The 114403-nt window shown below is 66.8% G+C and carries 111 protein-coding genes, 1 tRNA gene and 3 pseudogenes (1 of these 115 cut by a window edge); 63 read left to right on the plus strand and 52 right to left on the minus strand.

Going from position 1 to position 114403, the window contains the following annotated elements:
• Positions 1–207 (minus strand): annotated as a pseudogene (locus QSJ19_RS08650) (hypothetical protein); the annotation flags it as partial.
• A gap of 569 nt (positions 208–776) precedes the next feature.
• Between QSJ19_RS08650 and QSJ19_RS08655 the strand changes: the two are divergent.
• From QSJ19_RS08655 to QSJ19_RS08680, 6 genes are all read left to right on the plus strand, one after another.
• On the plus strand, positions 777–1067 hold the full coding sequence (locus QSJ19_RS08655; RefSeq protein WP_187584560.1) for an Rv0250c family protein: 291 nt from the start codon (positions 777–779) through the stop codon (positions 1065–1067).
• A complete protein-coding gene (sdhC, locus tag QSJ19_RS08660; protein WP_286319684.1) occupies positions 1064–1888 on the plus strand; it encodes a succinate dehydrogenase subunit SdhC in 825 nt (274 codons plus the stop codon). Before QSJ19_RS08655 ends, sdhC begins: the two co-directional genes overlap by 4 nt.
• Positions 1889–1948: 60 nt before the next feature.
• Positions 1949–3877, plus strand: coding sequence for a fumarate reductase/succinate dehydrogenase flavoprotein subunit (locus QSJ19_RS08665; RefSeq protein WP_286319685.1), 1929 nt, complete (start codon positions 1949–1951; stop codon positions 3875–3877).
• A gap of 1 nt (position 3878) precedes the next feature.
• Complete coding sequence (locus QSJ19_RS08670; protein WP_286319686.1) at positions 3879–4625, plus strand: succinate dehydrogenase/fumarate reductase iron-sulfur subunit; 747 nt, start codon at positions 3879–3881, stop codon at positions 4623–4625.
• Positions 4626–4645: 20 nt separating this feature from the next.
• Positions 4646–4915, plus strand: a complete 270-nt coding sequence (locus QSJ19_RS08675; protein WP_286319687.1) for a hypothetical protein — start codon at positions 4646–4648, stop codon at positions 4913–4915.
• Positions 4916–5039: 124 nt separating this feature from the next.
• The gene (locus QSJ19_RS08680; RefSeq protein ID WP_286319688.1) at positions 5040–5240 is read left to right on the plus strand and encodes a three-helix bundle dimerization domain-containing protein; all 201 of its coding nucleotides are present in this window, start codon (positions 5040–5042) and stop codon (positions 5238–5240) included.
• On the opposite strand, the gene QSJ19_RS08685 is transcribed toward QSJ19_RS08680, so the two are convergent.
• Entirely contained in the window at positions 5220–5438 is a 219-nt protein-coding gene (locus QSJ19_RS08685) for a hypothetical protein (protein WP_286319689.1), read from the minus strand. The genes QSJ19_RS08680 and QSJ19_RS08685 overlap by 21 nt on opposite strands.
• 301 nt (positions 5439–5739) lie before the next feature.
• Between QSJ19_RS08685 and QSJ19_RS08690 the strand changes: the two genes are divergently transcribed.
• Together QSJ19_RS08690 and QSJ19_RS08695 are read left to right on the plus strand one after the other, a co-directional pair.
• Positions 5740–7269, plus strand: coding sequence for an alpha/beta hydrolase family protein (locus QSJ19_RS08690; RefSeq protein ID WP_286319690.1), 1530 nt, complete (start codon positions 5740–5742; stop codon positions 7267–7269).
• A gap of 83 nt (positions 7270–7352) precedes the next feature.
• Positions 7353–7574 carry a hypothetical protein gene (locus tag QSJ19_RS08695; protein ID WP_286319691.1) on the plus strand — a complete coding sequence of 74 codons (222 nt, stop codon included), beginning with the start codon at positions 7353–7355 and terminating at the stop codon, positions 7572–7574.
• A 1-nt stretch (position 7575) separates the two neighbouring features.
• On the opposite strand, the gene QSJ19_RS08700 is transcribed toward QSJ19_RS08695, so the two are convergent.
• Entirely contained in the window at positions 7576–8478 is a 903-nt protein-coding gene (locus tag QSJ19_RS08700) for an alpha/beta hydrolase (RefSeq protein WP_286319692.1), read from the minus strand.
• A gap of 69 nt (positions 8479–8547) precedes the next feature.
• Between QSJ19_RS08700 and QSJ19_RS08705 the strand changes: the two genes are divergently transcribed.
• Positions 8548–9714: an MFS transporter gene (locus QSJ19_RS08705; protein WP_286319693.1), complete on the plus strand. Its 1167-nt coding sequence runs from the start codon at positions 8548–8550 to the stop codon at positions 9712–9714.
• Positions 9715–9751: 37 nt separating this feature from the next.
• On the opposite strand, the gene QSJ19_RS08710 is transcribed toward QSJ19_RS08705, so the two are convergent.
• Positions 9752–10903: a TDT family transporter gene (locus tag QSJ19_RS08710; RefSeq protein WP_286319694.1), complete on the minus strand. Its 1152-nt coding sequence runs from the start codon at positions 10901–10903 to the stop codon at positions 9752–9754.
• A gap of 103 nt (positions 10904–11006) precedes the next feature.
• Positions 11007–11327: a putative quinol monooxygenase gene (locus QSJ19_RS08715; RefSeq protein ID WP_286319695.1), complete on the minus strand. Its 321-nt coding sequence runs from the start codon at positions 11325–11327 to the stop codon at positions 11007–11009.
• Between the two features lie 158 nt (positions 11328–11485).
• Between QSJ19_RS08715 and QSJ19_RS08720 the strand changes: the two genes are divergently transcribed.
• Complete coding sequence (locus QSJ19_RS08720) at positions 11486–12910, plus strand: aldehyde dehydrogenase family protein (protein ID WP_286319696.1); 1425 nt, start codon at positions 11486–11488, stop codon at positions 12908–12910.
• 140 nt (positions 12911–13050) lie between these two features.
• Here QSJ19_RS08720 and QSJ19_RS08725 read toward each other — a convergent pair whose 3' ends face one another.
• Complete coding sequence (locus QSJ19_RS08725; RefSeq protein WP_286319697.1) at positions 13051–14460, minus strand: carotenoid oxygenase family protein; 1410 nt, start codon at positions 14458–14460, stop codon at positions 13051–13053.
• 155 nt (positions 14461–14615) lie between these two features.
• Positions 14616–15821, minus strand: coding sequence for a lipase family protein (locus QSJ19_RS08730; protein ID WP_286319699.1), 1206 nt, complete (start codon positions 15819–15821; stop codon positions 14616–14618).
• 179 nt (positions 15822–16000) lie between these two features.
• Between QSJ19_RS08730 and QSJ19_RS08735 the strand changes: the two genes are divergently transcribed.
• Entirely contained in the window at positions 16001–17572 is a 1572-nt protein-coding gene (locus QSJ19_RS08735; protein ID WP_286319701.1) for an alpha/beta hydrolase, read from the plus strand.
• Between the two features lie 43 nt (positions 17573–17615).
• Here the strand turns inward: QSJ19_RS08735 and QSJ19_RS08740 are convergent, their stop codons facing one another.
• Positions 17616–18449: an alpha/beta hydrolase gene (locus tag QSJ19_RS08740; RefSeq protein WP_286319702.1), complete on the minus strand. Its 834-nt coding sequence runs from the start codon at positions 18447–18449 to the stop codon at positions 17616–17618.
• Between the two features lie 23 nt (positions 18450–18472).
• Positions 18473–18880 carry a hypothetical protein gene (locus QSJ19_RS08745; RefSeq protein WP_286319703.1) on the minus strand — a complete coding sequence of 136 codons (408 nt, stop codon included), beginning with the start codon at positions 18878–18880 and terminating at the stop codon, positions 18473–18475.
• A gap of 140 nt (positions 18881–19020) precedes the next feature.
• Here QSJ19_RS08745 and QSJ19_RS08750 point away from each other — a divergent pair, with 140 nt between their 5' ends.
• From QSJ19_RS08750 to QSJ19_RS08760, 3 genes are read left to right on the plus strand one after another with little or no spacing between them, the layout of a single operon-like run.
• Positions 19021–19992: a pirin family protein gene (locus QSJ19_RS08750; RefSeq protein WP_286319704.1), complete on the plus strand. Its 972-nt coding sequence runs from the start codon at positions 19021–19023 to the stop codon at positions 19990–19992.
• Positions 19989–20456 carry a MarR family winged helix-turn-helix transcriptional regulator gene (locus QSJ19_RS08755; protein WP_286319705.1) on the plus strand — a complete coding sequence of 156 codons (468 nt, stop codon included), beginning with the start codon at positions 19989–19991 and terminating at the stop codon, positions 20454–20456. Before QSJ19_RS08750 ends, QSJ19_RS08755 begins: the two co-directional genes overlap by 4 nt.
• Entirely contained in the window at positions 20456–21193 is a 738-nt protein-coding gene (locus QSJ19_RS08760) for a pirin family protein (RefSeq protein ID WP_286319706.1), read from the plus strand. The genes QSJ19_RS08755 and QSJ19_RS08760 overlap by 1 nt, the downstream gene beginning before the upstream one ends.
• A 3-nt stretch (positions 21194–21196) precedes the next feature.
• Here the strand turns inward: QSJ19_RS08760 and QSJ19_RS08765 are convergent, their stop codons facing one another.
• Entirely contained in the window at positions 21197–21718 is a 522-nt protein-coding gene (locus tag QSJ19_RS08765) for an ester cyclase (protein ID WP_286319709.1), read from the minus strand.
• 62 nt (positions 21719–21780) lie between these two features.
• Here QSJ19_RS08765 and QSJ19_RS08770 point away from each other — a divergent pair, with 62 nt between their 5' ends.
• Positions 21781–22419: a TetR/AcrR family transcriptional regulator gene (locus QSJ19_RS08770; protein ID WP_286319710.1), complete on the plus strand. Its 639-nt coding sequence runs from the start codon at positions 21781–21783 to the stop codon at positions 22417–22419.
• Here the strand turns inward: QSJ19_RS08770 and QSJ19_RS08775 are convergent.
• Together QSJ19_RS08775 and QSJ19_RS08780 are read right to left on the minus strand one after the other, a co-directional pair.
• Positions 22412–23344, minus strand: a complete 933-nt coding sequence (locus QSJ19_RS08775) for an LLM class F420-dependent oxidoreductase (protein WP_286319711.1) — start codon at positions 23342–23344, stop codon at positions 22412–22414. The genes QSJ19_RS08770 and QSJ19_RS08775 overlap by 8 nt on opposite strands.
• Before the next feature lie 43 nt (positions 23345–23387).
• On the minus strand, positions 23388–24347 hold the full coding sequence (locus QSJ19_RS08780; RefSeq protein WP_286319712.1) for a cation diffusion facilitator family transporter: 960 nt from the start codon (positions 24345–24347) through the stop codon (positions 23388–23390).
• 111 nt (positions 24348–24458) lie between these two features.
• On the opposite strand from QSJ19_RS08780, the gene QSJ19_RS08785 reads away from it, so the two are divergent.
• Positions 24459–24875 carry a hypothetical protein gene (locus QSJ19_RS08785; protein ID WP_286319713.1) on the plus strand — a complete coding sequence of 139 codons (417 nt, stop codon included), beginning with the start codon at positions 24459–24461 and terminating at the stop codon, positions 24873–24875.
• On the opposite strand, the gene QSJ19_RS08790 is transcribed toward QSJ19_RS08785, so the two are convergent.
• Entirely contained in the window at positions 24876–25382 is a 507-nt protein-coding gene (locus QSJ19_RS08790) for a mycothiol transferase (RefSeq protein ID WP_286319714.1), read from the minus strand. It abuts the gene before it with no gap.
• A gap of 143 nt (positions 25383–25525) precedes the next feature.
• Here QSJ19_RS08790 and QSJ19_RS08795 point away from each other — a divergent pair, with 143 nt between their 5' ends.
• A complete protein-coding gene (locus QSJ19_RS08795; protein WP_286320010.1) occupies positions 25526–26920 on the plus strand; it encodes an LLM class flavin-dependent oxidoreductase in 1395 nt (464 codons plus the stop codon).
• 3 nt (positions 26921–26923) lie between these two features.
• Here QSJ19_RS08795 and QSJ19_RS08800 read toward each other — a convergent pair whose 3' ends face one another.
• Positions 26924–27721: a crotonase/enoyl-CoA hydratase family protein gene (locus QSJ19_RS08800; RefSeq protein ID WP_286319715.1), complete on the minus strand. Its 798-nt coding sequence runs from the start codon at positions 27719–27721 to the stop codon at positions 26924–26926.
• 29 nt (positions 27722–27750) lie between these two features.
• On the minus strand, positions 27751–29445 hold the full coding sequence (locus QSJ19_RS08805) for a nitroreductase family deazaflavin-dependent oxidoreductase (RefSeq protein ID WP_286319716.1): 1695 nt from the start codon (positions 29443–29445) through the stop codon (positions 27751–27753).
• Between the two features lie 119 nt (positions 29446–29564).
• Here QSJ19_RS08805 and QSJ19_RS08810 point away from each other — a divergent pair, with 119 nt between their 5' ends.
• A complete protein-coding gene (locus tag QSJ19_RS08810; RefSeq protein ID WP_286319717.1) occupies positions 29565–30146 on the plus strand; it encodes a TetR/AcrR family transcriptional regulator in 582 nt (193 codons plus the stop codon).
• A 22-nt stretch (positions 30147–30168) separates the two neighbouring features.
• Complete coding sequence (locus QSJ19_RS08815) at positions 30169–31674, plus strand: YibE/F family protein (protein WP_286319718.1); 1506 nt, start codon at positions 30169–30171, stop codon at positions 31672–31674.
• A gap of 19 nt (positions 31675–31693) precedes the next feature.
• Here QSJ19_RS08815 and QSJ19_RS08820 read toward each other — a convergent pair whose 3' ends face one another.
• Together QSJ19_RS08820 and QSJ19_RS08825 are read right to left on the minus strand one after the other, a co-directional pair.
• Positions 31694–32557, minus strand: coding sequence for a hypothetical protein (locus QSJ19_RS08820; RefSeq protein WP_286320013.1), 864 nt, complete (start codon positions 32555–32557; stop codon positions 31694–31696).
• A 165-nt stretch (positions 32558–32722) separates the two neighbouring features.
• Complete coding sequence (locus QSJ19_RS08825) at positions 32723–33406, minus strand: TetR family transcriptional regulator (RefSeq protein ID WP_286319719.1); 684 nt, start codon at positions 33404–33406, stop codon at positions 32723–32725.
• A gap of 177 nt (positions 33407–33583) precedes the next feature.
• Here QSJ19_RS08825 and QSJ19_RS08830 point away from each other — a divergent pair, with 177 nt between their 5' ends.
• The 5 genes from QSJ19_RS08830 to QSJ19_RS08850 all read left to right on the plus strand — a co-directional run bounded on the left by QSJ19_RS08830 (position 33584) and on the right by QSJ19_RS08850 (position 38715).
• Complete coding sequence (locus QSJ19_RS08830) at positions 33584–34663, plus strand: ferredoxin reductase (RefSeq protein ID WP_286319720.1); 1080 nt, start codon at positions 33584–33586, stop codon at positions 34661–34663.
• Positions 34664–34668: 5 nt separating this feature from the next.
• Positions 34669–35874 (plus strand): fatty acid desaturase family protein, encoded by a 1206-nt coding sequence (locus tag QSJ19_RS08835; RefSeq protein WP_286319721.1) that lies wholly within the window; start codon positions 34669–34671, stop codon positions 35872–35874.
• A gap of 38 nt (positions 35875–35912) precedes the next feature.
• Entirely contained in the window at positions 35913–36287 is a 375-nt protein-coding gene (locus tag QSJ19_RS08840; RefSeq protein ID WP_286319722.1) for a hypothetical protein, read from the plus strand.
• Positions 36288–36313: 26 nt separating this feature from the next.
• Positions 36314–38134, plus strand: a complete 1821-nt coding sequence (gene recQ, locus QSJ19_RS08845) for a DNA helicase RecQ (protein WP_286319723.1) — start codon at positions 36314–36316, stop codon at positions 38132–38134.
• Between the two features lie 68 nt (positions 38135–38202).
• Positions 38203–38715, plus strand: coding sequence for a DUF4395 domain-containing protein (locus tag QSJ19_RS08850; RefSeq protein WP_286319724.1), 513 nt, complete (start codon positions 38203–38205; stop codon positions 38713–38715).
• 24 nt (positions 38716–38739) lie between these two features.
• Here QSJ19_RS08850 and QSJ19_RS08855 read toward each other — a convergent pair whose 3' ends face one another.
• From QSJ19_RS08855 to QSJ19_RS08875, 5 genes are all read right to left on the minus strand, one after another.
• The gene (locus tag QSJ19_RS08855; protein ID WP_286319727.1) at positions 38740–39690 is read right to left on the minus strand and encodes a Ppx/GppA phosphatase family protein; all 951 of its coding nucleotides are present in this window, start codon (positions 39688–39690) and stop codon (positions 38740–38742) included.
• Positions 39687–40217 (minus strand): DUF501 domain-containing protein, encoded by a 531-nt coding sequence (locus tag QSJ19_RS08860; RefSeq protein ID WP_286319729.1) that lies wholly within the window; start codon positions 40215–40217, stop codon positions 39687–39689. The genes QSJ19_RS08855 and QSJ19_RS08860 overlap by 4 nt, the downstream gene beginning before the upstream one ends.
• Positions 40214–40879, minus strand: a complete 666-nt coding sequence (locus QSJ19_RS08865; RefSeq protein ID WP_286319730.1) for a septum formation initiator family protein — start codon at positions 40877–40879, stop codon at positions 40214–40216. Before QSJ19_RS08865 ends, QSJ19_RS08860 begins: the two co-directional genes overlap by 4 nt.
• Positions 40880–40892: 13 nt before the next feature.
• Entirely contained in the window at positions 40893–42176 is a 1284-nt protein-coding gene (gene eno / locus QSJ19_RS08870; protein WP_286319731.1) for a phosphopyruvate hydratase, read from the minus strand.
• Positions 42177–42295: 119 nt separating this feature from the next.
• Positions 42296–43006: a lytic transglycosylase domain-containing protein gene (locus tag QSJ19_RS08875; RefSeq protein ID WP_502876125.1), complete on the minus strand. Its 711-nt coding sequence runs from the start codon at positions 43004–43006 to the stop codon at positions 42296–42298.
• 202 nt (positions 43007–43208) lie between these two features.
• On the opposite strand from QSJ19_RS08875, the gene efeU reads away from it, so the two are divergent.
• From efeU to efeB, 3 genes are read left to right on the plus strand one after another with little or no spacing between them, the layout of a single operon-like run.
• Positions 43209–44135 (plus strand): iron uptake transporter permease EfeU, encoded by a 927-nt coding sequence (gene efeU, locus QSJ19_RS08880; protein WP_286319732.1) that lies wholly within the window; start codon positions 43209–43211, stop codon positions 44133–44135.
• A 35-nt stretch (positions 44136–44170) separates the two neighbouring features.
• Positions 44171–45340, plus strand: a complete 1170-nt coding sequence (gene efeO, locus QSJ19_RS08885) for an iron uptake system protein EfeO (RefSeq protein ID WP_286320015.1) — start codon at positions 44171–44173, stop codon at positions 45338–45340.
• A complete protein-coding gene (gene efeB / locus QSJ19_RS08890) occupies positions 45340–46647 on the plus strand; it encodes an iron uptake transporter deferrochelatase/peroxidase subunit (protein WP_286319734.1) in 1308 nt (435 codons plus the stop codon). Before efeO ends, efeB begins: the two co-directional genes overlap by 1 nt.
• 16 nt (positions 46648–46663) lie before the next feature.
• On the opposite strand, the gene QSJ19_RS08895 is transcribed toward efeB, so the two are convergent.
• Positions 46664–47683: a nucleoside triphosphate pyrophosphohydrolase gene (locus tag QSJ19_RS08895; protein ID WP_286319736.1), complete on the minus strand. Its 1020-nt coding sequence runs from the start codon at positions 47681–47683 to the stop codon at positions 46664–46666.
• A gap of 185 nt (positions 47684–47868) precedes the next feature.
• Here QSJ19_RS08895 and QSJ19_RS08900 point away from each other — a divergent pair, with 185 nt between their 5' ends.
• Entirely contained in the window at positions 47869–48759 is an 891-nt protein-coding gene (locus QSJ19_RS08900) for an endonuclease domain-containing protein (protein ID WP_286319738.1), read from the plus strand.
• Positions 48760–48993: 234 nt separating this feature from the next.
• Here QSJ19_RS08900 and mfd read toward each other — a convergent pair whose 3' ends face one another.
• Both mfd and QSJ19_RS08910 read right to left on the minus strand, forming a co-directional pair.
• Positions 48994–52602, minus strand: a complete 3609-nt coding sequence (gene mfd / locus QSJ19_RS08905; protein ID WP_286319740.1) for a transcription-repair coupling factor — start codon at positions 52600–52602, stop codon at positions 48994–48996.
• A gap of 33 nt (positions 52603–52635) precedes the next feature.
• A complete protein-coding gene (locus QSJ19_RS08910; RefSeq protein WP_286319742.1) occupies positions 52636–53151 on the minus strand; it encodes a GNAT family N-acetyltransferase in 516 nt (171 codons plus the stop codon).
• Between the two features lie 90 nt (positions 53152–53241).
• On the opposite strand from QSJ19_RS08910, the gene QSJ19_RS08915 reads away from it, so the two are divergent.
• Complete coding sequence (locus tag QSJ19_RS08915; protein ID WP_286319744.1) at positions 53242–54036, plus strand: dioxygenase family protein; 795 nt, start codon at positions 53242–53244, stop codon at positions 54034–54036.
• A 48-nt stretch (positions 54037–54084) separates the two neighbouring features.
• Here QSJ19_RS08915 and QSJ19_RS08920 read toward each other — a convergent pair whose 3' ends face one another.
• Positions 54085–54795 carry a TetR/AcrR family transcriptional regulator gene (locus tag QSJ19_RS08920; protein ID WP_286319746.1) on the minus strand — a complete coding sequence of 237 codons (711 nt, stop codon included), beginning with the start codon at positions 54793–54795 and terminating at the stop codon, positions 54085–54087.
• 45 nt (positions 54796–54840) lie between these two features.
• On the opposite strand from QSJ19_RS08920, the gene QSJ19_RS08925 reads away from it, so the two are divergent.
• The 6 genes from QSJ19_RS08925 to QSJ19_RS08950 all read left to right on the plus strand — a co-directional run bounded on the left by QSJ19_RS08925 (position 54841) and on the right by QSJ19_RS08950 (position 60290).
• Positions 54841–55254, plus strand: a complete 414-nt coding sequence (locus QSJ19_RS08925) for a nuclear transport factor 2 family protein (protein WP_286319761.1) — start codon at positions 54841–54843, stop codon at positions 55252–55254.
• Between the two features lie 212 nt (positions 55255–55466).
• Positions 55467–56111, plus strand: a complete 645-nt coding sequence (locus QSJ19_RS08930) for an ABC transporter permease (RefSeq protein WP_286319763.1) — start codon at positions 55467–55469, stop codon at positions 56109–56111.
• Entirely contained in the window at positions 56108–57379 is a 1272-nt protein-coding gene (locus QSJ19_RS08935; RefSeq protein WP_286319764.1) for an ABC transporter ATP-binding protein, read from the plus strand. Before QSJ19_RS08930 ends, QSJ19_RS08935 begins: the two co-directional genes overlap by 4 nt.
• Positions 57379–58116, plus strand: a complete 738-nt coding sequence (locus tag QSJ19_RS08940; protein WP_286320016.1) for an ABC transporter permease — start codon at positions 57379–57381, stop codon at positions 58114–58116. Before QSJ19_RS08935 ends, QSJ19_RS08940 begins: the two co-directional genes overlap by 1 nt.
• Complete coding sequence (locus QSJ19_RS08945; protein ID WP_286319766.1) at positions 58113–59087, plus strand: glycine betaine ABC transporter substrate-binding protein; 975 nt, start codon at positions 58113–58115, stop codon at positions 59085–59087. Before QSJ19_RS08940 ends, QSJ19_RS08945 begins: the two co-directional genes overlap by 4 nt.
• A 252-nt stretch (positions 59088–59339) precedes the next feature.
• Positions 59340–60290, plus strand: coding sequence for a glycine betaine ABC transporter substrate-binding protein (locus QSJ19_RS08950; RefSeq protein WP_502876126.1), 951 nt, complete (start codon positions 59340–59342; stop codon positions 60288–60290).
• Positions 60291–60365: 75 nt separating this feature from the next.
• On the opposite strand, the gene QSJ19_RS08955 is transcribed toward QSJ19_RS08950, so the two are convergent.
• Positions 60366–61064: a TetR/AcrR family transcriptional regulator gene (locus QSJ19_RS08955; protein WP_286319770.1), complete on the minus strand. Its 699-nt coding sequence runs from the start codon at positions 61062–61064 to the stop codon at positions 60366–60368.
• A gap of 94 nt (positions 61065–61158) precedes the next feature.
• Here QSJ19_RS08955 and QSJ19_RS08960 point away from each other — a divergent pair, with 94 nt between their 5' ends.
• Positions 61159–62673 carry a DHA2 family efflux MFS transporter permease subunit gene (locus tag QSJ19_RS08960; RefSeq protein ID WP_286319771.1) on the plus strand — a complete coding sequence of 505 codons (1515 nt, stop codon included), beginning with the start codon at positions 61159–61161 and terminating at the stop codon, positions 62671–62673.
• Between the two features lie 102 nt (positions 62674–62775).
• Here the strand turns inward: QSJ19_RS08960 and QSJ19_RS08965 are convergent, their stop codons facing one another.
• From QSJ19_RS08965 to QSJ19_RS08975, 3 genes are all read right to left on the minus strand, one after another.
• A complete protein-coding gene (locus QSJ19_RS08965; protein WP_353507131.1) occupies positions 62776–63396 on the minus strand; it encodes a chymotrypsin family serine protease in 621 nt (206 codons plus the stop codon).
• 138 nt (positions 63397–63534) lie between these two features.
• Positions 63535–64518, minus strand: a complete 984-nt coding sequence (locus tag QSJ19_RS08970; RefSeq protein ID WP_286319775.1) for a TauD/TfdA dioxygenase family protein — start codon at positions 64516–64518, stop codon at positions 63535–63537.
• 137 nt (positions 64519–64655) lie between these two features.
• Positions 64656–67001 carry a sulfatase family protein gene (locus QSJ19_RS08975; RefSeq protein WP_286319777.1) on the minus strand — a complete coding sequence of 782 codons (2346 nt, stop codon included), beginning with the start codon at positions 66999–67001 and terminating at the stop codon, positions 64656–64658.
• Positions 67002–67236: 235 nt separating this feature from the next.
• Between QSJ19_RS08975 and QSJ19_RS08980 the strand changes: the two genes are divergently transcribed.
• The 4 genes from QSJ19_RS08980 to QSJ19_RS08995 are packed head-to-tail and all read left to right on the plus strand — an operon-like array spanning position 67237 to position 72393.
• On the plus strand, positions 67237–68832 hold the full coding sequence (locus tag QSJ19_RS08980) for an ABC transporter substrate-binding protein (protein ID WP_286319779.1): 1596 nt from the start codon (positions 67237–67239) through the stop codon (positions 68830–68832).
• 2 nt (positions 68833–68834) lie between these two features.
• Positions 68835–69791, plus strand: a complete 957-nt coding sequence (locus QSJ19_RS08985; protein WP_286319781.1) for an ABC transporter permease — start codon at positions 68835–68837, stop codon at positions 69789–69791.
• Positions 69788–70732: an ABC transporter permease gene (locus tag QSJ19_RS08990; RefSeq protein WP_286319783.1), complete on the plus strand. Its 945-nt coding sequence runs from the start codon at positions 69788–69790 to the stop codon at positions 70730–70732. The genes QSJ19_RS08985 and QSJ19_RS08990 overlap by 4 nt, the downstream gene beginning before the upstream one ends.
• Positions 70729–72393 carry a dipeptide ABC transporter ATP-binding protein gene (locus QSJ19_RS08995; RefSeq protein WP_286319785.1) on the plus strand — a complete coding sequence of 555 codons (1665 nt, stop codon included), beginning with the start codon at positions 70729–70731 and terminating at the stop codon, positions 72391–72393. Before QSJ19_RS08990 ends, QSJ19_RS08995 begins: the two co-directional genes overlap by 4 nt.
• Before the next feature lie 113 nt (positions 72394–72506).
• Here the strand turns inward: QSJ19_RS08995 and QSJ19_RS09000 are convergent.
• A pseudogene (locus QSJ19_RS09000) lies at positions 72507–73242 on the minus strand (flavin-containing monooxygenase); the annotation flags it as partial.
• 242 nt (positions 73243–73484) lie between these two features.
• Between QSJ19_RS09000 and QSJ19_RS09005 the strand changes: the two are divergent.
• Entirely contained in the window at positions 73485–73790 is a 306-nt protein-coding gene (locus QSJ19_RS09005; protein ID WP_286319786.1) for a hypothetical protein, read from the plus strand.
• 58 nt (positions 73791–73848) lie between these two features.
• On the opposite strand, the gene QSJ19_RS09010 is transcribed toward QSJ19_RS09005, so the two are convergent.
• Positions 73849–73920 (minus strand) — tRNA-Gln (locus tag QSJ19_RS09010).
• Between the two features lie 122 nt (positions 73921–74042).
• Positions 74043–74798: an SDR family oxidoreductase gene (locus QSJ19_RS09015; RefSeq protein ID WP_286319787.1), complete on the minus strand. Its 756-nt coding sequence runs from the start codon at positions 74796–74798 to the stop codon at positions 74043–74045.
• A gap of 131 nt (positions 74799–74929) precedes the next feature.
• Between QSJ19_RS09015 and glmU the strand changes: the two genes are divergently transcribed.
• Complete coding sequence (glmU, locus tag QSJ19_RS09020) at positions 74930–76411, plus strand: bifunctional UDP-N-acetylglucosamine diphosphorylase/glucosamine-1-phosphate N-acetyltransferase GlmU (RefSeq protein WP_286319789.1); 1482 nt, start codon at positions 74930–74932, stop codon at positions 76409–76411.
• A 30-nt stretch (positions 76412–76441) separates the two neighbouring features.
• Positions 76442–77419 (plus strand): ribose-phosphate diphosphokinase, encoded by a 978-nt coding sequence (locus tag QSJ19_RS09025; protein ID WP_187585292.1) that lies wholly within the window; start codon positions 76442–76444, stop codon positions 77417–77419.
• A gap of 70 nt (positions 77420–77489) precedes the next feature.
• Here the strand turns inward: QSJ19_RS09025 and QSJ19_RS09030 are convergent, their stop codons facing one another.
• Entirely contained in the window at positions 77490–78086 is a 597-nt protein-coding gene (locus QSJ19_RS09030) for a hypothetical protein (protein ID WP_286319791.1), read from the minus strand.
• Positions 78087–78152: 66 nt separating this feature from the next.
• Here QSJ19_RS09030 and arsC point away from each other — a divergent pair, with 66 nt between their 5' ends.
• Positions 78153–78494, plus strand: coding sequence for an arsenate reductase (glutaredoxin) (gene arsC / locus QSJ19_RS09035; RefSeq protein WP_286319792.1), 342 nt, complete (start codon positions 78153–78155; stop codon positions 78492–78494).
• A 146-nt stretch (positions 78495–78640) separates the two neighbouring features.
• Complete coding sequence (gene asnB / locus QSJ19_RS09040; protein ID WP_286319795.1) at positions 78641–80482, plus strand: asparagine synthase (glutamine-hydrolyzing); 1842 nt, start codon at positions 78641–78643, stop codon at positions 80480–80482.
• Positions 80483–80534: 52 nt separating this feature from the next.
• Here the strand turns inward: asnB and QSJ19_RS09045 are convergent, their stop codons facing one another.
• A complete protein-coding gene (locus QSJ19_RS09045; protein ID WP_286319796.1) occupies positions 80535–80978 on the minus strand; it encodes a limonene-1,2-epoxide hydrolase family protein in 444 nt (147 codons plus the stop codon).
• Positions 80979–81283: 305 nt separating this feature from the next.
• Between QSJ19_RS09045 and QSJ19_RS09050 the strand changes: the two genes are divergently transcribed.
• From QSJ19_RS09050 to QSJ19_RS09065, 4 genes are all read left to right on the plus strand, one after another.
• Positions 81284–81928 carry a 50S ribosomal protein L25/general stress protein Ctc gene (locus tag QSJ19_RS09050; protein ID WP_286319797.1) on the plus strand — a complete coding sequence of 215 codons (645 nt, stop codon included), beginning with the start codon at positions 81284–81286 and terminating at the stop codon, positions 81926–81928.
• A gap of 21 nt (positions 81929–81949) precedes the next feature.
• The gene (pth, locus tag QSJ19_RS09055) at positions 81950–82516 is read left to right on the plus strand and encodes an aminoacyl-tRNA hydrolase (protein ID WP_286319799.1); all 567 of its coding nucleotides are present in this window, start codon (positions 81950–81952) and stop codon (positions 82514–82516) included.
• A gap of 65 nt (positions 82517–82581) precedes the next feature.
• Positions 82582–84396 (plus strand): SLC13 family permease, encoded by a 1815-nt coding sequence (locus QSJ19_RS09060; protein ID WP_286319801.1) that lies wholly within the window; start codon positions 82582–82584, stop codon positions 84394–84396.
• Positions 84397–84607: 211 nt separating this feature from the next.
• Positions 84608–85630, plus strand: coding sequence for a beta-ketoacyl-ACP synthase 3 (locus QSJ19_RS09065; RefSeq protein ID WP_286320018.1), 1023 nt, complete (start codon positions 84608–84610; stop codon positions 85628–85630).
• A gap of 56 nt (positions 85631–85686) precedes the next feature.
• Here QSJ19_RS09065 and QSJ19_RS09070 read toward each other — a convergent pair whose 3' ends face one another.
• Both QSJ19_RS09070 and QSJ19_RS09075 read right to left on the minus strand, forming a co-directional pair.
• Entirely contained in the window at positions 85687–86448 is a 762-nt protein-coding gene (locus QSJ19_RS09070; RefSeq protein ID WP_187585276.1) for an ABC transporter permease, read from the minus strand.
• Complete coding sequence (locus QSJ19_RS09075; RefSeq protein WP_286319802.1) at positions 86445–87470, minus strand: ATP-binding cassette domain-containing protein; 1026 nt, start codon at positions 87468–87470, stop codon at positions 86445–86447. The genes QSJ19_RS09070 and QSJ19_RS09075 overlap by 4 nt, the downstream gene beginning before the upstream one ends.
• A 217-nt stretch (positions 87471–87687) precedes the next feature.
• On the opposite strand from QSJ19_RS09075, the gene QSJ19_RS09080 reads away from it, so the two are divergent.
• A complete protein-coding gene (locus QSJ19_RS09080; RefSeq protein ID WP_286319804.1) occupies positions 87688–88356 on the plus strand; it encodes a PadR family transcriptional regulator in 669 nt (222 codons plus the stop codon).
• A gap of 51 nt (positions 88357–88407) precedes the next feature.
• Entirely contained in the window at positions 88408–89424 is a 1017-nt protein-coding gene (locus QSJ19_RS09085) for a beta-ketoacyl-ACP synthase III (protein WP_286319806.1), read from the plus strand.
• A 51-nt stretch (positions 89425–89475) separates the two neighbouring features.
• Here QSJ19_RS09085 and QSJ19_RS09090 read toward each other — a convergent pair whose 3' ends face one another.
• Together QSJ19_RS09090 and QSJ19_RS26770 are read right to left on the minus strand one after the other, a co-directional pair.
• Positions 89476–90138 (minus strand): endonuclease domain-containing protein, encoded by a 663-nt coding sequence (locus tag QSJ19_RS09090; RefSeq protein ID WP_286320019.1) that lies wholly within the window; start codon positions 90136–90138, stop codon positions 89476–89478.
• Between the two features lie 66 nt (positions 90139–90204).
• Positions 90205–90591, minus strand: a pseudogene (locus tag QSJ19_RS26770) (type IV toxin-antitoxin system AbiEi family antitoxin domain-containing protein); the annotation flags it as partial.
• Here QSJ19_RS26770 and QSJ19_RS09100 point away from each other — a divergent pair.
• Both QSJ19_RS09100 and QSJ19_RS09105 read left to right on the plus strand, forming a co-directional pair.
• Positions 90478–92094, plus strand: coding sequence for a peptide chain release factor 3 (locus QSJ19_RS09100; protein WP_286319808.1), 1617 nt, complete (start codon positions 90478–90480; stop codon positions 92092–92094). The pseudogene QSJ19_RS26770 and the gene QSJ19_RS09100 sit on opposite strands and share 114 nt — an antisense overlap.
• Positions 92095–92104: 10 nt before the next feature.
• On the plus strand, positions 92105–92899 hold the full coding sequence (locus tag QSJ19_RS09105) for a hypothetical protein (protein WP_286319809.1): 795 nt from the start codon (positions 92105–92107) through the stop codon (positions 92897–92899).
• A gap of 24 nt (positions 92900–92923) precedes the next feature.
• On the opposite strand, the gene QSJ19_RS09110 is transcribed toward QSJ19_RS09105, so the two are convergent.
• Positions 92924–93934, minus strand: coding sequence for an enoyl-CoA hydratase/isomerase family protein (locus QSJ19_RS09110; RefSeq protein ID WP_286319811.1), 1011 nt, complete (start codon positions 93932–93934; stop codon positions 92924–92926).
• Between the two features lie 195 nt (positions 93935–94129).
• Between QSJ19_RS09110 and QSJ19_RS09115 the strand changes: the two genes are divergently transcribed.
• The 3 genes from QSJ19_RS09115 (at position 94130) to QSJ19_RS09125 (ending at position 97463) form a co-directional block, all read left to right on the plus strand.
• Entirely contained in the window at positions 94130–95680 is a 1551-nt protein-coding gene (locus QSJ19_RS09115) for an ABC-F family ATP-binding cassette domain-containing protein (RefSeq protein WP_286319812.1), read from the plus strand.
• Between the two features lie 39 nt (positions 95681–95719).
• Positions 95720–96460: an alpha/beta fold hydrolase gene (locus QSJ19_RS09120; protein WP_286319815.1), complete on the plus strand. Its 741-nt coding sequence runs from the start codon at positions 95720–95722 to the stop codon at positions 96458–96460.
• A 154-nt stretch (positions 96461–96614) separates the two neighbouring features.
• Positions 96615–97463, plus strand: a complete 849-nt coding sequence (locus QSJ19_RS09125) for an SGNH/GDSL hydrolase family protein (protein WP_286319816.1) — start codon at positions 96615–96617, stop codon at positions 97461–97463.
• A 21-nt stretch (positions 97464–97484) separates the two neighbouring features.
• Here the strand turns inward: QSJ19_RS09125 and QSJ19_RS09130 are convergent, their stop codons facing one another.
• On the minus strand, positions 97485–97754 hold the full coding sequence (locus tag QSJ19_RS09130; RefSeq protein ID WP_286319817.1) for a hypothetical protein: 270 nt from the start codon (positions 97752–97754) through the stop codon (positions 97485–97487).
• Positions 97755–97774: 20 nt separating this feature from the next.
• Complete coding sequence (locus QSJ19_RS09135) at positions 97775–99433, minus strand: sodium:solute symporter family protein (protein WP_286319819.1); 1659 nt, start codon at positions 99431–99433, stop codon at positions 97775–97777.
• A 169-nt stretch (positions 99434–99602) separates the two neighbouring features.
• Here QSJ19_RS09135 and QSJ19_RS09140 point away from each other — a divergent pair, with 169 nt between their 5' ends.
• Genes QSJ19_RS09140 through galK form a run of 3 tightly spaced genes read left to right on the plus strand, consistent with a single transcriptional unit; the run spans position 99603 to position 102690 of the window.
• On the plus strand, positions 99603–100397 hold the full coding sequence (locus QSJ19_RS09140; protein WP_286319820.1) for a DeoR/GlpR family DNA-binding transcription regulator: 795 nt from the start codon (positions 99603–99605) through the stop codon (positions 100395–100397).
• Positions 100394–101590, plus strand: a complete 1197-nt coding sequence (galT, locus tag QSJ19_RS09145; RefSeq protein ID WP_286319821.1) for a galactose-1-phosphate uridylyltransferase — start codon at positions 100394–100396, stop codon at positions 101588–101590. Before QSJ19_RS09140 ends, galT begins: the two co-directional genes overlap by 4 nt.
• Complete coding sequence (gene galK / locus QSJ19_RS09150) at positions 101587–102690, plus strand: galactokinase (protein ID WP_286319822.1); 1104 nt, start codon at positions 101587–101589, stop codon at positions 102688–102690. Before galT ends, galK begins: the two co-directional genes overlap by 4 nt.
• A 56-nt stretch (positions 102691–102746) precedes the next feature.
• Here the strand turns inward: galK and QSJ19_RS09155 are convergent, their stop codons facing one another.
• From QSJ19_RS09155 to QSJ19_RS09170, 4 genes are all read right to left on the minus strand, one after another.
• Entirely contained in the window at positions 102747–103544 is a 798-nt protein-coding gene (locus tag QSJ19_RS09155; protein ID WP_286319823.1) for an aldose epimerase family protein, read from the minus strand.
• Positions 103541–105346: an ABC-F family ATP-binding cassette domain-containing protein gene (locus QSJ19_RS09160; protein ID WP_286319824.1), complete on the minus strand. Its 1806-nt coding sequence runs from the start codon at positions 105344–105346 to the stop codon at positions 103541–103543. The genes QSJ19_RS09155 and QSJ19_RS09160 overlap by 4 nt, the downstream gene beginning before the upstream one ends.
• Positions 105347–105449: 103 nt before the next feature.
• Positions 105450–105752: a lipase family protein gene (locus QSJ19_RS09165; RefSeq protein ID WP_286320021.1), complete on the minus strand. Its 303-nt coding sequence runs from the start codon at positions 105750–105752 to the stop codon at positions 105450–105452.
• On the minus strand, positions 105722–106093 hold the full coding sequence (locus tag QSJ19_RS09170; RefSeq protein WP_286320036.1) for a hypothetical protein: 372 nt from the start codon (positions 106091–106093) through the stop codon (positions 105722–105724). The genes QSJ19_RS09165 and QSJ19_RS09170 overlap by 31 nt, the downstream gene beginning before the upstream one ends.
• A gap of 248 nt (positions 106094–106341) precedes the next feature.
• Between QSJ19_RS09170 and QSJ19_RS09175 the strand changes: the two genes are divergently transcribed.
• Complete coding sequence (locus QSJ19_RS09175) at positions 106342–107061, plus strand: glycoside hydrolase family 25 protein (protein WP_286319825.1); 720 nt, start codon at positions 106342–106344, stop codon at positions 107059–107061.
• A 16-nt stretch (positions 107062–107077) separates the two neighbouring features.
• Here the strand turns inward: QSJ19_RS09175 and QSJ19_RS09180 are convergent, their stop codons facing one another.
• From QSJ19_RS09180 to QSJ19_RS09205, 6 genes are all read right to left on the minus strand, one after another.
• Positions 107078–108013: a 4-(cytidine 5'-diphospho)-2-C-methyl-D-erythritol kinase gene (locus tag QSJ19_RS09180; protein WP_286319826.1), complete on the minus strand. Its 936-nt coding sequence runs from the start codon at positions 108011–108013 to the stop codon at positions 107078–107080.
• 44 nt (positions 108014–108057) lie between these two features.
• Positions 108058–108609, minus strand: a complete 552-nt coding sequence (locus QSJ19_RS09185; protein ID WP_286319827.1) for a GNAT family N-acetyltransferase — start codon at positions 108607–108609, stop codon at positions 108058–108060.
• Positions 108610–108674: 65 nt separating this feature from the next.
• Entirely contained in the window at positions 108675–109562 is an 888-nt protein-coding gene (gene rsmA, locus QSJ19_RS09190) for a 16S rRNA (adenine(1518)-N(6)/adenine(1519)-N(6))-dimethyltransferase RsmA (protein WP_286319828.1), read from the minus strand.
• Positions 109526–110647, minus strand: coding sequence for a resuscitation-promoting factor (locus QSJ19_RS09195; RefSeq protein WP_286319829.1), 1122 nt, complete (start codon positions 110645–110647; stop codon positions 109526–109528). Before QSJ19_RS09195 ends, rsmA begins: the two co-directional genes overlap by 37 nt.
• A 141-nt stretch (positions 110648–110788) precedes the next feature.
• Entirely contained in the window at positions 110789–111682 is an 894-nt protein-coding gene (locus tag QSJ19_RS09200; RefSeq protein ID WP_286320023.1) for a TatD family hydrolase, read from the minus strand.
• A 44-nt stretch (positions 111683–111726) separates the two neighbouring features.
• Positions 111727–112569 (minus strand): PhzF family phenazine biosynthesis protein, encoded by an 843-nt coding sequence (locus QSJ19_RS09205; protein ID WP_286319830.1) that lies wholly within the window; start codon positions 112567–112569, stop codon positions 111727–111729.
• Between the two features lie 270 nt (positions 112570–112839).
• On the opposite strand from QSJ19_RS09205, the gene QSJ19_RS09210 reads away from it, so the two are divergent.
• The 3 genes from QSJ19_RS09210 to QSJ19_RS09220 all read left to right on the plus strand — a co-directional run.
• Positions 112840–113538 carry a GntR family transcriptional regulator gene (locus QSJ19_RS09210; RefSeq protein ID WP_286320026.1) on the plus strand — a complete coding sequence of 233 codons (699 nt, stop codon included), beginning with the start codon at positions 112840–112842 and terminating at the stop codon, positions 113536–113538.
• 79 nt (positions 113539–113617) lie between these two features.
• A complete protein-coding gene (locus QSJ19_RS09215) occupies positions 113618–114328 on the plus strand; it encodes an HAD family hydrolase (protein WP_286319831.1) in 711 nt (236 codons plus the stop codon).
• Positions 114325–114403, plus strand: the 5' portion of a protein-coding gene (locus tag QSJ19_RS09220; protein ID WP_286319832.1) for a glycoside hydrolase family 65 protein. It continues 2273 nt past the right edge of the window; 79 of the gene's 2352 nt are visible here — the first part of the coding sequence; it begins with the start codon at positions 114325–114327; the stop codon falls past the right edge of the window. Before QSJ19_RS09215 ends, QSJ19_RS09220 begins: the two co-directional genes overlap by 4 nt.

A 114403-nucleotide genomic window follows, 5' to 3' on the forward strand; every position in this document is an offset into this window, starting at 1 on the left:
ATCCCCGCCGACGGTCCGGGGGATCGCGTTCCCGACGGCGATGGTCGGGTAGCTGATCAGCGCGGCCAGGGCGGTGCGTTTGCGGTTCCACGCCGACATGGCTCCGGCCGCGGTGGACCATATCTCGTTCAGGCCAACGCCGTCGGCCGTCTTGTTGACGAGAACGTCGCCGTGCTGTGAACTCCAATTCGGAATGGTCCGGAACACCGGACGGAGGGAAACGAGAAATCCGCGACGCCTGGGCAACGGTAGAGCTCGGTCCTACCGAACTGGGATGTGAAGGTGTCGGCGAGGCACTCACGCCGTAGAACTTGCGGACGCTCACCAAACGAACCGCGAGCCGGTGCCGGGTACTGCCCAGCGATGCCGTACTGCCCGCCGCCCTATGCCCCGCCCACGGCTCATCGCTAGCCTCAGCGCACCGAGTGGCGCACCGCTGCCATGCCACCCCCGTACTACCCACACGCGCCATCTCAACGGTGATCCAGCGGTAGCCGCTACTGAGCAACAGGTAGCGATGTATGCGTTCCTACCTGCGTCGATTCGAGTTCCCGTCAAGCGAAAGCACAGGTGATAGCGGTGCCAAACAGGTGGGTTGGGCGTTCTTGAATTCCGCCCGGTGTCGGTTCGAGTCCGACTGGGGGCACCGCATCAGCCTGAGTAGCTCGTCAGCGCAGGCAGCACACACGCGGCTTCCGACACGTTCGGCCAAAGCCGTTGACTCGACCACCCCTGCCATTACTGTGGTACACATCACACCGTATTGGAGGAGTGGCATGGCAACCATCGAGATGAAGGACCTCCGCCGAAGTATCGGGCTGTTGCGGCATCACATCAGCAGCCTGAAGGTGCAGTACGGGGATGTCGACGCCGTCCGACGGATGACCAACGACCTCGATCGGCTCGAGATCGATCTGCATGACTTCGAGCATTCGCCACCACCCCTGCTCAAGCCGTCGAAGCGGGAGGACGTGGTGTACGTCCCGGACAGCAAATCAGACGAGGCCGCATGGCTCGGCGCGCAAGACGAAGGGCTGGGCTTCCACTCGCGTGAGCGAACGAAGTGAGCGCCCCCGCGACTGAGCGGGTGGCAACCGGGGTCTTCTCTCCGGGACGAGCGCGCGTCCTGGCGCGCACACTTCGAGTCGACAGGTGGTGGCTGTCGCCGCTGTTGACGGTGCTCGGCCTGTCGGCTTTCGTCGTCTATGCGACGGTTCGTTCGTTTGTCCGCAGTGCCTATTGGGTCGCCGACTACCACTACCTGACGCCGTTCTATTCACCGTGCCTGAGCGAGTCGTGCGTTCCCGGGTCGAGCCATTTCGGCACTCCCTTCCCGGAACTCCCCATGTGGATTCCGCTCGGTTTCGTCGTCCTGCCGTTCCTCCTCGGCTTCCGACTCACGTGTTACTACTACCGCAAGGCCTACTACCGGTCGTTCTGGCTCTCGCCACCGGCATGTGCCGTGGCCGAACCGCACAGTCGGTACTCCGGCGAGACCCGGCTCCCGCTGATCCTCCAGAACGCGCACCGCTACTTCTTCTATGTGGCGCTGATCGTGTCGTTGATCAACACCTACGACGCTGTGACGGCATTCCATGGCAAGGACGGTGGCTTCGGCTTCGGGCTGGGCAACGTGATCCTCGTCGGAAACGTGATCCTGCTGTGGATCTACACGCTGTCCTGCCACTCATGCCGGCACGTCACGGGAGGCCGGCTCAAGCACTTCTCGGCGCACCCGATCCGGTACTGGATCTGGAGTCAGGTCTCGAAGCTCAACACCCGACACATGCAGTACGCCTGGATCACCCTCGGCACGCTCGTGCTCACCGATTTCTACATCATGCTGGTGGCCAGTGCCACCATCTCCGACCTGCGATTCGTGGGTTGATCCTGTGCTGTCACCGATCTGCCTGACACACAATCGATCTGACGCTGGGAGCCTTGCCGGATGACCGAACCGGAACGCCACAAGTACGACGTCGTCGTGATCGGCGCCGGAGGTGCCGGCCTGCGGGCCGTCATCGAGGCCCGCGAGAAGGGCTACTCGGTGGCGGTCGTGTGCAAGTCGCTGTTCGGTAAGGCACACACCGTGATGGCCGAGGGTGGCTGCGCGGCATCGATGGGCAACGCCAACGAGAAGGACAACTGGCAGACCCATTTCCAGGACACCATGCGCGGTGGCAAGTTCCTGAACAACTGGCGGATGGCCGAACTCCACGCCAAGGAGGCTCCCGATCGCGTCTGGGAGCTGGAAACCTATGGGGCGCTGTTCGATCGGACGCCCGACGGCCGTATTGCCCAGCGCAACTTCGGAGGTCACACCTACCCGCGACTCGCCCACGTCGGCGACCGCACGGGTCTCGAACTGATCCGGACCATGCAGCAGAAGATCGTCTCACTGCAGCAGGAGGACCATGCTGCGACCGGCGACTACGAGTCCCGGATTCGGGTCTTCGCCGAGTGCACCATCACCGAATTGCTCAAGGACGGTGACGCGATCGCCGGGGCGTTCGGGTACTGGCGCGAATCCGGTCGCTTCGTGGTGTTCGAGGCCCCGGCGGTGGTGCTGGCCACCGGCGGGATCGGCAAGTCGTTCAAGGTGACGTCGAACTCCTGGGAATACACCGGCGACGGGCACGCTCTCGCGCTGCGCGCGGGCGCCAGTCTGATCAACATGGAGTTCGTCCAGTTCCACCCGACCGGCATGGTGTGGCCACCCAGCGTCAAGGGAATCCTGGTGACCGAAGGTGTCCGAGGTGACGGCGGTGTCCTGAAGAACACCGACGACAAGCGCTTCATGTTCGACTACATCCCGCCGGTGTTCAAGGGGCAGTATGCCGAGACCGAAGAAGAAGCCGACAAATGGCTCGCCGACAACGACAGCGCCCGCCGCACACCCGATCTCCTGCCGCGCGACGAGGTGGCCCGCGCGATCAACGAGGAGGTCAAGGCCGGCCGCGGCACCGAGCACGGCGGCGTCTACCTGGACATCGCGTCGCGCATGCCCGCCGACGAGATCATCCGCCGACTGCCCTCGATGCATCATCAGTTCAAAGAGCTTGCGGACGTGGATATCACGGCCGAACCCATGGAGGTCGGGCCCACCTGCCACTACGTGATGGGCGGCGTCGAGGTCGACCCGGACACCGGGGCCGCGCGGGTTCCCGGCCTGTTCGCGGCCGGTGAGTGCTCGGGTGGCATGCACGGTTCGAATCGGTTGGGCGGCAATTCGTTGTCCGATCTGCTCGTGTTCGGCCGTCGCGCCGGACTGGGCGCCGCGTCGTACGTCGAGTCGCTGGCCACCCGACCCGAGATCTCCGACGACGACATCGAGCGCGCCGCCGCGTTCGCGTTGGCGCCGTTCGACCCACCGTCGGACGGCTCACCCGAGAATCCGTACACCCTGCACACGGACCTGCAGCAATCCATGAACGACCTGGTGGGCATCATCCGGAAGGACGAGGAGGTCCAGGAGGCCATCGATGTCCTCCGGGACATCCGGGGCCGGTTGGGCCAGATGCAGGTCGAGGGCCATCGACAGTTCAATCCCGGTTGGCACCTGGCGGTCGACCTGCGCAACATGCTGCTGGTCTGCGAATGTGTCGCCCAGGCAGCTCTGTTGCGCACCGAGAGCCGTGGTGGTCACACCCGCGACGACCATCCGTCGATGGACTCCACCTGGCGCAACACCCTGCTGGTGTGCACTGCCGACGGCGCCGGCGAATCACCGGTCCCCACGGTGACGGTGATCAAGGAGGAACAGGTCCCGATGCGGCCGGACCTCCTGGAGCTCTTCGACTTCGACGAGATCGAGAAGTATTACACCGCCGGTGAGATCGCCGGTCATCCCGACGCCGGGGGAGGCAAGGAGGACTGACATGGGCTACGACGCGAAGTTCCGGGTGTGGCGCGGTGACGCCGATTCAGGTGGCCTCCAGGATTTCACGGTCCTCGCCAACGACGGCGAGGTGGTGCTCGACATCATCCATCGACTGCAGGCCACGCAGGCGCCCGACCTGGCGGTGCGATGGAACTGCAAGGCGGGCAAGTGCGGATCGTGTTCGGCGGAGGTGAACGGTCGGCCCAAACTGCTGTGCATGACCCGGATGTCGACCTTCACCGAGGACGAGGTCATCACGGTGACACCAATGCGGACGTTCCCGGTGGTCCGAGATCTGGTCACCGATGTGTCGTTCAACTACGCGAAGGCCCGCGAGATCCAGTCGTTCACACCACCGGAAGGTCTGGGGCCGGGCGAATATCGGATGAAGCAGGTCGATGTCCAGCGCTCCCAGGAGTTCCGGAAGTGCATCGAGTGCTTTCTCTGTCAGGACACTTGCCACGTCGTCCGCGATCATGAGGAGAACAAGCAGAACTTCGCCGGTCCGCGATTCCTGATGCGTATCGCCGAGCTCGACATGCATCCGCTCGACGTCGCCGAGCGACGGGACACGGCCCAGTCCGAGCACGGTCTGGGCCTGTGCAACATCACCAAGTGCTGTACGGATGTCTGTCCCGAACACATCAAGATCACCGACAATGCGTTGATCCCGATGAAGGAACGGGTGGTGGATCGTCGATACGATCCGCTGGCATGGCTGGGTAACAAACTCTTTCGGCGATAGCCGGGTCAGGAACGATGGTCATGGCGACAGCAACACTTCTCTCCTCGGACGAGCTCGAGATCCGCGTCATCTTCACCGATCCCGTGACAGACGTGATCGGCTATGTCCGCGACGTCGTCCGTGATCGCGCCCCGATGGTGTTGTCGACGGGAAAGGACACCACCGCCTACGTCGTGCTCCTCGCCAACGTCAGGGAGTTCACTCTCGCCGAGGACGACACCGACAGCTCACACGTCGCCGACGACGACCCGGTGACCGTCGTGACGTCGATCGCCGAGCTGGACGGGTAGCGCGTCACCTCCTCGCGCGGGCATCGTTTGCTTGATTTCTGATCACCAAATACGGAACGCACTGTCTTGGATATCACAGCAGTTTCGTTCGGCACTCTGACCTGCGCAGACGTACCCTCGACATGTGACTGGGAAAACCGAACAGCAGCACATCGATGAGGTCCGTGACCGTCTGGCGGCGCGCTTCCCCGATCAGCCCACCGACGCGGTCGCGGCCGCCGTCGACACCGTGTACCGCGAATTGGGCGACACCCGCGTCCGCGATTTCATCCCGCTGCTGGTGGAGCGTCGCGCCGGCGCCGAGCTAGCCGCGCTCGCGCACTGAGTTCCGCAGCCCGTACTCGTCCTCGAGCCGCCTGATCTGAGCGCGCACCTGATACAGCTCGTCGCGGAGGCCGGGCAACTGCTTCGCGGGCGTGCGAGGATTCTCCAGGTCGGCGACGAGCACATCGGCGATCCGCTCGAACTCGGTGACGAACACAATCGCCTGCGCATGGTCTGAATCGTCTTGCTCGGTGCGCATGAGAGTGCAATCTACGCTCCCCGACATCACTCGGCTCACCGAACCGGCACGGCAGTCCGTTTCGTGTCGTTCACCACGGGGTGTCATCTGAGCGACGGACAACCCCGGTGTAGAGACCGCGTGTCGCATTTTCTCGCGCAACGTCATCAATGCATGTGCGACCAGCACGTTCTGCACACAATGATGTACCTGGCGAACATTCTGTGAATGGTCTCTTCGTACGAGTGATTCACGATCGCTCACTTTGTACGATCGGCGCATGGCCGTCCATGGTGGCAAACATCGAGTTCGACAATCAACGATGTCACATTCCCGACGTGCCGTCGACACCCGGTTGACCGTGCTGTCGGCGGTGGCGGGCGCCGTGTGCATTGCGACTCTGGCACCTACGGGAAGCGCATCGGCAGAGACGGTTTCGGTGGTCGACGGCTTGATCGCCGACGGCACCGTCTACGACGTCACGGGCCGCGATTACGACCCGGACGCCGGGGACATCGACTTCTTCGATGACCTCCCCGGGAGCGCGACCATCGTCGTCACCCCCGGCACCGACGACACCACATTGTTTCCGCGCATCAAGCCGCTGATCACCAATCGGCAGGCACTGATCGTCAATTATCCGCAGTCGTTCGGCCCGATCATCGCCGGACGATCCGGAAAACCGTTCTTTCTCGCCCCGAGCTACACCGATTCGAAGGCCACCGCCGTCGAGCAGAACCTGAAGGTCATGGCGGCCTTCGCGACGGCCGGCTCCGATCGACCGCCGATGGTGGTCTACACCGGTTACTCGCAGGGCGCCGATGCAGTCGGCGATGCCGCCGAGAAGGCAATCGCGGCCGGAGTCTTCGATGTCGACAAGGGTCGCGTCGTCCTCGTCTCCGATCCACGCAGCCCATGGGGCATCAAGGCGTGGCTCGCCGATATGCCGCTGCTCCCGCAGGTGGCGAGTGTCGTCGGCATCGACTCCGACGACGCGCGGAACCCTGCGAACACCGGTGCCGCCGACGTCATGTCGGTGATCATCGCCGGCGATCCCGCCGCCAACTTCCAGTGGCGATGGGACCGTCCGGTGTCGTCTCTGATCGTCGATGCCGCCGGGTTCTGGACCATTCACCTCGGCAACGGTCCGCAGTCCTATGCGACGTTGGATCGCACCGACGAGGCCACCATGTACAGGAGCGTCGAGGGCAACACCCGCTACGCGGTCTATGACGTCGGGCACCCCCTCGCACTGCTCAACCAGTGGGCGCACGACGAGTTGGGCCTGTCCTACACCGCCGACGACGTCGCCCGCTGGAATCGTGACGCCGAGGCGTTCTATCCGATGCAGCGACCCGGCGTCGACAATGCCGCCGTCAAGGTCAAAGCCGCGCCGTCGGCGACGCCGACCGGTCGATACGACGTGACCGTCCCGTCGTCGGTGGCGACGGGCGAGACCTCACGCTCAGCGGCGAGCTCGTCGGTCCCGGCCTCGCCGCAACAGTCATCGCAGCAACAATCGTCGCAACTGAAGTCGGTGCAACAGCAGTCGGTGCAACAGCAGTCGGTGCAACAGCAGTCGTCGACGGCCGTACCGAGCAACACCTCGACGGCCCCGACGACTCGTGCCGAGTCACCGGCGTCGGAACCAACCGCGTCCTTACCGACGCCGCCGGTGCCGACAGCACCCGATGGCGCGTCGTCGCATCCCCCTGCATCGGAATCAACGGGTGGTTCGCAGTCGCCCACCTCCGAGTCGGATAGCTCGGACGACCCGACCTCGGATGAGTCCGCTTCCGATGACGGGGAAGATTCGTCACCGGATTCGGGGTCGGATTCGTCTGAGGGTTGACGACCCTTCGAGACGCTCGCAAGCTCCCTCCTCAGAGACCACCTGTGGCCATCGCCGACCGACTCGTGTGGTCAACTCGATAGATGACCAGCTCCTCGACGACAGTCGTCGCCATGGCGGACGCGAACGCGGCAATCCTCACACTCGGTATCGCGGCCTACGCGGCGGCCATCCTGATCGGGATCGGGCTGGGCATCAACGCCATCCAACATCACCGGCGACAACGAGCGATTATCGCGGCGGTTGTCGTGGGAGTGCTCGTACTGGCCGGCGTCGTCGTCGCGGTCGCCAGCAGCATTCACTGAGCTAGCCGAACGCCGCCCGCAGCGCTGCGGCCTGGCTCCGGAAGAACTCGCGGGACACCGGCGCCCCTGGATCGACCAGATCGAATCCGTGGAAGGCACCCGGGATGACCTCGACCGCGCAGGGCACTCCGGCGGTGCGCAGCCGATCGGCGTAGGCCAGGTCCTCGTCATGGAACAGGTCGAGTTCGCCGACGCCGATCCACGCGTTCGCGAGCCCCGACAGGTCGGTTTGGCGTGCCGGGGACACCTGCAACGGGTCGGCCTTACCGAGATAACCCGACCACCCGAACCGATTCGACCGCGAGTTCCACATGCGGAATCCACGCTCGATCGCCGCGGGACCGTCGAAGCCGGTGCGGTCGTCGAGCATCGGATACACCAACAACTGCAATACCGGCGGCGCCTCCCGCCGATCCCGAATGCGCAACGCGAGCTGGGCGGCCAGTCCCCCACCGGCACTCGCACCGCCGATCGCGAGCCGATCCGGATCGACACCGTCGAGACGTCTGGCCACCTCGACGGCATCCGTGCAATCGTCGAGGGCAGCGGGATAGGGCTGATCGGGCGCCAAGCGATAGTCGACGGACACCACGACAGCGCCGAGGACACGGGCGAACCGACGACACAGCGCGTCGTCCTGTTTGGCCTGCCCGAGAACATATCCCCCGCCATGCATCCACACCAGGACGGGGGCGTCGGCCACCGCGTCGTCCGGCCGGATGATCCGGACCGATCCCCCGGACGGCAACGCCCGCACCTCGATACCGGGGCTGCGCTGGAGTCGACTCATCGCACTCTGGACGAAACGGATAACCCGTAGCGAACGCGGTCCGACCAGTCCACGCGGCAGCACCCGTGCGGCGCGCGCCAGATCCGGATGGAACTCCTGCTGCTCGACGACCACGGGTCGCCTCCGTTCTCTCCCGATGTCGGATTCGATTCGCCCACCTTATTACCGGCAGAATCTGCATCGATGACTTCCGCCGCCCCCAACCCGAAGCGCTATGCGTTGCCCGCCATCCTGACCGTGCTGTTCACCACCGGTTGGGGTGCCAATCACTTCGCCTCGATGATCCCCGTCCTGAAGATGGACGAGGGACTGTCGGCGACCGTGCTCGACGGGGCCTTCGGGATCTATGCCGTGGGGCTTCTGCCTGGACTGTTCGGTGGCGGCTCGCTGTCGGACCGGGTCGGCCGACGACCCGTGGTGCTGACCGGCGCCGCGCTGGCCGGCGTCGGCAACCTGGTCATGATCGGATGGCACGACCAGGCGGGTGTGCTCGTCGGGCGTCTCGTCGTCGGACTCGGTGCGGGTCTGACGATCAGCGCCGGCACCGCGTGGGCGGCGGATCTGCGGGGCCGGTCCGGCGCCACTCTTGCCGGCGCGCTGCTCACCACAGGTTTCGCGATGGGGCCGGTCATCACCGGTCTGCTCGCCGAGCTCGCGCCCGCCAGGCTCGCGGTCCCGTTCGCGGTCAGCGGGATCGTGTCCCTCCTGGCCGCCGCCGCGGGACTGCTCCTCACTCCATCCGTCGAGCTGGCCCACGATCACCCGGTGTCCGACATCGGGGAGACCGGCGAACGCTCGATGGCACTCGCCCTGTCGTGGTCGGTTCCCATGGCGCTGTGGGTGTTCTCGTCGATCAGCGTCGCGGTGGTGGTGATGGCCGCACGGATCGCCGATAGGCACAGTGCCGCGTGGGTTCCGGGGCTGGCCGCTGCGTTGGGGCTCGGGTCCGGCGTGATCGTCCAGTTCGTGGTGCGTCGCCTGCACACGGGGCCGGTCGCCGGAGTCGTCGGCTCAGCATTGGCGGCCCTCGGATTCGTCCTCGTGGCCGTCGCGGGTTGGCATCCGTCCATGGCGTTCTTCGCGGTGATCGCGATCGTGCTGGGTCTCGCCTACGGCCTGTGCCTGCGTGACGGGCTGGTCGATGTGGAGACGATGACGCCACCGGCACACCGTGGTGGGGTCACCGGCATTTTCTACGTGGCCTGCTACCTGGGCTTCGGGTTGCCGGTCCTACTCACCACCATCGCACCCGCCGTCGGGGTGAACGCCCCGATGGTGGTGCTGGCGCTCGCGGCGGCCGCGTCGGCGGCGGGGCGTGCGGTTCGTCTACGCCACCACCGGCTCTACTGAACCGACCTCCCAGCTGTCGTCGGTCCGACTTACCCCGTCAGGCGGGTAGGAAGACCCGCCCACCGAACGCGCCCTTCGCTGTTCGCGCGGCGACGATCACCCACGCGGCCAGCAACACCACGTACAGTACCTCGGCCAGATAGCGGATCGGTGCGGAACCGACGGCCACACCGAGCGCGCTCAGTCCGGTGACGCAGGTACCGACGGGAAACGTGAAGCTCCACCACGTCAAGGCGAACGGCAACCCGCTGCGCACACTGCGCACCGTGACCGCGACCGCGAGGGCGAACATCGCCACCCCGAACCCGCCCATGATCAGGCCGTACACGATCCCGAAGACCATGAGGCCCGTGGCGATCGGCACGTGATCGCCGCTGAACACCAGGCCGGCGTGCGCGCCCAGGAGATTGGCGGCGGTGATCGACTGCCCGACGACACCAAGCGTGATCCATATCGTCGGCGCCGACTTGTCCACCGGCAGGCCACCGTGGAACAGGCGGGCATAGATCATCGTCAGCGTCATCATGCCGAGGATCAGGCTCATCCCGAACAACAGGTAGCACAGCGACAACATGCCCAGGCGCGCTTGGCCTTCGGGGATGAACTCGAGCAACGCGACGCCCGTTGTGGCCGAGACCATCGGGGGCACGACGGGCATCAGCCACGCCGGCAGCGCCGTGACGTCGTGACGCCGTTCGGCGGTCATCATCGCGAACGGGACCCAGATGGCCGTCGCCACGCCGATGACGGTGCCGACCACCCAGAGTGCGCCACCCACCGAGACCGCCGCCGTCTGACCCATCAGTGGGACGCCGAGATGGACGGTGCCGGCACCGACGGTCAGCAACGCCATCGGGAGCGCACCGTAGAACTGCGACATCACCGGATCGGAGGCATAGCGCCGGGCCTGATCGGTGTGCCGCACCCAGTGCAGAACGAACGCCGCCCCGATGAGAACCAGCAAGCACGACGCCGACACCCACACGATTGTCGCGAAACCGGTGAGCACCGACGAGTGCACCGGCAGCGCGACCGCGGCGTTGGCGACGATCCCGGTACCCATCACCGCGGCGAACCAGTTCGGCGTGATGTGTTCGACGACCTGACGGGGATGCTCGAGGTCGCCGAGGAATCGCCGGGACGCGACGGGTGCGGTGTCAGCGGATGCGGCGGGAAGCGTTGCGGTCATGACTCAAGAGTCGTCGTGACGCATCGTCGCCGGTAGACGCTTCGACGTTGTGCACTCACAACGATCGATTGTGAGCACACGGTTGTGGATGTGAGCGCGGCCGTCAGTCGACGGACATCTCCCCCAGTTCCGACCAGACGTCCTGATCGAGAGAGAAGTTGACGATGTCCGGGGTGCGCTGGAGGTACTTCGGCAGATCGGTGGTCGCCGTCGTGAAATGCGCGCTGGTCACATGCGCCTCGGCGGCGTCGTCGTCGAAGGCCTCGACGAGCACGTAGGTGTTCGGGTCCTCCAGGCTCCGAGACCACTCGAACCACTTGTTGCCTGCCTCGGCCCGGGTCGCGGCGGTGAAGTCCGCGACAAGTTCGGGCCATTGATCGGCGAATTCGGGTTTGATCGGCCATTTCGCGACGATGAAGATCATGCCCTCAGCGTAATGATCGGGCCGTCGAATAGAGAGCGCCGACTGTCTCAATTCGAGATCATATATCTGACAACACACGTTTCCTCAAACCCGGCACCGATGTCACCCTGACGGGCATAGTGTGGTGTCGACAACACCGCGCCGAGACGGAGGAACACATGCGCGAGATCTCCAAGTTCTACATCGACGGCCAGTGGGTGGAGCCCGCCGAACTCAATCTGGTCGACGTGATCAACCCCGCCACCGAGAAGGCGGCCGGGCACGTCGCCCTGGGCACCGCCGCCGACGTCGATGCCGCGGTCGACGCCGCCCGCAAAGCGTTCACCACGTGGAGCCAGACCAGCGTCGACGAGCGGGTCGACGTTCTCAACGCCGTCGTCGCCGAGTACCAGAAACGGATGCCCGACCTCGCCGCCGCCGTGACCGAGGAGATGGGCGCGCCGAGCGGGTTGTCGAACAACGTGCAGGTGCCCATCGGTCTCGCCCATCTGATGACCGCGGCGGCCCAGCTGCCCACGTTCGCGTTCAGCGAGGACCGCGGGACGTCGCGCATCGTCAAAGAACCGATCGGTGTCTGCGGATTCATCACCCCGTGGAACTGGCCGCTGAACCAGGTCATGGTCAAGGTCGCACCGGCCCTGGCCACCGGCTGCACGATGGTTCTCAAGCCGTCCGAGATCGCACCCTTCAGTGCGGCCATCGTCGCCGAGATCTTCGACGCCGCAGGCGTTCCCGCAGGCGTGTTCAACCTGGTCAACGGCGACGGACCGGGCGTCGGAGCCGCCATCTCGTCGCACCCGGGGATCGACATGGTGTCGTTCACGGGCAGCACCCGCGCCGGCATCGAGGTCGCCAAGAACGCGGCCCCGACCGTCAAGCGGGTGTCGCAGGAACTCGGCGGCAAGAGCCCGAACGTGATCCTCGACGACGAGGACTTCGCGGCCAACGTCGCCGGAGGTGTCGCGGCGGTCATGATGAACTCCGGGCAGTCGTGCAACGCTCCGACCCGCATGTTGGTGCCCACGGCCCGCCTGGCCGAGGCGGCCGAGGCGGCGAAGTCCGTCCAGGACACGCTGACCGTCGGCGACCCGAGCGGCGACGTCCGTCTCGGACCAGTGGTGTCCGAGGCACAGTTCGACAAGATCCAGGGCCTCATCGAGCGCGCGGTCGGCGACGGCGCGAACGTGGTCTTCGGCGGCGCGGGTCGTCCGGACGACCTGCCCACCGGCTACTACGTGAAGCCGACGGTCTTCTCGGATGTCACCAACGACATGGAGATCGCCCGGACCGAGGTATTCGGACCCGTGCTGGTGATGATCGGCTACGACGACGTCGACAACGCCGTCGAGATCGCCAACGACACCGAATACGGTCTCGCAGGCTATGTCTCGGGCAAGGACGTCGACGAGGTGCGCAAGGTGGGCTCCCGCATCCGCGCGGGCTCCATCTCGCTCAACGGCGCACAGCTCGATCCGGTCGCCCCGTTCGGCGGGTACAAGCAGAGCGGCAACGGCCGCGAGTGGGGCGACTATGCCTTCGACGAGTTCCTCGAGGTCAAGTCGTTGCTCGGGTACGACGCCTGAGCCCAGTCCGGTAAAGCGCCCCAGAAAACCGCCCACCGTGGAGCCGTCGTCGACGATCTGTCGATCGCGGCCCCACGGCGGACGCGTTTGCCGGCGCATCTCCGGGAGGGCCGGCCCCGAGAGTGGCCCTCCTCCCGTCGTCACTCCGCAGGCAACCAGGCCCCGTGCAGGCCCGCGGGCACCCGGATGGGCATCCGGACGGTGGCCAGGGGCCCGGCGGACGGGTCGTCGGCGGCGAGCACGTAGAAGTACGACGTGAGGTCCGTCGGATCGGTGCCATAGGCGCCCCAGTAGTTGTGCTCCGATCCCGGCATGTGGATCGGCTCACCGAGCGCAACACCTGGACTCCACCGGGTTTCACTCGCCGACTGCACATCGAGGAACCACAGGCTGTCCCGGCCGCGACGGTCGCCGTCGCCCGCCTCGACAGTGGCGATACAGGTATGCGAACGCGTCAGCAGCCGGTCGTCGACCCGCGGGAACTCGACATCCGGGGCGCCACCGAGGGTGGTGCGGCCGATCGTTCCACGGTCTGGATCGAGTACGGCACGCACCATCTCCGACGATGCCGGTTGTGCGATGTCGGCGAAGCCGCCCGGATAGTTCCACTGCACGTAATCGACGGTGACGGTCGTCGACTGAGGGGTGTCGAAGGCATTGGCGAAGTGCCACACCCACATCGGCTCGCAGTCGATCCAGCGGATGGCGCCGCCGTCACGCGGGACCAGCGCGATCCGCGTGCCGCGCTCCGGATGCCACTGCAGGAGCCCGCCGCCGCTGACCATGGCGTTGATGTCGAAGATCAACGGGCACAGGAACAGCACCACGTACCGCGATGTCAGCGCCATGTCGTGGATCATCAGTGGCGCGTCGAGACCCTCGACCGGGGTCGGTGGCCGACGGACCGTCCCGTCCGGACCGACGACGGACCACGTCAGGTAGGGGGCATCGAACACATAGTCGAAGATGACCAGCTCACCGGTCTCCGGGTCGATCTTCGGATGCGCCGTCGTGCCGAACGGCATTGCGCCGTCGAAACTCTCGCGGCCGATGGTGGAGAGGTCGGCGCAGTCCAGCCGGTACGGCTGATCGGACTCGGCCATCGCGAACAGCTTGCCCGCATGCTGGACGATGTTGATGTCGGGCAGGTGGCGGAACGACCCGGCGAGATCGGGTCCGACCTCCTCGGCCGAGGGAGAGTAGCCGTCGGTCAGACCTGACCAGATCGCATGACCCGCCTCCTCCTCGGCGAGCACCATCGGTGTCCGAACGAACCGATTCCGGTAATCCACTGTGCCCCCGTCAATCTCGAGGCGATGCACCATCGCGTCGCCGTCGAGCGGAAAGACATAGGAACCGATCGGGTCGAATCGCGGATTCGGGCCGTTGCGCAGGTAACTGCCGCGAAGATCGGCCGGGAGTTCACCGGTGACCTCGAGGTCGGTGACGTCGACCTCCTCGCGCTGCGGCGCGAAGACGCCGGACAGGTGGGCGTGGCGGGCCATATCCACCGGCGCGGGACGGGACGGGGAGGCTTCGGTCGTGGTCATGCGGGTCGTCGCTTTCTCGGGAGAGGTCTGCGCGTGGGGGCTCGTCCACGCCGTGCTCTCAGAATGCGCCTTCCCACATGTGCAGACGTCCGTTATCTGACGTAGATTCCGGTGCCACTCCAAGGGCCGCGCCTCCAGTCCATGCCGTCAGGACGTCAGCATCCGCCGGTCGGCCGCCCGGCGAACCGGTCGTTCAGGAAGGCCGCGGCGTCACGCTGGAACGGGATGAACGCGGCCCCGTGCGCGTCCCCCTGATATCGGTGGAACTGCGTCGGTACCCCTCGTGCACAGAAGGTGCGGGCGAGCCCGGCGACGTCGGCGGCCACCATGACCCCGTCACCGACGGCATCCTTCTGCCCGACGGCCAGCATCATCGGTGCGCGCGGCGTACCGGCGGTGCCCATCACGTTGCGCGCGATCGCCGATCGCAGGGCGGGCACCTGCAGGAATCCGCGATACGGTGACCGCACCATCTGACCGTCGGTGAGTCCCGGGTAGTCGGCGGCGAAATCGAGGATGCACTGGCTGCTCACCGTGGTCACCAGACGCTGCCCGTACGGCGACAGGAACGACGCGAGATCGAGGTCATAGGCCCGCTGATAGGCGACCACCAGTGCCGGCATCACGCCCGACCACTCCTTGCTACCGCTCACGTACGGGAGATTGTGCGCGAGATTCACCGGGATGCCACCCGCCGCCGCCCCGACGACGGCGAGTTCCGGCGCGTAGGTCGGGGCCAGTTCGGCACCGAACCCGGTGGGAACCGAACCGCCGGAATACCCGATCATGCCCACCGGTGTGGAGCGCGGCAGACGCAGGACCGACTGCGCGGCCCGGATGCCGTCGAGGGCCAGATATCCCGACTGCCGACCGATGGTCCACTCCTGGCGCTGCCCCTCGTAGTCGGGGACGACGACGGTGTATCCCGCCGCGAGGTAACCCGCGATCGCGATCTCCTCGAACTGCGCCGCCCGACTGGGCTTGTTGCCCTGCAGCGTGTACGACGGATCGCACTGCGGCCCCAGGGCGTCGTAGGCCATGTGGAACGACACCATCCGGCCGTTCGGCACACCCGGCCGGAGGATCGTCGTGACGCCGGCGATCGGGCTGCGGAAGTCGTCGTTGCTGCGGTAGAGCACCTGCGTCGAGGTCACCGGCACCGTCACCCCGCGGGCGACGAACCGTGCCGGACGGGTCCGCAGCACGTCACCCGGCCGATGCTCGCCGAGACCGGGTCCCGCACGATAGAACGGGTCCGCGCTGGGCAGCGGCGACGACGGTGCAGCCGTCGCGACCGGAACCTGCCACCCGACCATCACCAGGAGGGCTGCGCCGAGCGCGATCACCCATCGTCTCGACATCGGTTCTCCATCCCTCACGGACACGAATCCGCCCGTCTCACAGCGTTTTCACAGCCTAGTCGAGCCGCCGACAGCTGTAACACCGAAGCGTCGATGCGCGACAGACGAGACAACACGGCTGTACCCCGCGGGGCGTTCGTGTGCCGGGGTATCACCAGCGCAAGTGTGTCAGGAGTCAGATGTCCACCTCACCCGAATCGTCGTCATCGGGATCGTCCCCGTCGGACTCGTCCCAACCGACCGGCATTCCGGAGGGATGGCAGGTGGCGCCCGAGGCCGCCGCCGATTCCGCGCCCGTCTCCGCAGATCAGCGGCCGCGCCGCAGCGGCCGCCGCCAGCTCGCCGGCGTCGCGGTGATCGCCGTCCTCAGCATCGTCCTCTTCGGGATCAGCACGCTGATCTCCGGCAACAACCGCGCATCGGCACTGACCGGTCACCCGGAGGTACTGCGGCAGGGCTGCACCTGGGACAAGTCCGGCAACTACGTGCAGAACTGCAAGGTCTGGTCGAAGTCGCAGAACAAGTACGTCATCGTCCAGATCCGCGCGTCGAACGGCAGCGACAACGGGATCTATCTGCTCGACGGCATGCGCGCCGCCGAGGACCGCTCGGCCTGGACCACCGACGTCCAGGCGGCCAAGGTGTACGACGGCAGCACGGACACGACTCTGGTCATGCCGGTCGGCGGGGCGTCGTCGTTCTACACCGACTGGGACGGCGGGGCCGGCGACAAGAACACCACGATCAAGCAGGAGACGTTCCTGACCGAGGAACTCCCCGACTTCCTTGCCGCGAACTTCGGCGTGAGCAAGAACAACAACGCCATCGTCGGACTGTCGATGTCGGGCGGACCGGCGGTGACGCTTGCCGAACGTCACCCGGAGCAGTTCAAGGTCGTGCAGGCGATGTCCGGGTACTACCAGACCGACAATCCGCTCGGCGCGGCCGGCGTCTTCGCCAGCCAGACCATGGTGTCGAACTACACCAACGGCATCCTCAACATGTGGGGCGCGCCGGGAAGCCAGCGTTGGACCGACAACGACCCGTCGAAGAACGTCAACAAGCTCGCCGAGAACGGGCAGGTCCTGATCATCTCGTCGGGCAACGGATTCCTCACGCCGAGCGAGATGTCGAAGCTGTCGCAGCAGGACCAGATCAGTGCGATCGCCCTCGAGATCCTCTCGGCCGTGTCCACCGTGTTGATGCAGCTACAGGCCGCGCAGTCCGGGGCATCGGTCATCTCGTTGCCCAACTACGGCGGTCACACCTGGGAGAACTGGGGCCGGGCGCTGTCCGACGGCAAGCCGCACGTGCTCGACGCCCTGCGCAACAACCCGCCGGTCACGCAGAAGGTCCAGCTCGTCAGCGCCGCCGGATCGCCCGATCCCGACGGCGCCACCAAGGCCACGCAGGCCGCCCTGGTCGCCGCGAAGGCGTCGCCGGTGCTCGCCTCGTCCGACCTCGCGGTCGCTTCCGGTGAGTCGTCGGCATCGACGAGTTCGGCGGAGTCGGGCACCAGCACCGAATCCGGGACCACATCCCCGGCCGCTGAGTCGAGCACGGCCGAGACTTCGGCCTCCGAGTCCCCGTCCGCCGACGACCCGATCGCACCGGACACCCCAGTCGAGGCTGTCGCCCCATCGGCCCCCGCCACGTCCGACGTCCCGACCGCGCCGGACACCAGGCAGTCGCTGACGGTGATCCCGAACTCGGCCTCCTCGTCGGCGCCGACGACGACCCCGACCCGCTGACCCTCCCGACCGAACGGTTGCCGGCCTGTCGGATTCGCTTCCCTCAGGCCGGCATCCGCTTGTCCAGCCAGTCGATCACGTCCGTGAGGACGCGGTCCCGTTCAGGTTCGTTGAAGATCTCGTGATACAGCCCGTCGTAGATGGCGAGCGTCTTGTCCTCCGACGATGCGAGGCGGTCCACCAGCTCGCTGCCGGCGGGGCTGGTGAGCGTGTCGTCGCCTCCGTGCATGACCAGCAACGGCAGATGCATCGACGGCAGTCGTCGCGGGAACGACTGCATCGTCGAGATCATCGCCGCACCGAGGTCGGCGGGGATCTTGGCCCGGGTCACCAGTGGATCGGCGTTGTAGTCGGCGACGACCTTGGCATCCCGCGAGATATTCGACGAGTCGAGAGCTGTCGTCGGCAGTCCCGGCGCGACGCGCGCCAGCAACGGCGCGAGTCTGATCGCGATCGGTGACAGATCGTCACCCGGCATCACCGCCGCCCCGGACAGGATCAGGCAGGCGAGTCGGTCCTGATGGTCCAGTGCGTAGTCGAGTGCGATGCAGCCACCCATGCTGTGTCCGATGAGGATCGACGGCGCGTCGTCGAGCGCCGTCTCGTCGATCACCGTCCCGAGGTCGTCGGTGAACTGCGAGAACCGTTGCACGCGTATTCGTTTGCCGCCGGATCGACCGTGGCCCAGGTGATCGGGAACGGCAACCTGATAGCCGGCGTCGACGAGACGTTCGACGACGTGGGTGTAGCGGCGGCCATGTTCGCCGAGGCCGTGCGCGATGACCACCGCTGCGCGCGGTGAGCGGTCCGGGCGGCTCAGGTCGTAGGTGATGGTCTCGCCGTGGCGTCCGCGAAAGGTGCGTTCTTCAGCTGTCATGTCGGTCATTGTGTCCCTTCTGCTCAGCTGATGAAGCCGAGTCGGGACGCAAGGCCACGACCTGCCGACTCGATCGCGCCGAGCGGTCGCATCGCGACCTCGCCGATACCGACGAGCGCCTCGACCCGGCTGACGACACGTTCGAGCCGGCCGACGACGTCGCCCATCGCCACAACCGTGGAGTCCACCTGATCGAGGGTTCCGGACAGGCGCGACAGCGTGCTGTCGAGAGTGTCGATCGCACCGTCGAGCCCACCGATCGTCTTGTTCATGTCTACGAGCACCTCGCCCAGGTCGGACAGAATGCCCTCGACCTGATCGACGGTGACGTCGGCGTTCAAGGCAGCCTGGGCGAGCTTCCTGAACCGTTGCCGCTCCTGCGGCCGCTCGTCGCTGCCGGTCCCCCGATTGTCGATACCTTTGTCGGCCATGCCGTGATTATCCACAGCGGGTGACGCTCCTGGCGGACGATCGAGGGGACCTCCCTGACGGAGGAGTCGGAATATCGGCGACCCACCGAGACGTTCCCTCCACATAGCTCAAAATTGAGCTACTTCGAGAGGAGCTCACCATGCCCGCCGTCACCGCTGACACGTTGACCCTGCCCCGCCTGGCCTCGCCCGCACCCACGGATGTCGAGCGGCCGGTGCGATCGATCACCACCGGGCCGCGAGGATATGAGGGCGAAGGCTTCCCCGTCGTCCGCGCATTCGCCGGGGTGTCGGCCGCCGATCTCGATCCGTTCGTCCACATGGACCAGATGGGTGAGGTCGAGTACGAGCCGGGCGAACCGAAGGGGACGTCGTGGCATCCCCACCGCGGCTTCGAGACGGTCACCTACATGATCGACGGCCGGTTCCAACATCAGGACTCGACCGGCGGCGGTGGCCTCATCGAGAACGGAGCAACGCAATGGATGACCGCAGGCGCCGGGATTCTGCACATCGAGACCCCACCGGCTGAACTGGTCGACTCCGGCGGTCTGTTCCACGGCATTCAACTGTGGGTCAATCTTCCGGCCGCGGACAAGTTCTTGACCCCGAAGTATCAGAACCTCGAGGGCGCTCAGACCGCGCTGCTGACCTCAGAGGATGCCGGATCGTTGATCCGAGTCGTCGCGGGTGACGTCGGCGGCCACAGCGGACCCGGTGCGACACACACGCCGATCACGTTCGCGCACGCGACCGTTGAGCCGGGAGCTCGGCTGTCGATGCCGTGGCAGCCCGACTTCAACGCGCTGGTGTACGTCTTGTCGGGTCGCGGGACCGTCGGGGCGGAGCAACGACCGATCCACCAGGGGCAGCTCGCGCTGTTCGGCGCCGGGGATCGGATCACGGTGTCCGCCGACGAGGCCCAGGACGCCAACCGTCCGGCACTCGAGGTGCTCGTGCTGGGCGGACGACCCATCCGCGAACCGGTTGTCCAATACGGGCCGTTCGTGATGAACACACGCCAGCAACTCATCGAGGCGATGGAGGACTTCCGAGCGGGACGGCTCGGGGTCGTCCCCGCCGACGCCTTGATACCGCACACCTCACGATGAGCCGCTCTGCCGCCCAACGGGATCCGCGGCGTGCAGCATGGCAGGTCTTCATCGAGACCAGCGCGCGGTTGCAGACGATGCTCGACGACGATCTCAAGGCGGGCTCGGGCATGTCGCTGGCGGACTATCAGGTGCTGATGTTGCTGCACGACGCACCGGATCGCCGCCTGCGCATGCGCGATCTGTCTGACCGTCTGGTGTTCTCGACGTCGCGTCTGTCGTATCAGATCGACACCCTTGTCCGCCGCGACTGGCTGCGCCGGGAGCGTGCGGACGAGGATCGGCGTGGCAGCTACGCGGTCCTCACTGCGGCCGGGGCCACCGCCTTCCGTACGGCAGCCCGCGATCATGCGCGGTGCGTCGACGAGTTGTTCGTGGACGCGATCTCCGACGCCGACGGCCGGGCCCTGCTCGACATCATGACCCGCCTGTCCGACCGCCTCACCGATGCGAGAGCACACTGATGACACCACAACTGATCCGCGGGACGCAGCGACACCACTGGCGCAACGAGTGGCTCGAGTCGTGGCAGTCGTTCCCCGCGACCGGAAACTTCGATCTGTCAGCGAATGCGCACGGAGTCCTGCTCGTGCACAACGACGATCGGGTCGACGCCGGCGAGGGTCTCGACATGCATCACCATCACGACGCGGAGATCGTGACCTGGGTCTTGGAGGGCACGCTGCATCATCGGGATTCGAGAGGTCATCGCGGCACCCTCGGTCCCGGTGTGATCCAGCGGATGTCGGCGGGGCGCGGCATCACCCACGCCGAGGGAAACGCATCATCACGGCGCGACGGTGGGCCACTCCGGGTGGTGCAGATGTGGATCGCGCCGGATCGCCCCGGCGGCGAACCCGGTTACGCAGAGCACGATTTCACCGAGGAGCTGTCCGGCGGCACACCGGTCGTCGTCGTGTCCGGCCTGGCGCGTGATGCCGAGACCGCCGCGGTTCCACTCGAGAGCAGCCACGCCGCACTGCATGTCGCACGTCTTCGCAACGGCCAGGAGGCGCAGCTTCCGGGATCACCGTTCGGGCACCTGTACGTGGCTTCCGGTGAGGTCGTCGTCGACGGGGTGGGCCCCCTGGAACAGGGTGACGCGGTTCGTCTGACCGATTCGGATGGAGTCCGGCTGGCCGGGGGCGCGGAGGCCGAGATCCTGTACTGGGAGATGCACGCGTCGTTCGAACTCCGCTGACGCTCACCGACGTCGCGCCCGGACCGCCGCGCGTTTGGCACGCGCGCAGCGCAGGAGATACAGCGGCGACGGAGGCACCCAGCCGAGTTGTTCGCCCATTCCGAGATCATCACGATTGGCCCAGTGCTCGATGCACAATCCGTCACTCATGCGGAACCAATGGGACTGGGTGATCTCGAACGTTCTGCCGGTGGGCGCGAACACCTGTTTCACGTCCCCACCGTCGTCATAGACGACGAACGCCCCGGTGTGCGTCCCGGACATCGTCGTGTGAATGACGACGATGTCCCCGGCGGCAACCACCTCCTGCACGTCGTGGCGCAGACCGGTGAACGCGGACCGTAACCACTCGGCAGTCGCCCACGCAGCGTCCGGACCCACACCCCGACAGTCCGGGGGTTCGACGGCCGCCTCCCGGTTGACCATCTCCGGGTGCGTGACCTCGTCGAACTCGGTGCGCGTTCCGGCGCCCATGATGGTCACCGCACGAACAGCCACATCGATCAGATCGGTTGACCGGCCCATCGCGACCTCCGAAGACTTTCATTCCAGTTAGTCTGTACTGAAAATCGAGTATTCATTACAGGGTGACTGGAGTCAATAGGCAGCGCGGATACGATGCGACCGGCCGACGGGATCGTGCCCGACAGCGTCGCCGCGAGATCGTGCTCGTGGCGACCCGGATGTTCGAACGCCACGGGTACTCCGTGACCATTGCCGACATCGCTGCCGACGCGGGAGTCTCCCCGGAGACGATCTACAAGTCGTTCGGGGGCAAGGCGGGCCTGCTCAAGGTGGCGTACGACCAGGCACTGGCCGGCGACGACGAGCCCGTCGCCGTCGCGGACCGCCCGGAGTCACGGGCGATCGACGACGAGCCCGACATCCGCACCAAGCTCGAGATGTACGCCGCGGTGGCCGCCGCGCGTAGCGATAGGGCGGGTCGACTCACGCTCGTCATCCGTGACGGAGCCCGCTCCGACGACGCTCTGGCCGCGTTGTGGGCCCAGACACTCGAGCAACGGCTACGTGGGATGACCATGCTGGCCACCCATCTCGCGGAGGCCGGCGGCCTCCGGCGTGCGCTCTCAGTGGAGGAGGCCCGGGACAGCCTGTGGACGTTGATCTCTCCCGAGATCTACGAGTTGCTCGTGGTGCAGCGCGGATGGTCGAAAGAGCGATATCGCGACTGGATCACGCGGGCGATGATCGCCGAACTCACCTGACGAGCTGTGGGGCAACCTCTTTCGCGACCAGTTCGAGGTGATCGAGATCGGTCAGGTCGAGGGTCTGCAGGTAGATGCGGCTGATCCCGGCCTCGCGATAGCGTTCGATGGTCTCGACGACCTCGTCGGGCGTGCCGGCCGCACCGTTCTCGCGCAGTTCGCCGACGTCGCGACCGATGGCGTCCGCGCGCCGTGCGAGTTCCGATTCGTCTCGTCCGCAACACAAGACGAGGGCTGCCGAGTAGGTCATCGTCTCCGGTCGACGCCCGGCTTTCGCGCACGCCGCACGGACGCGTCCGATCTGCTCGGCCGCGGTGTCTGCAGGCACGAACGCGCAGTTGAATTCGTCGGCGAAACGGGCGGCGAGCGCCGGGGTCCGCTTCTTCCCGGCACCGCCCACGATGATCGGCGGACGAGGTGATTGCGCCGGCTTGGGCAGTGCAGGCGAGTCGGTGAGCCGATAGTGGGCGCCCTGATGATCGAACCGGCGTCCCTCCGGCGTGCCCCAGAGCCCGGTGATGATCTCGAAGGACTCCTCGAGCCGGTCGAACCGCTCCCCCAGCGGCGGGAACGGAATCCCATATGCAGAGTGTTCGCCCTCGAACCAGCCCGCGCCGAGTCCCAATTCGACGCGGCCACCGCTCATCTGGTCGACCTGGGCGACCGAGATCGCCAGCGGTCCCGGGTGACGGAAGGTCGCCGACGTCACGAGCGTGCCCAGCCGGATCCTCGAGGTCTCGCGGGCCAGTCCGGCCAGTGTGAGCCATGCGTCGGTCGGCCCGGGCAGTCCCTCGGCATTCATGGCGAGGTAGTGGTCGGAGCGGAAGAACGCGTCGAAGCCGAGGTCCTCGGTGGTTCGTGCCACGCGGAGCAGGTCGTCGTAGGTCGCGCCTTGCTGGGGTTCGGTGAAGATGCGGAGGTCCACCTGAGCCAACGTACCGGGTGACCCGGCACGGCGACCGATGCGGTCAGGGCGCCAGCGACGTCTCGTCGGTCGTCGACAGGGTCAGGACCGCCTCGACGATACTGTCGCGCCGCTCGATCTCGGCCTCCAGACCGCGCAGACGTGTCGCGAGATCGTGCTCGGCGAGATCGCCGACGATGTCGACGGCGGCGACGAGGTAGTACCGGCTGGGCCCGACGTACTCGGCATGCAGATAGGTGACGCGATCGATGTCCGGGTGATCGAGAAGTGCACGCAGGATCTGCGAGCGTGTGGCCGGCATGGCCGACTGACCGAGCAGGAACTCGCCGTTGCGTTTGATGAGGAACACTGCGATGAATCCCAGCAGGATGCCCACCAGGATCGAGCCGATGGCATCCCAGACCGCGTTGCCGGTGATCTGGTGCAGTGCCATGCCCATCGCGGCGATCGCCAGACCGATGAGGGCTGCGGAGTCCTCGGCGAACACGGCGCGCAGCGTGGTGTTCGAGGTCCGGTTCACGAACCGCAGCGGGTGCATCGAGAACCGCTCACCACCCGCGGTCGCCTGCCGGACCGACTGCAGGAACGAGACGGCCTCCAGCACCGCGGAGATCGCCAGGACGACGTACCCGACCAGATAGTTGCTCTCGGCCTCCGGTTCGGTCAGCGCCGAGATGCCGTGCATCACCGAGACGACAGCACCGACCGTGAACAGCCCGAACGCCGCGAACATGGACCAGATGTACGTCTCGCGTCCGTAACCGAACGGGTGCCGCCGATCCCGCCCACGGCTACCGCGACGTTCGGCGATCAACAGGAAGACCTCGTTGCCCGCATCCGCCCAGCTGTGCGCAGACTCTGCGACCATCGACGCCGATCCGGTCAGAGCCGCGGCGATGGTCTTCGCCACGGCGACGAGAACATTCATCGAGAACGCGATGATGACCGTGGTCATCGACTCGCTCGGTGCGTCGGTGTCGGTCGACGGCTGACTCGTGGTCATCGCTCGATCGTCTCACGCGTGCGGGGACGCGATGATCCGGCGGGAAGGCAATCCACAGTCGGTTCCGCTCCGAACTCCCGGGTACGCAACCAGCGACCCAAGGAGATCATCATGCGCAAGACCACCCGTGTTGTCGGCGGATTCGTGATCGCAGCGGCCGGAGCCGTCGGCGTGTCCCTTGCCGCGAGCCCCGCCGCAGAAGCCGCCCCACAGGTTTGTCCCGCATTGCCGGGCCAGACCTCGACGATGCCGAACTGCAGCGCGTCCTCCGGCTCGACCGGCCTCACGCTGGCGATCACCGACAACGGAGGCACCGCCACCGCGACCGGCGACAACGACGCCGGGCCGGCCGCGATCGCTGTCGGCAAGGGCGCCACCGTGACGATGAACGGCGTGAAGCCGGGCCGGGCCATCGCGATCGCAGGGCCGGGGGCAACCGTCACCGTCGACGGCAAGAACGGTCCCACCTGCTCGGGCGGCCCGGCATTCGCGGGCGACTTCCAGACGCTGAAGGGGTGTCGTTCGTAGCTACGAATCAGCTTGGAGCCCACGCACATACGCGGCCTGGCCGACGTGCTGGGCGTCGTCGTCCACGATGCTGACCAGGCGCACACCCAGCGTGACCGGTGGGTCCCAGTTCTCGTCGATCACGGTGTCCAGGTCGTCGTCGGACAGACCTCTCAGATAGGCGACGGACGCGTCGTGGGTCGCGTCGTAGTACTCGGCGAGCAATCCCGGTTCGACGACGACCTGTCCGACCTCGTCCGCGGACTGACCGTACCCGGACGCCGATGCCGGGAACGGGACCTTGAATCGGTCGTAGAACCCCGACGCTGTCCAGACCTCGTCAGTGCCGGCGACGTCGGCGATCTGCGCGTCCTGGGCGCGGGTGAGGTGCCAGATCAGCCACGCGATCGTGTTGGCCTCTGCAGCGGGCCGGAACGTGAGTTGGTCGGCGGTGATGCCGTCGAGGACGGCGTGGACGTTCTCCGAGACACGGGTGAGACCGTCGATCAGGACATCTGTGGAACGCATGCCTCCACTACTACTCCTGCACTGCGACACGCGGCTTACATTCGCGGTGCGCGCAAACCTGGCGTACCTTCCATCGGCCTCGCAGCATCGCACGGGTGTCCGAACCGTCCCGCCCCCGCCAGATCCGTTTCAACGCCTTCGACATGAACTGTGTCGCCCACCAGTCACCCGGGCTGTGGCGCCACCCGGACGATCGGTCGTGGGACTACAACACCATCGACTACTGGGTCGACCTCGCGACGCTGCTGGAGCGCGGCGGATTCGACGGACTGTTCATCGCCGACGTGCTCGGCACCTACGACGTGTACGCGGGCACCGACGAGGCCGCGATCCGGCAGGGCGCACAGATCCCGGTGAACGACCCGCTGCTGCTGGTCTCCGCGATGGCTCACGCCACTGAGCATCTCGGTTTCGGCATCACCACCGGAACCGGGTTCGAACACCCGTATCCGTTCGCCCGTCGGCTCTCGACTCTCGATCACCTCACGCGCGGGCGTGTCGGGTGGAATGTGGTGACGGGCTACCTGCCCGCCGCGGCGCGAAACATGGGCGAGGAGGACCAACTCGCCCACGATGCGCGCTACGACCACGCCGACGAGTACCTCACCGTCCTCTACAAGCTGTGGGAGGGATCGTGGGAGCGCGATGCGGTCCGCCGCGACCGCGCGCGCGGAGTGTTCGCCGATCCGGCAAAAGTGCATCACATCGGTCATCGCGGCGAACACTTCTCGGTGCCCGGCATTCACCTGTCCGAGCCGTCGCCCCAGGGCTCGCCGGTCATCTACCAGGCCGGCGCGTCACCGCGTGGTCGACGGTTCGCCGCGCAGAACGCCGAAGCGATCTTCGTCGCGGCACCGACCAAAGCGATTCTGCGAGAAGTCGTCTCACAGATCCGCGATGAACTCGTCACGGCTGGTCGCGATCCGTACGACGCTCGCATCTACACCCTCCTCACGATCATCACCGACTCGACCCCCGAGGCCGCGCGCGCCAAGGCCACCGAGTACCAGCGCTACGCCAGCGACGAGGGCTCGCTGGTGTTCATGTCCGGGTGGATGGGCATCGACCTCGCGTCCTACGACCTCGACGAGCCGATCGGCAACGTCGAGAGCAATGCGATCCAGTCGGCCGTGTCCGCGTTCCAGCAGGCCTCCGACTCGGGCAAGGAGTGGAGTGTGCGTGACATCGCGGCGTGGGGCGGCATCGGCGGAATGGGTCCGGTGCTGATCGGATCGGGCGACGAGATCGCCGAGTCGCTCCAGGAATGGGTCACCGAGACCGACGTCGACGGCTTCAATGTCGCCTATGCGATCACGCCGGGCTCGTTCGAGGACATCGTGACCCACGTCGTGCCGGCGTTGGAGCGGCGCGGTGTCTACGACCGTACCTATACACCGGGAACGCTGCGGCACAAGCTGTTCGGCCGCGGAGATCATCTGCCGGACAACCATCGAGGTGCGACGTACCGGGTGGGCGGATCGCGATCGACCATCGACGACTCGATCCGCACGATCGGAGCGCTCACCCCGACGCCCTAGTGGTCACCGCCCACTGAAGACCGCTGCTCGCCGCTCGACGAACGATGACATGCCCTCCGCGGCGTCGGCGGACCCGAGCAGCGTGGTCAGTGTCGGGACCAGGCGGTCGGCGGCCGCACGATCACCTTCGTCGCGGGCAAGGTGCGCGGACTCCAGAGTGGCACGCACACCCAACGGCGCCGCCCCACCGGCAATCGTCGCAGCGATCGTCCGTGCCCGTGCGAGAGCGTCGGCGGCGGTCTCGGTGACCTCCTGCACCACCCCGAGGCGGTGTGCTTCTGCCGCGTCGAACTCGTCTCCGGTCAGCAACCAGCGCATCGCGTTTCCCCATCCGGCCTCCCGTGCGAACCGGATCGTGGCACCGCCGAAGGGATAGATCCCGCGCAGCACCTCCATCTGAGTGAAACGCGCGTCGCGGGCGGCGATCCGGATGTCGGAGGCGAGCAGGAGTTCGATGCCGAGCGTCATCGACCACCCGTGGGCCACCGCGATCACCGGCGTGGTCCACGGCCCATCGAGACGCCACGGATCGCGGCCGTCCGACGGGAAGGGTGACCGGCCCTCGGCGATGGCCGGAGCCACGTCGACGAGATCGAGTCCGCCGGTGAAATGGTCACCGCAGCCGTAGAGGATTCCGACGCGCAACTCGTCGTCGGACTCGAGCAGCCCGTAGGCGCGTGACAGGTCCGCAAGCATCTGTCGGGTGAACGCATTGCGCTTCTCCGGACGGTTCAGACCCATCAGCAGCACATGACCGTCGCGTTCGACGGTGACGGTGGTCGTGTCGAGTTCGTGATTCATCGTCAGGTCTCTCCGATTCTCTGTCGTGGTCAGTCGGTGAAGGTGATCCGCACCGAGATCGGATCGCTCTGCAGGGCACGGAAACCGGCCGCGGTGATGCCGGCGAACAACGGTCGGGAGGCGAAGGTCCGAGCACGGGCCACGACATCGTCGCCGGGCACGAACTCGGCGGTGCCGCTGCGCCATCGGGCTCCCTGCCGGATGCGCACCCGAGAATCCGCGGCGACGTTGATCGCCCACCCGGACCGGGCACCGTGTTGACTGATGATCCACGCGCCGTCGTCGTCGAAAGCGGCAGAGACGGGCACGACCCGGGCCTGTCCCGATCGGCGGCCGGTCGTCTCGAGTTCGGTGGCCAGTCGCGTGGTGATGCCGATGCGGGACAGGAGTGCCACCGCCGGGTTCGCAATGTGACGGCCGACGGCCCGTTCGAACCGGAACTTGCGCACTGTTCCTCGCGCGGCCACGGGGCCTCGGGTACTGCGCAGTGCGTCGACGCCGTTGCGCCGCACCGTCGTGATGGCGGTCCTCCACAGCGGTCGTAGCGGGTCGGGGTCGAGTCCGTCGCCCATCCGGTGCAATTGGTCGGTATGCCATTGCAGATCCAGTGCGCCCTCCATTGATCGGATCGATGCGACGGTGGCCGCCTTCGCCGGCACCCGGAGGGACAACTGTGGCACGTCGAGGCGGTGTGCGCCGTCGGTGATGAGTTCGCGTGCCGCACCGGGTGAGGTGACGGTGGGCCGCCCGATACCCACGATGTCACAGGCCCCTTCGGCGAGAGCGTCGGCGATGGCCGAACGCGAGCGGAAGCCACCGGTCACCGCGAGCGGTATCCCCGCGGTGAGGTCGCGGACGGTGACCGCGTACTCCAGGAAGTACGCTTCGCGTGCCTGCGTGCTCGCCCGTGCCACCGGCCGTCCCATCATTGCCGGGGATTCGTAACTGCCGCCGCTGATCTCGATGAGATCGAGCGACTCGGCCGCGAGCATCTCGACGACCGCACGGGAGTCGTCCTCGGAGAACCCTCCGCGCTGGAAGTCGGCGGAGTTGAGTTTGATGCCCACGCCGAATCCGGGTCGTACCACGGCACGGACTCGCCGGATCACCTCGAGCGCGAAGCGGGTCCGGTTCTCGATGGAGCCACCCCAGCGGTCCTCGCGCCGATTGGCTTGCGGTGAGAGGAACTGGGAGATCAGGTAGCCGTGCGCGCCATGGATCTGCACGCCGTCGAACCCTGCCGCCTCGGCGACCGAGGCAGCGGTGGCGAATCGCGCGACGATCTCCTCGATCTCCGGGTGGGTGAGTTCACGTGGCGTCGGCATGCCGGGTATCGCCAGCCGCACCGCGGACGGGGCGACGATCGGACCGGCTGTCGTCAGCGGGTTCGCCTGCCGTCCGGGGTGATTCAGCTGCATCCAGATCGGTGAGCCACCGTCCTGGGTGGTTTTCGCCCACCGGGTGAGCGCATCCAGGTGTCGGTCGTCTTCGATCACGACATTGCCGGGCTCACCCAGATACCGTCGGTCGACCATCACGTTCCCGGTCACCACCAGTCCGTATTCCCCTGTGGCCCATCGCGAATAGAGCCGCTCCAACCGGATGTCAGGCCCCGCGTCGTTGTCGCCGAGCCCCTCGCTGAGTGCCGACTTCATGAGGCGATTGGGAAGAACCTGACCCGACGGCAACGTCAGCGGCGTCGACGGCGACACGGTGGTGGTCATCTCACTCCTGAATGTGGGGCCCGGCGTCCGTATACCGGTCGGTCTACCTGGCGACGGTAGTAGACCGACTGGTATATTGCAAGGGTCTTGCACGGTCGGCACGAAAGGATGGGCCCTCGATGGCAGTCCGCGATCAGCTGACCAGCGCCACAGCAGAACTCATGCGGCGCTACGGGGTCGCCGGGACCGGGGTCGCCGACATCCTGAAGCAGAGCGGTGTGGCACGCAGGTCGATCTACCTGAACTTCCCGGGTGGGAAGGCCGAACTCGTGTGCGCGACGACGCGGACGTCGGGCGCAGCGATCACGGCGATCATGCGAAAGCTGATGCGCGCGCCCGATCCGATCGGGGCGTTCGCCGAGATGTGGTCATCTGTTCTCGTCGATTCGGACTTCGACGCCGGCTGCCCCGTGGTCGCCGCCGCACTGGGGCGCCATTCCGCGCCGGAGGCGACGGACGTCGCCGTCGAGGTGTTCGAGGATTGGCGGGCCGTCAGCGCTGAACGTCTCGTCGCCGACGGCGTCGACCCGCAACTCGCCGACTCCCTCGCGATCACCATCGTGGCGGCGATCGAGGGAGCCGTGATCATGGCGCAGGCCGAGCGGTCCACGCGTCCGCTCCTGGAAGTCGCCGCTCGTCTGAACGATCTCGTGGCAGCGCACCTTCCCGCCTCCTCACCTCGCGTTCCGGGTGATGCCTGACCGCCTTGGATAGGGTGTCGTCGTGAGTCATCCAGGACACGGCCACGGTCATTCACACAATCTGTCCGAGATCCCCGCGGTGCTGTCACCGTTCGCGCGTTGGTTCGTCATCATCACCCTCGCGGTGATCGGAGTGGGCGTGGTGGCGGGAGCTGTCGTGCTGTGGCCGTCGGACAGCGACCATCCGATCCCGATGCAGTTCCGATCTGCCGACGGCGGCTCGATCCAGACCGTCGACGCCCACGTCGTCGACCAGAAGCGCGCGCAATGCCTGAATCCGCTCGCCGGCACGGTCCAGGACGACGCCGAGTTCCAGATCGAGGGAGCCGCCGCCGATGGTCCGTGCATCGAGACCACGGTGCAGATCGACGGCGGTGACGATCAGGGACGGCACACGCTGCTCGAGATCCCCACCAATCGCGCCCAATCGGGATCAGAGCCGGGTGCCGTGGCGCCACCGGCCGACCAGCTCGACCAACCACAGGCCGGTCAGCCGACCCTGGCGGTCGGCGACAAGGTCCGACTCAGCGTCGTCCCCGGCCCCGACGGCAATACCCGATACACCTTCTTCGATTTCCATCGCACGGTTCCGACGATCATCTGGGCACTGCTCTTCGTCGGCGCGGTCGTGCTCGTCGCGGCCTGGCGCGGCTTGCGTTCCATCATCGGCCTGGCCTTCGCCTTCCTCGTCCTCGGCGTGTTCACCCTGCCCGCGATCCTCGACGGCGAGTCGCCGGTGGCTGTCGCAGTCGTGTCGTCGGCGGCCATCCTGTTCGTGGTGCTGTACCTCGCCCACGGCATCAGCCTCCGGACAAGTTCCGCACTCCTGGGCACCCTGATGTCACTCGTCCTCGCGGGGGTCCTGAGCTGGCTGGCCATCGAGACGATGCACCTGACCGGACTCTCCGGCGATCAGACCACGAATCTGCAGGTATACCAGGGCAGTATCTCGATCAGCGGCCTGCTCCTCGCGGGATTCATCATCGGGACCCTCGGCGTCTTGAACGATGTGACGATCACCCAGGCGTCGGCGGCCTTCGAGCTCGCGGCCGCGGGGGAACCCACCCGTCTGGCGACGTTCCGGGCGGCCATGCGAGTCGGCCGCGATCACATCGCCAGCACCGTGTACACCCTCGTGTTCGCCTATGCCGGAAGCGCACTGCCCCTGCTGCTGCTCTTCTCGGTGGCACAACAACCATTCGGCTCGCTGATCACCACCGACGCCGTCGCCGTCGAATTGGCCCGATCGTTTGTCGGCGGTATCGCGATCGCGCTGTCGGTGCCGCTCACGACGGTCATCGCCGCGGCCCTGACTCGGCCCGCGGGATCGGTCGATCCCCGATCGGCACCCGAGGCCGCCCCACCCGCCCGGAGCACCGATCCCCGAGAGACCCCCGCATCGACCAGTTCGGCGTCGACTCCTCAGCGGACCGTACGGCCGACCAGCCCGCGGGTCACACCGTCCCCGGCCCCGCCACCACAGTCGTCGCCACCGTCGACGGGACGGCATGCCCGTCCCGACGACTGACGCCCCGCGTCGTCGGCGATCAGCACCGTCCCATCGGGAGCTGAGCGAGGTTGCGGCCCAACCAGTCCCCCATTCTGTTGAGCATCTTCGTCCCGTCGGAGAACGATCCGCTCTTCGGTACCGCGGCCATCGACACGGCCACCTGTCCACGGGTGGTCGAGATGACACCCAACTGGCGGACCAGATATCCGGCAGACTTCGAGGTCGCGGGGCCCCAGCCTCCCTTGACCGCGGTGATCGCTCCCTGGCTGCGTCCGGTCTTCGCGATGCCCCACTGCTGGTTGGCGGCAACCGAACTCATGAGACGGATGATGTGCTCGCTGTCGGGCAGACACGGCAGGTGCGCCCCGAAACGCGCCTGATCTACCAACGCCCACTGCGTGTATCCGGGGTACGACGGCGGGTTGTCGGCCTCGGAGGTGACGTGCGTCCTCTGATCGTGACCTTCCCGCAGGACATCGGTCACCGCATTGACCGAGCTCATCCCGCCGCCGAGCGATCCCCACAGATCGCCGGCTGCGTCGTTGTCGGAGAACTTGATCGCCTTGTCCTCTTTCATCGCGACGGCGAAGCCGTTCTTGCGCTGCGCAGCGAGCGACACCGGCACCTTCAACGTCGACCACGCGCGCCCCGTCTTGAGGGTGCCCATGCTGATCGCCTCGTCGGATCCCACCGGGACGAGCGACAGGCCCACCTGGCCCGGCAACGATTTCCGCATCGACTTCTGCACCGCGGCGAAGCTCTTGCTCAGCTTCTTGTCCAACGGCACGGGCGGCTCGAACATCTTGGCGATCTGCGGCGGGAGCGGCGGCAGCTGCGGGGGCCACCAGGGTGGTGAGGCAGCCGTCGCCGTCGCGGTGCCGAAGGCCACGCAGCACACCATTGTCGCGGTGGCGACGACGAGAGCTCTTTTCACACGTGTCACTTTTATCTCCTGAGTCACTTCTGTAACACAGAGACTAAGGCCATCGCAGATGCTTCACCAGCGACGATGCGAAGTTGTAGCCGTTGTGGCGCCCAGGCGAGCACTCAGAGCCGAAAACGTGCATCATTCACCCCGCGGACGCCATTGCCCCATTCCCAGGAACACCATCACGAGTTGCCGCTCGGTGCGTTCGACGATCTCGCGTTCCACGCCTCGCCCGCGGTAGTCGTTGTCGAGCAGGTCGGCAACGGCGGTGAGCATGATCGTGACGATCAGCTCGGCCGAGATCTCGAGATCTTCCGGATGCCATTGGGCCAGGTCGGGCAGCCGCGACAGATCGATCGCGAGTTCTTTGGAGAACAGCCTCAGCTCGGTGTCGATCGCCCGGCGGATCTCCGCGATGCCACCGTGCTGTTCCCGGACGAGGAAACGGAACTGGGCTTCGTTGTCGTGCACCTGACCGAGCAGGATGGCGAGGGAATTCTGAGCCGTGGGCAGCGCCTGGCGTGCCGCCAGGTCTCGCCGTCCCTCGCGAAGCGTGCGACGCAGAACCCGCATCGAGTCCTCGACGAGCGTGACGCCCAGGTCCTCCATCGACGCGAAGTGACGATAGAAGGCGGTCGGCACGATGCCGGCGCCTCGCGCCACCTCACGCAGGCTGATGCTCGCGAAACTGCGTTCGGCGACCAGTTCCATGGTCGCGTCGAGCAACGACTGCCGGGTCCGGTTCTTGCGTTCCGCGCGCGTCTCGGACTCACCAGGCGCGCGCGAGGACCGCGGGCGGGAAGTGTGTCGGGACCTGGTCACGACCCCGAGTCTAGGCCGAGCACACCGGACCACGGCCTCGACCTCGCCGACGGCACGGTGAACCGGTGATTGCCATCACAGCATTTTCCGCTTGACCAACAGACCCGCCGACATGTCACACTGGTTCGTGTACAGATGTTCACTAAAACGTGAATCTGACCGAAACGGAGCCAGCCCATGAGCATCCGCATCCCCGATGTCGTCGGTTCGATCGTCGAGGCAGCACTGTCTCCTCATCCCGTCGACCGCTATCTCGAACTGATCGATCCGATGATGACGTGGCGCGACCTGCGCGCGAAGATCGTCGGCGTCGACCACCCCACGCCCCGCACCGTCCGCCTGACGCTGCGCCCCACACGGCAGTGGGAGGGCCACCAGGCCGGTCAATATGTGCAGCTCAGCACGGTGATCGATGGCGTACGCCACACTCGCTGCTTCTCGCCGGCGAACGCCTCCGGACGCCCCGGCGGCGACCTCGAACTCACGATCACCGCCCACGACGACGGATTCGTCTCCACCCACCTGCGCGACCACGCCCACGTCGGCATGATCGTCGGCCTGGGCCAGGCGGCCGGTGAGTTCACGCTACCCGCCGTCCGGCCCGCCTCCATGATCTTCATCAGCGGCGGCAGTGGGATCACACCTGTACTCTCGATGGTGCGCACGCTCGTAGCCGAGGGGTATGACGGCCAGGTCGCTTTCCTGCACTACGCCCGCACTCCGGCCGATGTCGCCTACCGTGCCGAACTCGCCGCCATCGAGGCAGCACATCCTCACGTCGACGTCCGACTGCACTACACCCGGGGAGTCGACGGTGAACACTTCACCGCGGCACACCTCGACGGGATCGCCGGCGTCGACGACGCGCATCTGTTCGTCTGCGGCCCGACCGCGCTGATGGACGCCGTCAACCAGCACTACGACGACTCCGGCATGACTCAGCCGATGTCCGGCGAGGCCTTCACCCTCGCCGCTCCGATCGCGGTCGACCGCGACGCACCCGTCGACGGTGAACTGACCTTCCTGCGATCCGGTAGATCCGCGTCCAACGACGGTCGCACCATCCTCGAGCAGGCGGAATCGGCCGGGTTGAACCCGGAATCCGGCTGCCGGATGGGGATCTGCTTCTCCTGCACCGCCATCAAGAAATCCGGCTGCACCCGCAACGTGTTGACCGGAGAAACCGACACCGAAGCCGACACGCAGGTCCAACTCTGCATCAACGCGCCTGTCGGCGACGTGGAAATCGAGGTATAGCAACCATGACCATCACCACGCCCACCAGTACCGACACCAGTACGGCCCTCGTCCCGGTGACCGATCCGCGGGATGACGTCGCCCCGACGGACGATCCGAAGCACATCACGCTCAACTATGAACAGGTCGAGGCGCTCGGTCGTGACCTCGACGAGCTGAAGGCCCGTGTCGTCGCCGACCTCGGCGAGAAGGACCGCGAATACCTGTACTCGATCATCCGGGCACAGCGAGGATTCGAGATCACCGGCCGCGCACTGATGTACCTGGGATTCTTCCCGCCCGCGTGGATCGCCGCCGTCGGCGCGCTCTCCGTCTCGAAGATCCTGGACAACATGGAGATCGGCCACAACGTCATGCATGGTCAGTACGACTGGATGCGTGAGGACACCTACAATTCGCGTGAATTCGAATGGGACACCGTGTGTCCGGCCGATCAGTGGCGCCACAGCCACAACTACATGCACCACACGTTCACCAACATCGTCGGCGAGGACCGCGACATCGGTTACGGGATCCTCCGGATGGACCGCGATCAGAAGTGGAACCCCTACTACCTCGGCAATCTCGGCTACGCGACAGCACTGATGTTGCTGTTCGAGTGGGGCGTCATGCTGCACGACCTCGAAGTCGAGAACATCGTCGCCGGCAAGCGCAAGTGGCACGACGTCAAAGGCCTCGTGAAAGGCATGTGGCGCAAGGCCGGCCGCCAGGTCCTCAAGGACTACGTCGTGTTCCCGGCCCTGACCGGGCCGATGTTCGTCACCACGCTCCTCGGCAACGCGTCAGCGAACCTGGTCCGCAATGTGTGGACGTACTCGATCATCTTCTGCGGCCACTTCCCCAGCGGCGCACAGACCTTCACGCCCGAGGAATGTGCGAACGAGACACGTGGACAGTGGTATCTGCGCCAGATGCTCGGCTCGGCCAACATCACCGGCAGCCCGCTGTTCCATGTGATGAGCGGCAACCTCTCCCACCAGATCGAGCACCACCTGTTCCCGGACATCCCGGCGAGCCGGTACCCCGAGATCTCCGGCGAGGTGCGCGAGATCTGTGAGCGCTACGGACTGCCGTACAACACGGGCTCGCTGAGCCACCAGCTGGCATCCACGTGGAAGAAGATCGCGAAGCTGTCGCTGCCGAACTTCATGACCCGCGACGACAACGACATCGTGGTGACCGTGGAACGGTCGAAGTCCGCGGTCGCGTGATCCGCGAGGCGTCGACACCGGTGGCACAATACGGAACCATGGTCGATCGCATCGAACGCAACAAGGACCTGGTCCAAGAACTGGTGGAGTCGACGGCCACACACGTCGGCCGCATCGCCACCATCATCACCGGCGCCGTCACCGACGTCGCACGAGAGATCGGCGACCTCGTCACCGACGGTTTCGAAATGCGTGAGGCGGCGCGTCGGGCCCGGGACGACCAGGAACGGGGCATCCTCGACGTCGAGGAACACGAACTCGTCGACGACGAGGTGCCACCGGTCGACGACGAACCCGGCGACCCGGTGGACCTCGGCGAACTCCCGGGCACCGAGCAGGCGGCGCTCCCGAGCGCCGAGGACGTACCCGAGGAACCGGTCGACGTCGGAGAGTTACCGGGCGAACAGCCCTGACGCACCGCGACAGTAACCTTGTGCCCATGTCGGACATGTGGCACGTGCTGGAGTCGACCTTCGGATACGAGTCCTTCCGCGGCGACCAGGAACAGATCGTGGGGCATGTGGTCGGCGGCGGTGACGCCGTCGTCCTCATGCCGACCGGAGGCGGCAAGAGCCTCTGCTACCAGATCCCGGCGCTGGTCCGCGAGGGCTGCGGGGTGGTGGTGTCACCACTGATCGCCCTCATGGCCGATCAGGTTGCCGCCCTCCGGGAACTGGGTGTGCGTGCCGCCTATCTCAACTCGACCCAGATGCCCGAACAACGAGCGGAGGTCGAGGCCGCCTACCGGTCCGGCGAGCTGGACCTCCTTTACGTCGCCCCGGAGCGCCTGAACACACCCGGCACGCGGGCGCTGCTCCAGCAGGGCAGGATCTCCCTGTTCGCCATCGACGAGGCGCACTGCGTGTCCCAGTGGGGCCACGACTTCCGGCCCGACTACCTGATGCTCGGCGAGCTGGCCGACCTGTGGCCCGAGGTACCGCGGATCGCGCTGACCGCCACCGCGACCGCCCGCACACACGCGGAGCTCACCGAGCGCCTCCGGCTCGACGACGCCCGCCACTTCGTCGCCGACTTCGACCGGCCCAACATCACCTACCGCATCGTCTCCAAGTCGGAGCCCCGCAAGCAGCTGCTCGATTTCATCCGCACCGACGGCGTCGTCGACGGCCGACCGGCCACCGGCATCGTCTACGCACTCAGCCGTGCGTCGGTCGAGAAGACTGCGGAGTTCTTGCGCAGCAAGGGAATCGACGCGATGCCCTACCACGCCGGTCTCGACCGCGCGGTCCGTCAGGACACCCTCGAGCGTTTCCTCCGCGCCGACGGGGTCGTCGTCGTCGCGACGATTGCGTTCGGCATGGGCATCGACAAACCGGACGTCCGATTCGTCGCGCACATCGATCTCCCGAAGAGCGTCGAGGGCTACTACCAGGAGACGGGTCGCGCAGGGCGCGACGGAGCGCCGTCGGTGGCCTGGATGACCTACGGGCTCGCCGACGTGATGCAGCAGCGACGCCTCATCGACCAGTCCGACGGCGACGCCAATCACCGCCGTGTCCAGCAACAACACCTCGATGCGATGCTCGCGCTGTGCGAGACCGTCGACTGCCGCCGAACCCAGCTGCTGCGATATTTCGGCCAGGAGTCCACCGCCTGCAACAACTGCGACACCTGCCTGAACCCACCGGAGACCACCGACGGTACGGTCGCGGCGCAGAAGCTGCTGTCGACCATCGTCCGTCTCGATCGCGAGTACCGTCAGGCCTTCGGCGCGGGCCACCTCATCGACATCCTGCGCGGCGCCGACACCGCCCGCATCCGCGAGCAGGGCCACAACCGCCTCAGCACTTACGGAATCGGGACCGAGTTCGATGCCGCCGGCTGGCGTGGCGCGGTCCGCCAGTTCGTCGCGACCGGGATCATTGCGCCACAAGGTGATTACGGCGTGCTTACCTTGACCGAGAAGAGCTGGCCGGTCCTGCGCGGCGAGACGTCGGTCATGCTGCGCCTGGACCCGGTGAAGGCGGTGACCCGTCGGCGATCCACATCGACGGCCGACGAACTGCCCGAGCCGGACCGGGGACTCTTCGAGCATCTGCGCGCCTGGCGCAAGGCCGAGGCGTCCCGACGCGGGGTCCCACCGTATGTGGTGTTCAACGACGCGACGTTGCGAGAACTGGCCGGGCGCCGCCCGGTGACCGCCGACCAGCTGCGATCGGTGTCGGGTATCGGCGACGCGAAGCTCGAACAGTACGGTGACGACGTGCTGGCGACGATCGCCGCCTTCGAACCTGCGTGAGCACAATCATTGCCCGACCGCGCAGCTCTGCCTACTGTGGGTGACGCTGTCTTCGCAGGAGGTATGTCGTGTCCAGGTCGCTGCCGTCGTTCCTGACATTCCCGAACCCGGTCAACGACTACGCGGCGAGATCGACCGCCGGCCTGGTCATCCTGCTCGCCATCGTCGCGATCGTCGTCGACCATCCCGTCGTCTATGCGCTCCTCGCACTCGGATTCCTGCTGCGGGTGATGGCCGGTCCGCGCTACTCGCCCTTCGGCCAGCTGTCGGTGCGGGTCATCGCCCCCAAGATCTGGCGCAAGACCAAGCTGGTGCCGGGCCCGCCCAAGCGTTTCGCACAGACGATCGGGCTCGCGTTCAGCGGCAGCGCCCTGATCCTGTCGCTTCTCGGCCTCGGCCTGGCCGCGCAGATCGTGGTCGGCGCGTTGATCGTCGCCGCCGCCCTCGAGTTCGCCTTCGGACTGTGCCTCGGCTGCATCGCCTTCGGATTCCTGCAGCGCCACGGCGTCATCCCGGAGACGGTATGCGAGGCGTGCAACAACCTGTCGTGGCGAACTCCGGCGGAGCAGACCGCCGCGTAGGTTCACGTTCGCGTCCAGAGGGCGTCAGTCCAGCAACCCCAGCGCGATGCCGTCCAGGATGTCGTGCTCGCTGACCAGCAGTTCGGTGATGCCGGTGCGTGCGGACAGCACATCGGCCAGTTCCATCGTGACCAGCGACCCGCCACCGATCACATCGGCGCGACCGGGGTGCATGGGGCCGAGGGCAGCCCGCTCTGCGCGGGTCATCGCCACCAGCCGACTGCACACCGCGTCGAGATCATCGAACGAGATCCGCGACAGGTGGATCACCTCGGGGTCGTAGTCGGCGAGGCCGGCGCCGATCGCTGCCAGCGTCGTCATCGTCCCGGCCACCCCCACCCATGTATGCGCCCCCTCGACGGGCACAGCGGCAAACGCCGGTTCCAGTCGCTCACGGGCGAAGACGCGGGCCGCGGCGACCTCGTCGTCGGACGGCGGATCCGACGGCAGGCACCGCTCGGTGAGCCGCACGCACCCGATGTCGGCGGAGAACGCAGCGCTGACTCCGTCGCTGTCGCCGACCACCACCTCGGTAGAGCCGCCACCGAGGTCGGTGACAACGAAAGGTCCACGCGCGGAGTCGAGTTCGCCGACCGCACCACGAAACGAGAGGCGGGCTTCCTCGTCACCGGTGATGACCTCGGCACGCGCACCAGGAACCGCCCGTCCGAGGAGTTCTGCGGTCATCGCGAAGAACTCGTCCCGGTTGGCCGCGTCCCGCGTCGCCGACGTCGCGACCATCCGCACCCGCTCGACGCCCGCGGCGATCATGATGTCGACGTAGTCCGCCAGCGCCTGACGGGTCCGCTCGATGGCCTCCGGGGCGAAACGTCCGGTGGCATCGACGCCCTGCCCGAGGCGCACGACGCGCATCTCGCGATGGAGGTCGACGAGTGGTGCGGGTGCCGAGTTTGCACGCGCGACGAGCAGACGGATCGAATTGGTGCCGCAGTCGATGGCGCCGACGACGATCACGAGTTCTCTCCGAGCCGCTCGGCACCGGGACTCATCCGCGGCCAGTCGGAGGGAATAGCGGTGCCGCGCAACGCTCCTTCGGCTGCCAGCGCGACGGCTTCATCACCGAGCGGGTTCGTTCCCGGACCCTTGGCGAGGGAATGGGCCATCAGCACATGCAGGCATTTCACGCGGTCGGGCATGCCGCCGCCGGTGAAGTCCGTGCCGAGGGATTCAATCGCGTCCCTCTCGGCGAGATACGACTCGTGGGCAGTCCGATAAGCAGCCGAGAGTGCGTCGTCGGTACCCAACCGGGCGGTCATGTCCTTCATGACGCCGGCGGACTCGAGCCGACTCGCCTCCGCGGTGAGTCGCGGATCGGTGAGGTAGTAGAGCGTCGGAAAAGGCGTGCCGTCGGGAAGTCGGGGGGTCGTCTTGATGACCGCGGGCTGCCCGTCCGGCGTACGATAGCTGACCTCGATCACACCGCGTGGTTCACGTCCGAGTTGCGCGGCGATGGTGGCGAAGTCGGCGTCGGTGACGCTCACTTGCTGGTCGGCGGGGTCGAGACCGACTCCCACAGATTGCCGTACCACGGGTTGCGTGCCCGCTCCTGCGCCTTCTTCTGCGCGGCCATGCGCGCGTCGTCGCCGGGGTACATCATCACCAACGCCTTCTCCCCCGGCCTGACCAACTGGAGACGCTCACGCGCCTTCGCCTCGATGTAGGCCGGATCGCCTTGCTCGTTGACCTTCTGCTGATAATCGGTGACCTCGGTGTGGAGTCGATCATTGCTGGCCCGGAGCTGCTCGAACTCTCCACGCTGCGAGAAATATGTGCGGACCGGCATCGCCAGCGTCAGCGCGACGACACTCACGACGAGCGCGAGGACGATCGCGCGCTTGGCGTCGAGTCCCTCCCACCGCGCGGCAAGCGCGGCACCGTCGATCCGTCGCCGCGAGGTCGGGCGCGAAGGGCGCACCCGCTTCGGCGCGGGTTTCTCCTCGGTGTCGTCGGCGACGGTGTCGTCGGCGAGGTCGATCGGATCGAGATCGTCCGAATGCACTTCCTGCTCACCGGTCTCCGTCACCGAGATGCGGGTCGCCCGGGCCGACCCCGGGCGCGCGCCCGGCGATCGGGGACGGGCGTGACCGCGCGTAGCGGTGCCACGACGATCAGCCCGCGCCCGACGACGCCCGTCCTCAGTCATGGGGACCAGCTAATCACGAACCAAACGAGAAACGTGGGAAGGCGAGGTCTCCCGCGTACCGTGCCGCGTCGCCCAGGCCCTCCTCGATCCGCAGGAGCTGGTTGTACTTCGCGACGCGCTCGCTGCGAGCCGGCGCACCCGTCTTGATCTGGCCACATCCGCAGGCGACGGCCAGATCGGCGATGGTGGTGTCCTCCGTCTCACCCGAGCGGTGACTCATCATCGTCTTGTAGCTGTTGTTGTGCGCCAAGGCGACCGCGTCCAGGGTCTCGGTGAGCGAGCCGATCTGGTTCACCTTCACCAGCAGCGCGTTGGCGACTCCCTCAGAGATCCCACGCTCGAGACGCTCCGGGTTCGTGACGAACAGGTCGTCACCGACCAGCTGGACCTTGTCGCCGATCGACTCGGTCAGCGCGGCCCATCCGGTCCAGTCGTCCTCGGCCAGGCCGTCCTCGATCGACACGATCGGGAAGTCGGCGACCAGCTTCTCGAAGAAGGTGATCATCTCGTCGGCCGACAGATCCTTGCCCTCGAGTTTGTACACACCGTTGGAGAAGAACTCGGTCGATGCCGCGTCGAGCGCGACGACGACGTCCTGGCCGAAGGTGTAGCCGGCCTTGCCGACGGCGTCGCCGATCGCCGCGAGCGCCGCCTCGGTGTTGGGCAGGTCGGGGGCGAAACCGCCCTCGTCACCGAGCGCGGTGTTGAGGCCTTGCTTGTTCAGCACGGACTTCAGGGCGTGGTAGACCTCGGCGCCGCAGCGCAGCGCTTCCTTGAACGTGGGCGCACCGACCGGCGCGATCATGAACTCCTGGAAATCGATCCCGTTGTCGGCGTGCTCACCGCCGTTGATGATGTTCATCATCGGTACCGGAAGGATGTGCGCGTTCGGTCCGCCGATGTAGCGGAACAGGGGAAGCCCGGCCGACTCGGCCGCGCCCTTGGCCACGGCGAGCGAGACACCGAGGATCGCGTTCGCGCCGATCCGCCCCTTGTCGGGAGTGCCGTCACAGTCGAGGAGTGCCTGATCGACGACACGCTGCTCCTCGGCCTCGAGACCGATGATGGCCGGCGCGAGCTCGCCGAGAACGCCCTCGACCGCCTTGGTGACACCCTTGCCGAGATATCGCTCGCCGCCGTCACGGAGCTCGACCGCCTCGTGCTCGCCGGTCGAAGCTCCCGAGGGGACCGCAGCGCGCGTGAAGGTGCCGTCGTCGAGAACCACTTCGACCTCGACGGTCGGGTTACCCCGCGAGTCCAGAATCTCGCGTGCACCGACCTGCTCGATCATTGCCACAGCTGCGCCCCTTACGGTCGACGGGTCGACGTCATCGCCGACGCCGACAGGTACGGGTCAAAGCCTAATCGTTGCCTGCCGGGCGCACGTGACGAGGGAGAGACTGGTGACCGCATGGGTCAGTAGCGCACGTTGACGGAGTATGCGTTGGCTCGATCGCGGACATCGAGCACGTACTGGGTCGAGTTGTTGTAGACCTTGACGGCCTTCTCCCACCCCTCGGGTGTCGTCATGTCCCCACCCGAGGACACGCACAGGTACCGCGCCGCCGAGAGCGCCGCGTCGTCGATGTTGTCCGGGTCCGCGCGGCCGTCGCCGTTGGCGTCGACGCCGTACCGGTTCCAGGTCTCCGGGATGAACTGGAACGGACCCATCGCCCGGTCGTGCGTGGAATCTCCGTCCATGCGGCCGCCGTCGGTGTCGTGGATCTGCATGTTGCCGCGCGTGCCGTCGAGGGCGACTCCGCGGATGGGGGGTGAGGTGTCGCCGTTCGGTGCGATGTCGGTGCCGTGGTGGGTTCCGTGCTTGCTCTCCACCGCGGCGACCCCCGCGAGCGTCGTCCATGCGAGGCCACACTCGGGGTGCTGCTGGCGCTGGATCTCGGCCGCGTTGCCGTAGGCCTCGAGGGCGATCAACGGGATGCCGGTCGAGTCGGCGATCGGTGTGGCCCACTCGCGGAGCAACTCGGCGGTGCGGCCGGGCGAGTTGATGTTGATGTACGGAGTCGGAGCACCGGCGCCGGGCGGGATGCCGTCCGGGATGTCGGGGCGTTTCAGCGACGGCAGATCCAGGCACGCCGACGCGACGAGCGCCGTCGCGCCGATGATCATCGGGGCCGCCACCGCCCGACTGGCGACTCGGCGCCACGTCCCCATCCGCCCCTCCACCGTCGACTCTCCCTCTGGGTCCTTGGTCCCGTTCTTCATGACAACTTTGCGACAGCCCTTTCGGTTCCCGGCGGTCGGGGCTACTGTCACCTGGTTAGCCTCACCAAACCTGCATCGCTCGCGGTGCAGTCGCAGAAAGTCCGTGATGAGTTCTCTGGCTGCGGGTGGCGCGCCCTCGATTTTCGCGCAGATGTTCGGCAGCGGACTCATCGGGCTTCGCGAAGGCCTCGAAACGGGCATAGTGGTGATGATCCTCGTCGCCTACGTCGTGAAATCGGACCGACGCGATGCACTCAAATGGATCTGGGCAGGCGTCGCCGCGGCGGTCGCGATGGTGATCTTCGTGTTCCTGATCATCCACCTCGGGACGTCGACGGTGTCCACCCTGACCGCCGAACTCATCGCCGGACTCGCGTCGCTGGTCGCAGTGGCCATCGTCACGTTCATGGTGTTGTGGATGAGCAAGGCGTCGGCACACATCTCATCCGACCTCAAGGACGAGATGTCGAATGCGCTCATCACCGGCGGCGTCTCCGTGATGGGTCTGGCGTTCCTGGCCGTCGGCCGCGAGGGCTTCGAGACCGCGCTGCTCATGGTCGGCTATGCGGAGAGCGTGTCCGGGGGCCTGTGGCCGTTACTCGGACTGCTCCTGGGGATCGTCGTCGCCGTCGTGATCAGCATCCTGCTCTACCGGGGTGCGGTCCGACTCAACTTCCACACGTTCTTCCTCTACACGGGGATATTCCTCATCTTCGTCGCGGCCGGGATCCTCGCCTACGGAGTCCGTGCGCTGCAGACCGTGGGCTGGCTACCCGGCGGCAACACGCTGGCGTTCGACATCAGCGAGCATTATGACCAATCGTCGTGGTACGGCACGGTTCTGGCAGGCATCTTCAACTTCCGCCCGGACCCGACGGCGCTGCAGGTCGTCGCATGGTGCCTGTACGTGGCGATCGTCCTGACGTTCTTCCTCCGCGCGAACCGCCCGAAGCGGCCGCCCGCACCGGCGAATGGTTCGTCCACCGAGACCCCGGCACCTACCACGCCGGCATCTGAAAGGAATCCAGGGTGAAACCGAGTAGCACCACGACGGTCGCATTGCTGTCGATGGCGGTCGCCGCCCCGATGTTGTTGGCCGGGTGCACGTCGAAGGAGAGCGCGAACGGCGCGATCGCCGTCACCTCCACCAACGACGCGTGTGAGCTGGCCACCAGCGAGGCACAGACCGGCGACGTGAACTTCAAGGTGACCAACAACGGCTCCAAGGTCACCGAGTTCTACGTGTACGGCAACAACAACCGCGTCCTCGGCGAGGTGGAGAACATCGGCCCCGGCCTGTCGGGCAACCTGACGGTCGAGGTGACCGACCCAGGCACCTACACCGTCGCATGCAAGCCCGGGATGGTCGGCACGGGCGTTCGCGAGGAGATCACCGTGACCGGCGACAAGAAAGAGAAGTCGCAGGCTCCGGAGGACGTGAACAACGCCAAGGAGCAATACCTCAGCTATGTCCGCAATCAGCTGAACACTCTCGAGACGCAGACGAAGACCTTCGTCGACGCCGTCAAGAGCGGCGACCTCGACGCCGCCCGTGCACAATTCGGACTCGCGCGCACACCGTACGAGCGGATCGAACCCGTCGCCGAGTCGTTCCCTGATCTCGACCCGGCCATCGACATGCGCTGGGACGACACCGAAGACGGCAAGCAGCCATTCACCGGATTCCACCGCATCGAGCGCTACCTGTGGCCGCCGCAGCCGCAGGAGATCGGCGACGGCCCGGGTCAGATCTCTCCGGCCGACGCCGCGAACGCGAAGGCCACCGACACGAAGCCGAACATCGATCGAGCCGCCGACCAGCTCCTGGCCGACGTCACCACCCTCAAGACGGAGGTGAACAAGCCGGACTTCACGTTCGAGACACGGTCGTTCGTGCAGGGGCCGCAGGCGCTCATCGACGAGGTCGCCGCGACCAAGGTCGGGGGCGAGGAAGACCGGTACTCCCACACCGACCTCTGGGACTTCGCCGCGAATGTCGACGGCTCGGAGACGGCCATCGCGACGATGCAGCCGATCATCTCCGCGAAGGATCCGCAGCTGATGGACAAGATCACCGCACAGTTCGCCGATGTCCGCAATGCCATCAACGAGTTCCGCGAGGGCGACGGATACGTCAGCTACACCCAGGTGACCGAAGCGCAGCGCAAGGACCTGTCCAACAAGATCGACGCGTTGTCGGCGACGCTGTCGCAGGTTCCGGGTCTGGTCCTGGGCTGATGTCCGAGCCCACCCCGACACCGGCAGAACCCGCAGGGCGTCAGCGCTTCTCGCGTCGCGCCCTGCTGGGAGGCGCCGGAGTCGGGGTGGTCGCTGCGGCGGGCGGGGTCGCCATCGGCCGCGCGACGGCCGCCGAGGACACCGCGGGCGGCAAGGTGGTGCCGTTCCGCGGCGACCGGCAGGCAGGCATCATCACCGCCGCCCAGGACCGATTGCATTTCGCGAGCTTCGACGTCGTCACCGACTCCCGGTCCGACCTCGTCGCGATGCTGAAGGCCTGGACCGACGCAGCAGAACGCATGACGCGTGGCGAGGAGACGGTGCCCGGAGGCGCCGTCGACCACGGCGACTACACGCCCCCCGCCGACACCGGTGAGGCACTCGGCCTGAGCGCGGCAAACCTCACCCTCACGATCGGTTTCGGCCCAGGGTTGTTCGGCCCCAGCGCATCCGACCCCGCGAGACGCGACCGATTCGGGCTCGCGGACCGCAAACCTGCCGCATTGGTCGATCTGCCCGCGTTCGCGGCCGAGCGGATCGAACTGTCGCAGTCGTTCGGCGACATCTGCATCCAGGCCTGCGCCGACGACCCGCAGGTGGCCGTGCACGCCATCCGCAACCTCGCGCGGATGGGCCTCGGGGTTGTCGCGGTGCGCTGGTCTCAGCTCGGCTTCGGCCGTACGTCGTCGACCACACAGTCGCAAGAGACACCGCGAAACATGTTCGGCTTCAAGGACGGCACCGCGAATCTGCGTGCCGAGCAGACCGATCTCCTGGACCGATGGGTGTGGGTCGGCGCGGACGACAACCCGTCGTCGGCGCAGTGGATGACGGGCGGGACGTACCTCGTCGCACGGCGAATCCGGATGGACATCGAACCGTGGGATCGAGCGAACCTGTTAGAGCAGGAGCAGATCGTCGGGCGGCTCAAGGGTTCCGGCGCCCCACTCGGGCAGGAAGGTGAGTTCGACGCCCCGGACTTCAACGTCACGTCGTACGGCGCACCGATGATCCCCCGCAATGCCCATGTACGCCTGGCCCATCCGGACAATCTCGGCGGAATCAGGATCCTGCGGCGCGGCTACAACTTCACCGACGGCTCCGACGGATTCGGGCATCTCGACGCAGGTCTGTTCTTCATCGCCTTCAACCGGGACACGAGCAAGCAGTTCGTCCCGATGCAGCAAGTGCTCTCCCGGCAGGACGCGATGACCGAGTACTTGATACCGAACGGGTCGTCGGTGTTCGCGATCCCACCCGGCGTGCAGCCCGGGGAATGGTGGGGACAGCACCTGTTCGAGGGCTGATCAGCTCACGTGCGGGTCACTGATCTTCGTCGCCGACCGGGTCTTGTTTCGCGCCGATCGGGTCCAGATCTTCGTCGATCGGGTCCAGATTTTCGCCGACCGGGTCCAGATTTTCGCCGACCGGGTCCAGTTCGTCGCCGACCGGGTCCAGAATCGCCAACCAGTCTGCGCGATTCCTCGGTGTGATCCCCTGTTCGCGTCCGCGCATCTCAGTGTCGTGCACCTGTGCCATCATATCGCGAACACGTTGTCGGGCAACCTCTTCGACGCTGTCACCGCCGATACCGATGGTCACGCGGGTGATCGCTGGATCGATGCGCTCCATCGGATACCCTGCCGACTCGAGCCGCTCCATCACCTTCTGCGTCAGTGCGAGGGCCGGCGCGGTGGTGGCGACGCCGTCCAGCACCGACCCACGCTCCTTCTCCGCCGCCTTGCGTTCCTCCCATTCGCTGATCTGGGTCTCCAGGTCGGCGTGCGCGCCGGAGAGGATCCCCGGTGTCCGGCCACGGACCTTCGCGGTGAAACTTCGTGCGACGTCATCGATGTCGAAAGGATGGTCGGGATCATCGGCAGCGATGCGCGCATGAAACAACACCTGCAGCAGCAGGTCGCCGAGCTCCTCGCGCAGCAGGTCGCGATCATCGTCGTCGATCGCATCGAGCAGTTCGTAACACTCTTCCAGGAGATACCGACGCAGGGATGGATGGGTCTGGGTGCTCTCCCACGGTCCCCGTCGTCGCAATGTGTCCATCAGCGCCACCGCCTCCAGAAGCGCATCACCCGGCACCGGGCGCGCGGCGATGACGTCGTCGCCGCGTTCGATACGGGCGCGGGTCAACGGATGCTGCCGATCGCCGGTGAGCAACGTCGTGTCGGGGTCGTCGCGCTCGGCCCAGGTGGCACCGGTGAGTCCGAGGTCCCACAACGTCGACGGGTGGACGTCCTCGGTGACCACGAGCGGACCGTTCAGCAGGGGCAGTGCTCGCGCCGGGATCGTGTCCGGCCGCAACGGATCGAGCAGGATCACGGTCATCGGCGATCCATCTCCCTTCGGACGACGTGACACGAACCTAGCGCAGCGTCCCGATTCTCCGCCGATCGTGTCCACAAACGCGCCGACCGTGTCCAGAATCCCACCGACCGGGCCCGCCATCCACAGACCTCGGCGTAGGCGCATGCCGATGAAACCGATCCGGTCCGCTCTGCGTCTAAACGGGCATGACACGCAATTCAGAGATCACCCGCAAACGGCTCGTCAAGCGGCAGCAGGCCGTCGAGCGTAGTGGAATGACCGCCGAGGAGTTCGCCGGCGCTTTCAGCCATCTTCGCGGCGGACTCTATGTCGAGCGGTCCGCAATTCTGCCACCAACCGAGCGCATCGATGCGATTGCACTGAGCGCAGATGGGCAACCCGTCGTCGGCGCAATAGCAGCTCTCATCAAGCACGGGGGAAAGTGGCACGACGCCGACTTCGAGGTCGAACTCTTCCGGCACCCCTCGGGATGCGGGAAGCCGGGGCGCGGAAGTCTGGTGCATCGGACCGAACTGACCGAATCGGACGTCATGATCCTCGACGGGATCGCGGTCACGACTCCTCTTCGAACAGCATATGACCTGGGACGACGCGGACCGGAGTGGCGTGCGCTGGGACATCTCGACGACTTGGCACGGGCAACCGGATTCTCGGTGGCGGACCTCCAGGAGTACGCCGACGAGCGCGACGGATATCGAGGAATCCGACAGTTACGATTCCTCATTCCCTTGATCGATGCGCTCGCCGAGTCACCACCCGAGAGCTGGGTTCGCCTCATGATGATCCGCGCCGAGCTGCCGACGCCCGACCTACAGATCGAGGTCGAGAACGAGTCAGGCCATGTCTACGCCCGCATCGACCTCGGCTATCGAGAGCCGAAGATCGCGATCGAGTACGACGGCGAGGACTTCCACTCGACTCCTGAGCAGCGTGCGCACGACGCCGCGCGCGATGAACAGCTACGCAGGGACGGCTGGATCGTCATTCGCATCAACGCCGAGCAGCTTCGGACGGCGCCGTGGCTCATCATCATCGCCATCGAGAACGCCCTGCGGTCGCGTGGCGCGTACTTCTGACGAGCGGACGCCGACGACACGAGGGGCGTCGGAGAACGGCCCGAGCACGATCGACGACAAGTCGGACACGCTCGGCGAGAATCTGGACACGGTCGGCGAAAAGTTGGACACGGTCGGCATATTCTCGGGCACGGTCGGCGAATTGCGGGGCACGATTGCCGGAGTGGAGTCAGGTCGTGGAGGGGGCATGTCGCCGGGGTGGAGGTCCGAACGCGGCCCGCCGACGACCACCGATCACCCGCCCTCGACCGGTTTGATCTGCGACAGGAATGTCGTCAGGTAATCCACCAACTCCTCGTCGCGCAGTCGCGGTGACCCGACACCGCCGGTTCGCGGGATCGGCAGGGTCACGACCGAGGTCGTCGCCCGGTAGCTCGCCGACGAGTACAGCCGCTTGAGCCGGACCTGCTCGCTGTCGAGTAGCGTCATCGGCGACACCTTGACACCTGTTCCCGCCAAACCGATCTCGGTCACCCCACGCTCGCGGCACCGCAACCGGAGTCGCGCGATCGACGCCAGTCTCCGGGTCTCCTCCGGTGGTTCGCCGTAGCGGTCGACCAGTTCGGCGAGCACGCCGTCGACGGCCCCGTCGTTCTCCGCGGAGGCCAACTTGCGGTATGCCTCGAGTCGGAGGCGGTCCGAATCCACGTACTCGACCGGGATGTGGGCATCCACGGGCAGGTCGATGCGCACCTCCGTCGGTTCCGAACTCGTGACCGGCTTGCCGTCGGCGGCGGCGCGATAGGCCTCGACCGCTTCCCCGACCAGTCGCACGTACAGGTCGAATCCGATGCCGGCGACGTGTCCGGATTGCTCCGCGCCCAACACATTTCCCGCACCACGCAGTTCGAGATCCTTCAGCGCGACGGCCATCCCGGCGCCCAATTCGTTGTTCTGGGCGATCGTCGCGAGGCGGTCGTAGGCGGTCTCGGTCAGCGGACGCTCCGGGCTGTAGAGCAGGTAGGCGTATCCGCGCTCACGACTGCGGCCGACCCGACCGCGTAACTGATGCAGCTGCGAGAGTCCGAGATTCTCGGCGCGGTCGACGATGAGGGTGTTGGCGTTCGAGATGTCGAGGCCGGTCTCGATGATGGTGGTGCACACCAGGACATCGAACTCGCGATTCCAGAATCCGGCGACGGTCCGTTCGAGCTGATCCTCGTTCATCTGTCCGTGGGCCACGACGACCCGCGCCTCCGGCACCATCTGCGCGATGTCACGCGCCGTCTTGTCGATCGTCGAGACGCGGTTGTGGACGTAGAACACCTGACCATCACGCAGCAGTTCACGACGGATCGCAGCCGCAACCTGTTTCGACGAGTAGCCACCCACATAGGTGAGCACCGGATGCCGCTCCTCCGGCGGTGTCAGGATCGTCGACATCTCGCGAATACCGGCCATCGACATCTCCAGGGTGCGCGGGATCGGCGTCGCGGACATCGTGAGGACGTCCACGTGCGTGCGCAGCGACTTGATGTGCTCCTTGTGCTCGACGCCGAAACGTTGTTCCTCGTCGACGATCACGAGACCGAGGTCCTTCCACGTGATGCCCGTCTGCAGGAGTCGGTGGGTGCCGATCACGATGTCGACCTCGCCGGTCGCCATCGCGTCGATGATCTCCTTGGACTCCTTGGAGTCGGTGAAGCGCGACAGCCCACGCACCCGGATCGGGAATCCCGTCATCCGCTCGGTGAAGGTCTGCAGATGCTGTTGCGCCAGAATCGTTGTCGGCACGAGGACGGCGACCTGCTTACCGTCCTGCACGGCCTTGAACGCGGCGCGGACCGCGATCTCGGTCTTGCCGTAACCGACATCGCCGACGATGACGCGGTCCATCGGCACCGCACGTTCCATGTCCGACTTGACCTCCGCGATGACCGTGAGTTGGTCCATCGTCTCGGTGAAGTCGAAGGCGTCCTCCATCTCGCGCTGCCACGGGGTGTCGGGACTGAACGCGTACCCGGGCGCGGCATGTCGCGCAGCGTAGAGCTGGACGAGTTCGCCGGCAATCTCCCGAACCGCCTTGCGCGCCTTGCGTTTGGTGTTCTGCCAGTCCGATCCGCCCAGTTTCGACAGCGACGGCTGCTCACCGCCGACATAGCGCGAGAGCTGATCGAGGGCGTCCATCGGGACGTACAGGCGGTCGCCGGGCTGACCACGCTTGCCGGCGGCGTATTCGAGTACCAGGTACTCGCGACGCGCACCCGAGACCGTCCGTTCGATCATCTCGACGAACTTGCCGATGCCGTGCTGATCGTGCACGACCAGGTCGCCCGCGGTCAGCGCGAGAGGATCGACCTGGTTGCGACGTTTCGCCGGCAGTTTTCGCCCGTCGCGAACGCCGGCCACCCGGTTGCCGGTCAGATCTGTCTCGGTGACGATCACCAGGCCGGCATCCGGACACACGATGCCCGACCGCAGCGTGCCGTGGAACACCGACACCTGTCCCGGCTCGGGTCGCGCCCCGCTTTCGACGATCTCGGCGGGCACCTCGGCCTCGCCGAGACGTTCACCGATCCGCTGGGCGGTCCCCTTGCCGGCCACGACGATCGCCGCCGCACCCCCGGACGTCACATGGGCGCGCAAAGACGCAAACGTGGTGGCGATGTCGTGTTCATTACCGTGCGGAGCCGGCGCGGCGGTCAGGTCGAGCTCGAGTTCGTCGCCGCTGCCCGTCGACAGCGGGCTCATGGTCCACCACGACCGGCCGGCGGCGAGCGTCGTCTTCTCCACGTCGTCGAGGGGACGGTAGGCGCTGGCCTGCAAGTCGATACCCGAGCCATCGGCGTTACGTCCGTCGACCGGCGCGTCCGCGCCGAGGGCTGCGGCCGTCCACGATGCCTCGAGGAACTCCGCACCGGTCTGGGCGAGGTCGGCTGCTCGTGTGCGGACCTTCTCCGGGTCGAGCAGCAACACACCGGTCCCGGTCGGCATGACCTCGGTGAGCAACTGCATCTGTCCCTCGACGAGCATCGGGATCAGCGCTTCCATACCCTCGACGGGGATCCCCTCGGCGAGCTTCGACAGCATCTCGGCGAGCACACCGTCGGCCGAGTGCTCTGCGGCGAGGTCGGCCGCGCGCCCGCGCACGGCGGGGGTCAGCATCAGTTCCCGACCGGGGTGCACACGGACGGTCGCGACCTCGATCTCCGGCTGGCTGCGCTGGTCGGCCACCGAGAACGCACGCATCTCGGAGATCTCGTCGCCCCAGAACTCCACGCGCACCGGATAGTCGGCCGTCGTCGGGAACACGTCGAGGATCCCGCCGCGCACGGCGAACTCACCACGTCGACCGACCATGTCGACGCGCTCGTAGGCCATCTCGACGAGATCGGTCAGCAGGCCGTCGAAGTCGATCTCGATGCCCTCGCGCAGCTCGACGGTGCGCACCGCGCCGAGCCCCGGCGCCATCGGCTGCACCAGCGAACGCACGGTGGTGACAACGACACGCAGCGGGGACCCGGCCTCGGGATGAGCGAGCCGGTACAGCACGGCGAGACGTTGGCCGACCGTGTCGGCGCTCGGCGAGAGTCGCTCGTGCGGGAGCGTCTCCCACGACGGGAACTGCGCGACCGATGCCGGGTCGTCGAGGAGTTCGGAGAGCTCGGCGGTGAGGTCGTCGGCCTCGCGGCCGTTCGCGGAGACGACGAGCAGGGGCGCGGTCCGGTCGGAGGCCGCGTCGGTCCCACCCGCGGCGGCGAGGCAGGCCACGACGAACGGTCGTGCGGCGTCGGGTGCGGTGATGTCGAGGCGGTCCTGACCGCGCCGACCGACCAGATCCGCGATGGCCTTGTCAGCGCAGGTGACCGCGGCAAGCCCGTGCAGGGCGGGGGTAGTCGACACTCCGACGATTGTAGGCAACGCCGATGACACGGATCAGGTCAGCGCTCGCTGCATGTAGATGCAGTCGATCCATTGCCCGAACTTGTAGCCCACGGCCGGGGTACGGCCGACCTCGACGAAACCGTGCTTGGCGTGCAGGGCGACCGACGCCTCCCCGCCCGTCGCCGCGATCACGGCGATCATCTGGCGGACATTGGTGGGGTCAGCGGCCTCGATCAACGCGCCCAACAGCGCGCCGCCGATGCCGCGGCCACCGGCCCCGGGATCGAGGTAGATGGTGTCCTCGGCTGTCCACGCGTAGGCCTTCTTGTCCCGGAAGGAACTCAGGTAGGCGAATCCGATGACCACCGCATCACCCGTGCCGCCGGCATCGTCGACGGCGACCACGAACGGCCGGTCCGCCGCCCGGATCGCGGCGAGCTTCGCTTCCCAGTGAGCCACCGTCGGCGCCTCGTAATCGAACGTGGCGACCGTGTGCTCGACGTAGTGTCCATAGATGGCGGTGACGGCCGGGCAGTCGGCCGCGGTCGCGGGACGGATGGAGACCATGCCGACGATGATGCCGGATCGACGCAGGCAGCCCGAACACGGTACCGACCGCGCGGAATCAACCGGACCACGGTCCCGTTAGATACCGACATGAGCGCAGCCGACTCCGTTGATCGTCCACCCACGCTGTTCCTCAGCCACGGCGCGCCACCTCTGGTGGACAGCGAGCGCTGGGTGGACCAGCTCACCGAGCTCGCGGGCCGGCTGTCCCGTCCGTCCGCGATCCTCGTGGTATCGGCGCACTGGGAGGCTGCCCCGTTGACGATCGGATCGACCGATCCGACGACTCCGCTGACCTACGACTTCTGGGGCTTCCCCGATCGCTTCTATGAGACGACGTACTGGTCCCCCGGCGCCGACGAGCTGGCGGCGTCCGTCGAGGCGATGATGCCCGACAGCGAACCGATCGCCCACGATCGGCGGCGACGCCTCGACCACGGTGCCTACGTCCCGCTGACGGTGATGTACCCCGAGGCCGACATCCCGGTCCTCCAGGTCTCACTGCCGACCCTCGATCCCGAACGGCTGCTCGACCTCGGCCGCCGGCTCGCGCCGCTCCGCGACAACGGCGTGCTGATCATCGGCTCAGGATTCATCACGCACGGCCTGCCCTACCTCACCGATCCCACACCGGAGGCGACGCCGCCCGAATGGTCGGTCGAATTCGACGCGTGGGCGCACGAGCGTTTCGCCGCGGGTGATGTCGACGCGCTCATCGATTTCCGCAACCGGGCGCCGGGGATGCCATACGCGCACCCGACCATCGAACATTTCGCTCCGCTGTTCGTCGCGCTGGGCGCGAGCGATGACGTCGGACAACCCCCCGATCAGGTCATCGACGGTTTCTGGATGGGACTGGCGAAGCGGAGTGTCGTGCTCGCGTGACGCGCGTGGCGGCAGCCGGACAAGTCGCCGGCACCTGCGAACCGCTTGCTACAGAACGGTTTCCGTGTCGTCGACGATAGACCGCTCCCGCGACTCCACGTAGTCCGGGCCGACGAGTTCCGGGCTCGGGTCGAGGCGGGTGAGCCCGTTCCAGCAGAGGTTCACCAGGTGCGCAGCGACCACCTCCTTCGACGGCTCCCGGACGTCGAGCCACCACTGGGCGGTCACCGACACCATCCCGACGAGCGCCTGCGCGTACAGCGGAGCCAGCGTCGGGTCGAAGCCGCGGCGCTCGAAGTCACCGGCCAGAATGTGTTCGACCTGACTGATCGCATCGTTGAGCAGGCTGGAGTACGTGGCCGTCTCGCTCGCGTCGGTCCGGTCTCCGCGGACGAGGATGCGGAAGCCGTCGGTCCGCTCCTCCATGTAGGTGAGGAGGGCGAGGGCCACCTGCTGAATCCGGTACAGCGAGCGGTTCTTCGTGAGCGACGACGTGACCATCTCCAGCAAGGTCTCCATCTCGCGGTCGACGACGACCGCGTACAGGCCTTCCTTGCCACCGAAGTGTTCGTAGACGATCGGTTTGGAGACACCGGCGCGCTGGGCGATCTCCTCGATCGAGGTGCCCTCGAATCCGCGCTCGGCGAAAAGCCCCCGGGCCACCTCGATGAGCTGCAGGCGCCGCTGAGCGCCGGTCATCCGGGCACGAGGTGCGCGCTGCACCTCGCCGGACTTGTCGGTCGGGCGGCTCACTGCCATGGGACAACCCTATCCACGACGGCCCGACTGCGGTAATCAGTAGAGATGCTGACCATCGAGGAGATCTCGGCACGTCTCGAGATCCAACAGATCCTGACCGAGTACTCGACCGCCGTGGATTCGCAACAGTTCGAGGATCTCGACCGGGTGTTCACCGCCGACGCGCGCATCGACTACAGCGCCACCGGCGGCATAGTCGGCGATCTTGCGGAGGTGAAAGCGTGGCTCGCGCAGGTGCTCCCGGCCTTCTCGGCCTACTGCCACCTCGTGGGCAATCATGACATCCGGGTCGACGGCGATGCAGCCACCACGCGCTCGCTCTGTCTGAATCCGATGCAGACGCCGGACAACTCGACGTTCCTGTTGGGGCTCTGGTATTCCGACACGTGGATTCTCACCGACGACGGCTGGCGCATTACCACCCGGACGCTTGAGAGGTGCTTCGACAAACTGATTTGACTCATCGCGACGAAAAGTCCGAGCCACGGTCCGACGAGCACGAAAAGCCAGCTCACACACTAATCTGAGACAACTCGACTACGTTTGCCCACGACTTTGACGACGAATATGACAACGTCTGAACGCCATCTCGATAAGGTGATTACGGTTCGGGGCCCTGATTCCGCTCAGCGGTATCAGTCAAGGGAGCACTGAGAGCGAGGGGAGATCTCGTGCAGTTGTGGGACTACGTTCAGGGTCACGCGTCGAACCTGACGTTCCTGACCTACCAGCACGCGTCCTTGGCCTTCCAGACGGTGCTCGTGGGCACAATCGTCGCGGTCATCGTCGCAGTCGCTGTCTACCGCCTTCCGTTTTTCTCGGCGCTCACTTTGACCAGCAGCCGAGTCGCGCTGACGATTCCCTCGTTGGCCCTGCTGGCACTCCTGATCGTGCCTTTCGGGCTCGGAGTGGTTCCGTCGTTCATCATGCTCGCATTCTTCGCGACCATGCCAGTGATCGGAAACGCCATCGTCGGACTGCGGTCGGTTCCCGATTCGGTGATCGAATCGGCACGCGGAATCGGGCTGTCGCGCTGGCGGATTCTGCTGTCTGTGGAACTTCCGATCGCGTGGCCCGTCATCCTGACCGGCATCAGGGTCTCCACGCAGATGATCGTCGGCGTGGCGGCGATCGTCGCCTACGTTCTCGGGCCCGGCCTGGGGTCCCTCATCTTCAACGGACTTTCCCGACTCGGCGGCGCCAACGCCCTCGAGATGGCCCTGACCGGAACGATACTCATCGTGGCGATCGCCCTGGTATTCGACGGACTCCTGGTTCTCCTCGGACGTTTCACCATCTCCAAAGGATTGTCATGACGCATTCGGCCACCGACCAGATCTCGCAGCGCACCGTCACCGGAGCGCCGATTCGCCTCGACGGCGTGGTGAAACGCTATCGCGGACAGACCAAGCCGGCCGTCGAGCGCCTGGATCTCGACATAGAGGCGGGTGACATCGTCGCGTTTGTGGGTCCTTCCGGATGCGGCAAGACGACCACCTTGAAGATGATCAACAGGCTCATCGAGCCCAGCGAAGGCCACATCTTCATCGGCGGCAACGATGCGACCAAAGAGGATCCCGACAAACTTCGCCAGTCGATCGGCTACGTCATCCAGTCGGGCGGGTTGTTCCCGCACTGGTCGGTGGCGAAAAACATCGGCGCCATCCCCCGCGTCCTCGGATGGGACAGGAAGCGAATCGCCGAACGCACCGAGTACCTGCTCGACCTCGTCGGACTCGACGCAGCGACATTCGCCGACCGCCTCCCCAAGGACATGTCGGGCGGTCAGCAACAGCGCGTCGGCGTCGCTCGTGCCCTAGCCGCCGACCCGCCCGTCCTACTGATGGACGAGCCTTTCAGTGCAGTCGATCCGATCACCCGAGTTCGATTGCAGGACAGTCTGATCGCGATCCAGCACGAACTCGCCAAGACCATCGTCATCGTCACGCACGACTTCGAGGAGGCGACGAAGCTCGGCGACAAGGTGTTGATCCTCTCCGAGGGCGGGCACGTCGAGCAGTACGCCGCACCAGAGGAGATCCTGGCCAACCCGGCAACGCCTTTCGTCGAGGAGTTCGTGGGCTCAGGCGCCACACTCGCTCATCTGACCCTCACCCGCGTAAGGGATGTGGAGCACGAATCGGTGACGACCGCGACGGTTGGTGAGCCGGCCGGAGATGTCATCGGTCGCGCCCGAGCCGCAGGCCACTCCTGGGTTGTCGTGGTCGACAACGAAGGCCACCCACGCTCATGGCCATCGATCGACGAATTGAACTCCAAGCCGCAGGTCTCCGACTACATCGACCGGCGAATCCCCGTGGTGGCCCGGTCCTCGACCCTCAACGACGCTCTCGACACCATGCTGGCCGCCAGCCAGGGTGGTGCGCTGATCACCGACGCACGTGGAGCGGTCGTCGGATCGCTGACGATCAAATCGGTCATGGAGGTCATTCGGACACAACTCGCCGAGGCACGAGAAGACGCAGTGGAGCACGGCTACGAGAGCCATGCCGAGGGCACACACACTGGAGAGACCCCGGTGATCGTGGCCGCGGACGATGACGAAGGTACGGCTCCCCGGTGATCACGCGACTCCGCCGACTCCCGATGGACGTATGGTTCGAGCCACTCCTCATCGTCGTGCTCGGTGTCGGCTACATCGTCTGGTATCAGTCGACGACGTTCACCGAAACCGAGCAGGCCGCCCTCGGCTGGGACAACCTCCGTACCACCATCTTCGATCACATCAAACTGACGCTCACCGCAACCGTCATCGTGGTCGTCGTCGCGATCCCGCTCGGCATACTGCTGACCCGCCCCTCGATGCGGTGGCTGAACCCCATCGCGGTGAACATCGCGAACATCGGACAAGCCGCTCCCGCAGTCGGTCTCCTCGTCCTGTTCACCTTCTGGCTCGGTACGGGATTCACAACGGCCGTCATCGGCCTCGTGGTCTATGCGATCCTGCCGATCCTCCAGAACACCATCGTTGGTCTGCGACAAGTGGATCAACGCACGATCGAGGCGTCGCGCGGGATCGGGTACTCCGGGCTTCGAACCCTGGTCCAGGTCGAATTGCCCTTGGCCGTACCGGTGATCCTCAACGGCGTTCGCACTGCCCTCGTGATCCTCGTCGGAACCGCGACGTTGAGCACGTTCATCGGCGCCACCAGCCTGGGTACGTTGATCACCACGGGCGTGACGCTGTTCCTGCCCAAACTACTCATCTCCGGTGCCATCCTCGTCGGCCTGCTCGCCCTGATCATCGATTGGCTCGGTCGGCTGGTCGAATTGTTCGCGACCCCGCGAGGTGTGGCATGAAGCGCGTGGCAGGTGTGCTTGTCACGTTCGTGGCATCGGTTCTTACGATCGCCGGATGCGGCCTCGTCAGTTCATCGGGCACGTTCGACGCGGCCAGTCTCCCCGACGGCTCCAAGCCTCTCGAGGGAGCGAAGCTGACGGTGACGTCCAAGAGTTTCACAGAGGGAGTCATCCTCGGCAAGATCACCGCGACATATCTGGCGGCAGCAGGTGCGGACATCACCGATCTGACCGGCGCACCCGGTTCGGCGTCGTCGCGCCAGGCGCAATTGAATGGCGATGCGGATCTGGTCTGGGAGTACACCGGAACCGGATGGGTCAATTATCACAACGAGACCGAGACGATCTCCGACCCGCAGGAGCTCTGGCAGAAAGTCCACGACATCGAGAAGCAGGAATACGACCTCGAATGGTTGCCGCCGGCGAACTTCAACGACACTTACGCGTTCGCCGCGTCGAGTCCGACGGCGAAACGCCTGAATGTGCGCAGTCTGTCCGACGTCGCCCGGCTACCCGTTCAGGATCGCACCTTCTGCGTTGACGACGAGTTCTTCAGCCGCTCAGACGGTTTCGTACCCATGCTCGATAAGTACGGCATCCCGTACAACACGCCCAACGGCGTCCCCTCCGGGAATGTCACCCGAATGGACGCGGGCGTCGTGTACACGGCGACCGCGAAGAGCTCACCGTGCAACTTCGGCATGGTCTACACCACGGACGGCCGGATCAAGAACCTCGACCTCGTCGTGCTCGACGACGACAAGAAGTTCTTCCTGCCCTACAGCGGCACCGTCGTCGTTCGCGGCGAGATCTACCGCCGCTATCCACAACTGCCCGGACTCATCGCCAACATCTCGAATCGCCTGACCGATCAGATCATGCAGGACCTGAACGGGAAAGTCGACATCGACGGCGAAGATCCGTCGACAGTCGCCTACGACTGGCTCAAGAGCGAGGGATTGATCGAGTAAACGATCGCTCGATCTCGGTAAGGCCGCCACAGTCGGATCTCCGTCCGTCGGCACAGCCTACGCAGAGTACCTTCAGCGGCGCTTCGCGCGTGGCACACTGAGAACCACCGGTGTCACGCTCTGCCTGCCGAAACTGCTTGTGTCGCGATGGTCTTGGTCGGCTTGCTGACCGTGATCATCGAACTCGTCACAACCCTGAGGACTCTCATGAACCGCCCAGCCCGACGATGTAGACCCCTCCGGACGACATTGATGCTGATGGCGTCCGGGGTCCTGCTCCTGGCCGGCTGCGGCCTGGTGAGTTCGTCCGGCACCTTCACAGTCGCCTCATTGCCCGATGGACAGAAACCGTTGCAGGGCGCCAAGATCGCCGTGACATCGAAGAACTTCACCGAGAGCGTCTTGCTCGGCAAGATCGCGGCCACCTACCTTGCGGCGGCCGGCGCCGACGTCGTCGACCTCACCAACGCACCGGGGTCGGCGTCGTCCCGGCAGGCCCAACTCAACGGCGACGCGGACCTGTTGTGGGAGTACACCGGAACGGCGTGGGTGACCTACCTGCACGAGACCGAGGTCATCCCCGACCCGCAGGAACTGTGGCAGAAGGTGCACGACGCCGAGATCGAGCAGAACAATCTCGTATGGCTGCCGCCTGCGAACTTCAACGACACCTACGCGTTCGCGGTGTCGGGTCCGACAGCCAAGCGCCTCAACGTGAAGACGATGTCGGACATCGCGAAGCTGCCTGTCGACGAACGCACGTTCTGCATCAACGACGAGTTCTTCAGTCGCCCCGACGGAATGCTACCGATGCTGAAGACCTACGGCATTCCGTACAACACACCGAACGGCGTCCCGGCCGGCAACGTGACCCAGATGGACTCCGGCGTCGTCTACACGTCCACGGCCAACAGCGCGCCGTGCAACTTCGGCATGGTCTACACCACCGACGGACGCATCAAGAACCTCGAGCTGACCGTTCTCGAGGACGACAAGAAGTACTTCCTGCCCTACAGCGGGACCGTCGTGGTGCGCAAGGAGACCCTGGATCAGTACCCGCAGATCCAGCCGCTGATGGACACGCTCTCCGAGCGGCTCACCGACGAGGTCATGCAGGAACTCAACGGTCAGGTCGACATCGAGGGCGAGGATCCGTCCGACGTCGCCTACAACTGGCTCAAGAGCGAGGGCCTCATCACCTGACCGCAAAGCCGGAATCAGACCCGATCGGCGCGATTCTGAACCCGGTCAGCGGAATCCAGGGCACGATCGGCGGGGTCAGTCGCGGTCCATACGCCGCTGCTGGATCGCCCGGATCTGCTCCTCGCTGAGCGGTGGCGTGGGTATCGCGGCGGCGTCCGGCTCAGCATGGATGCCGCGCAGGAAGAGTTCCACGTAGCGCCGCCATGCTCCCGGGACCGTCGCTTCGGTGAGGTCGGCGAACGACGAGATCATCGTGAAGATGCCGAAGAAGTCAGTGCTCGAGACGTCGGATCGCAGCACACCGGCTGCCATCGCCCGGTCGAAGATCTCCTCCATGTGCCGGGTCAGCTGCGCCTTCGTCGACTCGATGTCCGGGTGCGAATGGTCGATGCGCATGATGATGGCCGCCAACCCACGGTCCGCGGCGAGCACACTGCAGAACCACGTCAGCAGATCCACCACCGCCGCCCATGGATCGGGGTCGTCGAGGGCGTCGTTCGCATGCGCCACGACCTCCTTGAGGTGCTCGGCGAAGATGCCGGTGATCAGGTCGTCACGGTTCGCGAACCGCCGGTAGACCGTGCCGACGCCGACCCCTGCACGTTCGGCCACCTCGTCCATGGACACCTCGAGGCCACGCTCGGCGAACAGGTCGCGGGCGGCCTCGATGATCCGCAGGCGGTTGCGCTCGGCATCCGCCCGCAGCTGACGGGGTTCGACCTCTCTGGGCTCGATCCCGTCGGGTTCGACTTTCGGGTTCGACGACGTGTGCATGGTCACATTCTATAACCGGAGGAATCATCTCCGGTTCACGGCCGTTGTCACGCAGTAAGCGGAGGAGATACCTCCGCATCAGACGGAGGCCCGAATGAGTACCACGTACGATACGGCCGACGCACCGGTCGCCGAGAAGGAATCCGAGCAGGAACGGCATCACCGTTTGCGCTGGGTCGTTCTGGGCGTGCTGGCGCTGGCCCAGTTGATGGTCGTCCTGGACGCGACCATCGTGAACATCGCACTACCGCACGCCCAGGCGTCCCTCGGCTTCGACAACGCGGACCGACAGTGGATCGTCACTGCCTATGCCCTGGCCTTCGGCAGCCTGCTGCTGCTCGGCGGGCGACTCTCCGATCTGTGGGGCCGCAAGGTCACCCTGGTCATCGGCCTGGTCGGTTTCGCCGTGATGTCCGCAGTCGGTGGCGCGGCCGTCAACTTCGAGATGCTGGTCGCTGCACGTGCCGGGCAGGGCGTCTTCGGCGCACTCCTCGCACCTGCCGCGCTGTCTTTGCTGACCACCACGTTCACCGATCCGTCGGAGCGCGGCCGCGCGTTCGGCATCTTCGGTGCGATCGCCGGCGGCGGCGGTGCACTCGGTCTGCTACTCGGCGGCATGCTCACCGAGTGGGCGGAGTGGCGCTGGTGCCTGTACGTGAATCTCGTCATCGCAGCCATTGCCCTCGTCGGTGCCGTGCTGTTCGTCGGATCGCACAAGGCCGAGCATCGGCCGCGTCTGGACATCCCCGGTGTCGTCACCGTCTCGCTGGCCCTGTTCTCCGTCGTCTACGGATTCTCCAACGCGGAGACCAACGGCTGGGGTGACTGGGCGACGATCACCTGGCTCATCGCAGGTGCGGTGTTGCTCGCCGGATTCGTCTGGCTGCAGTCGCGGACCGATCATGCACTGCTGCCGCTGCGCGTGGTGCTCGACCGCACCCGTGGGGGCTCCTACCTGGTCGTCTTCATCGCCGGCATCGGCATGTTCGGCATCTTCCTGTTCCTGACCTACTACCTGCAGCAGAACCTCGGGTTCAGCCCCATCCGCACCGGCCTCGCGTTCCTGCCGATGATCGGCGCGCTGATCGTCACCGCCACAACGTCGACCGGTGTACTGCTGCCGCGGTTCGGCCCGCGGTGGCTGATGAGCGCCGGCATGCTGATCGCGGCAGGCGGCATGGTCTACCTGACCCAGATCACCGAGACGAGCTCGTACGCGACGGACATCCTGCCCGCGCTGATCATCATGGGTCTCGGGCTCGGCGCCTCGATGGCACCGGCCATGCAGGGTGCCGTGTCGGGTGTCTCGTCCGACGACGCGGGCGTCGCATCGGCGACCGTGAACACGATGCAGCAGGTGGGCGGTTCCGTGGGCACCGCGTTGCTGAGCACCATCGCCGCCAGCTCGGCCACGGGATACCTGACCGAGCACGCCTCGCACGTGGTCAACCCGACCCAGCTGACACAGCTGGCCGCCGTGCATTCGTACACGACCGCGTTCTGGGTCGCGGCAGCGGTGTTCGCCGTGGGTGGTGTCATCGCCGGGCTCATGGTCCGCAGCGGCAAGCTGCCGACCGCCCCCGAAGACGCACCGGCGATGGCTCACTGAGTCATGCGCTCCGACGATCGGCCGACATGACGACGGTGGCCGTCGCTCCCAACAGGGGCGGCGGCCACCGTCGTCGTGGTTCTTCTTGTTGTCAGGGCGCCGTCAGCGCAGATTCGCCGGGAGAGCCGAGACCGGCGCGACGAGGGTGTCACTCCCACTGCCGGCCGAGAGTATGCCGACCACCCGGCCGCCGGCATCGCGCACTCCGGCCCCGCTGTCCCCGGACTCCGAGACCAGGGTCGACCGGACGGAGACGGTGGCCTGCTGGATCAGGAACGGTGGCGCGAACGAGAAACCCTGTGCGGTACGGACCGTCGGTCGTGGATCGGTGATGACCCCGCGCCCGAATCCGGTGGTGACGCCTCGCTTGGTGACCTGCTGGCCCTGCCAGAAGCCGGACGTCCAGTTGACTGTGTCGACGACGACGCGGCTGCGTGGTGCCAGCCGTATCACGGCGATGTCGAGGCGTCGCGTGATCCGGTTGGCGCTGATCGTGCCGATGCGGACGCCGGTGGGATCGAACACGGCCTGCCCTACATCTCCGCAGTGCCCCGCGGTGATCGCTTTCGTCCGTGACAGCGCGGCACCGAGGGTGCATCGTGCGCTCGTCACGATCGTGTCCTCGACCTCGATCGCCATGCCCGACCGCACCATCGGGGTCGTCGCCTGCGCGGTCACGGCGGGCGCAGCTCCGACGGCGAGCGCCGAGAGCAGCGCCGCCACAGCAACCCTTGTCCGCATAGCTCCCCCTCGAGATCGCTGCGGACTCAGTGCCCGACAGTCACGGTGGGGTAACGCTAGCACGGCGAGGATCCGCGATCGCGAGACTTTCGGTGCCCGAGTACCAGGGCGCTCGACGGGTCAGGCCGCGAACACCGAGAGGCGTGAGGGCTCCTCGACCACCGAGTAGTGCGAGGCGTCGCCCTGCAGCACCTGGCTGGACTGGCCGTTCACATCGACCGGGACATCGCCGGCCAGCGTGATTCGATGCAGCTCGCGAGTCTGGTTGCCGTAGTCGGCGATACCGTAGTGCTGGGTCGCGCGGTTGTCCCAGATCACCACGTCACCGAGGCTCCAGTTCCAGCGGAAGGTGTTCTCCAACTTGATGATGCGCGCCTGCAGCAACTGGTAGAGGTCGGCGAACTCGGAGCTCTTGAGCCCACGGAACTCCTTGGCGAAATGACCGAGGAGCAGGCTGCGTTCCCCCGTCTCCGGGTGCACGCGCACGACCGGGTGCAACGTCTGGTACTCGCTGCTGGTGAACTCCTTGTAATGATCGGCCTTGCGGCTGACGTCGACCCCGCCGGTCGGCTCGGACTGACTGACATAGTCGTAGAGATTGGTGTGGGTGGCCCACAGCTCCTCGGTGAGTGCACGCAGAGGCTTGGGCAGCTGCTCGTAGGCCGCGACCGTCGACGCCCACGTGGTCGCGCCGCCATAGCTCGGCAGGGTGACCGCACGCAGGATCGACGCCTTCGGAATCCGGTCGACGAAGGTGACATCGGAGTGCCAGCTGTTGGCGGCTCCCTCGATCGTCAGCAACTGGCTGCCGCGCGAGGTGACGGTCGGATGCGGGGCGGTCGGGTCGCCCAGCAGCTGGGCGAAGGCGTACTGGCTGTCGTCGTCGAGGTGATCCTGTCCGGTGAACGCGATGGTCTTGTTGATCGCCAGCGCCAGACGGATCGCCTCCACCTGTTCAGGCGCAAGGTCACCGCCGAGCCGGACCTGTCCGATCCGCGCCCCGATGTGCTCCCCGAGCTTCTGGACGGTGATCCCGGCATCCCGGTAGATCTCCTGGGCGGCCCGCTCCCGTTCGGTCCTGTCATCGATCTGCGCCAGCGTCATCTCTCTCATCCTCTCTGACCGGTGTCATTGTCACCGCGGTCGTTCTCACCAATGTCGTTTCACGACAGACATTTTCATCAGATCACCCGGTCAGGGACGTTAGCGAGTCCACAATCACCGTGATCGGAAGTCGCGGATCAGTCCGCCGAGTTCTCGGCCGCATCGTCGATCTGGCGGCGCACGTCGGCGGGCACCCGCACAGTGCCGGGGTGATACGTGACCGCTCGCAACGCGGAGCCGAAGGCGAAGACACCACGGCGCCGTCGCAGTTCGGAATCCACCGGACCGCGGGCGTCGAGTCCTACCGAGATTCCGGTCCAGGGGGCCATCCCGACGAGCTGGAACTGGTCGTCGAGTTTGGCGATGATCGACGACTGGCCGTCGGCCACGGCCTCGACGGTGAAGTCCCACCGGACATTCGGCGTCGCGACAGCACGCACGACAAGCCCCGTGGCGCCCGGCGGGATCGGGCCGGAGGCGCTTCGTCGTCGGCCGTAACTGTTGAACACGAGGTGGGCAGAACCCGATTCGACGTACAGCAGGTAACCGCCCTGCTGATCCCCGTGGGCGACGACGACACCCTCGTCCTGCGCGGTCCAGTCCACCAGTTCGATGTCGATCTCGAAGTCGCGGTATGCGATCAGTCGGCTGGACCGGTACCGCTCGAGCGTTGGTGTCCCGGCGAGGATACGCACGGGGTCGGTGAGGCGCTCTTCGTCCGGTCGGCGACGGATCTGCGCCGGAACCGAATCGAAGAGCGGGAACACCGTGTTGCGCCAGGCGGCGTCGTCCCACGCCTGCGCGAGCTCGGCCACCTTCTCCGGATGGTCGGCCGCGAGATCACGCGTCTCGGCCGGGTCGACGGTGACGTCGAACAACTGCCAGACCGGGTTGTCGACGGCCGACGGGTCGGTGTGCAGTGACACCAGTTTCCAGCCGTCCCGATAGAACCCGCGATGGCCACCGAACTCCGCGTACTGCTCGGTGTGCCGCGACTCGGCGTGCCGGTCACGCAGGAAGTCGGCGGCGCTGACCCCGTCGCGTTCCTGGGCCACTCGTCCCCGGCGCCGGTCGGGGGTGTCGACGCCGGCCAGATCCAGCAGTGTCGGGACGACGTCGGTGACGTAGGAGAACTGTCGACGGACACCGTTGTCATCGTCTGCCCGGCGCAGTCCGCGCGGCCAGGAGAGGACGAACGGGACTCGGACGCCACCGGCGAAGGTCTGGCCCTTGTAGAAGCGGAACGGCGTGTTGGACGCCTGACCCCACCCTCGCGGGTAGTGCACCCCGAGCTCCGGCGAACCGATCAGCTCCTCGTCGTGCGGGACGTCGCGCTCCCAGTCCGGCGGCACCGGTCCGTGCACGAATTGGCTGAAGTACGAGCGGGTTCCGACCGGACCGCCCTCGGCGGTGCCGCCGTTGTCCGAGGTGAACACGATGATCGTGTTGTCGAGCTCGCCGAGCTCGGTGAGGGTGTCCATCACTCGCCCGACGCTCTGGTCGACGCTGTCGACCATCGCCGCGTAGACCTCCTGGTAGCGCTGATACCGCCGCTGCTCGTCGGGACCGAGGTCGTCCCACGGGGGTGCGTCGTATCCCGGTTCGGTGTTCCGCGGCGCGATCGGGGTGTCGGGATCGAACAGCCCGTCGGCCTTCTGCCGGTCGAATCGGCGCTGCCGGATGACATCCCACCCCTCGGCGTACCGATCGCGGTACTTGGCGAGGTCGGCATCCTTGACCTGGTGCGGTCCGTGCATCGCGATGTGCGCGAAGTACAGGAAGAACGGCTTCGTCTTGTCCTGGGCACGCAGGGATTTGATCTGGCGGATCGCGCGATCGGTGAGATCGTCGGTGACGTAGTAGTCCTCCGGATACTCGTCGACGTCGACGACCGAATTGTCGGCGATGAGTTGATTGGGGTAGAAGAACGAGTTGAGCCCTTCGAGAGAACCGTAGTAGCTGTCGAAACCACGCTGCACCGGCCATGATTCGCGGGTGCGCCCCGGCCCCATGTTCGCGTCCCGAACAAGGTGCCACTTGCCCACCGCGTAGGTCGCGTACCCGCTTTCGCGAAGGATCTCCGGCAAGGTGAGGACATCGTCGGCGAGTTCGAGACGGAGACCAGGGAATCCGGGGTCCGAGTTGGCCACGCTCCCATAGCCTGCGCGGTGCGGGTTGAGGCCGGTCAGCAACGCCGCGCGGGCCGGCGAGCAGACCGGCGTCGTATGGTAGTTGCTCAGACGGAAGCCGTTGCGCGCCAATCGATCGATATTGGGGGTATCGATCTCCGCGCCGAACGGGCCGATGTCGGAGTAGCCCATGTCGTCGATCAGGACGACGACGATGTTCGGCGCGCCCTCGGGTGCCCGCCGCTCATCCGGCCACCACGGTTCCGACTGCGACGTCGTCCGGCCGATCACCCCACCGAATCCCTCGTAACCCCGTGCATCCGCGGGAATCGTCGGGGTCGTCCGTTCGACCATCGTGGCCCGTCCTCCTCATCGTCGTCGTCCGCGATCGGCGACGCGGGCAGGAGGCACGGTGCCGCACCGTCGTTCGGGTGTCAAGGGTTCCATCCGCACGAAATCGAACAGGGCGTCCGGCATGCTGCAGCGGCCACAATGAGCGGCGGTCCTGCCTGTCGGTGGGCCCTTTCGACAGCCCAGATCTCCTCTGCGACCACCACATCTCGCAGACCTCACAGAAACGTCATCAAGCATGCTCCGACATCGAGGTATCCGGGTGAGCTGCGCGCTCATCGTCGCGATCCTCTCCGTGGTCGCGACCGCCGGCTGCCAGTCCGCGGTCTCCCGACAGCAGAACTCGGCCGTGCGGTCCCTGGCGCCCGGTGAGCCCGCGCCCCGCGGCGGCGAACTCCGCGTCGGCGTCCTCAACGACCTCTCCCCGAAGACATTCCTGCAGATCGGGACCGGAACACTCAACGGACAGGTCGTCGCCAACGCCTTCGACACCGTGATCCGCTATTCACGCGACTCCCTGACCGTGCGGCCTGCACTGGCCACCGCCTGGCAACTCGCCCCGGACGGCCGGTCGCTGACCCTGGATCTGCGTCGCGACGTCACGTTCCACGACGGGCGGCCGTTCGTGTCGTCGGATGTGGAGAACTCGATCAAGGCATACCTCGGTGGACCGTGGACGCCGCAGTTCAAGCGCACGGCGGCTGCCATCACCACGTTCGACACCACCGATCCGCATCGCATCGTGTTGGGTTTCGCGCATCCGCTGAGCAACATCTTCGATCTTCTCGACTCGGCACCGATCGTCGACCAGAACAGCCTCGCCGACCTCAAGGCCGGCAAGCGTTTCAACGGAACAGGACCGTTCCGGTTCGCGTCGTGGCAACCCAATTCGTCTGTCCGCCTTGTCCGCAACGAGCACTACTGGGATGGCGCGCCGCCGCTGGATGCGATCCGGTTCGTCGTGGTGAAGGATGACCAATCCCTCGCCACCCGACTGCGCACCGGACAGCTCGACGTCGCGGACGGGCTGAGCTACCACGATCAGCAGCTGATCACGTCCCGGTACGGGTTCAAGGAAGTCACGTTCACCGGCGGCGAGGAGCAGCAGTACGTCGGCATCAACGTACAGAATCCCGTACTGGCCGACGTCCGGGTACGCCGGGCCATCGCCTACGCCGTCGACCGCAAACGCATCATCTCGGACGTGTACCGCGGCAGCGGCTACACGGTGAACCTGCCGTGGCCCCGGTGGTCGCCGGCCCACCAGTCGGCCGCCAACGACACCTACACCCGCGATCTCCCCAAGGCGCGTGCACTTCTCGCGCAGGTCGGCCCGATTCCGCGACTGGCACTGGACTTCTCGACGCAGGGCGTCGACCGCGTGATCGCCGAGATCGTGCAGTCGAACCTCAAGGACGTCGGGATCGCGGTCGATCTCGTGCCGAACGACCAGACGCAGCAGGCATCGAAACTGATCGGAGGAAAGTTCTCCGGCCTCTGGCTCCTCCAGCACGGTTTCGCGCAGTTCACCCCGTCGACGCTGGCGGTGTCCGCCTATCCGTTCAACGCGGCGAAGAACTCCTCGAACTACGTCAACCCGGCCTACGCCGCCGCGGCTGATGACGCCTGGACCACGCCCGACGGCACTTCGCCGGCAGCGCTCGACGCCTACCGGCGACTCGACGACATCTGGCTGAACGACCTCTTCCTGGTCGGGATCGGGGTCGTGCTGACCAAGGCCGCGACCGCAGGTTCGGTCGGCAACGTCGACTGGGATCGCCGCAATCAACTCCACCTCGCGAACACATATCTGACCACCGCAGGGAAGCAGTAGACATGCTCGGATACCTGATACGTCGGCTCCCGACCGCCATCGTCGTGCTGGTTGTCGCCTCGTTGCTCATCTTCTCGATACTGCGTCTGATTCCCGGTGGACCCGAGGCCGCACTCGCCGGCCCCGACGCGTCTCCCCAGGAACTCGCGGCGATCCGCCACGATCTGGGTCTCGACCGCAGCTTCCTCGCGCAGTACCTCACCTGGATCGGTGGCGTGCTGACACTCGATCTCGGGCAGAGTTACCAGGTCGGCGGCAGCATCTCGGGCCTGATCGGTTACGGACTCACGAACACGCTGATCCTGACGATCACCGCGTTGATCATCGCGATCGCGTTGGCCTTCACGCTCAGCCTGGCCGCGACCATCTACGACAACAAGTACCTGAACGCAGCGCTCACCGGCGTCAATGCCGCCGCAATCGCCCTGCCGACCTTCGTCGTCGGGACGGTGCTGATCCTCGTGTTCGGTGTCCGCCTTCGGTGGCTCCCGGCGGGCGGGACACCACCGGACGGATTCACCGACAGCCTGCAGATCAGCGCGCAGTACCTGATCCTGCCCGCGCTCACGCTGGGGTTGCCCGCGGGTGCGATGCTCGCGCGCTTCCTCACCGAGTCGATTCGCACGGAGTTGCGACAACCGTATGTGGTGACGGCGCGTTCCCTGGGTGTCTCGCACACCGACCTCGTTCTCAAACATGCACTGCGCAATGCCCTTCCACCTACGCTGACGGCGCTCGGCCTGACCGTCGGAGCACTTCTCGGCGGTGCGGTGCTGGTGGAGTCGATCTTCGGCTGGCCGGGACTCGGCCTGCTGACCGAAGAGGGCATCTTCACGCGCGACTATCCGCTGGTCCAGGTGCTCGTGCTGCTGTCGGTGGCGGTGTTCGTCCTCATCCAGCTCATCGCCGACATCGCGCACGCCTGGCTCGATCCCCGCATCCGGCTGGCAGGTGAATGATCTTGACATACAGCACAACCGGGCTCACCACGACCGATTCGTCGGCGTCCGGCCCGCTCGACCCCGACATCGCGCCCGGCCTACTCCCGGAGAGTCCCGACGACCGCGAGGTACGGAGCACGCAGACACCACTGTGGCGCAGCCTGTTCCACGGCTCCGGTCTGGTCGGCCTCGCCCTCGTCGGCACGGTGATCCTTCTCGGACTCTTCGGTCCCCTGCTCACCCAGTTCGGGCCGGATCAGCAGATCGACGGCGCGTACCTGCTGTCGCCGAGCTTCGAGCACTGGTTCGGCACCGACGACGTCAACCGTGATCTGCTCACCCGCGTGCTGTACGGCATCCGCATCGATCTGCTGATCATCTTCGTCGCCGTGCCGGTCGGCGCGGGTATCGGCATCCTCGCCGGCCTGGTGACCGTGTCGAGCCCGATCAGCGATGTCGTGGCGCAGCGGGTGTTCGACGTGATCCTCGCATTCCCCGCACTGATCCTCGGGATCACACTCACCGCGGTGCTCGGCCCGGGAGCGTTCACGGTCGGCACCGTCATCGCGCTGGCGGAGATCCCCATCTTCGGCAGGCTCACCCGCACATCGGTTCTTCGCGTCCGCGAGATGCCGTATGTGGAGGCCGCGCGAGTCAGTGGCGCCTCGACAGCCCGGGTGCTCCTGCGTCACGTCCTGCCCAACTCACTCGAGGCACTCGCCGTCCAGTTCGCCTTGTCGTTGTCGCTCGCGGTGTTCATCGAGGGTGCGCTGAGCTATCTGGGCGTCGGCGTCGTCGCACCGACTCCGTCGCTGGGATCCATCCTGGCCACCGGCAACGGCTACCTGGAGACGAATCCCTGGTTCTCCGCCGGCCCGTTGATCGTCGTGTCGGCGCTCGTCCTCGGCTTCTACCTGATCGCCCAATCCATTTCGCACGATCGGAGGATCGGACGATGAGTACGCCCACCGCACAGGACACCACACCGGCACTCGTCGTCGACGACCTGCATGTCGACTTCGACTATCCGCGGCCGGCGGTGGGCGGCATCAGCCTGAAGGTCGAGCGCGGCGAGATCCTCGCGCTCGTCGGTGAATCCGGCTCCGGCAAGAGCGTGACCGCGCGTGCCGCCATCGGCCTGCTGCCGGAGACGGCACGGGCCACCGGCTCGGTGCGCGTCGACGGCGTCGAGGTCCTGAATCAGCCGGAACGCCTGCTGAACACGATCCGTGGCGATCGGGTGGCGATGATCTTCCAGGAGCCGCAGACCGCACTCAACCCGGTCCAGACCGTCGGATGGCAACTGCGCCAGGCACTGCGATCCCACGGCAGGGTGTCACGAGCGCTGGCCCGCGAACGAGCCGTCGAACTGCTCGCGCTCGTCGAGATCCCCGATCCCGGGCAGCGCGTCGACTACTACCCCCATCAACTGTCCGGTGGTCAGAAGCAACGGGTGGTGATCGCACTGGCGCTGGCGAACGATCCCGTGCTGCTCCTCGCCGACGAGCCGACGACGGCCCTCGACGTGTCGGTGCAGCGCGAGATCCTCGATCTGCTCGTGCGGCTGCGCGATCGGACCGACGCCGGAATCCTGCTGATCACACACAATCTCGGTGTCGTCGCCGACATCGCGGACCGGGTCGTCGTCGTCCAGCTCGGTGAGGTCGTGGAGTCCGGGGACGTCTACGAGATCTTCGCCCGACCGCAGCAGCCGTACACACGCCAGCTACTGGCGGCCGTCCCGCGCCTGCCGGAGGCCGATGACCACGGCGACGACAACGCGCCCGCCGAGGACGGCGAATCCGCCCAGCCGGTGGTCGCCGTCGAGTCGATCACGGTACGCCACCCCGGCCGGTTCGGGGCGAAGCCGCACACCGCGCTCACCGGCGTCTCGCTGCACGTCGATCCGGGCGAGGTGCTCGGTGTGGTCGGCGAATCCGGTTCGGGCAAGACCACTCTCGGACGTGCGGTCGGCGGGCTGATCCCTCTTCAGGAGGGCCGCATCCTCCTCGAGGGCGACGACATCGCGGCGATCTCGAAGGCGCGACTGCGCACGCTCCGCCGTCGGGTCGCCTTCGTCCCGCAGGACCCGACCGCATCGCTCGACCCACGGTTCACCGTGGCCGAATCGATCCGCGAGCCGCTGGAGATCCAGGACATCGGATCTCGACAAGACCGCGCCGCCCGGGTGACCGAGCTGTTGTCGGCGGTACAGCTGCCACGCTCGTTCGCGACGCGACTGCCCCACGAGCTGTCGGGCGGTCAGCGCCAGCGGGTCGCACTCGCGCGGGCGCTGTCGGCGGATCCGCACCTGCTGATCGCCGACGAACCGACCAGCGCGCTCGATGTCTCCGTACAGGCGCGGGTCCTCGATCTCTTCCAGCATCTCCAGCGCGAGTTCGGGTTCGCCGCGATCTTCATCAGCCACGACCTCGCCGTCGTCGAACACGTGGCCGACCGGGTGGTGGTGCTGCGCGACGGGAGGATCGTCGAGAGCGGAACGGCGCGATCCGTTCTCACCGCCCCCGAGGATCCGTACACCGAGCAACTGGTGGCCGCGGTGCCGTACCCGGACCCGGTGGTGCAGCGCGCACGGCGGGATTCCACACTCGCGGTGTGACGACGGTGGGCATGTGGGCCGGTTCAGGTCACGCGGGTCGACTCGGATCATGCGCCTCGCCGACGGACCGCGTGAGCGTAGTGACACCTCGTGGTCCGAGAGGGCCCGCGTGGTTACCCTCGTAGGGTGACATGGCGATCGTCCGGGCCGGCGAGCATCGACTCCATCGTCCGGCGGTCGAACGGCCAGAGGTCGATACCCGTCCCGGTCTGATACCAGGAGTTGCAGCCGGTGTTCCACACTGTCGGTTCCATCGCATCGTCGACCTGTGCGTTGAACTCGTCGGTCGCCTCGTCGGTGACCTCTATCCGATCCACCTCTCCCGCGCGGAACCTGGTGAGCCAAGCGATGATGTAGGTGGCCGTCACCGATGCCGAGTATTGCAGGGAGATCGGTCCGGTGGGCGAGTTCGGTCCGAGGACCGTGAACAGATTCGGGAAACCCGGGATCGCCGTCATCCGGTAGGCCCGCGGACTGTCGCGCCAGACGTCGTCGAGCGTCACCCCGCCACGTCCGACGACCCGCATCGGACGCATGTAGTCGTGCGCACGGAGGCCGGTCGCGAGGACAATCACGTCCACGTCATGGTGATGGCCGCCCGCGGTGACTGATGTCACCGTGATCAATCCGCTCGATCGGCTCGGTGACGAGTTCCGCATTGTCCGCCGAGAGTGCGCGGTAGTACGTCCCGGACAGGACCTGACGCGTGCACAGGGGTTGGTAATCTGGCGTGAGTTTGTCGCGCAGTTCGCGATCGATGACCTGGGCACGCAGCGACAACCGCGCATACCGCTGGACGGCGCGCCGACGCCAGGTCGGCTTGGTGACGACATCGACGAGGATCCCCGACGCGGGGACGGGGCCACCAGCCTCGACGCCATCGCCGAGGCCGCCGGCTACTCGAAGGGTGCGGTCTACTCGAACTTCAAGGACAAACCCACCCTGTGTCGGGCGGTACTGGAGGACATTCACCGGGAGAAGATGCGCGAAGTCGCCGCTCTCACACCGGAAGCGGAATCAACTGACATCGCGCAGTTCGTCGACGATCTCGCCGACTGGCTCCGACGCACCCTCGGGGATGTGGATGGACGATGCTGGAGTTCGATTACGCGGTTCTGTCGCGTAACAACCCGACCGTCCGCGACAACATCGTCGAGTTGCGCACCGAGGTCAGCGAGACGATCGCCGGACTGCTGGATCAGGTGCTCGGCGATCTGCTGTCGCGTGCCGCCGAACAGATCGGGGCGGACATCCCCACCTCGCGAGAGCTCGCAGACCTCGTCCTGAGCACCGGGATCGGACTGGGCGTCCGGCGGGCCGTCGACCCGACGGTCTCGGTCGAACCCGCGATCGACATCCTCACGTCGGCTGCCACGCTGGTGGCCGCGATGCGGTGAGTGCCTCCGACATCGGATCGGGCGAGGACAGGGCCGCCGTGGGAATCCCAGGGTTGCGCTCCCCCACCAGGACTCGAACCTGGAATGCCTGAACCAAAATCAGAAGTGTTGCCGATTACACCATGGGGGAATACTGCGCAGACGATTGTGCCACAGGCACCCTGCGCAGGACGTGCCACCTTCCCGCTCACCATCCCCGTTCCCGCTCCTCCGCCTGGATGAGCGAGAACGAGAAGGGTGAACGGGAGCGATCTAGTCCTTCGGGCCGCCGGCGACGTAGACGACCTGACCGGACACGAATCCGGCACCCTCGCTGACGAAGAACGACGCGGTGTGGGCGATGTCCTCGGGGACGCCGGTGCGGTTGACCGGGATCTGCGAGGCGGCAGCCTTCTTGAAATCCTCGAAGGGCACGCCGACGCGTTCGGCGGTGGCCGCGGTCATCTCGGTCTCGATGAAGCCCGGGGCGATCGCGTTGGCGGTGACGCCGAACTTGCCGAGCTCGATGGCGAGCGTCTTGGTGAAGCCCTGCATCCCGGCCTTGGCGGCGGAGTAGTTGGCCTGGCCGCGATTGCCCAGCGCCGACGTGCTCGACAGGTTGACGACGCGTCCCCACCCGGCGTCGACCATGTGCTTCTGAGCGGCCTTGGTGACGTTGAACGCACCACGGAGGTGGACGGCCAGGACGGTGTCCCAGTCGTCGACGGACATCTTGAACAGCAGGTTGTCGCGCAGCACGCCGGCGTTGTTGACGACGACGGTCGGCGGGCCGAGCTCGTCGACGACCTTGGCGACGGCCGCGGTCACCGAGGCCTCGTCCGCGACGTCGGCGCCGACCGCGATGGCCTTCCCGCCGTCGGCGGTGATCGCGGCGACGGTGTCCGCGCAGTTGTCGGCGTTGAGGTCGAGGACGGCGACGGCGAGGCCGTCGGCGGCCAGCCGCTTGGCGACAGCGGCGCCGATGCCCCGCGCCGAGCCGGTGACGATGGCGACTTTCTGACTGCTCATGGATGTACCTCCGTTGGTCGGTGCAGAAGCTCTGCTGGCTTTACTGTTTCTATCAGCGCCGATCATCTGCTCGGTACACCGGCGGCGGGTGTGCGCATCGGACACCATCCGACTGCGTACTATCGGGCCACATGACGGAGACGTCCAAGCCCGCCATCGCGGTGATGGTCCTCGCGGCCGGCGCCGGTACGCGGATGAAGTCGAAGACCCCGAAAATCCTGCACAGCCTGGCCGGACGCCCGCTGGTGGGCCATGCCCTGCACGGTGCGGCCGGCCTCGATCCCGATCATCTCGTCGCCGTCGTCGGCCACGAACGCGAGCAGGTCGGTGCCGCGATCAGCGTGATCGCCGAACAGCTGGGCCGCGGGGTCACCATCGCCGTGCAGGAGTCCCCGCTCGGTACCGGCGACGCGGCGCGCGCGGGTCTCGATACGCTGCCCGCGGATTTCGCCGGGACCGTCGTCATCACCGCCGCCGACGTACCGCTGCTCGACGCCCCGACGCTCGAGGCTCTGGTGGCCACCCACACCGCGGGCTCCAGGGCTGCGGTCACGCTGACGAGCTTCCTCGCCGACGACCCGACCGGCTACGGACGCATCATCCGGACCAACGACTCCCTGGTGCAGGCCATCGTCGAGCACAAGGACGCGACCGACGAGCAACGTGCGATCACCGAGGTCAACGCCGGGATATACGCCTTCGACGTCACCACCCTGCGCCGGGCGCTGACCCGACTGTCCACCGACAACGCGCAGGGCGAGCACTATCTCACCGACGTGATCGAGATCGCCCGCGCGGATGGCGACGCGGTACGCGCCTTCACCGTCGACGACCCGATCCTCGTTGCCGGCTGCAACGACCGCGCCCAGCTCTCCGACCTCGGGGCGGAGATGAACCGTCGAATCGTGCGTCGCCACCAACTCGACGGCGTCACCGTCACCGACCCCGCTTCCACGTGGATCGACGTCGACGTCACGATCGGCATCGACGTCCGAGTCGAACCGGGGACGCAGCTGCAGGGCCGCACCGTGATCGCCGACGACGCGGTCGTCGGCCCGGACACCACACTGCGTGACGTCGTCATCGGCGAGGGCGCATCGGTGATCCGGACGCACGGCAGCGAGTCGGAGATCGGCGCCGGCGCCACGGTCGGGCCGTTCGCCTATCTCCGTCCCGGCACCCGACTCGGCACCCGCGGCAAGATCGGCACCTTCGTCGAGACGAAGAAGGCCGACATCGGTGCGGGCAGCAAGGTGCCCCACCTGACCTATGTCGGAGACGCGACGATCGGCGAGCACAGCAACATCGGTGCGTCGAGCGTGTTCGTCAATTACGACGGCGTGGCGAAGCACCAAACGGTGATCGGGTCACATTGCCGTACCGGGTCTGACAACATGTTTGTCGCCCCCGTGCAGGTCGGCGACGGCGCCTACACGGGAGCAGGTACGGTTTTGCGGGAAGATGTGCCGCCCGGCGCCCTTGCGGTGTCGGCCGGACAACAACGGAATATCGAGAATTGGGTGGTGCGCAAGCGCCCGGACACCGAGGCCGCTCGCGCGGCCCTCGATGCCCAACACACGGACCGCCCGGCAGACAGCCAGCCCGGCGACTGATTCGCACACATATCGAGCAGAAGAGTTTTCATGACCTGGACCACGGACAACCAGAAGAACCTGATGCTGTTCTCTGGCCGCGCCCATCCCGACCTCGCACAAGCGGTCGCCGACGAGCTCGGTATCAAGGTGACGCCGCAGACGGCGCGCGACTTCGCCAACGGTGAGATCTTCGTACGCTTCGAGGAGTCGGTCCGTGGATCCGACGCCTTCGTGCTGCAGAGCTGCCCGTACCCGATGAATCAGTGGGTGATGGAGTCGCTGATCATGATCGACGCGCTCAAGCGTGGATCGGCCAAGCGCATCAGCGTGATCCTCCCCTTCTACCCGTACGCCCGTCAGGACAAGAAACACCGTGGGCGTGAACCGATCTCGGCCCGCCTGATCGCCGACCTGATGAAGACCGCCGGCGCCGACCGCATCATCACCGTCGATCTGCACACCGACCAGATCCAGGGTTTCTTCGACGGTCCCGTCGACCACATGCATGCGCAGGGCCAGCTCGCCGACTACGTCCGGTCCAACTACGGCACCGACAACGTCACCGTCGTCTCGCCCGACTCGGGTCGTGTGCGCGTCGCGGAGAAATGGGCGGACGCGTTGAACGGTGCGCCGCTGGCGTTCATCCACAAGACACGCGACCCGCTGGTGCCCAACCAGGTCAAGTCCAACCGGGTGGTCGGCGACGTCGACGGACGCACCTGCGTGCTGATCGACGACATGATCGACACCGGCGGCACGATCGCCGGAGCGGTCAAGGTCCTCAAGGACGCCGGTGCCGGTGATGTCGTCATCGCGACGACGCACGGCGTGTTCTCCGATCCGGCCGCTGAGCGGCTGGCGAACTGCGGGGCGAAAGAGGTCATCGCGACCGACACCCTGCCGATCCCCGAGGACAAGCGCTTCGAGAACCTCACCGTGCTGTCCATCGCGCCGCTGCTCGCGCAGACGATCCGCGAGGTCTTCGAGAACGGCTCGGTGACGAGCCTGTTCGACGGGAGCGCGTAGCGTCTCGACTTTCGGTGAACGGACCCCGCGACTATGAGTCGCCGGGGTCCGTTCTTCGTTGTGACCGACGTCAGTCGTCCGACTGTGGATGGGCCCGCCGCTGCCGCACCCGCCGCCACATGATCGCGCCGGGCACCGCCACCAGGGCGGCGATCGCCACGAACACCCCGACCACGATCGGCCGTGGCTCGCGGTCGTCAGAGTCGGCGTACGGCTCGATTGCCGGTCCCGCATAGAGCGCGGCGTCGCCCAGACTCAGGTTCGTCGTGTTGTCACAGAGCGAGGCGCCCCACTCCCCCTCCGATGGCGCCGACCCGCCTGCCGACCCGCCGAGGACGAGCAGCCGCTCCTCGCCCACCTCGAGTGGGACACCGCAGGCGGCCGAACTCGACGAGGTCACCACCGTGATCGTCTGCGGGACACGCTGCTTGTAGCTCTGCCGGACATCGACGCGATACCGCCGCGCCGTGCCGTCCTCGGAGACCGAGACCGGCGTCCCGAACACCAGGGCCGATGAGTCCTTGACCACCGTGGCGGGCTCCCGGGGGACGCACGTGCATGCGCATGCGCTACCCGGCGACATCATCAGCGCGACGACGACGACCGCGACAACGACCGCCGCCCGGCTCAGAATCCCGTGCGTCCGACCGGTCCTCATCGCGCCCATGACGACACGGTAGTCCGACATTCCGGGCCGGGCCCACCACCACACGCACCGGGTAGTGTGTCGTGCGTGGACGCGACGATCTATCACAATCCGAAGTGCTCGACCTCGCGCAAGGCCCTCGAGAAGCTGCGCGACGCCGGGATCGAACCGACCGTCGTGAAGTACCTCGATCAGCCCTTCACACGCGAGCAACTCACCACTCTGATCAGCGACGCGGGATTGACCGTCCGCGAGGCCGTGCGCAAGCGGGAATCCCTCTACAAAGAGCTCGACCTAGCATCGCTGCCCGAGGACAAGGTGCTGACCGAGATGGTGCAACACCCCATCCTCGTCGAGCGTCCATTCGTGGTGACCGACAAGGGAACCCGTCTCGCGCGGCCGGTGGACCGGCTCGACGAGATCCTCTGAGACACCCCCTCGGACCCGATCCGGCACGACCTTTCGGACATTCTTCGCGATGGCGACAAGCCGCGTCGCCCCCCAGGTTAGTTCCGTGTTACAACGGAATTGCCGATTCATTTAGCATCGCTAATCACTAGAAGTGGGGGCGTTCTATGTGCGGAATTACCGGGTGGGTGGGTTTCACCAGCGAGATATCAAGCAAGAAGCGCATTCTCGAAGAGATGACCGCGACGATGAGCGATCGCGGACCGGATGATGTCGGAACCTACGTCGATGATCATGTGGGACTGGGACATCGCCGGCTGGCGATCATCGACCTGCCGCTGGGTCACCAACCGATGGTGACCCCGACCGGCAGCGGGGACCTGGCCATCGTCTACAGCGGCGAGACGTACAACTTTCGTGAGCTGCGTACCGAACTGATCGCGGCGGGCCACGAGTTCCACACCGACAGCGACACCGAAGTCGTACTACGCGGTTATCTCGAGTGGGGAACCGCCGTGGTGGACCGACTCAACGGCATGTACGCGTTCGCGATCTGGGACGGTCGCACCGAAGAGCTCGTCATGGTGCGGGACCGCTTGGGCATCAAGCCCTTCTACTTCTCCGAGACGTCCGACGGTGTCGTGTTCGGCTCGGAGCCGAAAGCGATCCTCGCCAATCCCCGGGTCCCACACACCGTGGACGCCGACGGCTTCCGCGAGTTGTTTGCGGTCACCAAGGCACCGGGATGGTCGATGTGGAAACACATCCGGGAGGTCGAGCCGGGCACCGTGGTCACCGTCTCGCGAGACGGCTGCGCGACCCGCACCTACTGGTCGCTGCCCGCTCATCCACACCGCGACGGTCTCGACGACACCGTAGGGCACGTACGTGACCTGATGACCGACATCGTCGACCGGCAACTCGTCGCCGACGTACCTCGGTGCGTCCTGCTGTCCGGCGGACTGGACTCGAGCGCGCTCACCGGACTGGCCGCTGCGCGTCTCGGCGCCGAAGGCCAACGCGTGCACAGCTATTCGGTCGACTTCGTCGATCAGGAGGACAACTTCCGGCCGGATGAGATGCGCGACACCCCGGACTCGCCCTTCGTGCGTGACGTGGCGTCCCACGTCGGCTCGATGCACCGCGACGTCGTCCTCAACCCCGCCGACCTCACCGACCCCGACGTACGTCGGGCAGTCATCGGCGCCCGCGACATCCCGGCGGGCCTGGGCGACATGGACTCGTCGCTCTACCTGCTCTTCACGGCCATCCACGCCGAGTCGACGGTGGCGCTGTCCGGTGAGTCCGCCGACGAGGTGTTCGGCGGGTACCGATGGTTCTTCGACGACGAGGCCCGCGGGGCAGACACCTTCCCGTGGCTCGCGTTCGGAAGCGCCCTGACCCGGTCCCGCTATTCGATGCTCACGCCGGAGATGCAGCGCGTCCTCGACATCGACACCTACATCGCCGATCAGTACCGGACCGCGCTCGCCTCGATCCCGGAGGTCGACGGTGAGTCGGCAGACGAACGGCGCATGCGGGTGATCTGCCACCTCCACCTGACCCGCTTCGTACGGATGCTGCTCGATCGCAAGGACCGCGCATCGATGGCGGCGGGTCTCGAGGTGCGTGTGCCGTTCTGCGATCACCGTCTGGTCGAGTACGTCTACAACACCCCGTGGGCCTTCAAGACGTTCGACGGCCGGGAGAAGAGCCTGCTGCGTCACGCGACGAAACACGTGTTGCCGCAGTCGGTGGTCGACCGCACGAAGTCGCCGTATCCGTCGACACAGGACGTCAAGTACACCGAGACGCTGCAGCATCAGCTCAGCGACATCGCCGCCGAATCCGGGCATCAGGTCTTCGATCTCGTCGACCGCCGGACCGTCAAGGACATGGTGTCAGCCGACGCGCATGCCATCGCTCCCGACGTGCGGACACAGATGGATCGTGTGCTCGATCTGTATCACTGGATCGAGATGTACTCGCCGGAACTCGAGGTTGCCTGACGCGCAGCGTCGTACGCCTCTCCCCAGGGGTCATCGTCGGGCGCCGAGAGCGTCAGGCGGTGACCCCGTCCGACGGCATCCGTCGCTGCACTGCCGGGATCACCGCACCGACGACGGCCCGAAGCAGGCCCTTCGTCATGTCGAGGTAGTCGAAGTAGTCCCGCCACACCGTGATCCGGCCATCGCCGATCTCGAAACGCCCGCACACCCAGAACCGGATGGCGACGCGGCCGAACCGGAGCTCGTCGATCCGCTCGGTGAGGACGACCGGGCCGTCGGCCGAGACGTTGATCATCCGGTAGTCGAAGCCGGCCCACGAGGCCTTCTCGACCTGCCGGAAGATGCCCGCGACCTTCTTCTTCCCGTGCACGGTCGGCATCGAGACGTTCGTGTATGCGATGTCGTCGTCGACGTTCGCGAGGGCTGCGGCCACATCGTCACGGGCCAGGGCGTCGAGGAACGCGGTCACGATCTCGATCGGTGTCTGCGAGGTCATGCGGTTCAGTATGCCTGCGACGGGCGGTCACGCCGAACCCGAATCAACGCATCGCGCTGCGCTGCCCTGCGCGGGTCCGCGCCACCGTGGCCTGCGGTGATGTGACACCGGCCCCGACCGTCGGCTATTCTTGTCACCGTTGTCTCGGCGAGGGTGAGTGATCACCGTTATCGGCGCGACCATCGCGGATCTCCTCCCCGGGCCTTCGACGCCCGCACAGGCTGGTTCTCGGTCGTTGCCGTTCGTCGCGACCCCCGAAGACCACCGCGGTTCGTCGAAAGAACCGCACAACGAGGAGAAGCACCATGGCCACCCAGACCAGCAAGCTGACCGTCAGCACCCGCTCCGAGAAGGGCAAGGGCGCCGCGCGTCGCGCCCGTCGCGCCGGCAACGTCCCCGCCGTCCTCTACGGCCACGGCACCGACCCGCAGCACCTGAGCCTGCCGGCCCTCGAACTGGCCGCCATCCTGCGTAACAACGGCACCAACGCGATCATCGACCTGGACATCGAGGGTGCGAGCCAGCTCGCGCTGACCAAGCAGGTCGACGTCCACCCGATCCGCAATTACATCGAGCACGTCGACCTCCTGGTCATCCGCCGCGGCGAGAAGGTCACCGTCGACGTCACCATCGTCGTCGAGGGCGACGCCGCGCCGGGCACCCTGGTCGTGCAGGACGCCAGCGTCGTCGAGATCGAGGCCGACGCCCTCTCGATCCCCGAGCAGATCACCGTCAACGTCGAGGGTATCGAGGCCGGCAACGCCGTGCACGGCTCCGACCTGGACCTGCCGGAGGGTGTCACCCTGATCAGCGACCCCGAGGTCCTGATCGTCGCGGTCAACGAGGCCCCGACCACCTCCGAGCTCGAGGAAGAGGCCGAAGAGGCCGGCGCCGAGACCCCCGGCTCCGACGAGGAGGAGCAGGCTCCCGCGGACGAGTCCGCAGAGTAACCCACTGCTCACCACTGATCAGTGAAATTGATTGTCGGACTGGGTAACCCCGGTCCGAAGTACGAGAAGACGAGGCACAACATCGGCGCGATGGTCGCCGATGGCCTCGTCGCCTCGGTCGGCGAGCGGTGGAAGCTGCACAAGAAGTCGGGTGCCGAGGTCGCCCCGATCACCCTCGCCGGCCGGCAGGCACTCATCGCGAAGCCGCGCAATTTCATGAACGAATGCGGCCGCCAGATCGGGCCGCTGGCGAAGTTCTACAACGTCGCCCCCGACGACCTGATCGTGCTCCACGACGAGCTCGACATCGACTTCGGGCTCGTGCGGCTCAAACAAGGTGGCGGCGAGGGCGGTCACAACGGTCTGCGCTCGATCAGCCAGGCCATCGGGTCGCGTGACTATCTCCGCGTCCGGCTCGGCATCGGCCGCCCGCCGGGCCGACAGGATCCGGCCGACTTCGTGCTGAAGCCGTTCGGGTCGGCGGCGCGCGCCGACGTCGAACTGCTGATCGGCAACGGTGTCGATGCGACCGAGCTGCTCGTGGCCCAAGGCCTCGAGTCCGCGCAGAATCTCGTCCACGCCTGGTGACCTGAGCCGGCGGTCCACCCGCGTCGATCACTGCGCACCCGTGCGCGTGATGCGACGATCGAACGGTGTCGGATGCAGCCCTGAGTCTCGTCATCCTCGGCGTGACCGTTGCGCTGTTCATCGTCAACCGACTGCCCGTCGGGGTCGTCGCGATCGGCTCGGCCCTGGCCCTGTACTTCTGCGGACTCGTCAGCGTCGACGACATGACCAGTGGTCTCGGCGCAACCGTCATCGTGTTCATCGCCGCCCTGTTCGTCGTCAGCGAGGGACTCGAGGCGTCCGGGATCACCACCTGGGTCGGGCACACCATGACCCGCATCGCGGGGGACGCACCGACGCGGGTCATCACGGTCGTCATGATCCTCGCCGCGCTGCTGGCCGCACTCATCACCGTCAACGGAGCCGCCGCGGCGCTCGTACCGGTGACCGTTGCCCTCGCCCGTCACGCCGACATGCTGCCGTCGCGCGTGCTGATCCCGCTCGCGTACGGATGCAGCGCCGGATCGCTGCTGACGCTGTCGGGCAGCCCGGTCAACGTGATCATCGACGAGGCGATGGTCGACCGGTCCGGCGACGGATTCGGGTACTTCGAGTTCGGTGTCGTCGGCGTCCCGCTCGTCGTGGTGACCGTCGCGATCACCACGCTGACCGGCCGTCGTGCGCTTCCGCGACGCGAATCGACCACTCTCCCGGACGATTTCAGCGACTACGTCGGGACGGTGACAGATCACTACGGGCTCGGTGACCGGCTCTTCCGGCTCCATGTGGACACCGGTTCGGCCGTCGTCGGGGCTGTCCTCACCGACATCGAGGTCGGTGACGGTGTCGTCGCCGTCGCCGCACAGCGCGAGGCCACCGCCGCCGTCCTCGACCCCGGCCAACCACTCGAGGACGGTGACGTGATCGTGGTGTCCGGGCCCGGGACGGCCGTCACCGAGGCCGCCCGCCGGCTCGGCCTCACCGTCGAGGACATTGCGGGACGACACCCACGCTCGGGCAGACTGATCGACCGCGACACCGGCCTGTCCGAGGTGGTCATCCCGCCACGGTCCGAGTGGATCGGCGACCGAGCGGTGGCCGGCATGGTCCGCGCCGACGACGGCCTGCTCGTGTTGTCGATCCGCCGCCGCAGCCGTGACGTCGGACCGCGGGCCGTCGAGCTCGGCGAAGGCGACACCCTCCTCGTGCACGGCCCGTGGCGCGCGATCGACGCGTTGGCCGCCGACCGCCGGGTGCTGGTGGTCGCATCGTCGGAAGCCCTGCGGCGCCAGACCGTACCGCTGGGCCGCAGCGCCCCACGCGCGGCCGCGATCCTGGTGGCGATGATCGTCCTGCTCGCGACCGGCGTGGTGCCCGCCGTCGTCGCGGCGCTGCTCGCGGCACTGGCGATGATCCTCACCGGGGTCATCACCACCGATCATGCGTACCGCGCTATCGCGTGGCCCACGCTCGTGCTGATCGCGGCGCTGATCCCGATGTCGACGGCGATCGCCGACAGCGGCGGCGCCGAGCTGGTGGCACGCCCGATCGTCGACCTGGTGGCCGATCACAGCCCGTACGTCCTGCTCATCATGCTGTTCCTGCTGACCGCGGCCCTCGGCCAGTTCATCTCCAACGCCGCGACGGTGCTCATCGTCATCCCGATCGCGCTCGCCGCGGCGGCGGACGTCGGCGTCGACGCCCGGCCCGTGCTGATGCTGGTGTGCGTCGCGGGTGCGGCCTCCTTGCTGACGCCGATCGCCACGCCGGCGAACATGATCGTGATGACACCGGGTGGCTACCGGTTCGGCGACTACTGGCGGCTCGGTGTGCCGATCATGGCCGGGTGGCTGGTGGTCGCGCTGCTGGTGATCCCGGCGGTCTGGCCCCTCTCCGGGTGAGCGGCGCGGCCGGCGACGCTCTCCGGCGTGCGCGGGACCGCCGACGGGATCCGCCGGCGAAAGCCCAGGTGAACGCGACATGGACGAAACGGGACCAAAGCCTGCCTCGGGCCGATGCGGCGACGCCTACAATCACACTCGCCCACGATTTCATCGATGAACGGAGACAACGGTGGCGATTGCTGCGCGGAGCGGACATCGATGCGTCGCGATGCTCGGGATCGGCGCCTACCGACCCACACGCCTCGTCAGCAACGACGAGGTGTGCGAGGTCCTCGACTCGTCGGACGAATGGATCTTCGAGCGCAGCGGCATCCGCAACCGTCGGTGGATCAGCGGCGACGAGACCGCACGATCGATGGCCGCCGAGGCCGCCGGACGGGCCATCCGCAACTCGGGCGTACCGAAGGACAAGATCGGCGCGCTGATCTTGGCCACGAACAGCTGGAAGACCAAGATCCCGCACGGCGGTCCCATCATCGCGTTCGACATCGGCCTCAACGGGATTCCCGCCTATGACGTCGCCGCCGGCTGCGGTGGCTTCGGCTACGGACTCGGCATCGCCGCGGACACCGTCCGCGCCGGGTCGGCCGAGTACGTGCTCGTCGTCGGCGTCGAGACGATGTCGGTGGTGATGGAGCCGACCGATCGCAACACCGCCTTCATCTTCGGCGACGGGGCCGGCGCCGTGGTCGTCGGACCGAGCGAAGAGAACGGCATCTCCCCGACCGTCTGGGGCAGCGACGGTGAGAACGCCGAGGCGATCGGCCAGAACTACGACATCCCCGAGTACATGGACCGCGCCCAGGAGTGGCAGCACAAGGATCCCGAGAGCGAACCGGTCGGTCGGATGGTCGTGACCATGCAGGGCTCACGCGTGTTCCGGTGGGCGGCCATCACCCTGCCGAAGGCACTGACGACCGTGCTGGAGACCTCGGGCGTCAGCATCGACGACATCGAGGTGTTCGTCCCGCATCAGGCCAACGCCCGGATCAACGAACTCATGAAGAAGAACCTCGGCCTCGCCGACGACGTCCCGATGGCCAACGACATCGAGAACACCGGCAACACGTCGGCGGCCTCGATCCCGTTGGCCATGGAGGAGATGCTCGCCAGCGGAAAGGCCAAGGGCGGTCAGACCGCGTTGCTGCTCGGGTTCGGCGCCGGCCTCAGCTATGCGGGTGCGGTCGTCACGCTGCCACCGGCGCCGAAGGAGTCGAGCCTCGAGGGGTGATTCGTCCCCGCGCCCTTCGAGACGCTCGCGAGTTCGCTCCTCGGGGATCGACGGACCTAGGCGTTTTCCTTGCGGAAGACCGCAGTGCCCCACCAGGTTCCGAGCGCACCCAGGATGAGCGCGGTGATCAGGCCCCACGCGACCGATGAGGTGAGGATGTCACCGGCGAAGCTGTCGCGGACGCCGTCGACGATCCAGCGGAACGGCATGAAGTCACTCAGCCGCTGAAGCCACGTCGGGCCCAGCGTCATCGGCAGGAGGATGCCCGACAGCAGCAGCACCGGCATCATCACCATGTTGATCACGGGCGCCATGACGTCCTCGCTCTTCGTGGTGAGCGCCAGCGCGTTCGACGCAGCGGCGCAGGCACCGCCGACGATGAGCGTGATCAGGATGCCGACCACGATCCCCACGAACGACCCGCGCATCCCCATGATCAGGCCGAGTACGACGAGGATCACCGCCTGGACGAACAGTTGGAGGACATCGCGCCACAGGCGACCGGTGAGCAGGGCGGTGCGGCTGGCCGGGGTGACGCGCTCGGCCTCGATCACACCTTCACGCCATTCCCCGATCAGGCTGAAACCGGCGAAGAAGGCGCCGAAGATGCCGAGCTGCACCAGGAGTCCGGGCACCAGGAACGTGTAGGCGTTGTCGGCGCCGCCGGGGAACTGCGCGACCAGTGGTTTGAGCAGGGGACCGAACAACAGGAGGTAGAGCACCGGCTGCATGACGCCGATGAGCACCCACGCGGGATTGCGGAGATTCATCCGGATCTGACGCCGGAACACGATGTGACTCTCTCGGAGGAATGTCATGACTGCGAAACTCCTTGGGCGGGAATACCTTCGGCAACGTTCTGCTCGTCGGCAGGATTTTCGTCCTGCGCGTCACGCAGCGAACGGCCGGTGAGGGTGAGGAAGACGTCGTCGAGGGTGGGACGGATGACCTCGATGGAATCCAATGACACACCGGAGGAGTCGAGATCGCGCAGCAGTCCCGGCACCTCGCGGCCGGCACGACGGACACGGCCGCGCACGTGCCGTCCGTCCGTGTCGACCTCGGTGCCGATCGACTCGAGCTTGCGCGCGGTGACCGACACGTGTACGTCGTCGGCGACCTCGAGCGCCACGAGATCACCGGACACCTGGGCCTTCAGATTGTCGGCCGTGTCCGCGGCGACGATCTTGCCGTTGTCGATGATGATGATCCGATCGGAGAGCTCGTCGGCCTCGTCGAGATAGTGGGTGGTCAGGAACACGGTCGCACCCTGCTGCGTCCGCAACCGCCGAATGTGTTCCCAGAGATTCGCCCGCGCCTGCGGATCCAGGCCGGTGGTCGGCTCGTCGAGGAAGACCAGGGTCGGGTCGTGCACGAGGCCCATGACGATGTCGAGCCGGCGCTTCTGGCCGCCGGACATGTTCTTCGGCATCCGTTCCCACAGCCCGTCGAGCTGCAACTGGGTGAACAGCTCCTTGCCCCGCTTGGTCGCCTGGGCGCGCGACATACCGTAGAGCATGCCGTGGTCGACGACCTCGTCCCCGGCCTGCGCCTGACTGAATGTGCCACCCGCCTGGGAGACATATCCGATGCTGCGGCGCACCATCACGGCGTCCTTGACGACGTCGTAGCCGTTGACGGTCGCGGTGCCGGCCGTCGGGCGCAGCAACGTCGTCAGCATCCGCAGGGTCGTGGTCTTGCCGGCGCCGTTGGGCCCCAGGAAGCCGACGACCTCCCCCTCGGAGATGTCGAGAGCGACGCCGTCGACGGCGCGGACCTCCTTCTTCTGTTTCCCCCGGCCGGTGTGGAATGTCTGTACCAGCCCACGTGCGTGGATCATGAGTCTCCTCTCTCCATCCGTGTCGTCGCGGCGGACACCGCCTGACACTATTCAAGTTTGAATATCTGCATGAGTTTTCCAGTGGATACATCAGAAGTCAACGACGAAATCCGACGCCACCACGGTGAGACTGACTCGCCTCTCCCTGAGGATTCATCGAATTGAGGTCGACCAGTGTCCTGGTGAGCACGCCATCGGCGAACTACCGTCGTCAGTCATGGCCTCGAACACCACACGACTGCTCCTGTTGGGCACGGTCGCGCTGTTCGAGCCGGTCAACGGCTACCAGATCCGCCGCGAACTGATGTCCTGGCAGGTCGATCGGTGGGCCAACGTCAATCCGGGGTCGATCTATCACGGGCTGGGTTCGCTGGTGTCCTCCGGCCTCGCGGTTCGGCACGACCTGGCGGACGGCGCACGGGATGTCGCGGTGTACGAGTTGACCGACGACGGCCACACCGAGTTCCGGCGCCTCCTCACCGACGCGATCGTCACGGTCAATGTGTTCGACCGGCGCGATTTCCACGCGGCTTTCGGTCTGCTCCCGCTGCTCGAGCCGGAGGCGGCGATCGAGCTGCTCGATCGGCGCCACGCCGCCCTGGCCGCAGCGGTGACCGAGGTCCCCGTCGACACCGACCCGGCCGACCACCCGCACGTCCCACCCCACGCGATCCGCGGGATGGCACTGTGGGGCGCCGAGGCGCGCGCCGAACTGGGATGGTTGGCGGACGTCGTCGACGATCTGCGGTCGGGCCGACTCGACATCACGTCGAACGGGTGGACGCCGCCGGCCGACGATCCCGGACATCAGATGACCGCCGACCGCGAGCGCTATCGCGCGATGATCGCGCTGCGGCAGGGCCGGCAGGAGGCTACTTCCCAGTAAGCCGTCGATGTGAGACGGTCTATGGCGGGTCGCATAGTGAAAGGGACACTCATGGCTGTGATTGCGGATTCTGCCGGGATCAACAACATCGGCATGCTCAGCATCGGTGCGTACCGACCGGAGCGGGTCGTCACCAACGAGGAGATCTGCGAGAACATCGACTCGTCGGATGAGTGGATCTACACGCGGACCGGCATCAAGACCAGGAGATTCGCCCGCCGCGACGAGGACGTCACCCAGATGGCCGTCGCCGCCGGACGCAAGGCGATCGCCAACGCCCTTCTCTCGGGCACCGACATCGACGCCGTCATCTTGGCGACCAACACCCATCTGCTGCTGACTCCCGCCGGCGCGACCAAGGTCGCCACCGAACTGGGCGCCAACGGCGTCCCCGCGTTCGACGTCACCGTCGGTTGCGCGGGCTTCGGCTACGGCATGGCACTCGCATCGGACATGGTCCGCGGCGGCAGCGCGACCCACGTGCTGGTCATCGGCGCCGAACAGCTGTCGGTCGCGCTCGACATGACCGACCGCACCAACTGCTTCATCTTCGGCGACGGCGCCGGCGCGGTCGTCGTCGGACCGACGGAGGATCAGCAACTCGGCCCGGTCATCTGGGGCAGTGACGGCTCGCAGTTCAACGCCATCCGGCAGGACATCGACTGGGTCACCTTCCTCGACGGCGACCGCGTCCATCGCCCGTATCTGCGTCTCGAGGGGACCGCGGTGTTCCGTTGGGCCGCGTTCGAGATGGGCAAGGTCGCGCAGCGCGCGCTCGACGCCGCGAAGATCGGTGCCGAGGACCTCGACGTCTTCGTGCCGCACCAGGCCAACACCCGTATCAACGACCTGCTCGCCAAGAACCTGAAGCTCCGCGAAGGTGTGCCCGTCGCGAACGACATCGAGCACACCGGCAACACGTCGGCCGCCTCCATCCCGCTGGCCATGGAGGACCTGCTGTCGACGGGAACGGCGAAGCCGGGCGACACCGCCCTCCTCCTCGGTTACGGCGCGGGCCTCAGCTACGCGTCGCAGGTCGTCACGATGCCGCCGCTTCCGTTCGAGTAGAGGGTCGTTCTGAGTCGAGGTTGAAGGCTGTGCCGGTTGCCGGTGCAGCCTTCAACCTATGACCGCGCGGACCTGAGCCACCACATGATCACCACGGGTGGTGAGGTCGTCCCATGTGAAGTTGAGAACGATCCATCCAGCAGCAATCCATGCATTCCTCTTGGTGCGGTCGCGTTGGAACGTCTTCGCATCGCGGTGGTACGAGAAACCGTCGATCTCGACGATGACCTTCTCCGCGTCGAACACGAAGTCCGCAAGGTGATCGCACACAGTCTCGTTCGCGACCCATCCCGCGATGTCGGCACCACGGAACAACGCGACCGTCCGACGTTCGGCTTCAGAACGCGCCCCGGATTCCAGGGCGGACAAGCGAGTCGCCATGGCCACCGCACCGGGTCGTCGGGGATATCTCTCGTGTGCCGCGACCAGCTCCTGCAAGGTGACCCGCTTCTTCAGCAGCGCATCGTCGAGGACCTTCGGCCCGATCTCGTGCGCCGCCTCGAGCACGGTGAGTGGGACACCAGTCACCCGGAGGCCGGCCACCTCGGAGATGTCCTGGGCATCCAGCACGCGATGAATGACCCGGGTGCCTCCTGCCGTCCTGGGGTGTCGCCCCCACGTGTCCGTCACCACCGAGATCGTCGGTGGGAACGCGTCGACGAGCTCCTGCCACCATGCGCCTGCGCCACCGGCCAGGGTGGCTTCCGGGCTCACCGTGAGGGTGGAGATCCGAACGCGACCACGTAGCGTTCGCAGGTGGTTCGCAGCGAGAAACACTCCGACCGCCAGACGGATCCATGCGCCAGATGTCACCCGACGCTGGATACCGGAACGACTCATCCCGCAGGCGAGCGCTTGCGCGGTCGTGATCACGCCATCGTGAGACGCGAGGAAATCGTCGACCAACTGTCTGACCTTCACATCGATTCGACGCGGTGGCGCAGTCTTCGGTTCCACCTCGACCAACTGTTGAATCCTGTGCCGAAAACCGGCACAGGATTCAACCTCCGCACGGTTTTGCCCAGTACACGGGCCGACCGGTAGCCTCGTCGGGTGAGTTCTGATGCTGCCACCGTGGGTCGTGAGGTGAAGCGGCGTCGCACCTTCGCCATCATCAGCCACCCGGACGCCGGTAAGTCGACCATGACCGAGGCGCTGGCCCTGCACGCCCGGATGATCAGCGAGGCGGGCGCCATCCACGGGAAGGCCGGACGCAAGTCGACGGTGTCGGACTGGATGGAGATGGAGAAGGCGCGCGGGATCTCGGTGAGTTCGACCGCCCTGCAGTTCAACTACACCAGCGAGCACGACGGCCCCGACGACGCACCGCACGTCATCAACCTCGTCGACACCCCCGGCCACGCCGACTTCTCCGAGGACACCTATCGCGTCCTGACCGCGGTCGACGCGGCGGTGATGCTGATCGACGCCGCGAAGGGCCTCGAGCCGCAGACCCTCAAGCTGTTCCAGGTGTGCCGACACCGGGGCATCCCCGTCATCACGGTCATCAACAAGTGGGACCGGCCCGGCCAGACGCCGCTCGAACTCATCGACGAGATCACCGAGCGGATCGGCCTCACCCCGACCCCGCTCTATTTCCCGGTCGGCATCGCCGGTGACTTCCGCGGCCTGCTCGATCGTCGCACCGGCGAGTACGTGCACTTCACCCGCACGGCCGGCGGCGCGAAGGTGGCTCCCGAGGAGATCATGGCCGCCGACGCGGCGGCGGCCCGGGAGGGCGACGAGTGGACCACCGCGCTCGAGGAGAGCGAACTGCTCACCGAGATGGGCCAGGACCACGATCAGGAGCTGTTCCTCGCCGGCCAGACGTCACCGATGATCTTCGCATCGGCGATGCTCAACTTCGGTGTCCGCCAACTTCTCGAGACCCTCGTCGAGCTCGCGCCGGCACCCGAGGGACGCGCCGACATCGACGGCACGGTCCGCGAGGTCACCGAACCGTTCAGCGCCGTCGTGTTCAAGGTGCAGGCCGGGATGGACGCCAGTCATCGAGATCGCTTGGCCTACATGCGGATCGTGTCCGGCGAATTCGAACGCGGCATGGTCGTCACACATGCACAGACCGGAAAACCGTTCGCCACCAAGTACGCTCAGGCCGTCTTCGGCCGCGATCGTTCGACCGTGGACCTCGCCTACCCGGGAGACGTCGTCGGCCTGGTGAACGCGATGGCGCTCGCCCCCGGCGACACCCTGTTCATCGACCCGAAGGTCCAGTACCCGCCGATCCCGTCGTTCGCGCCCGAACACTTCTCGGCGTTGCGGGTCAATACGGCCGACAAGTACAAGCAGTTCCGCAAGGCGATGGACCAACTCGACAGCGAGGGTGTCGTCCAGGTGCTGCGCAACGACCTGCGCGGCGACGCATCTCCGGTGCTCGCGGCGGTCGGGCCCATGCAGTTCGAGGTCGTCACCGCACGGATGAAATCCGAGTTCGGCGTGGTCACCACCATCGAGCCGCTCGGATACTCACTGGCACGCCGCACCGACGCCGACAGCGCCGTCGAACTCGGCCGCCAGCGCGGCGTCGAGGTCTTCACGCGGACCGACGGTGCGCTGCTCGCACTGTTCAGTGACAAGTGGCGACTGCAGTACGTGGAGAAGGAACATCCCGACCTGACCCTCGAACCCCTTGTCGCAACGGCGGATTGAGAGCCAGTCCGTGCACCGATCGCTGGGTCGCGTCGTCGCACCGGCCGTCGCCCTCGTCGCTCTGACCGGGCTGGCGGCCTGCACCTCGATGGGGCCGGACACGTCGTCGTCACCGACGTCGTCGGCGGCGCCCACCGAGTCCGCGCGACTCGATGCGGCCGACTGCCGAGACGAACCGTCGCACGGACGCATCGACCGCACCGCCCACGGTCTGACCTTCCGGACGGGCGAGATGCGGGTGGCCGTCGGCAGCGGTATGAGCACCGCCCGCGACAACCCGGGCGGCATCTCCACGTCGACCTCCGCCGACGACGACTCCGCCTGCTTCGGATTCACCAAGTGGGGCAATCCCGATCCCGAGGTGCCGCCCGACAGCCTGCTGTTCGTCTTCCGCGGCCCCGGTACCGACGGCGCCCAGATCGAGTTCCTCGTCGGCGAACTCACCGGCGGGGTGCTTCCCCCGATCGGGTCGGTCCGTCCGACCGTCGGACCGCTGACCAAGCCGATCAACGCGACTGTCGGTGTCTCCGTGGCCGGTTCGTATTATCAGTCCGGCACGTGCCCGCTGAAGATCAGCTCGATGTCGAGCGGCCGGGCGTCGGGTACCTTCTCCTGCCCCACGGCGACACGGACCGACGCCAACCCACTGGCTCCCGACGACGACGTCTCCTACGACGCCGACGACTCCACCACCGAATCCACGCCGCCTGCGGGCAGGCCGTCGAGCAGCGCGACGCCGTCACCGGCGGTCATCGGCCAGCCCACCACGGTGACGCTCACCGGGTTCTTCGTGCTGACTCCCTGACGGCGTCTGCTGTGCTCGACCCGCTCAGGCCGTCGTCACGCCGACGATCCGTGCCACGACCTCCGGGTCGACATCGTCGATCGACGACGGCTCGAACGCGGGCTTGCGATCCTTGTCGACGAGGACGGCGCGGACCCCCTCGGCGAAGTCGTGGGTTGCGGTGATCTCTTCGGCCGCATGCAGTTCGCGGTCGAAGCAGTCGTCGAGCACCGATCGCGCGCCGGCCTCGAGCATCGCGGCGGTGACCCACAGGCTGGTCGGCGACGCCTTCTCGATCTGATCGACCGCGGCGGCCGCCCAGTCGTCGCCGACGGCGCCACGCAGTCCGCCGACGATGGCCGAGACATTCGTGTCGGCGAAGTACTCACCGATCTTACGTAGCGGCAGTTCGGTTCCGGGCCGGTCGCGAAAGTCGCCGAGAACCTCGACAAGCGGTGTGCCTAAACGTAACTGCTCGATGACCGACCCGATGTACGCCGAACCGACGAAATGGGTCGCCATCCCGATCTCGACGGCATCGGCGCCGCGGATTCGGGAACCGGTCAGTCCGAGCCACATACCGACGCCCTCGGGCAGTCGCGGCAGGAAGTACGTCGACCCGATGTCGGGGAAGAATCCGATCGCGGTCTCCGGCATGGCGATCAGTGCCCGTTCGGTGACGATGCGCACCTCACCGTGGACGCTGATGCCGAGACCGCCACCCATCGCAGCGCCGTCGATCACCGAGATGTACGGCTTCGGATAGTTCGCGACGAGCTGATCGAGGCGGTACTCACTCATGAAGTAGTGCCCGACGGCGCGCCGGTCCCCGGCGACGGCGTGCTCGCGGATCGCCCGGATGTCGCCGCCCGCGCAGAACGCCCGATCGCTCGCGCTCGTCACGAGCACGGTCTCGATCGAGTCGTCATCGGCCCAGTCCTCGAGGGTCCGGTGCATGTCGTCGATCATCGTCTGATCGAGCGCGTTGAGGGCTGCGGGGCGGTCGAGGACGATCTCCCCGACACCGTTGATGACCGAAGTCCGTAGGAACGACATGGGGCCACGGTAGCGGCCGGGAAAACGGGTGGCACTCCCGCCCGCGGAGGAGTTACCGTGGACGTCGGTCGGCACGGTCCGGCACCCATCGTCGTGAGGAGTGATGTCGCAGTCATGAACATCTGAGGTCGGTTCACCGCCGTTGCGCGCGTTCCTGCAGCCACGGCGACCGTTACACACCTCAGGAGTCGTCTCATGACCGTATCCGCATCCGGCACCGCCTCCACGCCAGCCATCACCCTGTCCGACGTCTCGTTCGGATGGCCCGACGGCACGGCGGTCTTCGATCACGTCTCGCTCACCGTCCCCGACGCGGTCTGTTCACTCGTCGGTGCCAACGGCGCCGGGAAGAGCACGCTGCTGCGGCTCGTCTCCGGCGATCTCTCACCGCAGACCGGCAGCGTGTCGGTCCACGGCGACGTCGGACTCGTCGTCCAACACCCGTACGAGAATCCCGACGCGACGATGGCCGACGTCCTCGGCATCGGTGCAATCCGTTCCGCGCTCCGCCGGATCGAGGCCGGATCCGTCGACGAAGAGGACTTCGCGGTCGTCGGCGATGACTGGGACGTCGAGGAACGCTCCGTCGGTCAGCTGTCGGCGCTCGGACTCCCCTCCGACGTGGACCGTCGTGTGGGGTCCCTGTCCGGTGGCGAGGCGACCCTGTCGGCGATCGTCGCGCAGCTCATCCGCCGACCCGGTGTCCTGTTGCTCGACGAGCCGACCAACAACCTCGACTCCGCGGCGCGTGCACGGCTGTTCGAGGTCATCGACCGGTTCGCGGGGACTGTCGTCGTGGTCAGTCACGACCTCGAACTGCTCGAGCGGGTCGACGCCACCCTCGAGCTGTACCGCGGCACCATCCGATTGTTCGGCGGCCCCTATTCGCGCTACCGGGAGACCGTCGACGCCGAGCAGGCAGCGGCAGAGGCGACCGTCGCCACCGCGGCCAACGACCTCCGCAAGCAGCGCCGCGAGATGGTCGATGCGCAGATCAAGCTGGATCGACGCGCGCGTACCGCGGCGACCGCGGAACGCGAGAAACGGGTGCCGAAGATCATCGCCCACCTCCGACGCGACGCGGCGCAGGTGTCGGCGGGCAAGCTGCGCAACGCCCACCGCGACGACGTCACCGCGGCATCGTCGCGTCTGGACTCGGCTCGCGACGACGTGCGTGACGACCGGACAGCCCGGATCATCATGCCCCGACCCGATCTCGCGACCCGAGCCCAGGTCATCGAGGACGACCGGCTGCGGATCGACGGACCCGAACGCGTCGCGCTGTCCGGGCGCAACGGGTCCGGGAAGACCACTCTGATCGCCGATCTCCTCCGAGCGGGCCGGGTCGTCGTGCCGTACGCGTATGTCCCACAGCGGATCACCTTCGCCGATCACACCCGTACGATCGCCGAGGCGCTGACCGACGCCCACCCCGACTCGACGGTCCAGGAGGTGCGGGCGCATCTGGCACGCTTCCTCTTCCGCGGGAACCGGGCCGATCGGGCGTTGCGTGAGCTGTCCGGCGGCGAGCGCCTTCGCGTCGCGATGGCATCCGCACTGCTCGCCGATCCGACGCCGAAATTGCTCATTCTCGACGAGCCGACCAACAACCTGGACATCGACACCACAGAGGAGCTGGTGTCGGCCGTGCGATCGTGGTCGGGTGCGCTGCTGGTGGTCTCTCATGATGCCGGCTTCCTCGATCGGATCGGCATCGAACGGACTGTCGAGATGTCGGCCGACTGACCGCGACAACACACCGTCGGCCGGGCATACTGACATCCGATGAGTGCTGCGTCCGAGATGTCGCCTGGCCCTGTCCCTGTCGTCCTCGTCCACGGGCTCCGGGTGAGCGGGGCGTCACTGCACCGTATCGCCGCCGGGATCACCGACCGCGCCGTGGCCACACCCGACCTGCCCGGACATGGTTCGCGTGCCGATGAGACGTTCACCATGGACGGCGCCGTACAGGCGGTCCTCGACGCGGCGCACGCACTCGGTGGTCCGGTGATCGTCGCGGGTATGTCGCTCGGCGGGTACGTCGCGATGGCCACGGCCGGCAGGCATCCCGACGAGGTGACCGGACTGGTCGCGATGTGTGCGACTGCGCAGCCGAGCAGTCTGCTCGCCGCGCCGTTCCAGGCGTTCGGTGCGGCGACGAGCTTTCTCCCTGCGCAGGCCGCGGCGATCAGCAAGGGACTGACCCGGCTGGCGGTGGGGACCCGGGTCGCGAGCGACATGGAGGCGGGCGGGTTGGCGCTGCACTCCATCCGCGATGTCGTCGGCGAGCTGTCACGATTCGACGCCCTGGCCGAACTGGCCCTCTACCCGGGACCGGTGGAGTTCCTCAACGGCGGTTGGGATCAGTTCCGCATCCACGAACGACGATTCGTCGCCGCCACCGATCGGACCGAGCTGCGGGTCATCCCGCGTGCCACCCACCTGTTCCCGCTCATCCAACCCGAACCCACCGCGACGCTGATCGAGGATTTCGCACGGAGGGGCGACACCTCGCGTGTCGCCTGAGCGATCGGATCGGATCGCTTTGCCCCTCGGGGAACACCGTGCTCCCCTACAATCCCTGGTGGCGTGCGGTAACGACCGCACCATGCGTGGGTGTCGTGCGAGGTGGCGGGTGATCAGGCGTGGAAATCGGAGTGCTGCAACAGCACTCCTGACGATGATGCTAACGGCGGTGACCGTGATCGGGGTGGTCGCCCCTCCGACCGCGCAGGCGGTGCCGGGTACGACGCCGGTGCGCTACACCGGCGGCCCGTACGTCGCGATGGGCGACTCCCGGGCGTCCGGCGGGTTCTTCACCCCCACACCCGATTACTTCCTCGGGTGCAAGCGGTCGGCGTTCAACTACCCGACGATCGTGGCCGCGTTGACGCTGCCCCGCCGTTTCGTCGACACCTCGTGCGCGGGCGCGCAGGCGCCCGACCTCTATGCGAACGGCCAGCACACGAATGCGGGATGGAAACCGCCGCAGGTGTATCTCGTCCCGCGGGACGCACAGCTGATCACCGTCAGCATCGGCGGCAACGACATGCGGTGGGGCGCGATCCTCGGTCAGTGCACCACCGCACCGTTCACCGATCGGTTCTGCCGGTCGAACCGTCGCCTGGCCGCCGAGGTCGGATGGCGCGTGGCGCGGATGGAGAACCGGGTCACCCCGGCCTTGCGGGCGATCCGCCGCAAGGCGCCGCACGCCCAGATCATCGTCGTCGGAATCGGCGGGTTCATGGGCACTCACGGCTGCTGGCCGATGGTCCCCATCAGCGACCCGGACGTGCGCTGGATGAACCGGGTGTTCGACCGGGCCGGCGATGCCCTCCGTCGCGCCACCGCCAAGGTCGACGGCACCTTCGTCGACGCCAACCGACTGTCCGCGGGCCATGATCCGTGCAACCTGATCACGCCCTGGTACGAGAGCGCACTGTCCAACCGGATCGCCTACCCGTACCACATCAATCAAGCCGGGGCGATCGCCGTCGCGGCGATGGTCAACGGCGTCATCCGACGCTGACCACCGTGCGCGACATCGCGGTCAGGATCGCCGGGGCGGCCGCCACGCCGCCCAGCCGATGAATACCGCCGCGACGACGAGCAGGACGATGCCCACCAAGGTGTTGGCGCCGTCGCCGGCCGACATGTCGATGGGATCGGTGGACCGCGCCGCGTCGCCGGCACCCGCCTCGGCGACGGTCGGGGCGAGACCGGCGATCAGCAGGATCACCCCGTAGATCGCCATCAGCGCACCGATGATGTTGCGGATGTCGAACAGCCGCGCGACGGTCCGATTCTTCTTGTCGTTCATCAGAGAGGCTCCTGCACTGGTCAGTGGAAGACGAGGTTGAGGATGACGACGAGCGTGAGGACCACACCCGCCAGCGGGACCGGACGGGCGATCCACGGCAGCCTGCTGTCGTCACCCAGCAGCGTCGACTTGTCGGTCATCGAGTAGACGAATCCGTTCAACTCGGCGACCGGCTTCGGGGTGGTGACCAGCGAGATGGCCACGGACAGAAGGATGTCGACGACGAAGGCGGCCGACGCCGCGATGAACGGCATGCCCTGACCGGGCAGATTGATCACGCCGGTCTCCTGCAGAAGGAACACCACGACCGCCGCCGACGTACCCCCGACCAGGCCGACCCACCCGGCGGTCGGCGTCATCCGTTTCCAGAACATGCCCAGGATGAAGGTGGCGAACAGCGGCGCATTGAAGAACCCGAACAGCGTCTGGAGGTAGTCCATCAGGTTCGAGTAGCCAGACGCGATCGTCGCGGTGCCGATCGCCAGGATCACCGCGGCGACCGTCGCGATCCGGCCCACGGTGATGTAGTAACGGTCCTCGCGGTTCTTCACCACGTACTGCTGCCAGATGTCGTAGCTGAACACGGTGTTGAACGCGGACACATTGGCGGCCATACCGGCCATGAAGGAGGCGATCAGGCCGGCGACCGCGATGCCCAGCAGACCGTTGGGCAGGATGTCGCGCATCATCAGCAGCATCGCGTCGTTGTACGTGACGCCGTCACCGGAACCTGTGTTCTTGAGGTGGATCATGTCGCCGATCGCAGCGGCGCAGATCATGCCCGGCACGACGACCACGAACGGGATGAACATCTTCGGGATGGCACCGATGATGGGTGCGCGTCGCGCCGAGGACATCGAGTCCGACGCCATCGCCCGCTGCACCTCGACGAAGTTGGTGGTCCAGTAGCCGAAGGAGAGGACGAAGCCGAGTCCGAACACGATGCCGATGACCGACCACACCGGTGATTCGAAACCGCTCAGCGCCTGGCCTGGCCAGGAGGACAGTTGCTCGCTGACGGTGGCGGTCACGGTGCCGTCGGGAGCGTGGGTGTCGATGACCTTCTCCTTCAGTCCGCTCCAGCCGCCGACCTTGATCAGCCCGATCACGGTGAGTGGGACCAGCGCCGCGAGGATGACGAAGAACTGCAGGACCTCGTTGTAGATGGCCGCCGACAACCCGCCGAGTGCGGTGTAGGTGAGCACCACCGCCGCGGCGACGATCAACGAGATCCATTGGGGCCAGCCGAGAACCGCATTGATGACGGTGGCGAGCAGGAAGAGGTTGACGCCGGCGATGAGGACCTGCGCGACCGCGAAGCTGAGCGCGTTGACGAGGTGGGCCCCGGTTCCGAAACGCCGCCGCATGAACTCAGGGACGCTGCGGACCTTCGATCCGTAGTAGAACGGCATCATCACGATGCCGAGGAAGACCATCGCGGGGATGGCGCCGATCCAGTAGTAGTGCATCGTCGCCAGACCGATCTGGGCGCCGTTCGCCGACATGCCCATGATCTCGACGGCTCCCAGGTTGGCCGACACGAAGGCGATGCCGGTGACCCACGCGGGCAGACGCCGCCCCGACAGGAAGAAGTCGATGCTCGTGGCCACCTGACTTCGGGCGAGGTATCCGATCCCCAGAACGAACACGAAGTAGATGGCAATCAGTACGTAATCCATCACTCCGGTGTTCAACCTGAGGATGGAGTCGGATGCCAGGTGCACGGCAACCCCCTTGTTGCGCTCAGCAATCTCAATGACCGTCAGAAACTAACAGAAGCCAACAGCAAGGCACCATAGGAACTGTGTATTTCTGTTTGATTTAGTTCGGTGTTGCTAAGATCTCGCCATGCTTGCAGCTGAGCGTCGGGGACGTGTTCTGACGGCGGTGGTGTCCCGGGGTGCCGTCCGGGTCACCGATCTGGCCGCCGAACTCGGTGTCTCCGAGATGACGATCCGGCGCGACCTCGATCAGCTCGAGGCCGAGGGCGAACTCACCAAGGTCCACGGCGGTGCCGTTCGCACAGACGGCGAGGTGACCGGCCGCGGCCTGGAACCGCCGTCGTCGTTGAAGGCAACCCGCGAACCCGAGGCCAAGCGCGCGATCGCCGCGGAGGCGCTGGCGCTGGTGGAGGACGGCATGACGGTCGCGATCGGTGCCGGCACCACGACGCTGGAACTCGCGCGCCTGCTGCGCGGACGGGACATCTCCGTGGTGACCAATTCCGTGTCGATCTTCGAACTGCTGACCGATCCCGCCGACGACCGTCTCGACCCCTCACTGGTCCAGCTCACCGGCGGACAACGGACCCCGTCCGACGCGCTCGTCGGGCCGATCGCCAACGCCGCTCTCGAGCGGTACCGCACCGACCGGGCGTTCGTCGGTACCCACGGGATCGACCCTGCCGCGGGCTTCACCACACCGAATCTCGGTGAGGCCGAGACCAATCGCAAGCTCCTCGGGACGGCTCGGTCGGCAGTGGTGCTGGCCGACCACACGAAGTACGACGAGATCGGCGCGCACCTGTTCGCCGACTTCGACCGCATCGATCGACTGGTCACCGACTCCGGACTCCCCGATGAGCACCGCGAAACCCTGGCCGACGTCATCCTGATCACGACCGCCGAAAGCACGCCACGATGAACTCGCCTGACACCCGACGACACACGGACCATGCGGCGGCGATCGACCGAGACCCGGCCGATCGTGCACCGACCCCACGTGGGCTGCCCGCTCGTGAGATATCGGAGCCACAGGTCGCCGAACTGGCCGACGGCAGGGAGATCCTGTTCTTCTCCACATCCGAGGATCCGCCGGTGCCGGGCCTCGATCATCGTGACCTGCCGTCCCGACCGGACAGTTCGCCCACCCGTGTCCGCCGCGACCCGCGGACCGGTGACTGGGTGATGATGGCGCCCGCCCGTCAGGAACGAACCTACAAACCGCCGCGGCAGATGTGCCCGCTCTGTCCGGATCCGTCGGGCCGCTCGAGCGAGGTCCCGGCCGCCGACTACGACGTCGCCGTCTTCGAGAACCGATTCCCGTCGCTGTCGACCGCACGCGCCGGTACCGGCTTCATCCTGCCCGACGACGACGGCGGCCTCGAGATCGAGGCCGCAGGATATGGGCGATGTGAGGTCGTCTGTTTCACCAGCGACCACGACGGCGCCTTCTCCGGCCTGTCGGCGGCGCGCGCCCGCCTGGTCGTGGATGCGTGGTCGCAGCGCACCGAGGACCTGCTGTCGCGTGACGGCGTCGAGGAGGTGTTCTGTTTCGAGAATCGCGGAGAGGAGATCGGCGTGACGCTGACGCACCCGCACGGCCAGATCTACGCCTATCCGTTTCGTACGCCGCGCACGACCGCGTTGCTGCGGACCGCGGCGGATCATCGCGCCCGGACCGGCACCGACCTGTTCGAATCCATCCTCGCCGACGAGATAGCTTGCGGCGATCGCATCCTGGTGCGCACCGAGCACACGACGGCCTTCGTCCCCTACGCCGCACGATGGCCCGCGGAGGTGCACGTCTACCCTAACCGGCACGTCCGACGTCTCGCCGAACTGACCGACGCCGAAGCCGACGACCTCGCGCAGGTCTACCTCACGATCCTGCGGACGTACGACGCGCTCTACGCGACTCCCCTGCCCTACATCGCGTCCTGGCATCAGTACCGGGCGGATTCGGACGAGGGCTACCTGCACGCGGAGTTGTTCTCGATCAGGCGCAGTGCGGACAAACTGAAGTACCTCGCCGGATCGGAGTCGGGCCGGGACGCCTTCGTCACCGACAAGATGCCCGAGACGGTGGCCGCCGAACTGCGGGAGGCACTGGCATGAGCGCGACGACCAGCCGTGACATCGGCGCCCCGACAGTCACCGCCTACGCACCCGGCCGGGTGAACCTGATCGGCGAGCACACGGACTACAACCTCGGCTACGCACTGCCGATCGCACTCGACCTCGGCACCACCGTGACGTTCCGTCCCGCCGACGACCACGGTCCGATGATCAGCGCTTCCTCCGACTCCGAATCCGGAACCGCCACCATCGATCTGGGCACCCGGCCCGGCGAGGTCAGCGGATGGGGCGCCTACATCGCCGGATGCGTGTGGGCATTGCGCGGTGCAGACTACGAGGTCCCGGCCGGTCGGATGGAGATCACGTCGACGGTGCCCGTCGGGTCCGGGTTGTCGTCGTCGGCGGCACTGGAATGTGCTGTCCTACTGGCCCTGACGGCAGAGTCGACGTTATCGGGGCACGAGCTCGCCCGCATCGCGCAACGCGCCGAGAACGACTATGTCGGAGCACCCACGGGACTCCTCGACCAGCTGGCGAGCCTGTTCGGGCGGGCCGACACGGCGATGCTCATCGACTTCCGTTCTCTCGAAGTCACCCAGGTGCCCGTCGACGAGTCCGCGACGATCCTCGTCATCGATTCGAACTCCCCGCACCGGCACGCCGCCGGTGAGTACGCCGCCCGGCGGGCGTCGTGCGAGGCCGCCGCCGCCGCGTTGGGCGTCGCATCCCTGCGGGATGTCGACGAGGACGCGTGGCGCCGACTGCCCGACGGCACGCAACGTCGGCGGGCTCGTCACATCCTCACGGAGAACGCGCGTGTGCTCGCCGCGTCAGTCGCGTTGAACGACGGCGATGTGACCGCGCTCGGCGAACTCATGGACGCCTCCCATGTGTCGATGCGGGATGACTTCGAGATCACCACGCCCACCATCGATCTCATCGCCGAGACGGCGCGTCTCGTCGGTGCGTACGGCGCGCGGATGACCGGCGGCGGCTTCGGCGGATCGGTGATCGCCCTGTGCGCGTCGGACTCGGCCGACCGGATCACCGTGGAATTGCCCGACATCGTCTCCGCGGGCGGCCACCCGACGCCGACGGTCCGTGTCGTGCGTCCCGGACCGGGGGCACATCTGCTCTGACCTGACCTCGCTGTCGGTGATGGTCGAATCGGGACGGCACCGCACGGCGCGTCGGTTCACCACGTCCACGTGGTCGTCACCAGCAGATCCTCCCCGGGTGCGACGACCTCAGGTGCGGTGTTGATCCCGTTCGGCCGTCCGGTCTGCGGTTCGACGCACGTGGCGAACGGACGATGATCGAAGACGACCACCCACCGTGCGTCGCTGCGGATCCGAAGGTCGAGCAGGCCGGGCCACTCGAGGGCGACGTCCACGCCGTCGGGCATCCCGAAGCAGTCGTCCCAGGGCGAGTCCTGCGGGGTGATCCGTTCGCCGGTCGGCAGATGGTCCTCGCCCCGCTCCTCCTGCCACTGCGGCCGGAAGTCCACGCGCAGAGCGCTCTCCGGTGCCGTGGTGAGTCGACGCCGGAACCAGGGATGCCAGCCGGCCTGCACTGGAAACGTCTCGGTCTCCGACGAGACACGCAGGGACATCACGAGTTCGCCGGGTGCGAGGGTGATCGTCTGGGTCACCGTCCCGTCGAACGGCCACCACGGCCGAAGATGGTGCCGCAGCAGGACGGAGTCGTCGGCTGCGGCGTCGACGTCCCAGAGATGATCGCGCGCCGTTCCGTGCAGGGCATGTGGCGGATCGTCCTGGACGAATTCGTGACGGACACCGCGGAAGTCGAGGATCCCGTCGCGCATGCGGCCGCACCACGGGACCATCGGAAAGCATCCGTACGGTTCGCCCTGCTGGAGGACCTCGTGGCCGCGGACGGTCAACGAGGTCAGACGCCCACCCCGCGCGCTGACACGGGCAGCCGCATCGGCCGAGCGGATCACGATGTCGGTGGGGCCTGCGTCCGCGGTCATTCGACCTTCTCGGCGGCGTCGAGCCAGGCGGCCTCCGCGGTCTCCTTGTCGTCGACCACTTGCCGCAGTTCGGCATTCAGCGTCATCAACCGGTCCGGCTCGGTCGCCGCCTCCACAAGCGCCGCGTGCAGCTGGTCCTCTCGCGCGGTCAGTTGCTCGATCCGACGCTCGAGTCGGTTCATCGCCTTGCGCGCCTCGCGGTGCTCCGACGCGGACACGGCCGGTGCGGGTGGGGACTCGGCCTCCGACGATTCGAGGACCGTGGCAGTGCGACGCGGGGTCGTCGCGGACAGTTCGCGTCGGCGCTGGAGGTACTGGTCGATGCCACCCGGCAGGTTGGTGAGCTTTCCGTCGCCGAACAGCGCCCACGTGCTGTCGCAGATCCGCTCGATCAGGTAGCGGTCGTGGCTGATGACGACCATCGTTCCGGCCCAGCCGTCGAGCAGATCCTCGAGTTGCTGCAGGGTATCGATGTCGAGGTCGTTGGTCGGCTCGTCGAGCAGCAGGACGTTCGGTTCGGCCATCAGCACCCGGGTCATCTGCAGCCGACGTCGTTCGCCACCGGACAGATCGCCGACAGGTGTGCGCTGTCGAGCGGGGGTGAAACCCAGGCGCTCGGCCAGCTGACCGGCGGACATCTCCTTGTCGCCCACCGTGATCCGCGTCGCGACCGCCTCCACGGCGTCGAGCACCCGCTGATCCTCGTCGAGGTCGTCGAGCTCCTGGCGGAGCCAGCCGATGGACACCGTGGTGCCCTCTTTGCGCCGGCCGGGCGCGACGTCGACGTCACCGGCCAGCGCGCGGAGCAGCGTCGTCTTGCCGGAGCCGTTGACGCCGACGAGACCGATGCGTTCGCCCGGTGTCAGGCGCCAGGTCAGGTCGTCGAGCAGGGTGTCCCCGGCGGGGGTCGCGATCCGCGCGTCCTCCAACTCGACGACGACCCGCCCCAGCCGGCGTTTGGCGAAGGCCGACAAGGTCACCGTGTCGCGAGGGGGCGGGACGTCGGCGATGAGTCGTTCCGCCGCCTCGATCCGGTAGCGCGGCTTGGACGTCCGCGCAGGCGGTCCTCGCCGGAGCCACGCGAGTTCCTTGCGGGCGAGGTTCTGCCGACGTTCCTCCGCCGCGTCGGCCAGCCGGGTCCGCTCGGCCCGCGCGAAGATCCAGTCGTTGTATCCGCCCTCGTACTCGTCGACGCGGCCGGAATGCACCTCCCAGGTGCGTCCGGCGACGGTGTCGAGGAACCAGCGATCGTGGGTGACGACGATCAGCGCGCTGCGTCGGGCGACCAGATGTTCGGCCAGCCACTGCACGCCTTCGACGTCGAGATGGTTGGTCGGCTCGTCGAGGATCAGCAGGTCGGCGTCGGAGACGAGTGCGGCGGCCAGCCCGACACGTCGTCGCTGACCCCCGGAGAGTTCATCGACGCGGGCGTCGAGCAGGATCGCGATCCCGATCCCGTTGAGAATCCCGCGGATTCGCGGATCACCGGCCCATTCGTGGACCGCCACCTCAGGTCCGCCGACGACCACCTCGGCGACGGTCGCGCCGGACGGCAGTTCGCCTCGCTGCGTGACGGTGGCGACCTTGATGCCACCCGCCCGCGACACACGGCCGCTGTCGGGTTCGGTGATCCCGCCGAGGATCTCGAGCAGTGTCGTCTTCCCGCCGCCGTTCAGTCCGACGACACCGATCCGCTGGCCCTCGTGCACCCCCAGCGACACCGACTCCAGCAACGGCTTGATGCCAAAGCTCTTGCTGATGCGGTCGGCGTTGATCAGCGCGGACGGGTTCGAAGGTGCCACTCGGTAGACCCTAGCAACGCGTCGCCGGCGGGCCGTCGGCAGCGCCGACAGCCCTCCGACGGCGGCCCTCCCGCCCCGCCCCGGTACCGACTCGCCGACCGCGCTAGCGGCCGAAGTAGCGGGCGACGGTGGCGAAGGCATCCGGGAGCGCGACGTACACGACCTGCTGATGGTTCATCCCCGGGTACGCCGACGGGCGTGACGCCGGTGCCGGCGGCGCGCACACCACGGTGCCCTGCAGCGGCAGTTCGGGCGCATACCTCGAGGCCATGTTCGCCGCCCACAGAGCCGAATGTCCGCTCTGCGAATGCCCACTCGACACCCATCGCCGCGACAACGACGGATCGACGGCCCGTGACGCGCGGATCATGTCGATCACCGAGTACGCAGCAGCTCGACCGACCAGATATTCGGCGGTGCCGCCACTTCCGAGTCCCGGACAATCGGGGGCGCTGACCGCAAATCGGACCGGAGGGCCTTGCTGATCGTCGGCTCGAGAGCGTCCCGGCGGACACCGGTCGACGCGCTCGGCGAGCATGCGTCCGGGATGCCGCTGGTGCCGTGTGCCCAGGAGAAGACCGGCCCCCCTCCGGCGGGCGGCTGTCCCGGGGGCAGATACAGGGCGCCGGTGCTGGTCACCGGAACCCCGCGCTGATCGCGCGTCACGTAGAGGAGTCGGTACCCGCGGGCTGCACCTGCAGGCAACGACGGCGCCGACAACGCGGTCTCTGTCAGGACCGTCCCCACGCGGACGGTCGGCGCCGCCGGGGCGGCACCGACGGCGCCGCGATACCTCGTTGTCGACGACCGCTGCGTCGACGACCGCTGCGCCCGAGATCATCGTGTCCCACACCGTCACGCGCGACTCCGCGCCTCTGCTGTGCCCTGCACCTCTGCAGAACCTACTCAGCGGGTTCTGTCCGGAGCGACGAAATGATCTGCGAAGGTCGCCGATCTCCCCTAGCGTGGCAGTCGTGGTCCTTCGACGATCGATCGTGACCGCCGTCATCGCGGGCATCGTGGCGCTGACCGGTGCGACGACGATCGCGCCGGGAGCGGTCGCCGCACCGCAGATCGGCCCGGATGTGTCGAGCCATCAGCATCCGGGGGGCGCATCGATCAACTGGTTCGCCGTGCGGGCATCGGGACAGCAGATCGCGATGGTCAAGGCGACCGAATCCACCTGGTACGTCAACCCGTACTTCATCCAGGACAGTGTGGCCATGCGTGCTGCGGGACTCATCCGGGGCACCTATCACTACGCCGATCCACGTCGTCCCGCGGCACCCCAGGCGCTGTTCTACGCGGCGGTGGTCCTCGGACAGAACGGCATCCTCGACCTCCCGCCGGTCCTCGACCTCGAGCACTCCGGCGGACTCGGACCGCGGGCACTGGCCGCCTGGACCCGGGAGTTCTTCGCCGTCCTCGAACCTCTCACGGGGCGCAAGACGATCCTGTACACCTACCCGAACTTCTGGAACACCGCGATGGGCGCCACCCGCGAGTTCGCCGACCACCCATTGTGGATCGCGTCCTACAACGGCCGGAACGCACCCGAGATGCCGCGCGGCGGTTGGCGGACGTGGAAGTTCTGGCAGTTCACGAGTTCCGGGTGGCTACCCGGTGTTCCCACGCGTGTCGACCTGAACCGCTACAACGGCTCGATCGCCTCACTGCGCGCCTACGGCAACGCCATCAACGTGTTCGGCAGCTGACCGGCCGCCGACCCGGTCATTCGGCGAGAACCCGGGCGCCTGGCACAGGACCGCTCGCGGTGCGGACGGCCCGGGCCACGCCCGCGCCCGACAGTTCGGCCGCGACATCGACCGCCGCGCTCTCGTCGGCACACAAGAAGGCGCACGTGGGGCCGGAGCCGGACACGATGCCGTTGAGCGCCCCGGCGTCGATCCCCGCCCGCAGCGTCCGACGAAGGGCGGGCTGCAGACTGAGCGCGGCGGGCTGGAGATCGTTGCGGAGCAGCGGCGCGACGCGATGCGGGTCGCCCGATGTCAGTGCGGCCATCAGTTCGTCCGGCCTTTCGGTGACGATCTCGGAGTCGGATCTGTTCTCCCGCAACCGGTCCAGTTCGTGGTAGACGGCCGGCGTCGAGAGTCCCGATCGCGACATCGCCAGCACCCAGTGGAACTCGCCACGAGCGAGGATCGGCATCAGCTGTTCTCCCCGGCCCGTGCCGAGCGCCGTCCCACCGTGCAGGGCAAACGGCACGTCGCTGCCCAGTCCGGCGGCGATCTCGGCTTGTTCGTCCCGGTCCATGTCGAGTCCCCACAGGTCGATCACGCCGACGAGAGCGCCTGCGGCGTCGGCCGACCCGCCTGCCATACCGCCGGCCACGGGTATCCGCTTCGTGATCCCGATGGCCACGCGAGGCGGTCGGTCGGCGCGGCGCGCCACCTCGGTGACCGCTCGGGCGGCGAGGTTCGTGCCGTCGGCGGGGACGTCGGCGGCACCTTCGCCGGTCGTCGTCACGGCGAGCTCGGTGGACGCGCTGACGCGGACGTCGTCGCACAGCGACAACGCCTGGAACACGGTGACCAGGTCGTGGTAACCGTCGGCACGCAGTGGGCCGACGCCGAGGTACAGATTCACCTTGGCCGGAACGCGCACGGTGACGGCGTCGGACACCACCGACAACGAGGCTCGAGACACAGGAATCCAGCGTAACGGACGAGCGCGTCGTCGGCGGCGTTCCGTCAGTGGTTCGGCCCCACGACGGCCTTCGGCCACACGCAGGGTTCGCGCGGATCCGATCTGCTCAGCTCGGCGGTGTTCACCTGCTCGTCGAGCCCGTGGGCCGTCTCCGTCCGACGACCGGTGTAGCGGAATCCGAGCGCCGCGGCCAGTCGGGCCGACGCGACGTTGTCCGGCAGCGCACTCCATCGGATGGTGTCGACGCCGACGACGGCGAATCCGTGGTCGACCAGCGCCGCGATCGCCTCGCCCAGGTAGCGACGGCCTCGCTGCGGAGCCGCACACCAGTAGCCGAGCGTCCCGACACCGTCGGCCACCCGCAGTCCGGCGACGCCGACGAAGGTGTCGTCGAGCAGGGTGCGGATGGTCCACACGCTGGACCGGGGATGCGCCGCGACGACCCGCACGAAGTGTTCGGCGTCAGTGCGCCGGTACGGGACGGGTATGAGTGTGAAGCGCTGGATGTCGGGATCCTGGCAGGCATCGACAATCGCGTCGACGTCGCTCTCGTCGGGTCGCCGGAGGCGAAGCCGGGTCGTCCGGATGTCGGCCATGTCGTCATTGTGAACCGTCCGGAAACCTGTGTCCGTCGCGCCGGGAGACACCGTGCGGGGCACAGTCAGTCCACTGCCGCCAGTCGGACGAAGTCGTCGACGTCGAGCCGTTCACCCCGGATGCCGGGGTCGATTCCCGCGGTCCGCAGCCGGCGTTCGGCCTCGACCGCGCTGCCGGCCCACCCGGCGAGGGCGGAACGCATGGTCTTACGACGCTGCGCGAATGCCGCATCGATGACCGCGAAGACGCGGGCGCGCAGGGCCGGGTCGTCGGGGTGGGTGTCGGTGCGGTCGACACGGACCAGGCCGGACTCGACCTTGGGCTCGGGCCAGAACACGTTGCGTCCGACCGCACCCGCGCGCTTGACCGTGCCGTGGTAGCGGGCCTTCACGCTGGGGACGCCGTACACACGGCTGCCGGGTCGGGCCGCGAGGCGGTCGGCGACCTCCGCCTGGACCATCACCAATGATGTTGCGATACTGGGAAATTCACCCAAGAGATGAAGCAACACCGGCACCGCGACGTTGTACGGGAGATTGGCGACGAGAGCGGTGGGGGCTGCCGGCAGTTCGTCGGCGGATACGGCCATCGCGTCGGCGGTGATCACCTCGAAGGAGTCGGCCTGCGCGGGTGCATGGTCGGCGATCGTGTCGGGCAGTCGCCCGGCGAGCTTCGGATCGATCTCGACCGCGATCACGCGACCGGCGACATCGAGCAGAGCCAGGGTGAGTGAACCCAGACCGGGGCCGACCTCGAGGACGATGTCGTCGGATCCGACACCGGATGCGGTGACGATACGTCGCACCGTGTTCGCGTCGTGGACGAAGTTCTGCCCCAACGTCTTCGTCGGTCGCACGTCGAGTTCTGCGGCGAGCTGCCGGATCTGCGCCGGGCCGAGGAGCTGCGGTCGGTCGATCAGCGCAGGCCCAGCTTGGAGGAGCAGGACGGCCATGCGCCCCAGCCCTGGGCCGCCTGCGTCTTCTTGGCGACGGCGATCTGCTCTTCACGCGAGGCCAGGTCGGCGCGCGGTGCGTACTCCAGACCACCCCAACGCGCCCAGGTGTTCTCGTCGAATTGCACGCCGCCGTAGAAACCGTTGCCGCTGTTGATCGCCCAGTTGCCGGTCGCCTCGCAGTGGGCCAGTGCGTCCCAGACCGACCCCGGGGCGACGAACGGCGCACCAGGCTTGGTGCCGACCTTGACGGTGGCGGCGAGCGGTTCGGTGACGACCTCGGCATCCATCTTGTCGCGCTTGACGACCTTGCCGTTGACCATCGTCAGCTTGTAGGTGACCCGCTGCTCTCCGGGCTTGCCGGCCTTCACGACGACCTTGCGGTCACGGACCAGCGTCGGGTCCTCTTTCTTGACCTCCGGCGGCGGGACCGGCTCGTTGACGGTCGTGTCCATCGTGCGGATCCGGGTGACCTTGATCTTCATGTTCGGCGTCACCGGGGTGCCGGCAGCGGGGCTCACCTTGTCGTCACCGCCCAGCGGTTTGCCGGTTTCGGCGAGAACGTCGGCGACCGTCTTGGCCGCAACGCTCGGACGATAGGTCACAGCGCCGTCGGTGAGGACCACCCGCTTCGGGGTGGTGACGTCGATCACACCACCGTCGACGGGCAGGGACGTGGACCGCGGGAAGTTCGGATCGCTCGCGCCGGAACTGAGGCCGTGCTCGGCGAGGAGCTGCGGCAGATTCGCAGCGGTGGTCGAGATCTCCTGACGCTGACCGTCGACGTCGAGGGTGATCGTCTTCTTGCGGTTGAGGGTGATCGTCTGTCCGTCGCCGACCCCGGAGTCGAGCGACGGCGAGACCTGGTCACCGGCGACCGGCTCATAACCCTGCGAACGCAGCACAGAGTCGACTGACGTCGCCATCGTGGAGACCGTCGTGACCTGGCCGTCGACGTTGACCTTGACGTCCTTCTGCATGGCGATGCCCATGATCCCGCCCGCGGTGAGCGTGGCCAGGACGGCGCCGACGGCGACGCGGGCACGGGTGGACTGCGAATCGTTGATGCGTGCGAGAACAGACAAGATCTACATCCTGGTCGGGGACAGAAGTCTCCACGCTGTGACCACACGCGATGTCCGAGGCCCCGGACTGTGCACAGCCCTTGTGACCGGGAATCGCCGCCCATGGCAGCGGGATCACAATACGATAACGAACCGGGATGATTACTGCAAAGGTAACCGGTAGACCCGTCGGGCGTTGTCGCCGAGCAACCGGGCCATCGCGAGATCGTCCAGCCCACGCACGTCGGCGAGTGCCCGCGCCGTGTACGGCAGGCAATACGACTGATTCGGCTGGCCACGATAGGGATGTGGGGTCAGGAACGGCGCATCGGTCTCCACCAGGACCTGCTCGTCGGGCACGAGCTCGGCCGCCGCGCGCAGTTCGTCGGCGTTCGCGAAGCTCACTGTGCCGGCGAAACTCAGCACGTACCCGCGTTCCACGCACTCGCGTGCAACGTTTCGGTCACCGGAGAAGCAGTGCATGATCACGGTCTCGGGTGCCGTTTCGTCGGCGAGGATGTCCAGTAGATCGCGGTCCGCCTCCCGGTTGTGGATCATCAGCGGCTTGCCGACGCGCCGGGCGAGGTCGATGTGCCACCGGAACGCCTCGGCCTGGACCTCCGGGCTCGCGCACGACTCGGACTTCCCCGGCCAGTAGTGGTCGAGTCCGGTCTCCCCCACCGCGACGACCCTCGGATCGGCGACCATCGACTCGAGTTCGGCCTTCGCCGCGTCGTCGAGGTCGCCGGCATGCGTGGGATGCAGAGCCACCGCCGCGAACGCCCGCCGGTCCCAGTGGGCGGCGTCGAGAGCCCAGCGGGCGTCGACCATGTCGTCGGCGACGGTGACGACCTGGGCGACCCCGACGCGCTCGGCATGGTCGAGGATCGCCGCGACCGACTCGGGATCACGGCCACCGCACGCGGCGAGATGGGTGTGGGCGTCGACGAGACCGGGCAGCGGCGCCGGGTCCGGCGGAGGTTCGCGTCGACGACGCTTGCGCGCGGCCTTGTTGCTCTCGGTCTCGGGCGCGGAGGTGGCGGGCGGGGAGGTCACGTCGGGGGTGGGCTCGGCCGGGCTGTCGGCGGGAGACGTCTCGCTCACAGCACCACTGTGCCAGCGATGACGGTCGTGGCCGCACCCCCCACCCAGATGTCGGTGCCGTCGTCGTCGACGTGCACCCGGCCGGACCGACCGAGCGCGGTGCCCTGCGCCGCGACGTACGACGCCGGCGCCAGACCCTCGCGCCGCAGCCAGACGGCGATCCCCGCGTTGAGGCTCCCGGTGACCGGATCCTCGGGCACCCCCTGGCCGGGGACGAAGGCACGCACCTCGAAGGCCACCTCCGGCTCGCCGGGGAGTCCGTCGGCATACGGGCCGACGACGCCCACCTCGTGCATGCCCAGTGCCACCATGTCCGGGTCGATCTCGAGCACGCGCCGACCGGACTCCAGCATCACTGCCATCCAGGCGGGGCCGTTGGCGACCCATTGCGCCGATCTGATCTCGCCGTCGGCGAGTCCGAGCGCGGCGCCGACCTCCTGCAGCGTCGTCTCGTCGACCGGCCCGGACCTCACGAGCGGCGGCGCGGCGAAGGCCAGGCGATCGTCGTCGGCCCGAATCGTGACCGACCCGACCCCGCACTCCTGGACGACACGGTCCCCGCGCGGGGTGCCGCCCGCCTCGAGCCAGGCATGCGCCGAGCCCAGCGTCGGGTGGCCGGCGAACGGCAGTTCGCCGCCGGGCGTGAAGATCCGCAGGCGGTAGTCGGCGTCCGGGGTCCTCGGCGGGAGCAGGAACGTCGTCTCGGAGAGGTTGGTCCAGCGGGCGAAGGCGGCCATCGCGTCGTCGTCGATCCCCTCGGCGTCGATCACGACGGCCACCGGATTACCGGCCACGGGGACTGCGGAGAAGACATCAACCTGGGCGAATCGACGGGTCACCCGTCCAGCCTCGCCGTCGTCGACGCCCGTGCCAAACGGATTTCGGGTCCCACACGCGTTTCGGCCGGTTCGACCGCCGACACCTCGCATTTCATATATTTCATCTGATACTGTCCAGTCTCGTCGCCGGCGTGACTCACAGCCGCGGTCGGGGTGGTTGTGCGAGGGGCACGTCGGCGACATCCGAACTCCGCCGGAGCCGCGAGCGCGCCGTGCCCGCGCACAGCCATCGCACCCACGACAGACCGCACAGATTCGAGCGCCGTGACGCTGCAACAGACACCCCTGCGACGAACCCAGTTGACCGACGAGGTCGCCGACACGCTGCGGGACCGGATCATGACGGGTGAACTGCGCCCCGGCGATCACATCCGCCTCGACGAGACCGCATCATCGCTCGGCTGCAGTGTCACGCCGGTGCGTGAGGCCCTCGTGACACTGCGCGGCGAGGGGCTGGTGCGGTCGTCCCCGCATCGCGGGTTCATCGTCGAGGCCCTCGACCGCGGCGACATAGTGGACATCTTCTGGATGCAGGCCGAGCTGTCGGCGCGCCTGGCCACTCACGCCACCCATCATCCGGACCTGAGCGCGCACCTGAACCGCATGCACCAGCTCGTCGACGCGCTGGAAGAGGCCGTCGACACCGGTGACCACACGGCGATACTACGGGGCGAGTTCGCTTTTCACCGCCAGGTGAACCTAGCCGCGAACAGCACGAAGCTGGCATGGTTCGTGTACTCGGCGAGCAAGTACACGCCCTACGACCTCTACGCACGCGACCCGGAGTGGGCGAGGGAGGCGGTCGAGAGCCACCGTCGGCTGATCGGCCACCTCCGGTCGGGCGACACCGACGCCATCCGTGCCGAGATCCACGCACGGTTCGACGACGCACGAGATCGCCTGATCCGACAACTCGACTCGACCGGCTTCTTCGACACCGACCCCGCGGCGGCCGCCTCCTCCGCCTGACCTCGGATTCACCGCCGGCCACATGCCAATCGCCTCGCATGGCGCGCCAGTCATCGCTCGGACAGGTAGCGTTTCGACCGTGTTGGGTTTGCCAGAGACGACCTCGGTGGCACTGTTCGATCTCGACGGCGTGTTGACGTCCACAGCCGTGCTTCATCGCTCGGCGTGGAAACAGGCGTTCGACGCGTTCCTCTCCGAACGTGATCCGGAGAACTACGTCGAGTTCACCGAACAGGACTACCTCGACTATGTGGACGGACGGCCGCGCGACGACGGGGTCCGCGCGTTTCTGCATTCCCGCGGACTGGACGACGTGCCCGAGCAGACGATGGCGGCCATCGGTGCCGACAAGAACGACTTGTTCGTCGCCACCCTGGAAGGGCAGGGCGTCGATCCCTACCCTGGTTCGGTGCGATACCTGGAGGCGGCCCGCGACGCCGGGCTCCGGATCGCCGTCGTGACGTCGTCGAAGAATGGAGCAGCCGTGCTGGACGCAGCCGACCTCACGAAGTTCGTGGAAGTACGGGTCGACGGATTGGCCGTCGCCGCACAGGGTTTACGCGGTAAACCAGCACCCGACTCGTTCCTGCTCGGCGCCGAGCTGATGGGCGTGGCGCCCGCGCAGGCCGCGGTGTTCGAGGACGCCATCTCCGGCGTGGCGGCGGCCGTCGCCGGCGAGTTCGGCTACGTCGTCGCCATCGATCGCGTCGGCGGTTCCCAGGCCGACGCCATGCGCTCGGCCGGCGCCAGCGTCGTCGTGAACGATCTCGACGAATTGCTCCCCGCATGAGCCCGAGCGCGGTGGAACACGGTTTCGACGTCCACCCGTGGCAGCTGCGCTGGCGCGGTCTCGACGTCGACATGC

This window comes from Gordonia sp. ABSL11-1 (genome assembly GCF_030315685.1).
In the GTDB taxonomy this organism is placed as follows: domain Bacteria; phylum Actinomycetota; class Actinomycetes; order Mycobacteriales; family Mycobacteriaceae; genus Gordonia.

What these genes read in the sequence shown, in the direction of transcription:
- QSJ19_RS08655 (WP_187584560.1), top strand. Translation starts at nt 777, where the DNA reads ATGGCAACCATCGAGATGAAGGACCTCCGCCGAAGTATCGGGCTGTTG.
- QSJ19_RS08665 (WP_286319685.1), top strand. Translation starts at nt 1,949, where the DNA reads ATGACCGAACCGGAACGCCACAAGTACGACGTCGTCGTGATCGGCGCC.
- QSJ19_RS08670 (WP_286319686.1), top strand. Translation starts at nt 3,879, where the DNA reads ATGGGCTACGACGCGAAGTTCCGGGTGTGGCGCGGTGACGCCGATTCA.
- QSJ19_RS08675 (WP_286319687.1), top strand. Translation starts at nt 4,646, where the DNA reads ATGGCGACAGCAACACTTCTCTCCTCGGACGAGCTCGAGATCCGCGTC.
- QSJ19_RS08685 (WP_286319689.1), bottom strand. Translation starts at nt 5,438, where the DNA reads ATGCGCACCGAGCAAGACGATTCAGACCATGCGCAGGCGATTGTGTTC.
- QSJ19_RS08690 (WP_286319690.1), top strand. Translation starts at nt 5,740, where the DNA reads ATGTCACATTCCCGACGTGCCGTCGACACCCGGTTGACCGTGCTGTCG.
- QSJ19_RS08695 (WP_286319691.1), top strand. Translation starts at nt 7,353, where the DNA reads ATGACCAGCTCCTCGACGACAGTCGTCGCCATGGCGGACGCGAACGCG.
- QSJ19_RS08705 (WP_286319693.1), top strand. Translation starts at nt 8,548, where the DNA reads ATGACTTCCGCCGCCCCCAACCCGAAGCGCTATGCGTTGCCCGCCATC.
- QSJ19_RS08710 (WP_286319694.1), bottom strand. Translation starts at nt 10,903, where the DNA reads ATGACCGCAACGCTTCCCGCCGCATCCGCTGACACCGCACCCGTCGCG.
- QSJ19_RS08715 (WP_286319695.1), bottom strand. Translation starts at nt 11,327, where the DNA reads ATGATCTTCATCGTCGCGAAATGGCCGATCAAACCCGAATTCGCCGAT.
- QSJ19_RS08720 (WP_286319696.1), top strand. Translation starts at nt 11,486, where the DNA reads ATGCGCGAGATCTCCAAGTTCTACATCGACGGCCAGTGGGTGGAGCCC.
- QSJ19_RS08725 (WP_286319697.1), bottom strand. Translation starts at nt 14,460, where the DNA reads ATGACCACGACCGAAGCCTCCCCGTCCCGTCCCGCGCCGGTGGATATG.
- QSJ19_RS08730 (WP_286319699.1), bottom strand. Translation starts at nt 15,821, where the DNA reads ATGTCGAGACGATGGGTGATCGCGCTCGGCGCAGCCCTCCTGGTGATG.
- QSJ19_RS08735 (WP_286319701.1), top strand. Translation starts at nt 16,001, where the DNA reads ATGTCCACCTCACCCGAATCGTCGTCATCGGGATCGTCCCCGTCGGAC.
- QSJ19_RS08740 (WP_286319702.1), bottom strand. Translation starts at nt 18,449, where the DNA reads ATGACAGCTGAAGAACGCACCTTTCGCGGACGCCACGGCGAGACCATC.
- QSJ19_RS08745 (WP_286319703.1), bottom strand. Translation starts at nt 18,880, where the DNA reads ATGGCCGACAAAGGTATCGACAATCGGGGGACCGGCAGCGACGAGCGG.
- QSJ19_RS08750 (WP_286319704.1), top strand. Translation starts at nt 19,021, where the DNA reads ATGCCCGCCGTCACCGCTGACACGTTGACCCTGCCCCGCCTGGCCTCG.
- QSJ19_RS08755 (WP_286319705.1), top strand. Translation starts at nt 19,989, where the DNA reads ATGAGCCGCTCTGCCGCCCAACGGGATCCGCGGCGTGCAGCATGGCAG.
- QSJ19_RS08760 (WP_286319706.1), top strand. Translation starts at nt 20,456, where the DNA reads ATGACACCACAACTGATCCGCGGGACGCAGCGACACCACTGGCGCAAC.
- QSJ19_RS08765 (WP_286319709.1), bottom strand. Translation starts at nt 21,718, where the DNA reads ATGGGCCGGTCAACCGATCTGATCGATGTGGCTGTTCGTGCGGTGACC.
- QSJ19_RS08780 (WP_286319712.1), bottom strand. Translation starts at nt 24,347, where the DNA reads ATGACCACGAGTCAGCCGTCGACCGACACCGACGCACCGAGCGAGTCG.
- QSJ19_RS08785 (WP_286319713.1), top strand. Translation starts at nt 24,459, where the DNA reads ATGCGCAAGACCACCCGTGTTGTCGGCGGATTCGTGATCGCAGCGGCC.
- QSJ19_RS08790 (WP_286319714.1), bottom strand. Translation starts at nt 25,382, where the DNA reads ATGCGTTCCACAGATGTCCTGATCGACGGTCTCACCCGTGTCTCGGAG.
- QSJ19_RS08795 (WP_286320010.1), top strand. Translation starts at nt 25,526, where the DNA reads ATGAACTGTGTCGCCCACCAGTCACCCGGGCTGTGGCGCCACCCGGAC.
- QSJ19_RS08800 (WP_286319715.1), bottom strand. Translation starts at nt 27,721, where the DNA reads ATGAATCACGAACTCGACACGACCACCGTCACCGTCGAACGCGACGGT.
- QSJ19_RS08805 (WP_286319716.1), bottom strand. Translation starts at nt 29,445, where the DNA reads ATGACCACCACCGTGTCGCCGTCGACGCCGCTGACGTTGCCGTCGGGT.
- QSJ19_RS08810 (WP_286319717.1), top strand. Translation starts at nt 29,565, where the DNA reads ATGGCAGTCCGCGATCAGCTGACCAGCGCCACAGCAGAACTCATGCGG.
- QSJ19_RS08820 (WP_286320013.1), bottom strand. Translation starts at nt 32,557, where the DNA reads ATGGTGTGCTGCGTGGCCTTCGGCACCGCGACGGCGACGGCTGCCTCA.
- QSJ19_RS08830 (WP_286319720.1), top strand. Translation starts at nt 33,584, where the DNA reads ATGAGCATCCGCATCCCCGATGTCGTCGGTTCGATCGTCGAGGCAGCA.
- QSJ19_RS08835 (WP_286319721.1), top strand. Translation starts at nt 34,669, where the DNA reads ATGACCATCACCACGCCCACCAGTACCGACACCAGTACGGCCCTCGTC.
- QSJ19_RS08840 (WP_286319722.1), top strand. Translation starts at nt 35,913, where the DNA reads ATGGTCGATCGCATCGAACGCAACAAGGACCTGGTCCAAGAACTGGTG.
- recQ (WP_286319723.1), top strand. Translation starts at nt 36,314, where the DNA reads ATGTCGGACATGTGGCACGTGCTGGAGTCGACCTTCGGATACGAGTCC.
- QSJ19_RS08865 (WP_286319730.1), bottom strand. Translation starts at nt 40,879, where the DNA reads ATGACTGAGGACGGGCGTCGTCGGGCGCGGGCTGATCGTCGTGGCACC.
- QSJ19_RS08875 (WP_502876125.1), bottom strand. Translation starts at nt 43,006, where the DNA reads ATGATCATCGGCGCGACGGCGCTCGTCGCGTCGGCGTGCCTGGATCTG.
- efeU (WP_286319732.1), top strand. Translation starts at nt 43,209, where the DNA reads ATGAGTTCTCTGGCTGCGGGTGGCGCGCCCTCGATTTTCGCGCAGATG.
- efeO (WP_286320015.1), top strand. Translation starts at nt 44,171, where the DNA reads ATGGCGGTCGCCGCCCCGATGTTGTTGGCCGGGTGCACGTCGAAGGAG.
- efeB (WP_286319734.1), top strand. Translation starts at nt 45,340, where the DNA reads ATGTCCGAGCCCACCCCGACACCGGCAGAACCCGCAGGGCGTCAGCGC.
- QSJ19_RS08895 (WP_286319736.1), bottom strand. Translation starts at nt 47,683, where the DNA reads ATGACCGTGATCCTGCTCGATCCGTTGCGGCCGGACACGATCCCGGCG.
- QSJ19_RS08900 (WP_286319738.1), top strand. Translation starts at nt 47,869, where the DNA reads ATGACACGCAATTCAGAGATCACCCGCAAACGGCTCGTCAAGCGGCAG.
- QSJ19_RS08910 (WP_286319742.1), bottom strand. Translation starts at nt 53,151, where the DNA reads ATGGTCTCCATCCGTCCCGCGACCGCGGCCGACTGCCCGGCCGTCACC.
- QSJ19_RS08915 (WP_286319744.1), top strand. Translation starts at nt 53,242, where the DNA reads ATGAGCGCAGCCGACTCCGTTGATCGTCCACCCACGCTGTTCCTCAGC.
- QSJ19_RS08920 (WP_286319746.1), bottom strand. Translation starts at nt 54,795, where the DNA reads ATGGCAGTGAGCCGCCCGACCGACAAGTCCGGCGAGGTGCAGCGCGCA.
- QSJ19_RS08925 (WP_286319761.1), top strand. Translation starts at nt 54,841, where the DNA reads ATGCTGACCATCGAGGAGATCTCGGCACGTCTCGAGATCCAACAGATC.
- QSJ19_RS08935 (WP_286319764.1), top strand. Translation starts at nt 56,108, where the DNA reads ATGACGCATTCGGCCACCGACCAGATCTCGCAGCGCACCGTCACCGGA.
- QSJ19_RS08945 (WP_286319766.1), top strand. Translation starts at nt 58,113, where the DNA reads ATGAAGCGCGTGGCAGGTGTGCTTGTCACGTTCGTGGCATCGGTTCTT.
- QSJ19_RS08950 (WP_502876126.1), top strand. Translation starts at nt 59,340, where the DNA reads ATGCTGATGGCGTCCGGGGTCCTGCTCCTGGCCGGCTGCGGCCTGGTG.
- QSJ19_RS08955 (WP_286319770.1), bottom strand. Translation starts at nt 61,064, where the DNA reads ATGCACACGTCGTCGAACCCGAAAGTCGAACCCGACGGGATCGAGCCC.
- QSJ19_RS08960 (WP_286319771.1), top strand. Translation starts at nt 61,159, where the DNA reads ATGAGTACCACGTACGATACGGCCGACGCACCGGTCGCCGAGAAGGAA.
- QSJ19_RS08970 (WP_286319775.1), bottom strand. Translation starts at nt 64,518, where the DNA reads ATGACGCTGGCGCAGATCGATGACAGGACCGAACGGGAGCGGGCCGCC.
- QSJ19_RS08975 (WP_286319777.1), bottom strand. Translation starts at nt 67,001, where the DNA reads ATGGTCGAACGGACGACCCCGACGATTCCCGCGGATGCACGGGGTTAC.
- QSJ19_RS08980 (WP_286319779.1), top strand. Translation starts at nt 67,237, where the DNA reads ATGCTCCGACATCGAGGTATCCGGGTGAGCTGCGCGCTCATCGTCGCG.
- QSJ19_RS08985 (WP_286319781.1), top strand. Translation starts at nt 68,835, where the DNA reads ATGCTCGGATACCTGATACGTCGGCTCCCGACCGCCATCGTCGTGCTG.
- QSJ19_RS08990 (WP_286319783.1), top strand. Translation starts at nt 69,788, where the DNA reads ATGATCTTGACATACAGCACAACCGGGCTCACCACGACCGATTCGTCG.
- QSJ19_RS08995 (WP_286319785.1), top strand. Translation starts at nt 70,729, where the DNA reads ATGAGTACGCCCACCGCACAGGACACCACACCGGCACTCGTCGTCGAC.
- QSJ19_RS09005 (WP_286319786.1), top strand. Translation starts at nt 73,485, where the DNA reads ATGCTGGAGTTCGATTACGCGGTTCTGTCGCGTAACAACCCGACCGTC.
- QSJ19_RS09015 (WP_286319787.1), bottom strand. Translation starts at nt 74,798, where the DNA reads ATGAGCAGTCAGAAAGTCGCCATCGTCACCGGCTCGGCGCGGGGCATC.
- glmU (WP_286319789.1), top strand. Translation starts at nt 74,930, where the DNA reads ATGACGGAGACGTCCAAGCCCGCCATCGCGGTGATGGTCCTCGCGGCC.
- QSJ19_RS09025 (WP_187585292.1), top strand. Translation starts at nt 76,442, where the DNA reads ATGACCTGGACCACGGACAACCAGAAGAACCTGATGCTGTTCTCTGGC.
- QSJ19_RS09030 (WP_286319791.1), bottom strand. Translation starts at nt 78,086, where the DNA reads ATGGGCGCGATGAGGACCGGTCGGACGCACGGGATTCTGAGCCGGGCG.
- asnB (WP_286319795.1), top strand. Translation starts at nt 78,641, where the DNA reads ATGTGCGGAATTACCGGGTGGGTGGGTTTCACCAGCGAGATATCAAGC.
- QSJ19_RS09045 (WP_286319796.1), bottom strand. Translation starts at nt 80,978, where the DNA reads ATGACCTCGCAGACACCGATCGAGATCGTGACCGCGTTCCTCGACGCC.
- QSJ19_RS09050 (WP_286319797.1), top strand. Translation starts at nt 81,284, where the DNA reads ATGGCCACCCAGACCAGCAAGCTGACCGTCAGCACCCGCTCCGAGAAG.
- QSJ19_RS09065 (WP_286320018.1), top strand. Translation starts at nt 84,608, where the DNA reads ATGCTCGGGATCGGCGCCTACCGACCCACACGCCTCGTCAGCAACGAC.
- QSJ19_RS09070 (WP_187585276.1), bottom strand. Translation starts at nt 86,448, where the DNA reads ATGACATTCCTCCGAGAGAGTCACATCGTGTTCCGGCGTCAGATCCGG.
- QSJ19_RS09075 (WP_286319802.1), bottom strand. Translation starts at nt 87,470, where the DNA reads ATGATCCACGCACGTGGGCTGGTACAGACATTCCACACCGGCCGGGGG.
- QSJ19_RS09080 (WP_286319804.1), top strand. Translation starts at nt 87,688, where the DNA reads ATGGCCTCGAACACCACACGACTGCTCCTGTTGGGCACGGTCGCGCTG.
- QSJ19_RS09085 (WP_286319806.1), top strand. Translation starts at nt 88,408, where the DNA reads ATGGCTGTGATTGCGGATTCTGCCGGGATCAACAACATCGGCATGCTC.
- QSJ19_RS09110 (WP_286319811.1), bottom strand. Translation starts at nt 93,934, where the DNA reads ATGTCGTTCCTACGGACTTCGGTCATCAACGGTGTCGGGGAGATCGTC.
- QSJ19_RS09115 (WP_286319812.1), top strand. Translation starts at nt 94,130, where the DNA reads ATGACCGTATCCGCATCCGGCACCGCCTCCACGCCAGCCATCACCCTG.
- QSJ19_RS09120 (WP_286319815.1), top strand. Translation starts at nt 95,720, where the DNA reads ATGAGTGCTGCGTCCGAGATGTCGCCTGGCCCTGTCCCTGTCGTCCTC.
- QSJ19_RS09125 (WP_286319816.1), top strand. Translation starts at nt 96,615, where the DNA reads ATGATGCTAACGGCGGTGACCGTGATCGGGGTGGTCGCCCCTCCGACC.
- QSJ19_RS09130 (WP_286319817.1), bottom strand. Translation starts at nt 97,754, where the DNA reads ATGAACGACAAGAAGAATCGGACCGTCGCGCGGCTGTTCGACATCCGC.
- QSJ19_RS09135 (WP_286319819.1), bottom strand. Translation starts at nt 99,433, where the DNA reads ATGGATTACGTACTGATTGCCATCTACTTCGTGTTCGTTCTGGGGATC.
- QSJ19_RS09140 (WP_286319820.1), top strand. Translation starts at nt 99,603, where the DNA reads ATGCTTGCAGCTGAGCGTCGGGGACGTGTTCTGACGGCGGTGGTGTCC.
- galT (WP_286319821.1), top strand. Translation starts at nt 100,394, where the DNA reads ATGAACTCGCCTGACACCCGACGACACACGGACCATGCGGCGGCGATC.
- galK (WP_286319822.1), top strand. Translation starts at nt 101,587, where the DNA reads ATGAGCGCGACGACCAGCCGTGACATCGGCGCCCCGACAGTCACCGCC.
- QSJ19_RS09155 (WP_286319823.1), bottom strand. Translation starts at nt 103,544, where the DNA reads ATGACCGCGGACGCAGGCCCCACCGACATCGTGATCCGCTCGGCCGAT.
- QSJ19_RS09185 (WP_286319827.1), bottom strand. Translation starts at nt 108,609, where the DNA reads ATGGCCGACATCCGGACGACCCGGCTTCGCCTCCGGCGACCCGACGAG.
- rsmA (WP_286319828.1), bottom strand. Translation starts at nt 109,562, where the DNA reads ATGGCCGTCCTGCTCCTCCAAGCTGGGCCTGCGCTGATCGACCGACCG.